A 115343-nucleotide genomic window follows, 5' to 3' on the forward strand; every position below is an offset into this window, starting at 1 on the left:
GAGGTGGTCAACACGGCCACGGCCGAAGGCACGCCGCCGGGCGGCGGCACGCCAGTGCCGTCGGATCCGTCGACGGTGACCACGCCGCTGACGGCGGCGCCTGCGCTGAGCATCGTCAAGAGCTCGACGGCGGTGGGCGCGACGGTGGGCTCGACGATCGAGTACAGCTTCCTGGTGACGAACACGGGCAACGTGGACCTGACCGCCGTGGTGGTCAAGGATGCGAAGCTGGGCGCGGACATCGCGGTGGGCGACCTGGCAGCCGGAGCGAGCGCGACGGTGACGGGCAGCTACACGCTGACGGCGGCGGACTTCGCCGCAGGCGAGGTGGTCAACACGGCCACGGCCGAAGGCACGCCGCCGGGCGGCGGCACGCCAGTGCCGTCGGATCCGTCGACGGTGACCACGCCGCTGACGGCGAATGTTATCGATGCGGTCGATGACGGCTTCGGCCCAGTCAACGGTGGCATGGGCGGCAGTGCGGGCAATGCCTATGACAACGACACGCTCAACGGCCAGCCGGTCGACGTGGCGGCGATCGTCGGTACGGTGCTGACGCCGGCAACGCCAGTCAATGGCGGTCCGGTGCCGACGCTGGATGCGGCCACGGGAGTGGTGACGGTGCCGGCGGGCACGCCGGCTGGCGACTACACGATCGTCTACCAGATCTGCGAGGCACTGAACCCGGCGAACTGCGACACGGCCATCATCACGGTAACGGTGGAGGCGCCGAGCATTGACGCAGTCGATGACGGCTTCGGCCCGATCAACGGCGGCATGGGCGGCAGTGCGGGCAATGCCTATGACAACGACACGCTCAACGGCCAGCCGGTCGACGTGGCGGCGATCGTCGGTACGGTGCTGACGCCGGCAACGCCAGTCAATGGCGGTTCGGTGCCGACGCTGGATGCGGCCACGGGAGTGGTGACGGTGCCGGCAGGCACGCCGGCTGGCGACTACACGATCGTCTACCAGATCTGCGAGGCGCTGAACCCGGTGAACTGCGACACGGCCACCATCACGGTGACGGTGGAGGCGCCACTGATCGAGGCGACGGACGATCCGCTGGGCACCTTCGAGGGCACGGGCGGTGATCAGGTGGCAGGCAACGCCTTTGACAACGATCGCATCAATGGTGTGGTGATCGTGCCGTCGCAGGTTACGGGCGAAATACTGACGCCTGCCGCGTCGATCAGCGGCGGCGCGGTGCCGGTGCTTGATCCGGCCACCGGGGTGGTGACGATTCCGGCGGGTACGCCGTCGGGCGACTACACCATCACCTACCGCATCTGCGAAGTGCTGAACCCGACGAACTGCGACACCGCTTCGGTGACGGTGACGGTGGAGGTGAATGCCAACCTGCTGCGCATCACCAAGGCTGCGGGCGTGCGCACGGTGGTGATCGGTGATCTGGTACGCTATACCCTGACGGTGGAGAACGTGGGCACGACGCAGGTACAGAACGCCAACGTGATCGATACGCCGCCGGCCGGCTTCACGTATGTCGAGGGCTCGCTCAATGCCGCCGACGACGATGGCGCGGTGACGGTTTCGGGCCAGTCCCCGCTGCGTTTTGATGGCATTGATCTGGCGGCAGGGCGCACGGCAACCTTGAGCTATCTGATGCGCGTTGGTGCCGGTGTGCGCCCAGGCACGCACCAGAACCAGGCCCAGGCCTATTCGTCCACGGGCGAGCCGATCTCGAACATCGCTACGGCGGCGGTGGAGCTGACGTCCGACCCGCTGTTCGAAGACAGCCTGATCTTCGGCACGGTGTTCGATGATCGCGATGGCGACGGCTGGCAGGACAGTGCGACGCTGAGTGGCGTGGCGGTGCAGGGCGGTTTCGCTCCGGGTGCCTATGTGGCGAATTCGACCATGGTCGACCGCGGCACCGGTCACGAGCCGGAGCCGGACGCCAGTTCGCCATTGCTGCACGGTATTGCGATTGGCGGCATCTCCGCACGCCAGTCGGTGGCCGATCCGGCCGAGCGGCACCAGGTGGTGGTGCGCCAACGCCTGAGCGAGCTGGCCTTCACGGATGACTTCGTGCTGACCAGCGAGCAGGGGGTGACCGTGCGCATGGATGCGGCGGGCAACACCACGGTGGAGAAGTCCGGCGAAGCCGCCAAAGGCTTGAACGCCGCCGCACCAAGTGTCGAACGCCGCGTGGCGGTGACGGAAGGTGGCTATGTGGTGGACTATGTGATCCGCAACGAAGGCATCGATGAGCGCGGCATTCCGGGCGTGCGCATCGCCTCGGTGGAAGGCCTGCTGATCGAGACCGACCAATACGGCCGCTACCACATCGTCGATGTGCATGGTGGCGAGTGGCGGCGCGGTCGCAATTTCATCCTGAAGGTCGATCCGTCCACGCTGCCTGCCGGTGCCGAGTTCACCACCGACAACCCGTTGCTGCGCCGCATCACCCCGGGCGTGCCGGTGCGCTTCGACTGGGGCGTGAAGCTGCCGGTGCAGCCTATTCCTGTTGGTCGTGAGGAGGTCGAGCTGGAACTGGGCGAAGTGCTCTTCGCGCCCGGCAGCGCCGAGCTGCGCGCGGAGTACCAGCCGGTGCTCGGCCAGATTGCCGAGCGCATCACCGGGTACCGCGGCGGTGAGATCCTGATCAGCGCCGCTGGTGATACCGAAGGACTGGCCTTCCAGCGCGCCGAAGCCGTGCGCGATGCCTTGCTGCAGTCGCTCGATGCCGAGGTGGCCAAGGCGCTGCGGGTGAGCCTGCGCACGCAGATCGATGATCCGCACGCCTTCGTGGCGGGCGTCACCGAAGGTGGAGCGCTGCTGGGCACGGTGCTGTTCGATACCGACAAGTCCAGCATACGGCCCGAGTTCGAGCCTCTGCTCGACAAGATCGCCGAGCGCCTGCAGCGCGCCGGCGGCGGCCGGGTGGGCATCGTCGGCCATACCGATGTGCGCGGCTCCCACGCCTACAACACGGCGCTGGGCCTGCGCCGTGCGAAGGCAGTGTATGACGCGCTGGAGCGGCGCCTGAGCCCCGAGCTGCGGACCAAGGTCCGTGTGGACATCAATGACGACCCGGCTGCTCCAGTCGGTGGCGCGCGCCAGTGAGGAGCCGGATGATGAAGAAGCCAATGAAGATGAAGCTGCTCGACTGCGCCCTGATCGGCGTGTTTGCCAGCATGGCGGCTGCGGCCTCCGTGGCCAGGGCGCAGGAGGGGGTACCGCAGCAGGAGCAGGCCTCCGCCCAGCCCGGGCCCGACGTGCAATGCACCGATGGCCGCTGCCAGTCGGCCGAAGGCCTGTTGTTCAAGCTGCGCACGCGCAGCTATGACCAGCCCGCCACCGCAGGCGCCGATGCGCAAGCGGGCAGCCGTGCATTGCAGGCCGATCGCCGCGCCACCATTGCGCTGGACGAGCCGGGCAAGGCCACCGTGCAGGGCAAGTTCGCCATCGACCTGCCCGGCGGCGGCATCATCTGGGCCACCGAAGATCCGACCCTTGGCGAGGCCGAGCTGACGATCTCCGCGCCCAGCATCGTACCGTTCGATGGCAGGCGCATCACCAAGCCGGTGCAGTTCTACCTGCGCAGCAACTATCCGGCCTTCGTGCAGCGCTATGAGCTGAGCATCTACCGCGCGGCCGATGCCGACCTGATCGAACCTCTGGTGCAATTGCCGCTGGCGGTGGCGGCCGTCAGCCAGCTCGAGTGGGATGGCGCGCTGCCCGCGCGCTACCGTTACCGCACCGGTGACGAGCTGGTGTATGTGCTGCGTGCCTACGATGCCGAAGGCAATTTCGACGAAACCTACCCGCGCAGCCTGCAACTGGCCAGCCCCGAAGAGGCCGAGCGCGGTTCGCAATTGCTGCGCGACAGCGCGCAGCAGGCTCTGGGCACATCCCTGACCACGGCCGAAGCCCAGACACAAAGTCTGCTCGCGACCGTCTTCGCCGAAAACGGCCTGCGTCAGCAGAACATCGGCATCTACGGCTCCCGCGTGCGCATTCAGGGTCGCAACATTCCCGATGGACAGCAGCTCTACATCAATGGCGAGAGCTATCCGGTCGATCTCGAGCGCAAGTTCGTCGCCGAATTCCTGATGCCGGTGGGGCATCATGCCTTCCAGATCGGGTTGGGCCAGCCCGGCGGCACGGCCGGGGCGCAGCAAGTTGGCGTCCAACGGAGCGCAGCGGGCGCCGTCGGCATGTACACGCTCAACGTCGACGTGACCGGACGCTACTTCTTTGGCGTCGCCCTGGCCGACCTGACCATCTCGCAGAACAAGCACACCGGCTCGTCCGCGCCGTTTGCCAATGATGCGCGCTATGACGATGACGTCATCAGCGATGGCCGCCTGGCTTTCTACGGCAAGGCCAAGCTGCGCGGCAAGTACCTCATCACCGCGCAGGCGGACACCACGGAGCGGGATGTCAAAAAGCTCTTCAGCGGCTTCACTGACGCCGATCCGCAGGACATCTTCCGCCGTCTCGACCCGGACCTGTACTACCCGACCTATGGGGATGACTCGACCACCTACCGTGATGTCGATACCATGGGCCGCTTCTACCTGCGCGCCGACTGGGACAAGAACCAGGCGCTCTGGGGCAATTACAGCACCGGCATCACCGGCACCGAGTACGCGCAGTACAACCGCTCGCTTTACGGCGCGGCACTGAACTGGCGCACCAACAGCACCAACCGCTGGGGCGACCCGGTCACGCAGGCGCGAGCCTTTGGCTCCGAGGCCCAGACGGCGCCAGGCCGCAGCGAATTCATCGGCACCGGCGGCAGCCTTTACTACCTGCGCCATACCGATGTGCTGCCCGGCTCGGATACCGTCACGCTGGAAGTGCGCGACCGCACCACCGGCCGTGTCCAGACCAGCGTGACGCTGCAGCGCGGTGCTGATTACGAGATCGATGAACTGCAGGGCCGCATCCTGCTCAGCCGCCCCCTGGCGCTCATCACCCGGGAAAACCTTCCGACGCTCACGCGCGACGTGCCACTCGATGGCTTCGAGCAGCGCCTGCTGGTCGACTACGAGTGGGTGCCCGCCGACTTCGATGCCGACGAAATCACGCTGGGCCTGCGCGGCAAGCACTGGTTTGGCGACCATGTCGGTGTGGGTGCCACCTACGTCGATGAGAATCGCGCCGGCGAGGACTACCGCCTGGTCGGAGCCGATGTCACGCTGCAGGCAGGCAAGGGCACTTACGTTAAGATCGAGCACAGCAGGACCGAATCGACCAGCGTGCCGGTGTGGTTTTCCGACAATGGCGGCTTCGACTTCAGCCGCACCAACCCGGATGGCTCTCGCGACGGCAACGCCACCGCTGTCGAAGGGCGTGTCAACCTCAAGGAGATCGGCTGGACCGAACAGGAATGGACCGCCGCAGCCTGGCACCGCAAGGTCGATGAAGGCTACTCTACCGGCCGTCAGGACACGGGCCAGGAAATCACCGAGTACGGTGCCGAGGTGCAGGGCCAGGTTACCGACGATGTGGGCGTGTATGCACGCTACAGCCGCGCCGAGCGGGGTGCCGAATCGCTCACGCAGGCGCAGCTCACCGGCGAGTGGCGCGTCAATGATGCCTCCACCGTGTCCGCCGAGATCCGCCGTGTCGAAGAAGAACGCACCAGCGGTGATGCCACCGGCACGCTCGGCGCGCTCAAGTACTCGCACCGTTTCGGCACCGCGCTGGAGCTGTACGGTATCGCCCAGCTCACGCTGGACGACGATGGCGGCGCCTACGAAGACAACGACGCTTACACGCTGGGTGGCAAATACCTGTTCGGCAACCTGTCGTCAGTGGGGGCCGAGGTCACCAGCGGTGACCGTGGCGATGCCGCGCAACTCAATGCCGAATACCGCCTCAGCCCCGAGCACACGCTCTACGGCGCCTACACCTATTCGACCGACACCACTGCCTACGACTCGCTCTTCAACCCGAACAACCAGACAGGCTGGACACTGGGCCAGCGCTGGCGGCTCTCCAACCAGGTCAACATCTTCAACGAGCGCCAATCCCTCAAGGCACCCGATGAAAGCGGCCTGCAAGACACCTTCGGGCTGGATTTCTACCCCGGCGAGGGATGGCGCCTGGGCGTGACGCTCACCGATGGTGATCTCACCACCGATGGCGGCGGTACGGTCGATCGCCGGGCCGTGAGCATCAGCGCCGGCCGCACTTCGGCGGCCACCGACTGGCAGAGCAAGATCGAATGGCGGCGCGACAGCGGCTTCGAGCGCCGCAAGCAATGGGTGCTGACCAACCGCCTGACCCACAAGATCGACGAAAGTTGGCGCATCGCCGCGCGCTTCAACTACGCCGATACCGATGATCACATCGACCCGACGGCCGATGCCCGTTTCGTCGAAGGCAATTTCGGCTTTGCCTACCGGCCCTGGAACAACCAGCGCTGGGGCCTGTTCGGTCGCTACACCTACCTGTACGACCTGGCCAGCCTCGGCCAGCTCGGCGGCGCGCAGTACGACCAGAAGAGCCATGTGCTGTCCTTCGAAGGCGTGCACAAGCTCGACCAGAACTGGGAACTGGCCGCCAAGCTGGCGCGCCGCGAAGGCAAGGTGCGCTTTGGCCGCGGCGCGGGTGACTGGGCCGACTCGGCCGCCACCTTTGCCGCAGGCCAGATCCGCTACGACCTGCGCCAGCAATGGCACGCCCTGGCAGAGTACCGCGCCCTCAAGGTCAAGGATGGTGGTATCAAGAAGGGCTTCCTGGTCGGGCTGGATCGTGACATCACCAAGAACTTCCGCATCGGCCTGGGCTACAACTTCACCGATTTCAGCGACAAGCTGACGGACTTCGACTACGACCACAAGGGGTGGTTCATCAATCTGGTAGGAACCTACTGATGGTGATTTCGGAATTTTCTTCCGGCCGATCGACCTGGTACTTCAGGGCACTGTTCGCGGGGCTGGCCCTTGCCGCGACCGCGTCGACAGTCGGCGCACAGAACCTGATCATCAACCCGGGCTTCGAAGACCTGCCAGAAGATGAAGTTTCACTCCCCCCCAACTGGGGCAACAACATTGGATACTCCATTGCACCGTGGATCTTGGGCAGCGGTAACCAATCAAACGTCGTGAAGGTCAATGGCATCTTCGATTACGGCACTCGCGGGCCCTGGCTGGACGCCGATCCGGCCACCGGAGCAGGCGTGGTCCAGCATTATCTGGATATTTCTGGCGGGGCCAATGATTTCTATCAGGCTTTTGCGGTACCGACGTGCGGTGGCGCGATTCCCGGAGAAACCCGCGAGGCGACATTCTCCGGCTGGTTCTCTACCCGTGACAATCGTTCCGGCACTGGCGGCATCACCATTCGGGCTGGCGAGGGTCTGACGGGGACCGTTCTTGCCGCCGCCACCGCCAGTCTGTCCGCACCGGTGTCTCCACAGACATCGGCGAGCGTCCCTTGGGTTCAGATCGGAGGTACCGTGGAGGTGCCATCCGGGAGCATGGTGTCGTTCGTGGTGGCGATGGACAACGACGTCAATTTTGACCAGGCGTTTCTGAGTTTCAGCTCCGCATCGTGTGCCACCACGCAATTGACGCTTGCCAAGTCATGGGTCAATGCCTCCATAGGCGATACCGCGACGGTGACCGTCGCCCGTGGTGGCTCGCAAATCGGCAGTTTGCCGGCTGTTGCCGACGCACATACCGAAACCGACGCCAGTGCAACACCGGTGGTGGTGTATGAGGGCGAAGTCCTTGAGTTGGCTGAAGTGGTGGGTGCAGGCAATGCGAGCCAGTACGATACGGTCTTTGCTTGTACCGGTGGCGGCGTGCTCAACGGGACGCAGTTGACGGTTGGCAATGCCAGCGATCCGATCACATGCACGGTGACCAACGAGGGGCCAGATGCGGATCTGCGCGTTCAGAAGACAAGCAATGTCGCTGCCGTTGGAAGTGGTGGTGAGGTGACATACACCATCCAGGTCACCAATGATGGCCCCTATGCAGCCGATGGCGCTGTGGTGACTGATCCGGAGATCAATGGTTTGAATTGCACGGAGGCTGCTTGCTCGCCAGGCTCCGGGGCCGCATGCCCAGCGAGTCTGACCGTGGCGCAATTGCAAGCAGGCGTGGCCATTCCGGTTCTGCCGGTCGGTGGCGAGATTGATATCACCTTGACTTGCACTGTGCAGTGACCGAGCTGTTTAAGGCTCCGTTTGTTGAGGCCGCCGGAGTCAATGGGTGGTTTTGTTGGGGTATATCAGAGGACATTTCGGTCTTACCCGATACCGCACACCATAATTTTTATGTATCAAGAATGAGTTGAAAATGCACGTCGCAAGCAAAAGACACAAAGACCATTCAGAATTTCATGGCAATGGCCATGTTGTTTCATGGGCCCTGCTGCTTTTGACGGGATTCATGGCACCAACTGCTGCCGTGAATGCCGCGGCCTATGCGAATGGCGGCTCTGGTGCCTACCGGGATGAAATCCTCTGGCTGACATGGGGTGGCGGCACCCTGGGTGTGCACGATCAGAACTTGGGAAACGGCTCGTCATCCTCAGCCACCATGGCAGTGGCTGCGAGCCTTGACCTCGCTGTGACTTGCTCGTTGGCAAATGCCGGAACCGCGTCCAATAGCAATAATTTGAAAAGCTATCGCCCAGGGACATATGCTCTGGATTCATTGGACAATCTTTATTATTACGGCGCAGGTGGGAGCGGTAATCAGCTGATCAGTGGTATTTACACGGCCAACGCGACCAAATCGTTCCGCATCAACTGTTTCGCCACGCTAGGAGGCGCTGCTTATCCGATCCCAGGGGTTGTCATGGCTGATGCCGAATCCATGGCGGGTAACGGAACAGGTGACACGATGGAGGCCCCGCGCGAGTATGTGCAGGCGACGGCCGATGGCATCTGGAATATCGTCGAGATGTATCGCAATCCAGGCCGGACATATTATGCGCGCAAGAGCTCGAGTGGAAGCGGGCAAACCATTCGCTTTGGGCCTGGGGGTGAAGCGTCGCCCAGTGCGCCTGCAGCGGTGACTTTCCTGACGTTCAATCCCTCCGCTTATGCAGGCGCCAACTTGGAGGTTGGGGTGGACGTGTCCATGAAGGGAGGGGGCAATACGGCAGTTGCTGTCGGCCTTTTGGTTCCCAAGGCTGATTTTGGCGACGCGCCGGCGAGTTATGGCAGTGCCGGTCACTTGATACCCTCTCTGACGCCGGTTGCGGACGGGTTGGCGAGCAATGGCGTTTCCGTGGACATCAACCAGAGTTCCTTTCAGCTTGGCAGCTTGCAGCCACCCAGCACCAACTTTCTGGGCAGCGTCGGGCCGGATGGCGAGTCGGCGCCTCAGTACAGCGCCGATGCGACTGGCGACAACAACAATGGCAGCGCGGGTGTGAACGAGGAGAATGCGTGGCCGTCAGCCTATGTCCTGACGGTCTCCCAGGCCAACCAATCGTTGGTCCAGTCGGTTGCTTGCAACGGGACCGGTAGTGTGGCTGGCTGGATTGATTTTGACCGCAATGGCACTTTTGATGCCGATGAGCGGGCTCAGGCGGCTTGCACGGGCGGCGCGGCGGCCCTGCAATGGACGCTGCCCAATGATGTACAGCCGGGCGACAGCTTTGTTCGGCTCCGCTATGCCACTGACGTGGACCAGATACAGTCCCCCATCGGCGTCGCAGACGACGGTGAAGTTGAAGATCACCAGATCAGCGTTGTGCTGCAGACGGATCTTTCGATCAGCAAATCTGTTGTTCCTGAGCAGGCTACTGCCGGAAGCACGGTGACATACACGATAATTGCCAAGAATAACGGACAGGTGGCCGCAGACGGCGCGTTGGTCCAGGATCCGGCGGTGGCCGGGCTTGATTGCAATGCTGCCGTTCCGCTGTGCTCGGCAACGGGGGGCGCGGGCTGTCCGTCGGGCACCATCAGTGTGAATGATCTTCGAGGGTCAGGGCTTGTCGTCAATCCATTCCCGGCCGGTGGAGAGGTCACTATCACATTGGCGTGCACGCTTGAATCATCGACGGGGCCATGAGCGTTCTTTGCCGTGCGCGGATGGCTGTATGGACATGGGCCCCACCTGCTCGGGGCCTGACCTGATTGTTCGCAAAGTGTCCATCGGGACACAGCCGAGGCGGGTCTTTGCCCGGCTGTCTGCAGGATCCAGATACCACAAAGGTTTCCCTGAATGACGGGAATGAAGAAGCATGCGGCGAGTTCGTTGGCGTTGCTGGCGTTACTGGCTCTCCCTGCTAGCGCCCAGGTCAAGCGGACCTTCACCAATCTCAGTTTCGAATCGCCGAACCTGGTCAGCGCGGGTTGCCGCGTCTACATTCCGCAGCAGTTTGTAGAAGGCTGGAACAGCGACCATCCGAACCGGGCGGCACAGACTTCGGGGACCTGTACGGTACCTGCCGGCTTTTCCGGCGCCAGTGGCGCGATCCTGGAACTCTGGCGCGGCCCTCGCAACAACAACAGCGGCGGCGCCGTGACCGGGCGCACGGGCGCACAGTTCGCCGAACTCAATGCCGACGCCGCATCCCGCATTTATCAGGACATTTGCCTGATCAACGGTGAGAACGTCAACTACTTCTTCAGCCATCGTGGCCGTTACAGCGCCTCGGTGCGGGATGTGATGACGATGTTGGTTGGCACCGGTGCCAACAGTGAAATCGTCACGGTCAGTACCACGAACACGGGCGCTTATGATCCTCCCGTCTCTCATCAGGGCTCGGCGCAGGCACCATCACTCTATGGCGGTGGCTGGGTGGACTATCGCGGTCAGTTCACCTATCAGGGCCCTTCAGGCCTGACCAACATCGGCTTCGAAGCCGTCAGTGCGGCAGGTGGTATCCAGCAGGGCAACTTCCTGGACGACATCCAGGTTGAGTTGGCGCCGTTTGTCGACTTTCCGCAGGTCTCCAGTTCCACGCCGGAGAGCAGTACATCGAACGTGCCGACACTGCGTGTCAATGGCACGCTGGCGGCATCGGTCACGGTGGATGTGAAAATCACGGGCGGGACGGCGCAGTTGGGCGTCGACTACCAGTTCGCGTCGGGCGCTGTGGTCATCAATGGTGATACGCTGCGCATCACCATTCCTGCCGGCACCTACAATTGGTCGGGCACCGGCCAGTTCCCGCTGCCGATCCAGGTCATCAACAACACTGCTGTCGATGGCAACCGCAACCTGCAGTTCACCATTCAGCCTGCGCAGGCCAACCAGTACCTGCTGGCATCGAGCAGTTCCTGCGGTGGGTCTGTCAATACGGGGTGGAACTACACCATCGCCGATGACGACGCCAGCGTGGTGGTGACCAAGGAGGTCACGTCAACAAGCCAGGTCGGCGATGATCCTGCGCTGCATGATGTGGTCTACACAATCGAGGTGAACAATCCAAGCGCTACCAATACGGCAACCTACAGTCTGGTTGATCGGCCTGGAATGGATTCGGATGTCTCGATCACCGCGGCCAGCTATACCGTGAACGGGGGGGGTGCCAATGCGCTGTCGCCACTGACGGGCAGTCCCATCGAGTGGACGCTGGCCAGCGGAGTGACGCTGGCCGCTGGTGCCACCAACACCTACCAACTGACTGCGCGCGTGCGCATTGCCAGGGGAGGCAGTGTCGGCAACGACGCCTGCACGGGCGCGGCTGGCAACGGTCTTTTCAATCAGGCTGAAGCCATTGTCGCGGGCGTGACGGGCGCACTGGTGGGTTCTGCCTGCACGCCAACGCCCACACCCGTGTGGGTCACGCTGGCCAAGAGCCTGGAGGGGCGTTCGGTCGCAGGCGACCAGATCGCGGTACGCATTTATGCGGGAGGCATCCAGCGGGCCGAGGTGCAGACAAGCGGCACATCGGTGCCGCAGACGGTCAGCACCGTCGTGCAGGTGTTCCAGCCAGGCAGTTTGATCGGCTTTGGTGATGTCGTCGGCCCCAATGGCAGTTTCGCCAGCGGGGCGCATTCGCCTGCGGCCTATGATGTGGCCATTGCCTGCAGCAACGCGAACACTGGCTCGGCCACGGTGTTGCCCAGCGGAGCAGGCACTGACGAAGGGACGCGCCAGTTCTGGGGACAATTCGGAACGCACGCCGGTGATGACATCAGCTGCATGATCACCAACAAACTGCCGACGGCGGATCTGTCGATCGTGAAGACGGTCAGTTCGTCTGCCGCACCAGTCGGAGGCACGGTGACTTTCAAGCTGGTGGTTGCCAATGCCGGGCCGGCCAATGCGAGCAATGTGGTGGTGAGGGATCCGGCTGTCGATGGACTGGACTGCGTGGCGGCACCTGCCTGCAGCGTGCTTGACGGTGCTGCGGCATGCCCTGCCAGTCCCAGCATCGATGCTTTGCAGGGGGCCACCGGCTTGGTCATCCCGGCTATGAATGCGGGTGGCAGTGTTGAGTTGACGTTGGTCTGCACGGTGACCGCGCCGACGACGCCCTGAGTCCGGCAGCATGCCAATGCAACAGGCCGCCATGCAGGCGGCCTGTTGCATTGGCGCGGTTCTCAGCTCAGGTGCGGGAGTCGCGGTGCCCGGCAATGCCTGCCTCATCTTCCTTCGGCGTCTTGCGCTCGCTCGGACAGACCAGGGCGTGTGGCCGAGCAGGGATCCGGCGGCGCGCGGGCGGGCAGTCTGCCATGGCTCAGCCTGCCCGGGCCGTCTCACCTTCCTGCGGCCGCCGCACCCGGAACCAGGCCGCATACATGGCCGGCAGCGCCAGCAGGGTCAGCACGGTGGCGACCAGCAGCCCGCCCATGATGGAGATGGCCATCGGGCCCCAGAACACGTTGCGCGAGAGCGGGATCATGGCCAGCACGGCGGCGGCGGCTGTCAGCGCAATCGGGCGCAGGCGGTGCATGGCGGCGTCGAGGATGGCATCCCAGGCGGGTACGCCGTCGGCGCGCTCCATCTCGATCTGGTCGATCAGGATCACCGCGTTGCGCTGGATCATGCCCATCAGCGCGATCACGCCCAGCAGCGCCACGAAGCCGAAAGGCTTGCCGCTGATGAGCAGCGCGGCGGCCACCCCGGTAATACCCAACGGGCCGGTGAGGAAGACCAGCATGGCGCGCGCGAAGCTCTTGAGCTGGATCACCAGCAGTGTGAAGACGATGAAAATCATCAGCGGCACGCCGGCGGCGATGGAGGCGGCGCCCTTGGCGCTTTCCTCCACGGCACCGGCCACCTCGATGCGGTAGTCGGTTTCGCCGTTGGCATGCCACTGGCGCTCGAGCTCGCGCAGCCTGGGCAGCACGGCATCGGTGACGGTGGCGCCCTGCACGCCCTCGACCACGTCGCCCTGCACGGTGATGGTGTAGTCACGGCGGCTGCGCCACATCACGCCGGGCTCCCAGGCCATCTCGGCGGTGGCGATCTGCGAGAGCGGGATGCTGCCGCCCAGGGCGGTGTTGATGTAGGCATTGCCCAGGTCGGTGAGGGTTTCGCGCTCGTCCAGTGGCGGGCGCAGCATGATGCTGATGAGCTTGTCGCCCTCGCGGTATTGGCCGATGGCCTCGCCTTCGAGGATCATGTTCATGCCGCGCGCGATGGCCTGGCTGTTCACGCCCAGTGCCAGCGCCTTGTCCTGATCGATCGAGAGGCGCAGTGTCTTGACCGGCTCGTTCCAGTTGTCGTTGACGCCGCGCATGCTGGGATGCTCGGCCAGGATGGCCTTGACGGCGTCGGCGCGCTCGCGCAGCAGTTGCGGATCGGAGCCGACCACGCGGAACTGCACGGGGTAGGGTACGGGCGGCCCCATGGGCAGCAGCTTGACGCGGGTGCGCACTTCGGGGAAGTGCTCGGCCAGGTATTGCGGCAGTGTGTCGAGCAGGGTGTTGCGCTCGGCCAGCGAATGCGGCTGCAGGATGAATTGGGCGACGTTGGTCTGCGGGAATATCTGGTCGAGCGGCAGGTAAAAGCGCGGCACGCCCGAGCCGACCCAGGTGGCGACGTTGTCGATTTCGTCCATGTGCATGAAGGCGCGTTCGGCACGCTCGGCCACGTCTTCGATGGCCTGGAAAGAGGCGCCTTCGGGCAGCCAGACGTCCACCATGATCTCCGGGCGGCTCGAATCGGGGAAGAACTGCTGCTGCACCCGCGTCATGCCGAACAGGCCGGCGAGGAAGAGCAGCAGCGTCAGGCCGATGGTGAGCCAGCGGTGCTGCACGCACCAGTCCACGGCGCGGCGGAAGCGCTGGTAGAAGGGCGTGTCGTAGACGTCATGCATGCCATTCGGTGCGGGGGCGCCCGCACTTGTCCCTGCCCCCACCCTCGCCTCTGCTCCTGGTTGCGGGGACTGCGGGGATGGCACTGGCGGGTCGGGCAGCTCCAGCGAGGCCAGCGTGTCCGGCGGGGCGTTGGGAATCTCGGCGGCATGCGCCGGTTTTTTCAGCAGCAGCACGCCCAGGTAGGGCACGAAGTAAACCGAGACGATCCACGATAGCAGCAGTGCCACCACCGTCACGCCGAAGATCGCAAAGGTGTACTCCCCCGTCATCGACTTGGCGATGCCGATGGGCAGGAAGCCCGCGGCGGTGATCAGCGTGCCCGTCAGCATGGGCTTGGCGGTGATGTCGTAGGCGAAGCAGGCCGAGCGGAACTTGCCGTAGCCTTCCTCCATCTTGCGCACCATCATCTCGACGGCGATGATGGCATCGTCCACCAGCAGGCCCAGCGCGATGATCAGCGAGCCCAGCGAAATCTTGTGCAGGCCGATGCCCCAGTACATCATGGCCAGGAAGGTCAGCGAGAGCACCAGCGGAATGGTGATGGCCACCACCATGCCGGGCCGCACGTCCAGCGTGTAGCGGCGCCATGGCGGGTTGTTGCCGGCACGCTTGTGCAGGCCGAGACTGAGAAAACTCACGGCCAGCACGATGACCACCGCCTCGATCAGCACTTTGACGAAGTCATTGACGGCAGTCGTCACGGCCTTGGGCTGGTCCTGCACATTGGTCAGCTGCATGCCGGCCGGCAGCGTCTGGCCGAGCGCATTGGCCTCGGCATGCAGCGCCTTGCCCAGCGCGACGATGTCACCACCCTTGGCCATCGAAATGCCCAGCGCGATGACCGGCTGGCCCTGGAAGCGCACCTTTACCGAAGGTGGATCGACATAGCCACGCCGGACCTCGGCAATGTCGCCCAGCCGCAGTTGCTGGCCACCAGCGGCGCGGATGGGCATGGCTCGCAAATCCTCGATGGCGCCGAACTGCCCCTCCACGCGGATCAGCACCTGCTCGCCAGGCCCTTGCACGGCACCGGCGGCGGCCACGGCGTTCTGCTGGCCGAGTTGGGCCAGCACCTCGTTCATGTTCAGGCCCAGCTGGGAGAGGCGCCCCTGCGGGGCCTCGATGTAGATGCGTTCGTCCTGCTCGCCGAACAGCTCGATCTTGGCGACGTCCGGCACGCGCAGCAGGCGCTGGCGGACGTCCTCGGCCGCGTCCTTGAGTTCGGCGTAGCTGTAGCCCTCGCCCGAGAGCGCGTAGATCACCCCGTACACATCGCCGAAGTCATCGACGAAGAACGGCCCCTGCACGCCTGACGGCAGCTCGTAGGCCATGTCGCCGATCTTCTTGCGCACCGTGTACCAGAGCTGCGGCACCTCGGCTGGCGGGCTTTGTTCGGCGAGCTGGAAGATGATGAGCGATTCGCCCGGCTTGGAGTAGCTGTCGATCTTGTCGGCATAGGGCACCTCCTGCAACGTGCGCTCGAGCCGGCTGGTGACCTGCTCGGCCACCTGCTCGGCGGTAGCCCCCGGCCAGAAGGTGCGCACCACCATGGCGCGGAAGGTGAAGGGCGGATCCTCGTCCTGCCCGAGCTGGAAATAGGCGAAGAAGCCCAGCACCATCAGCGCCACCAGCAGGTAGCGTGTGAGCGCCGGGTGCTCCAGTGCCCAGCGCGAGATGTTGTGCCGCGAAATGGGCGGGTTGGCACTCATGACGCAGATCCCTCGGCCTTGGCGGGCATGGCGGGGGCAGCTGCATTGCCCGTTGCCGAACCGGGACCGGTGGCATCGCCTGGCGTATCTGGCGGTACCGGGCTGCGGTAGACCGTGACCTTCTCGCCATCCTGCAGCACGTGCACGCCGGCTGTCACCACCTGGTCACCGGGCTGCAGACCGCTGTTGACGATCCAGTCGTTGCGGTCGGCGTCACCGAGTGCCACCGCGCGATGCTTGACTGTGCCGCTGGCCGCGTCATACACCCAGACGGCGTTGCCGCCCTGCGCGTCGCGCCGGATGGCCGTGCTGGGCAGGCGGATCACCTGCGCGGCAGCCGCTGCCTGAGGCCAATCCACCGTCACCGTGGCACCCAGCGGGGGCTGAGGCTCGGTGAGTATCTCCACCTTCACGCCGAAAGTGCGGGTGGCCGCATCGGCACTGCCAGCAATTTCGCGCACGCGCGCGGGCTGGCGGCTGGCCTGATCGGCCCAGGCCCGCACGGTGACCTGCTGGCCCACCTGTACCTGAGCCAGCCGCTGCTCGGGCACCGCAAAGCTCACGTCGCGGGCGCCATCGAAGGCCAGCCGCACCACCGGCGCGCCAGCCGCCACCACCTGGCCGGGCTCGGCCAGCGTGGCGGTGACGATCGCATCGGCATCGGCCACCAGGCGGGTGTAGTCGGCCTGGTTGCCCTGTGTGGCCAACTGGGCGCGAGCCTCTTCCACGCGCGATTCGGCCGCCTTCAACGCGGCAACGCGCCGGTCCAGCTCGGCGGCGCTGATGAAGTTCTGCGCGCGCAGCTCGCGGTAGCGCTGCACATCGGCGGCCTGCAGGTCGCGGTCGGTGGTGGCCGCGCGCCATTGCGCCTGCGCAGCGGCGGCGGCGAGCTGGTAATCGGTCGGGTCGAGTTGTGCCAGCAGTTGGCCCTTGCGCACCGCCTGGCCTTCGGTCACCGGGCGGCTCAGCAGCTTGCCGGCCACCCGAAAGCCCAGCGCCGTCTCGCTGCGCGCGGTGACCACCCCGGCATACTGGATGCTGGCCTGGTGCGCGGCCTCGCCCACCGTCATCAGCTTGACGGCGCGCACCGGTGTGGCCGGAGGCTGGGGTTTGGAGCAGGCCGCCAGCGTCAGCGCCGCGGCCAGCAGTGCCAGGCGGGCAAGCTGGGCCGGATGCCAGCCACCCTGGCGGCAGGCGGTCGGCCGATGGCCTGATGAAGGGGATGGAACAGCAGTGGTTCGCAGCATATGGCGCTCAAGCAGAAAGTCGGGAGGGCAGCCCGTGCCACGATGATGGCACAGGCATGCCCGCATGCGGTTGCCATGGATTCAGCCGGTTCACCGGCATGGCGTCATGATCGGGTGACAGGCGGCGTGCCGCCAAACAAGCAGTGCCATTGTGGCGGATTTTGCGGCAATCAGGGCCAGGCACAGGCATCACTCTGGCGCGCAGATCCTGAGCGGGCCCCGCGCAGGTTCTAATAATGCGCATGGCATCCGAGCACACCGACACCCCTCAGCCCATCGGCCACTACGAGAACTTCCCGGTGGCCTCATGGCTCTGTCCGCCGCATCTGCGCGCGCCCATTGCCGCCATCTACCACTTCGCTCGCACGGCCGATGACTTGGCTGATGAAGGCCAGGCCAGCGCCGCCGAGCGCTTGCGCAGCCTGCACCTGTTTCGGCAATGCCTGTGGCAGCAGGCCACGCCGCAGGCCCAATGGCAAGCATTGTTCGAAGCGCTGCACCGACAGGTGCAGCGCTTCGGACTGCCGATGGACAGCCTGGATGCATTGCTCGATGCCTTCGAGCAGGACGTGCGCAAGACCGCTGCTGGTGAAGGCTATGCCGATCGTGCCGAGCTGCTCGAATACTGCCGGCGCTCGGCCAATCCGGTGGGCCGGCTGCTGCTGCATCTCTACGGCACGCAGGGCGGCGCGGCGCTGCAACAAAGCGATGCGATCTGCACGGCCTTGCAGCTCATCAATTTCTGGCAGGACCTGCGGCAGGACATCCCGCGTGGCCGCTGGTACATCCCCGAGGCGGACCTGCAAGCTTTCGGGATCACCCGCGAGATGCAGCGCCAAGCCATCGCGCAGAACCATCAATCCCCCGCGCTGACGGCGCTGTTGCGCCAGCAGGTGCAGTGGGCGCGGGACTGCATGGCAGAGGGCCTGGCCTTGCCCGCGCAATTGCCCGGCCGAGCCGGCTGGGAGCTGCGCCTGGTGGTCCAGGGCGGCCTGCGGGTGCTCGGGCGCATCGAGCGCGGCGGTTTCGACAGCTATGTGCGGCGTCCCCGCCTGGGCTGGGCCGACTGGCTGGTGGTGGGTGGCAAAAGCCTGACGATGCGGTGGCGTTGACCGAGACCGGGTGCCCAAGTGGCGGGACACGAAAAGGCTGCCTCGCAGGCAGCCATTGCTCAGTCAGGCCCTGTGCAAAGGGGCCGCAGACTGACTCAGTACCAGTGGATATCGGGGTTCTTCTTTTGCCACTCGTCGAGCTGCTTCTCGGCCTCGGCCTTGGCGATGCCCTGGCGCTCCTGGATCTTGCCCAGCAACTGGTCGCGCTTGCCGGCGATCACGTCCAGATCGTCATCGGTGATCTTGCCCCATTGTTCCTTGATCTTGCCCTTGAACTGTTTCCAGTTGCCTTCGATTTGGTCCTTGTTCATGCCAATCTCCTTGGTGGTTGATGAAAGTGCATGGCTCCATGGTAGGGCGCAGCCCGCGGCACGGCTATCGGACGCCTTCGCCATGGCCTGCGGTCATCGGACTACAGTTGTAGGAGAGGGGTGACAGGGCGTATGGAGCAGGTGTGGCCCGATGGTATCGGGATGGCCATGACGCCGAGCGTCGTTTAAGATGGTTTGCACTATCCCATCGTTGGTACATGAAGGAGATCCCATGACTGCAACGAATGCACTCTCCACACAACTTCGTCGGCTTGGGGTGGTCACAATGATGGCCGCTACGTCGCCCGCAGCGGTGTTGGCCCAGTACGCGCCGGTGGATCCCATGCCCGCTGGCCAAGCCGCCATGAGCGTGATGTCGAACAAGTTGTCCGGTGACATCGCCAGCGGCAAGCGGACATCGGGCACGGCCGTTTCCAGCCGCTGTTTTGCAGACTCAGGCCCGGGACCGGAACGCCGCGCCATGGAAGCCGAATACGCCAAGCGCTTGAGTGCCAGCGGCAAGCCGGCTGCGGATGCATGGAAGGCCGAGCATGGCAAGGCTTATCGCGCCAACCTGGTCGCGGCTGGGAAGTGCCCGGCGAGCGTGGTGCAGTAAGCCCATAAAGACCTTGGGCTGCAGGGTCCACGCGGAATGGGGTTTTGCGCGTCGCAGCGACGGAGACTCCAGGGGACGCTGCGGGACTTCACGAGACTACGCGAGTGCCCCAGACGACAAAAACCCGCGCCTCACTGGGAGGAAGGGCGGGTTTCGGGCCTGTGCGAGACGATCTGAGATCGGACGGTGGTCCCTCCGACAGGAATCGAACCTGTATCTAGCGCTTAGGAGGCGCTCGTTCTATCCATTGAACTACGGAGAGCCGGTTGGTGCAGGATGGGGCCTGCGACGCATTGGCAGGTCAGGCACCAACGGCCCGCATTGTAGCGGCTCCTCCATGGCATGGCGGCGGGCGTGGCCTCCGGTTCTCAGGCCGGCAGGCTCAGGCGCTCGCGGGCAGCGCGGTATTCGCGTTCGAGGCGCTCCACGGCGGCGCTGGCACTGGTGATGGCATGGATGGCGCCAATGCCCTGGCCGCAGCCCCAGATGTCGCGCCAGGCCTTGGGCTTGCCGGCGCCGGCACCTTCGGTGGCAAAGTTCATGGTTTTGAGGTCGCCTTCGGGCAGGTTGGCGGGGTCGAGGCCGGCAGCGCGGATGCTGGGCGCCAGGTAGTTGCCATGCACGCCGGTGAACAGGTTGGAGTAGACGATGTCGTCTGAAGTGCGCTCGACGATGGCCTGCTTGTAGTCAGCCGAGGCATTGGCTTCTTCCGTGGCGATGAAGGCCGAGCCGATGTAGGCGAAGTCGGCGCCCATGGCCTGGGCCGCCAGGATGGCGCCACCGGTGGCGATTGCGCCCGAGAGTGCCAGCGGCCCGTCGAACCAATCGCGGATTTCCTGCACCAGCGCGAACGGGCTCTTGGTGCCGGCGTGGCCGCCGGCACCGGCGGCCACGGCGATCAGGCCATCAGCGCCTTTTTCGATGGCTTTGCGGGCGAAACCGTTGTTGATGATGTCGTGCAGAACGATGCCGCCATAGCTGTGGGCGGCATCATTGATTTCGGGGCGCGCACCCAGCGAGGTGATGACGATGGGCACCTTGTATTTGACGATCAGCGCCATGTCGTGTTCGAGCCGGTCATTGCTTTTGTGCACGATCTGGTTGATGGCAAACGGCGCGGCGGGCCGCTCGGGATGCTTGGCGTTGTGCTCGGCCAGGCCTTCGGTGATCTCGCGCAGCCAGTCCTCGAGCACTGGGCCGGGCCGGGCGTTGAGCGCGGGCATCGAGCCGACGATGCCGGCCTTGCACTGCGCCAGCACCAGCTTGGGGTTGCTGATGATGAAGAGCGGCGAGCCGATGACGGGCAGGCGCAACTGGCGCAGGATGTCGGTGGCTTGGTGGGCCATGGGGCGTCTCCTTGAAGGGCGAGGCGGCATCGGCCACCTCTGTTTATGCAACTGGTTGCATAAATCTAGCCCAGCTCCGGCAGGCTGGCAAGCCTGTGCGCGACAGTGCGCGGCTTCCATGGCAGGCCGCGCGGTGACAGGGGGTCAGGGCGCGTCGCTTGCATCGGCCGCATCGGTGGTACCGGCTGCATCGGTCGCGTCGTCATCGGCAGCGATGGCCTGCAACGCCGCTTCGCAGCATTCGACCCACATGCGCTGCTGCGCGATGCCGCTCTGCAGGATGGCGGCGTAGATGCGCTGCTTGCGTGCCGGCAGCGGCCGGGTGGGCTTCCTGTCGGCAAGGGCCAGATAGTGTGCGAGTTGGCGACGGTGCAGCGCCAGGTGTTCCTCGATTTGCCCGGCCAGATTGCCGGGGCCGACCGAGGCTGCCGCGCGCAGGCGCAGCATCAGCGGGTCGCGGGTGACGGGCGGTGGTTCATGCTGGTCGAGCCATCGCCGCAGTTCGCGCTTGCCGGCAGGCAGTACGGTGTAGATCTTCTTGCGGCCACGGCCCGATTCGGCGGGAGTGGAGCTGACCCAGCCGGCTGCTTCCAGACGCGCCAGCTCCCGGTAGATCTGCTGGTGCGTGGCGCTCCAGAAATGGCCGATCGAGCGCTCGAAGCGACTCGACAGTTCCAGGCCGGAGCAGGGATGCTCGAGCAGGGCGGTCAGCAACGCGTGCGGCAGGGACATGGCGGCTGGCGTGCCCCGGCGCCTGGATCACATGTCCACGTAGTTCGGCCCGCCACCGCCTTCGGGCGCGACCCAGACGATGTTCTGGGTCGGGTCCTTGATGTCGCAGGTCTTGCAGTGCACGCAGTTCTGCGCGTTGATCTGCAGGCGCTCGCCGTCCTCGGCGCTGGCGTCGGCGACGAACTCGTACACGCCGGCCGGGCAGTAGCGCGATTCGGGCCCGGCGTACGTGCGCAGGTTGATCTCCACCGGCACCTTGGGGTTCTTGAGCGTCAGGTGCGGCGGCTGGTTCTCGGCATGGTTGGTATTGCTGATGAACACGCTCGAGAGCCTGTCGAAGGTCAGCTTTCCATCGGGCTTGGGGTAGACGATGGGCTTGCACTCGCTGGCGGGCTTGAGGCAGGCATAGTCCGGCTTGGTGCGGTGGATGGTCCAGGGCACGTTGCCGCGCAGCACCAACTGCTCGATGCCGTTCATGATGGAAGCGGTCAGCAGCCCTTTCTTGAACCAGCCCTTGAAGTTGCGCGACTTGTTGAGTTCCTCATGCAGCCAGCTCTGCTCGAAGGCCTGTGGGTAGGCGGCCAGTTCGTCGTGCTGGCGACCGGCGGCAAGGGCCTCGAAGGCGGCTTCGGCGGCCAGCATGCCGGTTTTGATGGCAGCGTGGCTGCCCTTGATGCGGCTGACATTGAGGAAACCCGCCTCACAGCCCACCAGGGCGCCACCGGGGAAGATGGTCTTGGGCAGCGACAGCAGGCCGCCGGCGGCGATGGCGCGCGCGCCGTACGAGAGGCGTTTGCCGGCCTTGATGCCCTGCTCGGCGTTTTCTTCGAGGTAGTAGCGGATGTTCGGGTGGGTCTTCCAGCGCTGGAATTCCTCGAACGGACTCAGGTACGGGTTGCTGTAGTCGAGGCCAACCACGAAGCCCAGCGCGATCCGGTTGCCGTCCATGTGGTAGAGGAAGGCGCCGCCATAGGTCTTGCTGTCCATCGGCCAGCCGGCGGTGTGGATGACCAGGCCCGGCTGGTGGCGCTTGGGATCGACCTCCCACAGTTCCTTGATGCCGATGCCGTAGGTCTGCGGATCGCGCCCCTCGTCGAGGTTGAAGCGGGCAATCAGCTGGCGGCCGAGCTGTCCGCGCGCCCCCTCGGCGAAGATGGTGTACTTGGCGTGCAGCTCCATGCCGAGCTGGAACTCGGCGGTGGGCTCGCCATCCTTGCCGATGCCCATGTTGCCGGTGGCGATGCCCTTGACTGAGCCATCCTCGTTGTAGAGCACCTCGGTGGCGGCAAAGCCGGGGAAGATCTCCACGCCCAGACTTTCTGCCTGCTGGGCCAGCCAGCGCACCACGTTGCCCAGGCTGATGACGTAGTTGCCGTGGTTGTGGAAGTTGGGCGGCACCAGCGGGCCAGGGGTGCGAAAGGCCGATTTCTCGGTCAGGAAGATCACCGCGTCCTCGGTCACCGGCTGGTTCAGCGGCGCGCCCTTGTCCTTCCAGTCGGGGATCAGCTCGGTGAGCGCGCGCGGGTCCATCACCGCACCCGAGAGGATGTGCGCGCCCGGCTCTGAGCCCTTCTCCAGCACCACCACCGAGATATCCTGCCCCCGCTCGGCCGCCAGTTGCTTGAGGCGGATCGCCGTGGCCAGGCCGCCCGGGCCGGCGCCGACGATGACGACGTCGTATTCCATCGATTCGCGCGGGCCGTACTGGGCGAGGATTTCTTCGTTGGTCATGGGCTTCTCTTCTGTGGGGTGTTTCGCATGCTCCGGACTTGTGATTTTTCCCCATGTTCCCATGGGGTTTGCCCGGATGCTGTCGGGTCCGTGACTCTGTCCAGTCCGCGACTGGCGTGGCGCGGCAGCTGGTGACAATCTGGCGGACAGGGCGTGCGCGCATTGTAGAGAGTGCGACGGCGCGCCGCACCCCTCCCGGCGCATTTTGCACTGCGTATTTTCCATGAAACCGATTCGCTTCGAAGGAGCATGAAATGGCTTACATCCTGGACCTGTCGGGTCGTACCGCGCTGGTGACGGGCGCCTCCAGCGGCCTGGGCGCACAGTTTGCGCAAATCCTGGCGGCGGCGGGTGCCACGGTGGTGCTCGCCAGCCGCCGGCGCGCCTCGCTCGAGGTGGTGCAGCAGCGCATCGCCGCTGCCGGTGGGACGGCCTTCGTGGTCGAGCTGGATGTGACCAGTCCGGCCTCGATCGAGGCGGCGGTGGCCGCCGCCGAGGCACAGGCCGGTCCGATCGACGTGCTGGTCAACAATTCCGGCGTCAGCACCACGCAGCGCCTGCAGGACGTCACCGAGCAGGACTGGGACTTCGTGCTCAACACGAACCTCAAAGGCGCCTTCTTCGTGGCCCAGACCGTGGCGCGGCGCATGATCGAGCGCGCGCGAGAAGCCGGCGGCCGCATCGATGGCGCGCGCATCATCAACATCGCCTCGATGGCGGGCCTGAAGGTGCTGCCGCAGATCGGCATCTACGCCATCAGCAAGGCCGGCGTGGTGCAGATGACCAAGGCCATGGCGCTTGAATGGGGCCGCTTTGGCATCAACACCAATGCGCTGTGCCCCGGTTACATCGAGACCGAGATCAACCGCGCCCATTTCCAGAGCGAGGCTGGCCAGAAGCTGGTGCAGATGCTGCCGCGCAAGAAGATCGGGCAGCCCGCCGACCTGGATGCGCTGATCGTTCTGCTGGCCAGTAACAACAGCCATTTCGTCAATGGGGCAACCATCGCCGCGGACGATGGATTTGCAGTGTGATGGCCGTCGGATCGCGGATTGATGGTGGAGTCAGCGCGGTGTGTGCGTGAGCTCCGGGGCGCGGCGGCGGACGGCGATTGCCGGCTATGCCAGCGCATGGCCCATGCGATTGCGCTCCTTTCCTACGTGCGGGCACGGCGCCTGCGCTAAGATAGTTGCATCGGGCCGGCCCCGGCGCCCCGTGTGCGTGGTGCCGGCCCTCCCCTCAACCAACTGCAAGCGAGGTACGACATGGGAGTTTTCAACAAGACAGCCGCCGTGGCCCAGGACGACCTGGAAAAACTGGTTTCCGACCTGCGTGGTCTGATCTCCAGCCGCGATCTGGACGACCTGCCGCAAATCCGCCAATTGCGCGAAAAGCTCGATGACGGCCTGCACAGCGCGCGCCAGGCCGCCGTGCGTGCCGCCCAGGATGCCGCTGCCCGCGCCAAGGATGGCGCCCATGCGGCCAACCGCTATGCCCATGACGAGCCCTGGCAGATCGCCGGCGCTGCCATTGCATTGGGCGCGCTGGTCGGCTATCTGGTCGCCCGTCGCTGAACCCCGCCGGGGCCGGGGCCATCGTCAGGGTGGGGCCCGGCTGAATGAAATGGCATCGAGCCAGCCTTCCGGTATCGCTGGGAGGCTGGCTTCATAATTTGGAAGGGAACGGGCGTGGCAATCAATTGGCAGGCACTCTTGGGTATTGACCGGCTGCGCGAGTCGGCACGCTACTGGGTCGACGAAGGCAGCATCGCCGTGGCCGACCGCGTCGAACTGGCACGGCTGGAATGGCACACGCAGCGCCAGGCCCTGATCTGGACCGTGCTGGCGGCGGCGCTGGGGCTGTTCTTCCTTTCGGGCTTTCTGATCCTCGCCTCGGTGGTGGCGCTGCTGCACTGGAATGGCACCGAACACTGGGTCACGGCCTTCGTCAGCGTGTTGCTGGCCTGGGCACTGCTGGGGGTGGCCACGCTGCTGGTCGTCTTCAAGGTCTCCAAGCGGCTGGCACAGCCCTTTGCGCTGACCCGCAAGGTGCTGGCCGAGGATCTGGCCGAACTCAAGGAGCGCCTATGAACGCGCAGGCCCGCAACCCGGATGCGCTGCGACCCAGCCAGCGCCGCGTGCTCGATGCCCTGGAGCAGGCCAAGGCACATGTGGGCGCGCCCGAGCGCGAAGTACTCCAGCGCATCATCGAGCAGCGCCAGCGCATTGCCAGCCGCGACGCCGCACTGGCCGAGCAACGCCGCCTGCGCGGCACACAGCAGAGGCCGGCGCCGCGCAACGTCTCGCAGCTGGTCGAGCAAACCGTCTATAGCCATCCGCTCGTCGCCTGCGGCCGCGCGGTGGCGCTGCGCCACCCGATCGCCACCGGCCTGGCGCTGGGTGCCGGCCTGGTGCTGGGCGGGCCGCGCCGGCTGCTGCGCCTGGCAACCATCCTGCTGCCGCTGGCGCTGCGGCTGGCCCGTCGTTGAGCCTGATGCATCGCTGAGCTGCCCGGCGCCCGGTGCAATCGCTCCGTGCGGCGGAGGCCTGCCGGACCGGTGTTTTGGTAGCGCCGCCATCGGCACCGTGCGCCAATTTGGCATACACTGGTTCGGCCATCGGGCCGCCATTGCCAATCTCCCACGTCCAACAATGAACAATGGGAAGGGCCCGGGCAAGGAGTCCATGCCATATGAATGCCCCCGCTTCACTGCCGCAGTTCCAGCCTGACGAGGCGCTGCAGCACATCACCCGGCAATGGGATGCGGACATTGTCCGCCAGCTCACCGACTACATCGCCATCCCCGCCAAGTCGCCCATGTTCGAGGCCGACTGGCAGGCGTTGGGCTGGATCGACAAGGTGGTGCAGAACGCCGCCGACTGGGTGCGCGCGCAGAAGGTGCCGGGGCTGGCGCTGGAAATCATCCGCCTGCCCGGACGCACCCCGGTGCTGTTCTTCGAGGTCGCAGCCACGCAGCCGGCGGCCGGCCAGACCGTGCTGATGTATGGCCATCTCGACAAGCAACCCGAATTCTCCGGCTGGCGCAGCGACCTCGGGCCCTGGACGCCCAAGTACGAGGATGGCCGGCTCTATGGCCGTGGCGGCGCCGATGACGGCTATGCCGTCTACGCCAGCATCGCCGCGGTGCAGGAACTGCAGCGCCAGAAGCTGCCGCATCCGCGCATCGTCGGCCTGATCGAGACCTCCGAGGAAAGCGGCTCGGTCGATTTGCTGCCCTACATCGACGCGCTGCGGCCGCGCATCGGCGATGTAGGGCTGGTGATCTGCCTGGACTCGGGCGCCGGCAATTACGACCAGCTCTGGCTCACGACCAGCCTGCGCGGCAATATCACCGGCACCCTCAAGGTCGAGATTCTCACCGAGGGCGTGCATTCGGGCGACGCCTCGGGCGTCGTGCCTTCGTCGTTCCGCATCATGCGGCAGGTGCTCGACCGGCTCGAGGACAGCGCCAATGGCCGCCTGCTGCCCCAGGTGTTCCACTGCGAGGTGCCTCCCGAGCGCATCGCGCAGGCCCGCGCCACCGCGGCAACCCTGGGGGATTCGCTCTACGCCCGTTTTCCGTGGGCGCACTACGATTGCCAGGGCGGCACGCAGTTTGCCCTGCCGACCACCACCGACCCGACCGAGGCGCTGCTGCGCCGCACCTGGCAACCCACACTCAGCGTCACCGGCGCCGAGGGTCTGCCGCCGCTGGCGAGCGCCGGCAATGTGCTGCGGCCTTTCACGGCCTTCAAGCTCAGCCTGCGCACGCCGCCGCTGGTCGATGCCGCCGCCTGCGTGGCCGAGATGAAGGCCTTGCTCGAGGACAATGCGCCCTACCAGGCGCGCGTGACCTTCGAGGACGTGCACAGCTCCGACGGCTGGAACGCACCGGCCATGGACGGCTGGTTCCAGCGCGCGCTCAATGATGCCAGCCGCGCGCAGTTCGGCGCCGATTGTGGCTACATCGGCCAGGGCGGCACCATTCCGCTGATGGGCCTGCTCAGCCAGGGCTTCCCGAAGGCGCAGATGATGGTTTGCGGCGTGCTCGGCCCCAAGAGCAATGCGCACGGCCCCAATGAATTCCTGCACGTGCCCTATGCCAAGCGGCTGACGGCGGCGGTGGCGCAGGTGATCGCCAGCATGCCGGCTACCGGATCAGAGCCGGTGCCGCAGGCCGGAGCCGAGGCAGCCCGCGGGCATGCCTGAGGCGGAGCCGGCGTCGATCCTGCTGACGGGCTTTGCGCCGTTCGATGGCGCAGCGCTGAATTCCAGTTGGGAGATCGCCCGGGCGCTCGACGGCGTGGTGCTGCAAGGCCACCGCATTGCGGCCGCGCAGTTGCCGGTGGCCTTTGGCGATGCGCTGGAATTGCTGTTCACGCAGTTGCGGCGGCAACGTCCGCAATTGGTGCTTTGCCTCGGGCTGGCCGGCGGGCGCGCCGCCATGGCCATCGAGCGTATCGGCATCAATCTCATCGATGCACCCATCCCCGACAACCAGGGCTGCCAGCCGGTCGATGTGCCGGTGGTGCCGGGTGGCCCGGCCGCGTACTTCACAAGCCTGCCCGTCAAGCGCATGCTCCGGGCCATGCGCGCCGCCGGAGTGCCGGTGGAGCTTTCCCAGAGTGCCGGCACCTATGTCTGCAACCAGGTGCTGTATGGCTTGTTGCATGGCTTGCAGACCCTCGATGGTGGCTGTTGGCACGGTGTGCGCTGCGGCTTTGTGCACGTGCCGTGGCTGCCGGGGCAAGGCAGCCCGGCATTGCCGCTCGAAGACATGGTGCGGGCCTTGCGCGTGGCCTTGCTGTCGGCGCTCGAATGCGATGGCTGTGGCGGTGCGGCCATCACCGCGGGCGCGCTTCATTGAGCCCGGCGGCTGACGCCTGAGGCCCGAGGATTATTGGTTGTAATCGGCCTGCCAGCGCTGCAGCAGCATCTCCACGCGGGCCTTGGCCGCCGGCAGCGGCACGCAGCGCCACTCGCCATGCGCCGGCAGGTCCGCCGGGCGTTCGCCGCCCACCACCACGCCTTCTGCGCAGCGCGTGGTGATCCAGACCCACAGTCCCTGCCGGCAGGCCTGCTGCAATGCGGCTTCGAGCCGGTGGTGCAGCGTGCCGTTGCCGGTGGCTGCCACCACCGCGCCGGCAAAACCGGCCTGCACCAGCGCATCGATGGCGCGTGGCTCGAAGCCGGCATGACTGGTGACCCAGGCTACGGCTGGCGCGGGCGGCCCATCCGTATCAGTCCAGGCCAGCAGGTGCTGGTGGTGACCGCCGCCATGCCAGTCCGGGGTGTCCTGGCTGCCTGGCTGCGAAAGTGGCACCATGCCTGGCGCCGCCAGCCGCAGCTGGCCAGCCTCGATCCAGCCCAGTGGGCCGTATTCACCGGAGCTGAAGGAGGCCAGGCGGTAAGGGTGGGCCTTTCGCACATGGCCGGCGTGGTGCAGCACGCCGGTATTGACAGCCATCACCCCGCCGGGCGTGCCGTCCGCGAGGGCCAGTGCGCAGGCGTCGCGCAGGTTCTGCGGGCCGTCGGCATCGGGTGCGGTGGCAGGGCGCATGGCGCTGACGAGAATCACCGGCTTGGCGCTGGCGGGCAGCACACGGTGCAGGAACCAGGCGGTTTCCTCCAGCGTGTCAGTGCCATGGGTGAGGATCACGGCGCGCACATCCGGCTGGCGCAGATGCTGCGCGATGCGCCTTGCCATCTGCAGCCAGTCGGCCGGCTCCATGTCCTTGCTGTCCCGTTGCAGGATCTGCTCGGCCACCAGCGATGCCTGGTGTGCCTGCAACTGCTCCCGCAGTTGCGGCACGGCGGCGAGCAGGGCTTCAATGGGCAATTGCGCGGCCCGGTAGTGCAGGTTGTCGCCCCCGGCGCTGGCTACGCCGGCAATGGTGCCGCCAGTGCCAAGGATGACCAGGGTCCGGGCGCGGTTCATGGCTGGACGGTAGTGTCGTGGGCCGCGCCACGCTGCAGCAGATGGGCATGCACGGCTCCGGCCCGCAGGTTGCGCAGCAGTTGCCAGCCCTGGGCCGCCAGTGCGGTGGCATCTTGGCGCTGGCCGCTTTCCAGGTAGACGAGTCCCTCCGGTGCCAGCACGCCGGCTGCCAATGCCAGGGCCTGGCTTTCCAGTCCGGCGGCGAAGGGTGGGTCGAGGAACACCAGGTCCCAGCCTTCCGGCCGGCCGGCCGGAGGCTGCGCCAGGGCCAGCAGGCCGTCGCCTGCCTGCACGCGCAGATTGCCGGCCTTCAGGCGCCCGGCATTGGCCTTGAGCTGGGCTGCGACGGCGCGATCCTGTTCGACGAGCAGCACCTCGGCGGCGTGGCGCGAGGCGGCCTCGAAGCCGAGCGCGCCGCTGCCGGCAAAGGCGTCGAGGCAGTGCCAGCCGGTGAGGTCCTGACCCAGCCAGTTGAAGAGCGTCTCGCGCACGCGGTCGGGTGTGGGGCGCAGGCCGGGGCGGTTGGCCACCGGCAGGCGCGAGCGCCGCCATTGGCCGCCGATGATGCGCACCTCGCCGGGCGCCCCTGCGGCATGGGCCGGAGGGTGTGGGGCGTGGCCGGAGGAGCGGCCGCCACGGGCTGCGTTCACGGACGGACTCCGCTACCGACGATGACCGTGGCCATGGCGTCCGGGCGCAGCACCTTTTGCACGGCGCGGCGGATGTCCTCGACGCTGATGGCGGCAACCTTGTCGCTCCAGGTGTCGAGGTAGTCGAGCGGCAGGTCGTTCCAGGCGATGTTGGCCACATTGCCCTGCAACTTGGCGTTGCTGTCGATGCGCAGCGCGAAGCCGCCGATCAGGTTGGCCTTGGCGTCCTGCAGTTCCTTGTCGGTCGGGCCGTTGGCGACGAAGTCGCCGAGCACCTGCCGCACCAGCGCCACAGCCGCGTCGGCCTGGTCGGCGCGCGTTTGCAGGCTGATGGTGAAGGCGCCGGCGTGCAGGCCTGGATTGAAGCTGCTGTAGACGCCATAGACCAGGCCGCGCTTCTCGCGCACTTCTTCCATCAGCCGCGAGCCAAAGCCGCTGCCGCCAAGAATGTGGTCGGCCACCAGCAGCGGCAGGAAGTCCGGATCGTCGCGGCGAATGCCGGGCTGGCCGATCAGTACCTGGGCCTGCTCGGCCGGGAACGGGATCTTTTGCTCGCTGGCCTGCTGCAGCGGCGCCACTTCGGGCACGGCGGGCAGGGCCGGGCAGGCGGCGCCTGGTGTCTGCGGCAGCCCGGCCAGCAGGGTGGCGACCAGCCGGTCCGCCTGCGCGCGGTCGACCTGGCCGACCACGGTGGCCTTGGCGCGGCAGGGCAGCACGTGCTGTTCGTAGAAGCGCTGCATGTCCTGCACCTGGATGTGCTGCAGGCTTTGTGGGGTGGTCAGGTAGCCATAGGGGTGCGTGCCGTAGACGGCTTTCTGGTAGGCTTGCGAGGCGATCACGCCGGGGCGTGTCTGCGCTTCGGCGAGGGAGGCGCTCCAGCGCTCGCGGTCGCGCTGCCAGACGGCGGCGGGCCAGGCGCTTTGGCTGATCTGGCGCGCCGCCAGCGCCGTGGCCGGCTCCAGCAGTGCGGGCTCGGTCAGGCTGCGCAGGCTGAGGCTGAAGCGGTCGTTGCCGGCGTTGGCGGAAAATGCCGCGCCCAGGTCCGCCCAGGCCTGGCCGAGCTGGTCTTCATCGAGCGCGGGCTGCTGGCCATGGCGCAGCACGCCCTTGGTGAGCATGGCGGCGGTGGCATCGGCCAGACCGGCCTGCGCGGCCGGGTCGCGGCGGGAGCCGGCGTCGAAGTCGATCTGCACGTCCACCATCGGCAGGCTCGGGCTGGTCACCAGCCAGACCTGCGCGCCGCTGGGCTGCTGCCAGTGCTCGATGGGCAGCAGGCGCTCGTCGGCCATGGCCGAAGCCAGCGGCAAGGCCAGCAGCAGCGCGGCCAGCGAGTGCGTCCAGCGGCGGACCAGACGGCACGGACGGCGCTCGAGAGTGGGGGAGGCTGTGGTGGGCAGGGCAGGGAACATGGCAGGGGATGGCGTGCGGGGAAGGGCGGAAAGCGCGGTGCGGCGGGTCATTGCTGCGAACCTCCTGCGGCAGGCTGGACCGGGCGGGCTGTCGGGGCCGGGCGGTTGGTGCCGGTTGCCGCCACCGGGGCGGCCTGCGGCAGCAGTTCTGCCACCGTCAGCGCATCGTCGCCAAAGTACTTCTGGGCCACCGCCTGCACCTGCCCGGGTGTGACCTCGCGCAGCAGGGCCAGCAGGCGGTCGGTGGCATCGAGCGGCCAGCCCTGGACCCAGTTGCTGCCCAGCTCGCTGGCCTGCGCGTACATGGAATCCTGGCCATAGACGGTGATGGCCGACCATTGCGTGACGACGCGCTGCAGTTCCTGGGCGCTGATGCCGTGCGCGGCGATCTCGGCAACGGCCTGGCGCAGGCCGGCTTCGAGCTCCTGGTTGCTGCGGCCGGCGGCCGGAATGCCGCTGAGCACGAACAGGCCGTTGCCGCTGCGCCCGCTCAAGCCGGCGCTGCTGTCGGCGCTGTCGGCGATGCGGCCCGCGCCGCGCGTGAGCGCACGGTCCAGGCGTGCGCCGTCATAGCCGCTGAGCACGGCCGAGAGTGCGGTCAGTGCCAGCGCCTCGCGGTCGGCCTCGCTGGGCTGCTCGATGTTGGCGAGCGGCGGTACCTTGAAGGCCATCAGCAGCACCGGCTGTTCGGCACGGTCCCGCAGCACCAGGCGGCGCGGGCCCTGCTGCGGGGGCTCGGCGGTGGGCTTGCGCGTTGGCAGCGGCGCGGCGGCTGCCGGGCCATAGTAGCGCTCGGCGAGTGCCAGCACGGCGCGCGGCTCGACGTTGCCGACCACCACCACGGCGGCATTGGCCGGCACGTACCAGCGGTGGTAGAAGGCGCGCACATCGTCGGCGGTGAAGTGCTCGATGTCGTCCATCCAGCCGATGATGGGGCGGCGCTCCTGCGAGGCCAGGTAGGTCACCGCCATCAACTGCTCATAGAGTTTGGCGCGGGGCTGGTCGTCGGTGCGCATGCGGCGCTCTTCCTTGACGACCTCGACCTCGCGCAGGAATTCTTCGTCGGGCCACCGGTTGTGCTGGAAGCGGTCGGCCTCCAGCGCCATCACGTCTTCGAGCCGGCTGGCGGGCACCTGCTGGTAGTAGCCGGTGTAGTCGCGGCTGGTGAAGGCGTTGTCCTGGCCGCCGAGCTCGGCGACGCGGCGTGAGAATTCGCCCGGCGCCAGCTTCTCGGTGCCCTTGAACATCATGTGCTCGAGCATGTGGGCGATGCCGCTGGTGCCATCCACCTCGTCGATGGCGCCGGCGCGCACCCACAGCATGTGGATGGCGGTGGGGGCGCGCCGGTCGGGCTTGACGATGACTTCCAGCCCGTTGGGCAGACGGTAGTGGGCCAGGCGCTCGTCTTCGCGCAGCACCTCGGGGGCGCTGGCCGGAGCGTGCGCGGCAGGGCTGGGGGCCACGGAGGTGTCGGCCGCTGGCTGGCTGGCGCAGCCGGCCAGCAGGGCCGCGCAGCAAAGGGAAGAACTCCAGAGCAATGTCAAACGTTTCATACAATCCCGTGATCAATGGCAGGCGCCGCCAGCGCGCTTGTGCGCATGGCCCCGCCTGAAACTCCATGCGCCCCCACGGGCGCAACTTGCATTATGTTCAGTTTTTTCAAGAAAAGATCCCCATCGGCCGCACCACCGCCAGACCCCACTGGTGCGCCCGATGCTACCGGCCCGGAGGCCGCCGCGGCCCCGGCCGCGCCCGCTCCAGCTCCCGAGGCGCCTGCCGCTGCGCCCGAGGAAACCGGTGGCGTGATGGCCTGGCTGCGCAAGCCCTTTGGCCGCAGGAGCGAGCCGCAGGAATCGCTGCCGGACGCTCCTGCGGAGGATGCTGTCGAGGTTCCGGCGGCATGGCCACCTGTCCCTGCTGATGACGGGGTCAAAGCACCGGTTCAGGCAGCACCGGTAGCACCGGCGGAGCTGCCCGCCGAGCCTGTCCCGGCTGCCGCGCCAGCGCCGCAACTCGCGCCGGTGCCTGCCGCCGCTCCTGTTGCTTCCGTCGCACCTGTGCGGCCCACGCCGCAGAAGCCCGTCGCCTCCGCGGTTCCTGCCGCACCCGCCGAGCCGGAGGTCGAGTCCGCGCCGGCGGCCGCGCCCGAACGCGAACGCAAGAACTGGATGGACAAGCTGCGTGCCGGCCTGCGCAAGACCGGCACCAGCATCTCCACCGTCTTCACCGGCACCAAGATCGACGAAGATTTGTATGAGGAGCTGGAAGCGGCGCTGTTGATGGCCGATGCCGGCGTCAAGGCCACCAGCTTTCTGCTCGAAGACCTGCGCCAGCGCGTCAAGGCCGCCAAGGCCGCCGAGCCGGCCCAGGTCAAGGGCCTGCTGGTCGAGGCCATCACCGAACTGCTGCGGCCGCTGGAAAAAGGCCTGGTGATCGGCGAGCACGAACCCACCGTCATCATGGTCGCCGGCGTCAACGGCGCGGGCAAAACCACCTCGATCGGCAAGCTCACGCGCCACCTGGCCGAAGCAGATGCCTCCGTGCTGCTGGCCGCCGCCGACACCTTCCGCGCTGCCGCGCGCGAACAGCTGGGCGTCTGGGCCACCCGCAACACGGTGGAGATCATCGGCCAGCAGGGCGGCGATCCGGCTGCCGTCAGCTTCGATGCCGTCACCGCCGGCAAGGCGCGTGGCAAGGACGTGGTGCTGGTCGATACCGCCGGGCGCCTGCCCACGCAACTGCACCTGATGGAGGAGCTGCGCAAGATCAAGCGCGTCATCACCAAGGCCGATGCCAGCGCGCCGCACGAAGTGCTTCTGGTGATCGACGGCAACACCGGCCAGAACGCGCTGGCGCAGGTCAAGGCCTTCGATGATGCATTGGAGCTCACCGGCCTGATCGTCACCAAGCTCGACGGCACCGCCAAGGGCGGCGTGCTGGCCGCCATTGCGCAGGAGCGTCCGGTGCCGGTGTACTTCATCGGCGTGGGCGAGAAGCTTGAAGACCTGCAGACCTTCAATGCGCGCGAGTTCGCGCAGGCCCTGTTGGGCTGACTGGCCAACGCGGCCCCAATGCAGCCTATTACCACCACGGATACCCATGACTGAACTGACCCTCATCCGCCCCGACGACTGGCATCTGCACCTGCGCGACGGCGCGGCCCTCCACACCACCGTGGCGCATGCGGCGGCGCAGTTCGGCCGCGCCATCGTCATGCCCAATCTGCGCCCGCCGGTCACCGACGTGGCGGCGGCGCTGGCCTACCGCCAGCGCATCCTCGACGCGCTGGCCGAAGTTGTGCCGGCCGATGCCGCCGCGGCCCGTTTCGAGCCGTTGATGACGCTGTATCTCACCGATCGCATGACGCCCGCGACCATCCGCGCCGCGCGTGCCGCCGGTGTGGTGGCCTGCAAGCTTTACCCGGCCGGAGCGACGACCAACAGCGATGCGGGCGTGACTGCCATGCGCAACATCTATCCGGCGCTCGAAGCCATGCAGGAGGTCGGCATGGTGCTGCTGGTGCATGGCGAAGTCACCGACCCGAGTGTCGACCTGTTCGACCGCGAGGCGGTGTTCATCGAGCAGCAGCTGATGCCGCTGCGCCGCGATTTCCCGCTGCTCAAGATCGTCATGGAGCACATCACCACGAAAGAGGCGGCGCAGTATGTGGGCGAGGCCGATGACTTCCTGGCGGCCACCATCACCGCGCACCACTTGCTCTACAACCGCAACGCGCTGTTCCTGGGCGGCATCCGCCCGCATTATTACTGCCTGCCGGTGCTCAAGCGCGAGACGCACCGCCAGGCGCTGGTGGCCGCGGCCACTTCGGGAAGCCCCCGTTTCTTCCTCGGCACCGACAGTGCCCCGCATGCCGCGCCGCTCAAGGAGGCTGCCGTGGGCTGTGCAGGCTGTTATACGGCGCCGGCGGCCATCGAACTGTATGCCGAGGCCTTCGACAATGCCGGTGCGCTGGACAGGCTCGAAGGTTTTGCGGCCTTTCATGGTGCCGATTTCTATGGCCTGCCGCGCAACCGAGGAACGGTGACGCTGCGCAAGAGCAGCTGGCAGATGCCCGAGTCCTACCCTTACGCCGAGACGGTGCTCAAGCCCCTGCGCGCGGGCGAGACCATGGCCTGGCAGCTGCAGGCAGCCGCCTGATCGATTGTCGCCGGGCCTGCTGGGTCAATCCGAGGGGCAGGAGGTCAAAAAAACCACCCGGCGTCTTGCCCCTGTATTTTTTGTCCTCTTGCGTGACCCATGAAAAGATCGTGAACAAGTTGCTCAGGCCTGCTCGCGGCGCGCCCGGGCCTTGGCCATGATGGCCGCCAGCAGCGCCGCCTTGTCGGGCGCGGCGGCGGCGTTGGCGCCTGCGGAGGCTCCCGGCGCATCCCGGGCGACTGGTGACCGATCGGCCATGCTGCCATCGGCCGCTTTGGCCTCCGCATGGACGATGGTGCCGGTGGCCTCTGGTGCGGGCTTTGCGCGGCGCTGGTGCAGGGGCGCGGGGCGTGTGCCGATGCGCAGGCCCAGCCGCTGGGCGCGCCGCGCATAGCGCTGGCGGGCCGTGTCGGCCTGCTGCGGGCTCCAGGCCTGCCAGCCGGTGGCGGCGCCTGTCACGGGCTCCATGCGGATGCAGTCCACCGGGCACACCGGCACGCACAGGGCACAGCCGGTGCAATGCGCGTCGATCACGCTGTGCATGGTCTTGTTGGCGCCGACGATGGCATCCGTGGGACAGGCCTTGAGGCACAGTGTGCAGCCAATGCACCAGTCCTCGTCGATGAGGGCCAGCTCGCGCGGGCCTTCGCGTCCGTTGTCCGGATTGAGGGGCATGGGCGCACGGCCGGCGATGTTGGCCAGCCGGTCTGCGCCGGCCTGGCCGCCGGGCGGGCATTGGTTGGTGGCGGTGCCCTCGAACGCGATGGCGTTTGCGTAGGCGCGGCAATCCGGGTAGCCGCAGCGCGTGCACTGGGTTTGCGGCAGGGCGTCGTCGAGCCGCTCGGCCAGTGCCGCGGCACTGGTGATGGACCGGGCGGTCTCAGGCGGCGTTGGACTGGTCGGGAGAAGCAGGCTTGGTGCTGGCACGGGCTTTGGGGGCGACCGCTCGCCTCGCCGGCTGGCGGGGCGTGGTGCGGCTGGTGGTTTTTGTGGCTGTCTTGCGGCCAGCGGGGGCGGCAGTTGGCGTGGCGTCGGCCCCTGCGTTGGCCGTCGGCGCCTGGGGTTTGCCGGGTGGCAGGGCCACCACGTTGCTGGCTTGGCTGGTTTGAGGGGCCTGGCTGGTGTCAGGCGAGTCGCCCGAAGCCGCCTTTTTTACCACAGCTGCTGAAGCCTTGGCCGGGCGCCGGGCCTTTGCCGCAGGAGTGGCCGCTGGCGCTGGCGCCGCGTTGGATGCGGCCTTCACGGCTGTCTTGGGGCTGGGACGACTGCGCTTTGCCTTGGCGGGTGCCGAAGGGGCCGGCACGGATGCCGGGACTGCGGAGGTCGTGCTGGCGGGGAAGAGTTCGGCCGTCTGTGGTTGGACGCTGGCGGCCACGGCTGGAGCTGGTTGCGCGGCAGACGTGGCAGGTGCGGTTGGCGGTTCTGCGGCGCTGGGGGCTGCGGGCGTGGCGGATGCCGGCGCGCTGGCCTGAAATGGTTCGGCATCGTCACTGGTGACGGCAGCGGTGACCTGTGGCGCGGCTGCCCGAGGCTGGAAGCGCAGGATGAAATCGCGGATCTGCGGGTAGACGAGCTTGCGCCAGCGGCTGCCGCTGAAGATGCCGTAGTGGCCGGCCCCGGCGACTTCGACATGCGCGCGCATGTCATCCGGGATGTTCTTGCACAGGGTGTGGGCGGCGCGGGTCTGGCCGCTGCCGGAGATGTCGTCGAGTTCGCCTTCGACGGTGATCAGCGCGGTGGTGCGGATGTCGGCGGGTTTGACGCGCTCGGGCTGGCCAGCGGGGTTTTTCACATCCCAGGTGCCCTTGACCAGCTTGTAGTCCTGGAACACCGTCTGGATGGTCTCCAGATAGTAGTTGGCATCCATGTCGAGCACGGCGTTGTACTCGTCATAGAACTTGCGGTGGTGATCGGTGGCGTCGTCGTCGCCCTTGATGAGGTTGCGAAAGTAGTCGTAGTAGCTGCTGGCGTGGCGGTCCGGGTTCATCGCGACGAAGCCGGTGTACTGCAGAAAGCCGGGGTACACCTCGCGACCCTCGCCCGGGAAGCCGTAGGGCACGCGGTAGATCAGGTTGTTCTCGAACCACTCGAAGCTGCGCGTGACGGCCAGATTGTTGACCGAGGTGGGCGATTTGCGCGCATCGATGGGGCCGCCCATCATGGTCATGGTCAGCGGCGTCTGCTCGCCCCGGCTGGCCATCAGCGAGATGGCGGCCAGCACCGGCACGGTGGGCTGACAGACGCTGATGACATGGCAGTGGCCGTACTTCTCCTGCAGGTAGCGGATGAAGTCCTGCACGTCGTTGACGTAGTCGTCGAGATGGAAGTCGCCCTCGGAGAGGGGCACCATGCGGGCATTCTTCCAGTCGGTGATGTAGACCTTGTGGCCCGAGAGCATGGTGCGCACCGTCTCGCGCAGCAGCGTCGCGTAGTGGCCTGAGAGCGGCGCGACGATCAGCACCACCGGCTGCTCCAGCAGCGCCTCCAGCGTCTGGGTGTTGTCGGAGAAGCGCTTGAAGCGGCGCAGTTCGCAGAATGGCCGTTCCATCTCGACGCGCTCGTGGATGGTCACGTCCACGCCATCGACGCTCACGGTCTCGATGCCGAAGGCGGGCTTTTCGTAGTCCTTGCCGAGCCGGTAGATCAGGTCGTAGGCGGCCGAGATGCGCAGCGCCAGCGGCGTGTCCGAGAGTGGCCAAGACGGGTTGGCAAACAGTTTGGAGGCGGCTTTGGCGAAATCGGCGAACGGCTCGGTGATCGAGCGCTGTGCCTCATAGATCTGGTAGAGCATGGTGTGCGGCCTTATGCTTTGTTGCAGCGCACAATATAGCAGCCGCTCCGATTTTTGCCTATCCATGAAAACCTCAAGGCTTTGAACAGCTGTCAACAGGCGGCTGAAGAACCCTGCAGGCCAATTCCTGCTGTTCCCGGAGATCGGATGATTTCCCAGGAGCCGGGATTCTTCTTCGATGTGCGCCTCTTCTGATGCTCTTGGGGCGGTTTCCCCTTCTTTTTCCTGCCCTCGGCCGTGCTGCGGGCGCACTGGTGCCATCAGTGCTCGCATACGCGTGAAGTTGCAGGCTGCCAAGTTGGGCATGAACAGTTGATCGACTCGCTCAAGTCAGCACATCACCATCCGACAGCGCTGGCTTGGGCCTGGCTCGCAGCAAGAGCGTATGGCCTCCCAAGGCGGCGAAGCGGACTTGCGTCTATGGGGCGAGTTCTTTCACGGGAACTTACGCGTCAAATAACGAGGCTACATCCATTATCTGCTCGCGCAACCAGATGCAAGCGGCCTCGCGCTGGGTGCGCTCATGCCATAGCAGGTAAAACTGCATGGGATCCAGCTCGGCCGGGGCTTCCACCACCACCAGCCCCATCAGTTCCGCGAAGTAGTAGCCGTAGTGGCTGCTGGCGGTGAACACCAGGTCGGAGTCGGCAACCAGGTAGGTCGCCAGACCGAATTCCGGCACCGTCACGGCAATGTTTCTGCGCGCGCCCACGCGCGCCAGCGCACCATCGACGGGGCCGAGCCTGCTGGAGATGAACAGGTCCGGCGCGACGTGCTGGAGCGCCAGGTAGTCCTCCAATGTCAACGCTTCGCGGTCGGCAAACGCATGGCCAGGGCGCATCAGGCACACCATGCGGTCTTCCAGCAGCTTGCGGCAGCGCAGATGCTCCGGGGGATTGAGCCAATTGCCAATGATGGCGTCAAGCCGCCCTTCGGCCAGATCAGCAGAGAAGCCGCCGCTGGGATCAACCGTGCCCAGCCGCAGGCGAATGTGCGGGGCGCGTTGGCGCAGTTGACTGGCCAGGCGCGGCAGAAACAGGGTTTGCACGCAATCGGCGCTGGCGATATTGAAGGTCTGTTGCGCGGTGTCGGGATCGAAAGGGGCTCTCGCTTCCAGCAGTTGGGTGAGCGCCAGCAGGCGGCCATGCAAATCCTCATGGATGTGCTGCGCCTTTTGTGTGAGCACCATCTGGTTGCCATCGCGCACCAGCAAGGCATCGCCCAGCTGCTGGCGCAGCCGACGCAACACCACGCTGATAGCCGATTGCGTCTGCCCAAGGGTATCCGCCGTGCGAGAGACGCTGCGCGTGCGAAGCAGTGTGTCAAGCACCTGCAGGGACTGCAGGCTCAGGGTGCCGAGTTCTTTCATGATGGTGGCATACAGGCAATTAGCTTGCCAGTGTCACGATGAAACGGGTTGCATTCAAAGAGAAAGCGTGAATCGGCCGATGCTCATGCAGCGAAGATGCGGATGATGCCTTCGCAGTTGTCGCCGCCACAAAGGCACCGCAATGGGGCAAAAAGCTGTTGCGCACAGTTTTGAGGCATGGCAAAGCGGTATTTGCACCAGATGGGCAGCTTTTGCATACGGAACCTGTGTTGCGCACATAACAGCCATAACAAGGTGCCCATGTGCAAACGCGCAATCGACTTCTAGACTCCGCTCATCCTTTCAACAAACAGGCACACACCATGAGCTACCACCATGAGCACGCCGCCCGCTGGCAGGGTCGGCACGAAGGCAAGGACACTTTGCGCACAGAGGTCTGGCAGGCGCTGGAGCGTGCGCAGGTCAACGTCGGGCCGGTGGCCAGCCGCATTCCCAACTTCGTGGGCGCCGATGCTGCGGCGCAACGCCTCGCGCAAACGGCGTTCTGGCAAGACGCCCGCATCGTCAAGTGCAACCCCGATCCACCGCAGATTCCGGTGCGGCTGCGCGCCTTGTACGACGGCAAGGTTCTCTACACGCCGGTGCCGGAGCTGGTGCAGGGCTTCCCGTTCGTGCGGCTCGACCCTGCACAGCTCAAAGCGCGAGACATCTCTTTCGAGCTGGCGGCCACCTCGCAAGGCGCCTTGCAAGTGGGCGAGCCCGTGCAGTTCGAGGACATGGAGGCCATGGATGTGGTCGTGGTCGGTTGCGTCGCCGTCACCGCACAAGGCGGGCGCACCGGCAAAGGCGGCGGTTTCGCCGACCTGGAACTGGGCATCTTCCGCGAGTTGGGAACTTTGCCCGCGCACGCGCAAATCGTCACCACCGTGCACGAGGTGCAAGTGGTGCCCGACGCGCAGATCGAAATGCTGGCGCACGATTCGGCGCTGCACTGGATTTTCACGCCCGAACGCAGCATCGAGACGCACTCGCCCTACCCGCAGCCCGGCGGCGTGGCCTGGGACGTGGTGCAGGACGATCAGATCCGCGACATCCCTTTTCTGCTGGAACTCAAACGCCGCCTCACCGCCGCCTGAGCACCCAGCCTTTTAGCCACCCTACCTGGAGTCCCGCCATGCAAACCCTGTCTCGCCGCCAATTCCACCACCTCTCACTGGCCAGCGCACTGGGCCTTGGCCTGGGTGGCATGCGCCGCGCGCTGGCCGCCAACCCCAACAAAACCACCAAGGTCGCGCTGTTGTTGTCAGGCAGCATTGCCGATGGCGGCTGGGGCCAGTTGGCGCATGAAGGCATCGTCGCGTTGCAAAGCACACCCGGCTTTCAAGCAGTGTTTACCGAAAACATCGGCCAGGCCGAGATTCCCCAGGCCACGCGCGGCTATGCGGATGATGGCTACGACCTCATCATCGGCCACGGCTATGAGTACGGCAGCGCCTTGCTGGAGATCGCGCCCGAGTATCCGGATACCAAGTTCTTCGTCTCCTCCTTCCTGCCCGAGCCAAGCGTGCCGTCCAACATCCAGTATGCGGATCTGGCGTATTACGATGCCTCGTACTGCGCGGGCGCCCTGGCGGCGCTGATTTCCGAGAAGCGCGCCGCAGTCGGCTTTGTGGGTGGTGGCGACAACCCCACCCAGCAACGCATGCTGCGCGCCTTCGTCGCTGGTGCCGAGCGCACCGTGCCGGGCATCAAGGCTGCGGGCATCATCACGGGTGAATACGGCAACGCCGCCAGAGGTCGCCAGGCCGCAGCAACCTTGATTGGCAACGGTGCAGACGTGATCTGGCATGCCGCCAACGAAACCGGCATTGGCGCCTTGCAAGCCGCTGCCGCCGCCAACGTCAAGGCGCTGGGCTGCTATGCCGACCAAACCGCCATCGCACCCGCAGTCGTTGGCACCAGTTTGCGCATCGAACTGGGCGAGATGGTCAAAACCATTGCCAAAAGCGTGGCCGACGGCAGCTTTGGCGGTGGCGGCGAGTGGCACCCCGCGGTGGACGTGATCTGGTCGCCGGTGGCAGGCGCAGCGGGAGACCACAACCCCAAAATCATCAGCGCCGATGCCTGGCAACAGTTTCGCGCCATCTGGGCCGATGTGGCCAGTGGCAAGCTGAAGGTGGCTGGCATTCTGGATGCCTGAGCATGGCGCTGCATTCATCCGCGCAGCACGCGCAAGCCGCGCTGGCTGGCACACCAGCCTCAAGCACTGCCGACGTGCAAATGGCAGCACCGTGGCTGCACATGCGCGGCATCGTCAAACGCTTTCCCGGCGTACTGGCCAACGATGATGCGCACCTGGCCGTGCGTCGCGGCGAAATCCACGCCCTGCTGGGCGAAAACGGCGCGGGCAAAAGCACGCTGATGCAAATCCTCTACGGCCTCTACCAGGCCGATGCGGGCGAGATCACGCTGGATGGCCAGCCGCTCACAGTGGGCAGCCCGGCCGATGCCATGGCCCACGGCATTGGCATGGTGCACCAGGAGTTCATGCTGGTGCGGCTCTTCACCGTCGCCGAGAACGTGGCGCTGGCCGATCGCCAAAGCCGCACGCTGGACTTGGCCGCAGTCGCCGCCCGCATCACCGAGGTATCGCAGCAGTACGGCCTGCAAATCGATCCGCAAGCGCGCATCGAGCAGTTGCCCATCGGAGTGCAGCAGCGCGTGGAGATCGTCAAGCTGCTGTGCCGGGATGCGCGCATTCTGATTCTCGACGAGCCCACGGCCGTGCTGACCGCGGGTGAGAAAGACCGGCTTTTTGCGGTGCTGCGCCGCCTGGCTTCTGACGGCTGCGCCATCATCATCGTCACCCACAAGCTGCATGAAATCCTCGAAATCGCCGAGCGCGTGACCGTCATGCGCGCCGGCAAAACCGTAGGCTGCGTGCCCACCGCGGGCAGCAGCGAAGCCGCTCTGGCGAGGCTGATGGTGGGGCGCGACGTGACCTTTACCGCGCCACGTCCGGTGCAAACCCCAGGCCCGGTGGTCTTGCAGGTGGAGGATTTGAGCACCACCGATGAACGCGGCCAGCAAGCCCTGCGGCAAGCCGGTTTTTGCCTGCGTGCAGGGGAGATTCTCGGCATCGCGGGGGTCGATGGCAACGGCCAATCGGAGTTGGCCGAGGCTTTGGTGGGCGCGCGCCCAAGCAGCGGCAGCGTGCGCCTGCACGGGCGTGAAATGCGCGGGCTGGATACGGCTTCGCGCCGCGCCTTGGGCATGGCCTACATTCCGGCGGATCGGCGCCGTGCAGGCGCAGTCATGGAGCTTTCGGTGCGCGAGAACGCCTTGCTGGGCATGCAAAACCTGCTGAGCCACCTGGCCGGGCTGTGGCGCGACGAAGCGCGCATCAGCGCCCATGCGCAACGCCTGGTGGAGACGTTCGGGGTGCGCACGGCCAGCCTCTCTTTTCCGGCGGGCAAACTCTCCGGCGGCAATCTGCAAAAACTCATTCTGGGGCGGGAGCTGATGCTCAAGCCCCAATTGCTGGTGGTGGAGCAGCCCACGCGCGGGCTGGACGTGGGCGCCATCGAAGTCGTCTGGCAAGCGCTGCTGGCCGAACGCCAAAAAGGCACGGCAATCGTGCTGGTCTCGGCCGAGCTGGACGAAATCCTGACGCTCAGCGACCGCGTGGCCGTTCTGTATGGCGGGCGCATCGCCGGTCTGTTTGACAACGACGGCAGCGCCGCGCTGCGCGAGTCCATCGGGCTTTGCATGGCAGGCGTGGGCGCCAGCGCCAGCCAAGCGGACGCCGCTGCAAACCAAGCGGCATTGCCGGAGCAGGAGTGCCATGCTGCGCATTGAAAAACGCCTGGCGCCTGCCAGCTCCAAAACAGCCATTGCCGGTGCCGCAGCGCTGGCCGTCATCGCGGCTTTGCTGGTCTGCGCAGTGCTGTTCGCGCTGCAAGGCGCGAACCCGTTGCAAGCCTATGCCAGCCTCTTTTCTGGTGGCTTTGGTGATTGGCGCGGCATCGGCTACACGCTCAACAAAGCCGCACCGCTGGCGCTGATCGCGTTGGGCACCATCGTGGCCTGGCGCTGCGGCTTTGCCTATCTGGGTTTTGAAGGCTGTTTCGTCATCGGTGCGGCAGCGGCTACCGCCGTTGCTCTGGCCGTAGTTCCTGATCGTTGGCTGGCTGGCGTGCCATTCGCCGTGTTTCTACCCATCTGCATCGCGGCAGCCATGTTGGCCGGGGCGCTTTGGGCAGCCTCCACCGGCTGGCTGCGGGCGCGCTTTGGTGGCAGCGAGGTGCTGATGTCGCTGATGGGCAATTACATCGCCTTGTTGCTGGTGCAATACCTGGTCTCAGGTCCGATGCGTGCGCCCGGCGGGCTGCCGCAATCCGCCCGCATTCCGCAGGAGACCTGGTTGCCCTTGGTCATCGAAGGCACGCGTGCCCATGCGGGCATTGGCCTCGCCCTGTTGGCTGCGCTGCTGGTGTGGGTGTTGCTGCGCAAAACACCGCTGGGCTATGAAATGGTGGTGGCCGGGCTGAACCCGCTGGCTGCGCGCAACAGCGGCATTGCGGTGGGCCGACGGGTGTTGCAGGCCTCGCTGCTGGCGGGCGCGCTGGCGGCACTGGCGGGTTTGGTGCAGGTGCTGGGCGTGCAATACCGGCTGCTTGATGGCATGAGTGGCGGCATCGGCTTCATCGGCATCGTCGTGGCCTTGCTGGCCAGGCTGCATCCGCTGTGGGTGTTGCCGGTGGCGCTGCTGTATGGCGGCATGTCCGTCGGCGCGGACAGCATGCAACGCGCCACCGGTGTGCCGACCTCCATCACATTCATTCTGCAGGCGCTGACGGTGCTGTTCGTTCTGGCCAGCCCGTGGTTGCTGCGCTACCGGGTGGTGTGGCAAAGCCCCCGCGCCGCTGCGGGAAGACCTCTTGGAGAGCGCAATGGATAGTCTTTCCATCCTGGATGCGGCATTTCTCAGCACCTGGCTGGCTGCGGCCATCCGCCTGGCAGGGCCGGTGCTGTTGGCGGCGCTGGGCGAGGTGTTTGCCGAGCGCTCTGGCGTGCTCAACATCGGCATCGAGGGCTTGCTGCTGATTGGTGCTCTGGCCGCCTATCTGGCCTGCGGGCTCAGCGGCTCATCCTGGCTGGGCGTGTTCGCGGCCATTGTGAGTGGCTGGTTGGCCAGCCTGCTGCTGTCGTGGCTGTACGTGACGGTGCAGGCCAGCCAGGTGGTGGTGGGCATTGTGTTCAACCTGTTGGCACTGGGCGCGTGCAGCCTGGTTTTTCGCACCACGGGCGAAGTCACGGGTGGCCAATCCGTCGCCATGTTTCCCGCTTTGCAAATCCCGGGGCTGTCGGAATTGCCATGGGTGGGGCCTGCCTTGTTTGGGCAGCCGGTCTTGCTATACGTCACGCTGTTACTGGTGCTGGTGGCAAGCATGGTGCTGCAACGCAGCCGCTTCGGCTTGTCGTTGCGTGCGGTAGGCGAGAACCCGCGCGCGGCGGATGCTGCCGGCATCAGTGTGAAACGCATGCGCCATGCAGGGGTGTGGATATCCGGCGGCGCAGCCGGCATGGCAGGCGCTTACCTGATGCTGTGCGAAGTGGGCGTTTACCGCGACTCGATCGTCAGCGGGCAGGGCTTCATCGCCTTGGCCATCGTCATTCTGGGCCGCTGGACGCCCTGGAAAGTCATGCTGGCCGCGCTGGTGTTCGGCCTGGCCGATGCCTTGCAACTGTCCTTGCAGTTGCTGGGCTGGGGCTTGCCGCCACAGCTCTTGCTGGCGCTGCCCTACGCGCTGACGCTGCTGGCCATCTCCGGCATGTTTGGCGGCAAATCCGTGCAGCCTGCGGCTTTGTTGATGCCGCATCAGCGTTAGCAAGAAGGTTCCAATGGTGCGTCGTGGGTGGCTGAGGCGCTGAACGAAGCCCTGTCCGAGCACAACATCCAGGTTACTGCCTGCTGCGAGGGCCAGGCGGTGGGCCAGGAAAACAACGTGGGCGTGTTCGACATCCAGCAAATCAAGGGGCTGAAGTTTGAAGGGGTGTTCTTTGTTGGCATTGGCGAGCTTGCCGCACTGCAACCATCGCTCTTCGATAAATACCTGTACGTGGGCACTGCGCGCGCAGCCACTGGCCTGGGGGGTGACCTGCGACGGTGCCGTGCCGCCCGCAATCGAGAGCCTGTGCGCCCACTTTGGCCAGGATTGGCAAGTGCCTGAATCGCTCCAGGCGGCCACAGAGCAATGGGAATGGATGGATGGCCTTCGACCAAACGACAAGAAATTCCCTGCAGCGCTTCAACCTTCCTCCTGCAGTTTTTTCATCTACCCGGAGGCGCCGCGACGACCAGCCGGATGCCGAGGTTGCTCGGTGGCGCTCCGACCGAGCAGGCGCCCGAGCGCGCATCGCGGATGAAGTCGGGGATGAAGCTCGGGTGCTGGCCCGCCACGGCGCGGATGCCGCAGTTCTCGCTCAGTGCCAGCGGCGCGGCGCCGTCGGCCAGCGCGGTGCGTGTGTAGCAGGTGTCGGTCCACTCCCAGACGTTGCCGCCCAGATCCTCGATGCCGTATGCGTTGCGGCCGAAGTGGCCCAGCGGCTGCGGCGCAGGCTCGACGCTGGCGCGTGCCATCTCGCGCGCGTATTGCTGCAGCCAGTATTGCGCGGGGTTGTCGGGTCGGTATTCGTCCAGCGGGGCGGCTTCCTCGAAGGCATCGCCGGCCAGAAGCACCCATTCCTCGTAGCGTGGCAGGCGATAGGGCAAGCCGGTTTCCGCCGCGAGCCATTGCGCGTAGGCCTGGGCGTCCACCCAGCTCACGCCGGTGACGGGCAACTGCGCCGAGGCGCTGGCGCCGCGCCGGTCCTGACCATCGGCCGGCTTGCAGTGCTGGGCGGCGACGCAGCGCGCGTAGTCGGCCTGGCTGACCAGCTGGCGCATCACGCGCAGCGGCTGCTCGATCCGTGCCTGCTGCCAAGGTGGGGCGGCCGGAAAGCCGGCGCGTGTGAATTCGCCCACGGCCAGGAAGCGCACGGTGCCGGCCGGCACCATGACCAGGTTTGCGGATGGCTCGGTGGCCGGATCGGCGGAGGAGTCGCCGCGGCAGGCTGTCAGGGCCGTGGCACAGGCTGCGGCGCTGACCAGCATGCCGGCCAGTGCACGCGCCCGCGCCGCACTGGCTGGGCAGGGGCCGCGCGAACGGTGCGGGAGGTGCGAGGCCCCGGGCGTTGTCTCGCGGGGCAGGATGGGTGTCGAAAGGGAAGGGGGCGGGCGCATGGACGGATTGCACCAGCGGCGCGCGGCCCGGTCTTTGCGGTGCGACAACATCCGCGCGGTCTTGTTCGGGGAGGTGACGCCGTGGAGGTGCACGGCGCTTTCGGGCCGGATGCAGGGCCATGCCACCGGCATCGGTTGTCAAAAGTAAGACAATCGGGGGTTTCGCCGTGTCTGCCGGTTCTGCTGCTCCATGACTGATTCCTCCTCCCCTCCCCACGCGCTGATCCAGCTCGATGCCGTCAGCAAGCGTTTTGCCTTGCCCGATGGCCGCGTCTTCGAGGCCGTGCGCGCGGTGTCGCTGGACATTGCGGCTGGCCAGATTTTCGGCCTGATCGGCCAGAGCGGCGCGGGCAAATCGACGCTGCTGCGCCTGATCAACCTGCTCGAGCGCCCCGATGCCGGGCAGGTGCGCGTCGATGGCCGCGACCTGATGGCACTCTCCAAGCGCGAGTTGCGCGCCACGCGCCAGGAGATCGGCATGATCTTCCAGCAGTTCAACCTGTTGCAGAACGCCACTGTTTCCGAGAACGTGGCGTTCCCGCTGGAACTGCATGGCCGGCGCAGCAAGGCCGAGATCGCCGCGCGCGTGCGCGAGTGCCTGGACCTGGTGGGGCTGGCCGACAAGGCCGGCAGCTACCCGGCCCAGCTCTCGGGCGGGCAGAAGCAGCGCGTGGCGATTGCCCGCGCGCTGGCGCCGCGCCCCAAGGTGCTGCTGTGCGACGAGCCGACCTCGGCGCTCGATACCGAAACCACCCGCTCGGTGCTGCAGACGCTGCGCGAGATCAATGCGCGGCTGGGCGTGACCATCGTCATCGTCACCCATGAGCTCTCGGTGGTGCAGGCACTGTGCCAGCGCGTGGCCATCGTCGAGGCCGGACGCATCGCCGAGCAATTCGATGTGGACGACCTGCAGACGCCGCGCCGCAGCGCGCTGGGCCGCGAACTGGCCGAGGAACAGCTCAGCGTGCAGATCCTGCGCGAGCACGCCGCGCGCATTGCCGCCGCGGCGCGCGCGGGCGTGCCACTGGCGGCTGCTGCCGCCGATCCTGCCATCGATGCCTGATGCTCCGCCCGCCGCTCGCATTCACCCCCATCCCTTGCACCATTTGCCATGTCTGACAACCTGATCGCCCTGCTGCCCGAACTGTGGGTGGCCATTGGACAAACCTTTCTCATGCTGGGCATCGGCCTGGCTGCCGCCATCGTGCTGGGCGGACCGCTGGGGGTGCTGCTGTTCCTGCTCAGCCCGGGCCAGTCGCTGGCCCACCGGCCGGCCTATCTGGTGCTGAGCTGGATCGTCAACACGGTGCGCTCGTTCCCGTTCATCATCCTGCTGGTGGCGCTGGTGCCGTTCACGCGGGTGGTCACCGGCACCTCGATCGGGCCGCTGGCGGCGGCCGTGCCGCTGTCGGTCGCGGCCATCCCGTACTTTGCGCGGCTGGTCGAGCAAAGCATCCGTGAGGTGCCGCGCGGCGTCATCGAGGCCGCGCATGCCATGGGCGCCTCCGAGCTGCAGATCGTCTGGCGCGTGCTGGTGCGCGAGGCGCGCTCGGGCCTGGTGCTGGCGCTGACGGTGCTGGCCGTGAGCTTCCTGTCGTACTCGGCCATTGCCGGGGTGGTCGGCGGTGGCGGCATCGGCGACCTGGCGATCCGCTACGGCTACTACCGCTTCCAGACCGATGTGATGCTGCTGACGGTGGCCTTGCTGATCGTGCTGGTGCAGATCATCCAGTTCGGCGGCAACGCGCTGGCGAGCCGGCTGGACAAGCGCTGAGCGGGGTGCGGGTCTGCGCTTTTGCCTGCGGTTGTCGGCCTGGGGCGCCGTCCATGCGTTGAGGATGGATGGGCCTGCAGGTGTCCGTTTTCCCTTTTTGCTTTTTTGAGGAGTTTCCCATGTCCCTTCTTCGTCGCCATCTCGTTCTGGCCGCTGCGGCCGCCAGCCTGGGTCTGGCCAGCCTTGCCGCGCAGGCTGCCGATCCGGCCAAGCCGAATCTGACACTGGGCGCCACCGCCGGCTACAACTACGATGTGCTCAAGAAGGCCATCGCACCGCAGCTCGAAAAAGAGGGCTACAAGGTCCGGCTGGTCGAATTCAACGACTACGTGCAGCCCAACCTGGCCCTGGCGCAGGGCTCGCTCGACGCCAACCTGTTCCAGCACATCACCTATCTGAACCGCTTCAAGGCCGACCAGAAGCTCGACCTGGTGGATCTGGTGCAAAGCACCACGGCGCCGATGGGCATCTATTCCGAAAGCCGCAAGAGCCTGGCCGAGTTGCAGGACGGGGACCGCGTGACGCTGCCCAACGACCCGAGCAACCTGGCGCGCGCGCTGCAGCTGCTGGTGCAGCAGGACCTGATCACGGTCAAGGCCGACATCGATCCGCTGCGGGTGAGCGAGCGTGATGTGGTCGAGAACCCGAAGAAGCTGCGCTTCCAGCCCATCGAGGCCGCGCAGCTGCCACGCACGCTGGGCGATGCGGCCATTGCCATCGTGCCGGGCAACTTCGCCACGGCCGCCGGGTTGGCTTTCACCAGCGCGCTGGCGCTGGAACAACCCCCGGTGGCCTACCAGCAGGTGGTGGCCGTGCGCCAGGGCGACGAAGCCAAACCCTGGGCCCAGGACCTGAAGAAGGCCTTCCAGTCGCCGTTCTTCAAGCAAGTGCTGGACGCCGAGTTCCCGGGCTATACGCGGCCGGCCGGTCTGTGAGCTTCTGAACAAGCCCTTACGCAGAAACGGCAACGGCGGCCTGCATGGCCGCCGTTTTTCATGGCAGCAGAGGTATCGGTGGGACGCTCACCCGGCCTTCGGTTCGAGCATCCGCGCCACATAGCGCGCGATCACATCCACCTCCAGATTCACTGCGCTGCCTACCCGCAGCAGGCGCAGCGTGGTGTGCTCGACGGTGTGGGCGATCAGGTTGATGCTGAATTCGCAGCCATCCGGCAGATCCTCGACGGTGTTGACCGTAAGGCTGACGCCCTGCACCGTGATCGAGCCCTTGTAGGCCAGGTAGCGGCCCAGTTCGGCGGGGGCGAGGATGCGCAGTTCATGGCTTTCGCCCACCGGCGCGAAGTGGCTGACGGTGCCGATACCATCGACGTGGCCGGAGACGATGTGGCCGCCGAGCCGGTCAGCGGCGCGCAGGGCTTTCTCCAGGTTGACCTCGCCGGGCTGGTCGAGACCGGCCGTCAGGCGCAGCGATTCGGCCGAAATCTCGATGGTGAAGATGCTCTCTTCCAGCGCCAGGCCGGTCACCGTCATGCAGGCGCCATTGAGCGCGATGCTGTCGCCCAGCGCCACGTCGTCGAGATAGCCTTCGGGCGTGGCGATGTGCAGGCGCTTGCCATGCGCGGCACTCTCGCCCAGGTTTTCGACGGTCTGAATCCGGCCCACGGCCGTGATGATGCCGGTGAACATGCGTGCAATCCTCTGCTTTCCGGTGGTTTGATCGGGTTCCGAATGGCTGCTGCCAGTCTCCCCAGACCGCCATGATAAGCACCTGGCGGCGGCGCGCCGGCAAGCTGTGGAACAATGCCCCGCTCAACATGGATTTGGCACGAGGCCTGCGCCCGCGGTGGTTGGACAGGCTCTCAGGAAAGGAGCACATGAGCAAGAGCATCAAACTGGTGGCCGGCGTGGCCTTGCTGGGGCTGGCCTATGGCGCCACGGCCTGGTACATGGGTGGGCGCATCGAGGCGCAACTGCGCGATGGTCATGAGCATCTGACCGAATACCTGGGCATGCCGGTGACGCTGGCCGATTACCAGCGCGGGCTGTTGCATTCGGTCGCCCGCACGCAGGTGGTGCTGCCGCCCGAGTGGGGCGGCGCCACCATCACCTTGCGCCACCAGATCGAGCATGGCCCGCTGCCGGGCCTGCGGCGTCTGGGCCTGGCCTCCATCGAATCGCAGCCGGAACTCTCCGATGCCACGCGTGCGCTTTTGCAGCCGTCGATCGGCACGGCCGCGCCGGTTTCCATGCACACCCGGATCGGCTGGAGCGGCGATGGCGAGCTGGAGCTTGCCAGCCTGGATATCCGCCTCAAGAACCCGGACGATGCGGGCGAAGCGCAGCTCTTGCCGCTGCAGTACCGGATGCGCTTTGGTGCGGACCTCGCCAGCCTCGATGCCAGCCTGCAATGGCCGGGCATGCAAACCCGCGCCCCCAATGGCGAGCGGTTCCAGTTGCAGGGGCTCAGCGGCACCGACCAGTATGTGCTGCAGCCGGGCACCCGCTATACCTTCCTGGGGCGCAGTGATTACCGGCTCGAACGCCTGCTGTATGTCGCCATGGCCACTGCCACCGCCGAGGATCTGCCCGGCCATCTGCCAGACGATCCCGATCAGCGCAGCACCGCTGGACTGGCGCTGCGCGATGTCCAGTTGCAGATGGAGGCCACGGAAGAGGGCGGCCTGATGGACATGCTCCTGCGCATGAGTGCGCAGGAGCTGCAGCTCGATGGCGAGGCCTTCGCTCCGCTGCAGTGGGACATGTCACTGCGCAAGACGCACGTGCCGACCTACGAACAGTTCTATGCGGCCTTCTCGTCGCTGTTGCAGAGCGAGGACCCGGTCGCGGCTTTCGGGCGGCTCGATGCCCAGGAGCAGGAGCGCTTCCGGCAGCAGGCGGCGGCATTGTTCGCACATGGCCTGGAGCTGCGCCTCGATGAGCTGAGCTTTCGCCTGCCCGAGGGCGTGGTGCGTGCCGATGCCAGCGTGAGCGCGCCCACGCTCACTGCCAATGACCTCAGCTTTCTGCCTTTCAGCCTGCTCGCCAAGCTGCAGTTTCAGGCGCACCTGTCGGTGCCCGAGGCGGCGCTGGTGCGCCTGGGCCTCTACGACGCCGAATCCTTGCAGGCGCTGGTCGATCAGGGCGTGGCCGAGCGCGAGGGAGATGCGCTGAAGACGGCCATTTCCTATCTGCGTGGCCTCAGCACCATCAATGGCCAACCGGTCGACCCGGCGGCGCTCGGCGGGCTGCTGCCGTATTGATGCATTGACGTGTGGAGGGGTGGTCGCGTGCGTGAGCCCGCGTGCGGCCTTGAGCCTGGGTCGTCAGCGCCGCACGCGCGTCAGCGCCAGCATGGCCAGGCCGCCGGCGACCAGGCCCCAGAAAGCCGCGCCGATGCCGGCCACACTCAGGCCCGAGGCGGTCACCAGGAAGGCGATCACGGCCGGCTCGCGGCTGGCTTCGTCCTTGAGGGCCGTCAGCAGGCTGCTGGCGATGGTGCCCAGCAGCGCGATGCCGGCAATGGCCATGATCAATTCTCGCGGGAAAGCCGAGAACAGCGCCACGACCGCGCCGCCGAGCAGCCCGATGGCCAGGTAGAACAGGCCGGCGGCCATGGCGGCAACGTAACGCCGGGCCGGGTCATCATGGGCCTCGCGCCCCATGCTGATGGCCGCCGAGATGGCCGCGAGGTTGATCGCATAGGCGCCGAACGGCGCCAGCAGCAGGTTGACCATGCCGATGAAGCCGATGACCGGCGAGACCGGCAGCGCATAGCCCGAGGCACGGGCCACCACCACACCGGGTATGTTCTGCGAGGTCATGGTGACGATGAAGAGCGGCAGTGCGATGCTGAAGAGGGCGCTGACGGAGAAGGCCGGCATGGTGAACACCGGCCGGGCCAGTTGCCACTGCAGGTTCTCGGTGTGCAGCAGGCCGCTGGCGGCCGCCACCAGCACGCCGGTGGCCAGCGTGGCGATCACGGCATAGCGCGCAAACCACATGCGCCCGGCAAAATAGGCCACCAGCATTGCCAGCACCAGCACCGGCTGCGTCTCGATGGCCAGGAAGGCATCGAGACCAAAGCGCAGCAGTACCCCCGCGAGCATGCCCGAGGCCAGGGCCATCGGAATGCGGTTCATGGCCTTCTCGAACCAGCCGGTCAGGCCGGCCACCGCGATCAGCAGCGCCGAGATGACGAAGGCACCGATCACCTCCGGCATCGGCAGCCCCAGCGCGCTGCCCATCAGCATGGCCGCGCCGGGCGTGGACCAGGCCGTCACCACCGGCATGCGCAGCCGCAGCGAAGGCAGGAAGCAGGTCACGCCCATGCCCAACCCCAGTGCCCACAGCCACGAACCCATCTCTGCTGCGCTGGCACCCAGTGCCTGCGCGGCCTGGAAGACGATCACCGCTGAACTGGTGTAGCCCACCAACACGGTGATGAAGCCGGCCACGATGGCCGAGAGTGAAACATCGTGCAGGATGGAGCGACGGCCCGGCAGCGCGGGGGGAATAACAGGCGTTGGAGACATGCTTGGCTTTCTGGGACGGCGGCATTATGCGCCGCGGTCGTGGCGGGCATCTGCTGATCGGCTCAAGCGGATGGTCGACACACGGGATGGGCCAGGCCGTTGATCCGCTGGATTGGGGCGCCTGGTTGCAGTGGTCGGTCCACTGATTCAATTCCTGAATCACTGAATCCGATCTTCGCATTGGACGGGGACAGGCCTGCGCGGGCCTAATGGCTTCTCAACGCCGGTCGTGCATGGACCGGTCCGAATGACAATAACTGGACGAGACACCAATGCGCCACACCACCGCCGAGCTGCGAACCGCCCTGAATGGCATCTCGGGTATTCTGGTCACCCCCTTCGACGGCGATGACACGCTGGTGCCCGACCGGCTCGCTCCCATCGTCGATCGCGCCATCGAGGCAGGTGTTCACGTGCTGGTGGCCAACGGCAACACCAGCGAATTCTATGGACTGACGACCCGGGAAGCCGAGCAAATGGTGCAGGCGGTTGCTGGGCATATTGCCGGCCGTGTGCCGCTGCTTGCCGGCGTCGGCCGCAGCTTGCATGATGCGCTGACCTTGGCGCGCGCCTCGCAGGATGCGGGTGCGAGTGCGTTGATGGTTCATCAGCCGCCCGATCCGTTCGTCGCCCCGCGGGGCGTGGTTTCCTATGTGCAGCGCATCGCGCAAGAGGTCGGCGACCTGCCGCTGGTGCTGTACCTGCGTGACGATGGCATCGGCCTGGACGCCATCACCGAGCTGTGCGCCATTCCGCAGGTCATTGGCGTGAAGTGGGCTTCCCCCACGCCGCTGCGATTGGCGCAAGCCATGGCCCGCACCCGTGATCATGACATCGCCTGGGTCGGCGGGCTGGCCGAACACTGGGCGCCGCCGTTCTACGCGGTCGGTTCGCGCGGCTTCACCTCTGGCCTGATCAATGTGCGGCCGGCCCATTCGGTGGCGATTCACTCGGCACTGGAGGCCGGCGACTATCCCAGGGCCATGCAGCTCATTCGCGGCATGGCTGAATTCGAGGCTTTGCGCGCCGAGGAGCGCAACGGCACCAATGTCACCGTTGTCAAACGCGCCCTGCAGCTGCAGGGCAACGACTGTGGTGCTGTGCGTGCTCCGGGTGCCTGGCCCCTGTCTGACAAGGCGGAGGACACGCTGCGCCGCCTGTTGGAAGAGTGGGATCTGGCCTGAGCCAGAGCCCTACTGTGGTGGCGCATTCCCCGGGGCGCCACGAGAAGATCAATAAAACCTAATCAAACGGAGACTTTCATGCCAGTATTCCAGCCGAAAGGCCTGGGCTCGCGTCTTGCTGCCCGCTTCGCCACCGCCGTCGTGTTCTGCTCCGCATCCTTGGCAGGTGCCGCGGGCTTCCCTGACAACCAGCCCATCACCATCATTGTTCCGTATGCGCCCGGGGGTTCCTCGGATGCGATTGCACGTCGGCTTTCGCAGCCACTGGCCGAGGAGTTGAATGCCACCGTCGTCGTCGAGAACAAGGCCGGAGGCAATGGCGCCATTGGTGCTTCCCAATTGGCGCGCGCCAAGCCCGACGGCCACACGCTCATGATCGGCGCCCTGGGCGTGCTGGCCATCAACGAGGGCCTCTACGAGAATCTCGGCTATCTGCCGCGCCGCGATTTCGACATGCTGACCATTGCCGTGCGCACGCCCAATGCGTTCGTGGTGCCGCAGTCCTCGGCCATCCAGACCCTGCCCCAGTTTCTGGAGCAGCTCAAGGCTCAGCAAGGGGGGATGCCGATTGCCACGGCCGGCTCGGGCTCCAGCGAGCATCTGACATTGGCGCTGTTCCTGAAGAACAGCGGGGCTGAAGCCATCCATGTCCCCTACAAGGGGGGAGGGCCCGCCATCGCCGACACCCTGGCAGGTCATGTCCATGGCCTGGTCTCCAACCTGGGAGCGGTGACGCCCTATATCCAGTCCGGCCGCCTGCGCCTGATCACCGTCACGGGCGATCAGCGCACGGCGCTGTTCCCGGATGTGCCGGTGCCTCAGGAAGCGGGAGTATCCGGCATGGAGGTCTATTCCTGGCAAGGCATTGCCGCGCCAAAAGGGTTGCCGGTCGAAGTCAAGGATAAGCTGGCCGCCGCGCTGCACAAGGTGCTGACCACCGATGCATTCCGCCAGCAGATGACCGAGCTGGGCTTTGATGTGGTTGCCAACGATGCGCAAACCGCCACCTCCTTCCAGATCGAAGAAGCCGAACGCTGGAAGCAGGTGATCCGGGAAGGCAATATTCAGGTTGATTGACGATGTCCAATCCAGAGAAGCGGGTTGCCCGGCTCTATGCCACGGAAGAGTTCAGAAGCCTCGCGCGCCAGCGCCTGCCCAAGGGCCTGTTCGAGTATGTGGATCGCGGTGCCGGCGATGAGCGGGCACGCGGTTGGACGCAGGCCAGCCTGGATCGTTGGCGCTTCGTGCCGCGGCTACTGTGTGATGTTTCGCAACGTTCGCAGGACGTGGAGCTTTTCGGCCAGCGCTATTCGGCCCCGCTGGCCATCAGCCCAACGGCAGCGGCCGGACTGCTGTGGTTCGAGGGCGAAATCGCACTGGCACGGGCGGCCCGCACGGCCGGCTTGCCCTTCACCCTGTCAACCTCTTCCATTACCAGCATGGAGCGTGTCGCCGAGGCCGCCGGTCCTGGCATGTGGTTCCAGCTCTACATGTGGCCCGACCGCCGCCTGTCCTACGGGCTGGTCGACCGTGTGAGGGAGGCCGGTTACGGCGCGCTGATCCTGACGGTGGACACGCCGGTGCTGCCGCTGCGGCCTTACAACCTGCGCAACGGCTTTGGCGTGCCGATTCGCATGACGCCGCGCAACGTCGTGGATGTCGCGTGTCATCCGCGCTGGGCACTGGGCACACTTGTGCCGCATCTGTTGCGCCATGGCATGCCGCGTTATGAAAACTACCCGCAGGGCGCGCAGGCGAGTCTGGGTGTCAAGGCCAAATCCTTCGCCAATCCCAAGAACGACAGTTGCACCTGGGACGATCTGCACGCATTGAGGCGTTACTGGAAGGGGCCTTTGCTGGTCAAGGGCATCCTGAGCCCGGAGGATGCGCGCCTGGCCCTGCAGCATGGCGCCGACGGCGTAGTGCTCTCCAACCATGCCGGCCGCAATCTGGACAGCCTGGTTGCGCCACTGGATGTTCTGCCGCAGGTAGCCGACAGCGTCGGGCACAAACTGACTGTGCTGGTCGACAGTGGATTCGCCAGTGGCAGCGACGCCGTCAAGGCGCTGGCGCTGGGTGCCAAGGCGGTGATGCTCGGCCGCGCGCCACTGTACGGCCTGGGCGCCGGCGGCGAGGCGGGAGCGGCCAGGGTCTTGCGGATGTTCTGTGAAGACATCGAACGCACGCTGGCGTTGGTGGGCTGCCGCCATCCGGGGGAACTCTCGCGAGCCCACCTGCACGACGCGGCTTGTGCTGCGGGGCTCAATCCAGCGCGCTCAAGCCCATGAAGAGAGCCCGCATGCGTTCCAGCGATGGATTGGCGATCGCTTCGCGACGCCGCCACACCATATGCATTTCCCCACGCACATGATCGGGCAGGGCCAAGTCACGCACGACCAGATTGTTCAGGCGCAGCAGTGCGGTGGAAGCGGGCACCAGCGCCAGTCCAATGCCTGCATTGGCCAGGGCCAGCATGGAATGGGTGTGGCGCACATGCTGAATGAAGCGTGGTGTCACGCCGGCTTCATGAAACAAGGCCTGCAGCATTTCATGGAAGTAGCGGCCGTCGCCGGCCGAATACATGATGAAGGGCTCGCCGTGCAGGTCCTGCAGTTGCAAGCGGCGGCGGCGTGCCAACGGGTGTGCACGCGGCAGCACCAGCCGCATCGGCTCACGCATCACGCAGCGCATCTCCAGTCCGTGCAGGTCGGCGGGCAGGCGGATCAGGCCGAGATCAATGCGCCCGCCACGCAGCGCTTCGAGTTGTTCGACGGTGACCATCTCGCGCAGTTCGAGATCGACGTTGGGCAACTGGTGCTGTGCTGCTGCCACGGCGCGAGGCAGGAAATCGAAGTTCGCTCCGGCCGAGTAACCCAGCACCACCCGGCCCGCCTCGCCCTGCACGGCGCGCCGGGCCTTTCCGGCCGCTGCGGCACAACGGTGCAGGATGTCCTGTGCCTCGGGCAGGAAGGCCTGTCCAGCCGCAGTCAGGCGCACGCTGCGCCGGGTGCGCTCCAGCAGCGCGGTTCCCAGCGCATGTTCGAGTTGCCGGATCTGCCGGCTCAAGGGCGGTTGCGTCATGTTCAAACGTTCCGCTGCCCGGCCGAAATGAAGCTCGGCGGCAACCTCGACAAAACAACGCAACTGGCTCAGCTGAAACATGAGTCGGGCGGCACGCCATCAATGTTGGAAAACTCGGACGAGCATTATCCGTCCAGCCAGTGCGGCCGTCCAACTCGATCCCGCCAACCTTTTTCAAAGACATCCAAAGGAGTACCCCAATGAGCATCCTCCCGCATGCGCCGGCAGATACGCCGGACACCGACATCGACAGGCTCGCCGAAGCGGCTGGTGCCGCGGCCCGCGCGTGGCGTGGTGGTCCGGCCGCCGGACGCGCCGCGCTGTTGCGTGAACTGGCCCAGGGCCTCGAGGAGGAACGGGGCCACCTGGTGGCATTGGCCGATGAAGAAACCCATCTGGGCACGGCGCGCCTTGATGGCGAACTCGACCGCACGGCCTTCCAGCTCCGGGGTTTTGCCCAGCAGCTCGATGAGAACCAAGTCGGTGTGGCGCTCGGTGAAGCCGCGGTCGCCGGCGTGCCACCGCAGGGCCGGCCTGCGCTCACTCGCGTGCAGGTGCCACTGGGTCCGGTCGCGGTGTTCGCCGCCAGCAACTTCCCCTTTGCGTTCTCCGTTCTGGGGGGCGACACGGCCTCTGCACTGGCGGCGGGCTGTCCGGTGGTGGTCAAAGCCCATCCCGGCCATCCCCGCCTGTCGCGTGCCACGGCGGCCATTGCTGAACGGGCGACCCGCAAACTGGGTTTGGCCTCGGGAGTGTTCGGCATGATCGAGGGTGCCTCGATCACCCCTGGTGTGCGGTTGGTCCGCCACCCGGAGATATCGGCGGTGGCCTTCACAGGCTCCTTCAAGGGCGGTGTTGCGCTGAATGCCGAAGCCCAGGCCCGCTCTCGACCCATCCCCTTCTTCGGTGAGCTTGGCTCCATCAATCCCGTCATCGCATTGCCGGCCGCGCTGCAACAGGATGGTTCCGGGCTGGCCAGCCAGCTGGCGGCATCCATCGTCAATGGATGCGGTCAATTCTGTACCAGCCCGGGTGTCATTGTGATACTGGACAGCGATGGCGCCAGTGACGCGTTCGTGCGGGACCTGACGGCTGCCCTTGACGCGGCACGTCCCCATGCCATGCTGAACATGGCGTTGCGCGATGGCTTCGAGCATGGCGTTGCGCGATTCGAGCGCCACCTTGCAGTCAGCCGCCTGACGACGGCGGTGGCCGCCGAAAGCGCCGGTCCCAGGGCCTATCTGGGACAGGTGTCCGCCAGTCAGTTCCTGGCGGACCCGGCACTGCATGAAGAAGTGTTCGGTCCGGCCGCATTGCTGGTGCGTGCGGCAGACGATGACGAGATGATCAGCGTGCTGCGCGCCGTGGGAGGCAGCCTGACGGTGACGCTTTGGGGCGCAGATGCACCCACCGATGCGAATTGCCGCCTGCTGCAGGCCGCCGTATCCATTGCCGGACGTGTGTTGTTCAGGGGCGTGCCGACTGGCGTCGCGGTGTGCGCGGCGCAGCAGCATGGCGGTCCCTGGCCGGCTTCGACCCGGCCCGAAAGCACATCGGTGGGATTCGCTGCCGTCGAACGCTTCCTGCGCCCGGTGGCGCTGCAGGATGCGCCCGCCTGGGCTCTCCAGCCAATGCCTGCCGCGATCGCCAATAACTAGCGAGCGGCGTGTTTTGCTGGTTCTCGAGCGGGACCTGGAGAGTCTGCGGCACCGCACTCGGTGCCGGGTGGCATTTTCATCCCTGTGGATCTGAAGATGGCGTTGTACCATCCGCTGCTGGTTCGCCGCATCCATTGGATATATGCGGGAGGCACGGGCATGGGGTCTTGTCGCGCCCTTTCGGCAGCGTGACGCCCTGTTTTGGAAGACCTACGGGAATCGCCTTTCATGACAACTTCTTTGGAACGCCTGGAGCAATGCCTTGTGCGCATCCATGGCGACAGCGAGCGCGCACGGCGCATCTTCACCCACCTCTACGAGGACAGCGCCCGAGAGGAAGCGCAGGCGGCGGATGCACGGGCTAGGCATGGCCGCTCGTTGGGGCCGCTGGATGGACGCATCGTCAGCGTCAAGGATTTGCTGGATGTCGCAGGCACGGTGACGACGGCCGGCTCCAGGCTGCTGGCGCAGGCCCCTGCGGCCAGGCAGGATGCGGCGGTGGTCGCGCGCCTGCGGGCGGCCGGCTGCGTGGTGATCGGCAAGACCAACATGACCGAGTTCGCCTTCTCGGGGATTGGCATCAACCCGCATTTCGGCACGCCTGGCAACGCCCGGGACGCGACGCGCATCCCGGGAGGCTCCTCGTCCGGCGCCGGGGTGGCCGTGGCGCTGGGCCTGTGCGAGATCGCTGTGGGCTCCGACACGGGCGGCTCGGTCCGCATTCCGGCTGCGCTCAATGGCGTTACCGGGTTCAAGCCCAGCGTGCAGCGGGTCCCCAGGGAGGGGGCGTTTCCGCTCTCGTTTAGTCTCGACAGCATCGGTCCGCTGGCCGCCAGCGTGGCAGATTGCGCGATGGCCGATGCGGTCATGGCCGGCCTGTCCCCGGATCAGGCGGAGCTGCCCGAGCGCCGCGTCAGGGGCTTGCGCATTGCCGTGCCGCGCGGGCTGCTGTTCTCGGAGGCGGATGCGCAGGTGCTCCAGGCATTCGAGCAAGCGCTGGAGGTGTTGCGGCGCCAGGGCGCCCAGATTGACGATGTGGCCTGGGACGAATGGCTGAGCGCGCCCTTCCAGATCCAGCGCAAGGGCACGCTGATTGCCGCGGAGGCGGCGGCGATCCATCAGCCGTACCTGCCGGACCGTGCGGCCGAGTACGATCCGTTGGTGCTCGCACGCATCGAACGCGGCATGGCGCTGGATGCGGCCAGCTACATCCGGATCCTGCAGCAGCGCGTGCAGCTGCAGCGTGCGTTCGATCGACGCATGACGGGGTACGACCTGGTCATGCTGCCCACCGTGGTGTTCACGGCGCCGAGCATCGCGAGCCTGGCCGATGAAGAGGCCTTCATGAAGGCCAATGCGCTGGCCTTGCGCAATACCTCGGTGTTCAACTTCCACGACCTGCCTGCGCTCTCCCTGCCGGCGCCTCGGGACGCGCAGGAATTGCCGGTGGGCCTGATGTTTGCGGGTGCCCGCCTGGCCGATCGTGCCGTGCTGGCGCTGGGCCTGGCCATCGAGCGCGCCCTGCATGCCGCGTGATTGGATTAGGCGCGCATCCGGCGAGCGAGGTCATTAAAATGGCGGGTTTGCGTTTGCCTGGACAGCCCGGACCCACTTGTGACCTACGAAAACGAAACCCGCCGCCGGCGCACCTTCGCCATCATCTCCCACCCGGATGCGGGTAAGACCACGCTGACGGAAAAGCTGCTGCTGTTCTCCGGCGCGATCCAGATCGCCGGGGCCGTCAAGGGCCGCAAGGCCAGCCGCCATGCCACCAGCGACTGGATGGAGATCGAGAAGCAGCGCGGTATCTCGGTGGCCTCCAGCGTGATGCAGATGAGCTACCGCGACCATGTCATCAACCTCCTCGACACGCCCGGCCACAAGGACTTCTCGGAAGACACCTACCGCGTGCTCACGGCGGTGGATTCGGCCCTGATGGTGATCGACGCGGCCAACGGTGTCGAATCGCAGACCCGCCGGCTGATCGAGGTGTGCCGCCAGCGCGATACGCCCATCATCACCTTCGTCAACAAGATGGACCGCGAGGTGCGGGACCCGCTGGACATCCTCGACGAGGTCGAGCGCGAACTGAAAATGCCCTGCTGCCCCATCACCTGGCCGGTGGGGCAGGGCAAGGGCTTTGGCGGCATCATCAACCTGCAGACGCAGAGCATGACCGTGTTCCAGCCCGGCAGCGACAAGCGTCCGCAGGACTTCGAGGTCATCCCGCTGGCCGAAAGCGACCGCTTGCGGGCGCGCTTCGGCCAGGCCTTCGACGATGCGCTCGAAGCGATGGAGCTGGCGCAGGGCGCTTCGGCCGAGTGGGACCACGAGGCCTTCCTCGCCGGCAAGCTCACGCCGGTGTTCTTCGGCTCCGGCGTCAACAACTTCGGGGTGATGGAAGTGCTGGACGCGGTGGTCGATATGTCGCCGCCGCCGGGTGATCGCACCAGCCGCCTGATCGGCAGGAATGGTGAGGTGACCGAGACCACCATCCACCCGGCTGATAAGGCTTTCTCCGGCGTGGTCTTCAAGGTGCAGGCCAACATGGATGCCAACCACCGCGACCGTATCGCCTTCGTGCGCGTGGCGTCAGGCAAGTACACGCCCGGCATGAAACTCAAGGTGCAGCGCAGCGGCAAGGAACTGCGCCCGACCAGCGTGGTGACCTTCATGAGCCAGCGCCGCGAGGCGGTGGAAGAAGCCTATGCCGGTGACATCATCGGTTTCACCACGCATGGCGGCGTGCAGCTGGGCGACACCATCACCGATGGCGCCAACCTGCAATTCACTGGCCTGCCGTTCTTCGCACCGGAGATGTTCGCGACCGTGGTGCTGAAGAATCCACTCAGAACCAAGCAGTTGCAGCAGGGTTTGATGCAGTTAGGCGAAGAAGGCGCCATCCAGGTCTTCAAGCCCGATGCCGGCGGCAACATGCTGCTGGGCGCCGTTGGCCAGCTGCAGTTCGAGGTGGTGCAGCACCGCCTGAAGACGGAGTACGACGCCGAAGTCCGTCTGGAGCCCAGCCAGTACACCAGCGCGCGCTGGATCAGCGCCGAGACGCCCGATGAGCTCAAGAAGTTCGAGGCGGCCTACCCGCTGCGCATGGCGCATGATGCCGCCAATGCGCTGGCCTACATGTGCACCTCGCCGTATGACGTGCGGCTGGCGCAGGAGCGCTTCCCGAAGATCATCTTCCACCCGCTGCGCGAACACGCCGGGCTGGAGCTGCAAAGAGGGTGATGCCTGCCCCGCATGCGATGCCCTGCGCATGCGGCCTCCGGAAACGGGAGGAGTGCGATTCTGGCAACAAAAAAGGGCCGTGAGGCCCTTTTCATGAATCGGTCCGAAGCTTGAAGCTGCTGGCCGATGGAATATGGAGCGGGAAACCGGTCTCGAACCGGCGACCTCAACCTTGGCAAGGTTGCGCTCTACCAACTGAGCTATTCCCGCGTGGTTTCCTGGGAGTTGCGAAACATTCGCTTGTCTTCGGAAGACCGAGATTCTAGCGCAATTTTCGGCGGCGATGGAAAACCATCCAAAAAATTTGTGCCTTTCTCGATCAACCTGTCGCAGGCCCCCTCGGACTCAATGCGAGACGATGTCCACCATCGAGGAGCCGGCGCTGAGGTCGCTGCCGGTGCGCTGGCCGGCAGCGGCGGCGTTGGCGGTCGCCACATCTTCTTCCGAGAGCGGCGTGGGCTGGCGCACCAGCGCATGCTGCAGCACCTGATCGAACCACTTGACTGGAATGATCTCCAGGCCATTGCGCACCACGTCAGGGATTTCCTGCAAGTCCTTGACGTTTTCCTCCGGGATCAGCACGGTCTTGATGCCGCCGCGCAGCGCAGCCAACAGCTTTTCCTTGAGGCCCCCGATGGCGGTGACTTCGCCGCGCAGCGTGATCTCGCCGGTCATGGCCACATCGGCGCGCACCGCAATGCCGGTCAGTGCCGAGACGAAGGCGGTGGCCATGGCCGCGCCGGCGCTCGGGCCGTCCTTGGGGGTGGCGCCATCGGGCACGTGGATGTGGATGTCCTTCTTCTCGAAGTCCACGGGCTGGATGCCCAACTGCAGCGCGCGGCTGCGCACCACCGTGCGTGCGGCCTCGACCGATTCCTTCATCACGTCGCCGAGTGAGCCGGTGCGCGTGACCAGGCCCTTGCCGGGCATGGTGGCCGCCTCGATGGTCAGCAGGTCGCCGCCCACTTCCGTCCAGGCCAGGCCGACCACCTGGCCGACCTTGTTGTCCTGCTCGGCGCGGCCGTAGTTGAACTTGCGCACGCCGAGGAAGTCGGCCAGGTTGGCGCTTGACACCTTCACCGGGGTTTGCATCCGGCCAAGCTGGATGCCCTTGACGGCTTTGCGGCAGATGCGCGAGATCTCGCGCTCGAGCGAGCGCACGCCCGCCTCGCGGGTGTAGTAGCGCACGATATCGCGGATGGCATCCTCGCCGACTTCCAGCTCTCCGGCCTGCACGCCGTTGTTCTGGACCTGCTTGGGCAGCAGGTACTTGAGTGCGATGTTGACTTTCTCGTCCTCGGTGTAGCCCGAGAGGCGGATGACCTCCATGCGGTCGAGCAGCGCTGGCGGAATGTTCATGCTGTTGGAGGTGGCCACGAACATCACGTCGCTGAGGTCGAAATCGACCTCGGCGTAGTGGTCGGAGAAATGGCTGTTCTGTTCGGGGTCGAGCACCTCCAGCAGCGCGCTGGAGGGGTCGCCGCGGAAGTCGGCGCCGAGCTTGTCGATCTCGTCGAGCAGGAAGAGCGGGTTGCGCGTGCCCACCTTGGTGAGGTTCTGCAGGATCTTGCCGGGCATGGCGCCGATGTAGGTGCGGCGATGCCCGCGGATCTCGGCCTCGTCGCGCATGCCGCCGAGCGCCATGCGCACGTACTTGCGGCCGGTGGCCTTGGCGATGGACTGGCCCAGCGAGGTCTTGCCGACGCCGGGAGGCCCGACCAGGCACAGGATGGGCGACTTGACCTTGTCGACGCGCTGCTGCACGGCCAGGTGCTCAAGGATGCGTTCCTTGACCTTCTCCAGCCCGTAGTGGTCCTCGTTGAGGATGTCCTCGGCAGCCAGCAGGTCCTTCTTGATCTTGGTCTTCTTGCTCCAGGGCAGGCCGACCAGCACGTCCAGGTAGTTGCGCACCACCGAGGCTTCGGCGGACATGGGCGACATCATCTTGAGCTTCTTGAGCTCGGCATCGGCCTTCTTGCGGGCCTCGGCTGGCATCTTGGCGGCCCGGATCTTCTTCTCCAGCTCCTCGATGTCGGCGCCGTCCTCGCCCTCGCCCAGCTCCTTCTGGATGGCCTTGACCTGCTCGTTGAGGTAGAAGTCGCGCTGGTTTTTCTCCATCTGGCGCTTGACGCGGCCGCGGATGCGCTTGTCGATCTGCAGGATGTCGACCTCGGCGGTGAGCTGCTCAAGCAGCGATTCCAGGCGCTGGCCCACGTCCAGCGTCTGCAGCAGCTCCTGCTTTTCTTCCAGCTTGGTGGGCAGGTGCGCCATGATGGTGTCGGCCAGCTGGCCGGCGTCGCCGATGCCGGCGATGGAGGTGGCAATATCTTGCGGAATCTTCTTGTTGAGCTTGGCGTATTGCTCGAACTGCTGCATCACGGCGCGGCGCAATGCCTCGAGTTCCGGGGGCGAAAGGGCTGCCGGCGGAATCTCCAGCGGCGTCACGGTCGCCTCGAAGTGCGATTCGGTCTCCACCACCGATTCGAGCATGGCGCGCTCGCGCCCCTCGACCAGCACCTTGACGGTGCCGTCGGGCAGCTTGAGCATCTGCACGATGGCGGCGATGCAGCCGATCTCGAACAAGTCGTCGGTCTTTGGGTCGTCCTGCGAGGCCGATTTCTGCGACACCAGCACGATGCGGCGGTCCTGCTCCATGGCCAGTTCCAGCGCCTTGATGCTCTTGGCGCGGCCCACGAACAGCGGAATCACCATGCTGGGAAACACCACCACGTCGCGCAGTGGCAGCAGGGGCAGCGTCAGAGGGGCGGCAGTGGCGGAGGTGGTTTGTTCTGTCATGTGAATATGCTTTCGAGTGTCGCTGCGCAGATGGGGGCAATGCCCTGGCTTTCAAGCGGCCCGGCGTGGCGCCGGATGCCATTTCCGCTGGATGTCGTTTCAGTATAGGAGCTGGCTGGCTGAGCCAGGGCCGGCCCGTGCTTTGGCCCCTGGCTCAGCCGGGCTGCTGCGCGGCCTGGCACTTGACCTGGATGAGCTCGCGCGCGGCCAGCGTATCGCCAAAGCGCAGCGCGCTCAGGCAGCCGCCCCAGACGCAGCCGCTGTCGAGCGCGAGCACATTGCAGCGGTCTTGCACGCCCAGCGTCGACCAATGACCGAAGGCGATGGTGGTGCCCCGGCTGGCGCGGCCGGGCACCTCGAACCACGGCATCAGGCCGGGCGGAGCCTGATCGGCGCCTTCGGCGCTGTCGAAGTCCATGCGGCCCTCGGCGCTGCAAAAGCGCAGGCGCGTGAATGCGTTGACGATGACACGCAGGCGATCCGGACCCTGCAGTGTGTCGCGCCAGCGGCGTGGCTTGTTGCCATACATGCTGTGCATGAAGGCCGCGCAATCCGGGCCGGCCAGCGTGTCCTCGACCTCCTGTGCCAGCGCCAGCGCCTGCGCGGCGTTCCAGGCCGGCAGCAGGCCGGCATGCACCATCAGCAGCGACTCCGCGCCGATCATGTGCTGGCGCACCAGCGGCTGGCGGCGCAGCCAGTCGATCAGGACGGGGCAGTCGGGCGCGCTCAGGACATCGTCCAGCGTATCGCGCCGGCCGGCCTTGCGTGCGCCATGAAAGCGTGCCAGCAGGTGCAGGTCGTGATTGCCCAGGATGACGGCAATGGCGCCATCGGCGCGCATGCAGCGCTGCAAAACCTGCAGCGATTGTGGGCCGCGATTGACGAGGTCGCCCAGCAGAAAGACCTGGTCGCGGCTGGGCGAGAAATCAATGGTTTCGAGCAGACGCCCCAGGGCGGCATCGCAACCCTGTACGTCACCAATGCAATAAATGCTCATGGGGCAGGCTGGTGTGATTCAATGATGGATCACCATTATCCCGTGCCGGACGGTCGATGCGTGCAAGACACCGTGGCATCGTGGATATGCGACATTGAAAAACGTGGTGATTTCAAGGGATATGAATAAATGGCCGTGATCGAATGAGGAAATCACACCCAAACGCAGGCCTTGTATATAATCGGCTGCCATATGATGATGCATGGTGATATTGTGCAATCGTGCGATTGATCACACGATTGGCTGCATTAACTGGATTGCATCAGCATCTTTGATCATCCAACAGGAATTGAGTATGTCGCAACTGAACGAGCTATTGCTGCAGCGCCAGCAACTGGACCAACAAATCAATGAACTGCGCCAGCAGGAACGTGCCGATGCACTGGCCACCATCCACAAGCTGGTGCAGCAGTTCGAGCTGACGGCCCAGGATATCTTTGGCGGCAAGTCCGCCAGCCGTGTCTCGGCTGGTGCCAGCAAGAAGGTCGCGGCCAAATACCTCAACAAGGAAACCGGTGAAACCTGGACCGGCCGCGGCAAACCACCGCGCTGGATTCAGGGTCAGGACCGTGAAAAGTTCCTGATTGGCTGATTGGCTGATCGCTGCCTGCGAGGGCAGGGAAGATCTGGAGACGCAAGTCGACGGGTTTTGAAGAAATCCGACGCCCTGATCAGGGCGTCGGATTTTTTATGCGCCATATCAGTGCATCAGCCCAAGAACCTGGGGACAGGCATGGCATTGGGCACGGCCACGCGAAGACTTTAAAATAACGGATTTTGCGTCGATGCAGTGCCCGCGCGGGTCCGTTCATCGGTGCGGGTGGCGCATGGTGGACCATAATCATTGCGGGATTTCGGCGGAATCGGTGGAGCAGACCGAGGATTGGCAGGCGTTCTTGCAGCATCGGTTGTCGCAGCAGCAACGACTCGCGCAGCGTTATGAACAGGCGGGCCGCTTCGTCTGGATCAAGCGCGCCGCGCCATTGCGCAGTCCATGGCGCTATTGGGCGCAGGGCGCGCTGGCACGCGTGCTGGGTTTTGCCTGGTTGCGGCCGGTGTCGACACGCATGGGCGGGCCGGCCTCGCTGGCCGTGGAAGTGCGGCGCCTGCGCCAACTCGCCAGTGCCGGCGTGCGGGTGCCACATGTGCTGGCCGTGCAGGTGGATGGCTTCGTCATGGATGAGTTGGGCACGCACAGCATCATGGATGTGCTCGATGCCAGCCTGGCCAGTGGTGCGACCGAACGCATCCTGCCGGCTTGGCGATCGGGTCTGGAGGCATTGGGCGCACTGCACGACACGGGCAATTGCCTGAGCCAGGCGTTCTGCCGCAACATGGTGATAGGCGATGCGGGCCAGATCGGCTTCATCGATTTCGAGGATGACCCGCAGGCCGTGCTGCCATTGGCCCTGTGCCAGGTGCGCGATGTGATGTGCTATGCGCAATCGGGGGCGCTGCAGTTGCTGGTCAGCGGCGGCATGACCGAGGCACAATCGATCTGGCACGCCTGGTTGCAGCAACGCCCCGTGCCCGTGCAGGCAGAGGTGGCGCGGGCGGTGCGCCGCCTTGGCTGGTTGCGCCATCTGCCCGCCGACCGCCGCTGGGGGCATGACACGCAGCGTGTCAAGGCCGCCTATTTGTTGCTCAGCGGTGCCGATGTGACTGGGCAGACGCCCTAGGCTTCCAATTCTCGACGAACCCCATCATGTCCCTGTTCGATTCCACCTCACTGATTCTGCTGGCCATCGCCGGCCTGGGCATCGTCAGCCACAACACCTCGGTGGCCGTGGCCATGCTGTGCCTGCTGCTGATCCGGCTCACGCCGCTGCATGTCTACTTTCCGCTGGTGCAAAAGCACGGCCTGACGGTGGGCATCATCATTCTGCTGGTGGCGGTGATGACTCCGATTGCCAGCGGCAAGATCGGCCCGGCCGAGTTGCTGCGCTCCTTCATGCATTGGAAACCGCTGCTGGCGGTCATCGTCGGCGTGGTGGTGGCCTGGCTGGGCGGCCGCGGGGTCACGCTCATGGGCAGCAATCCGGCCATCGTGCCGGGGCTGATGGTTGGTACGGTGCTGGGCGTGGCGTTTTTCAAGGGCGTGCCGGTGGGCCCGTTGATTGCCGCGGGCCTGCTCTCGCTGTTGCTGGGCAAGTCCTGAGCGAACCGGGCGCGCGGCTGCGGCTTGGTTGAAATCACCGGCAATACCGGCGAGAATGCCGGGTTGCGCCTCGGTGCCCGGGAATCCCTGGTGCGCAGAGCGCGCCTTCGGGCCTTTCTCGATGTCTTTTCCGATGTGGTGCGGGTGTCCGTGCCATCAACCTCCCAATTTGCCGACCATGCTCAAACTCAAATCCCTTCTGCTCGTTCCTGCGGCCGTTCTGGTGGTCGCCTGTGGCAAGTCCGACAACGCACCTGCGCAGCAGCCGGCTCCCAGCCAGCCCGCGCCGGTGGCCGAGGCCCCGGCGCCCGCGCTGCCTGCGAAGATCGTGGTCGGCCTGGACGACAACTTTCCGCCGATGGGTTTCCGTGACGAGAAGAACGAACTGGTCGGCTTCGACATCGACATGGCACGCGAAGCGGCCAAGCGCATGAACATCGAGGCCGAGTTCAAGCCGATTGACTGGAGCGCCAAGGAGGCCGAGCTCAACAGCCGGCGCGTGGATGTGCTGTGGAACGGCCTGACCATCACCGAAGAGCGCAGGAAGAACATCGGCTTTACCGCGCCCTACATGGAGAACCACCAGATCATCATCGTGACGGCGGCTTCGCCGATCGACGGCAAGGCCGATCTGGCCGGCAAGGTCGTTGGCGCGCAGGAAGGCTCGAGTGCCGTCGATGCGATCCAGAAGGACGAGGCCACGGCCGCCAGTTTCAAGGAACTCAAGACCTTCGGCGACAACATCACCGCGCTGATGGACCTGGGTACCGGCCGTCTGGACGCCGTGGTGGTCGACGAGGTGGTGGGCCGCTACTACGTGGCCAAGCGCGCCAGCGAGTTCCGCGTGCTGGAAGACAACTTTGGCACCGAGGATTACGGTGTTGGCACGCGCTTGGATGACAAGGCCCTGCTGGGCAAGCTCGACGAGACGCTGGGCGCGATGAAGCAGGACGGCACGGCGCAGCAGATCTCCGAGCAATGGTTCGGCGCCAACGTCATCAAGTAAGCCGGCGCGCGCTGGCGTTGCCGATACCACCTGCGGCCTGCAACCGCCCGACCGGAGCCGGTTGGGGCCGCCTCCCCGTTGCATGATCTTTTTTCCCCCTGAAGCGGCGCCGCTGGCGCGCCGCAGGCCCTGCCCATGAACTACGTCCTCTCGATGCTGCCGGCGCTGTGGCAGGGCCTGCAGGTGACGCTGACGCTGTTCGCCATCACGCTGTCGCTGGCGATTCCGCTCGGGCTGGTGCTGGCGCTGGCGCGCATCTCGCGCTTCTGGTGGCTCAGCGGCCTGGTCAATGGCTACATCTGGCTGATGCGCGGCACGCCGCTGTTGCTGCAGATCTTCTTCATCTACTTCGCGTTGCCGGGCATCGGCATCACGCTGCCGGACTTTCCCACCGCGGTGGTGGCCTTCGTGCTGAATTACGCGGCCTATTTTGCGGAAATCTTCCGCTCCGGCATCCAGGCCGTCGACCGCGGTCAGTATGAGGGCGCCAAGGTGCTGGGGATGAGCTATCCGCAGACCATGCGCCGCATCGTGCTGCCGCAGATGGTGCGTCACATCCTGCCGCCGATGAGCAACGAGACCATCACGCTGGTCAAGGACACCTCGCTCATCTATGTGCTCGCGCTCAACGACCTGCTGCGCGCAGCGCGCATGGTCGTGCAGCGCGACTTCAATACCACCGCCTTCGTGGTGGCAGCCGTTTTCTACCTGCTGATGACGCTGGTGCTGACCTGGCTGTTCCAGCGCCTGGAGCGACACTATGCCCGCTATGACCAGTAATGTGCCGGTCGCCGGTGCCGACCTGCAGCCGCGCTGGATGGTGCAGGCGCAGCAGATCGGCAAGTCCTTCGGACCGCACCGCGTGCTCGACGGTGTCTCGCTTGACCTCGCGCATGGCGAGGTAGTGGCGGTGATCGGACCGTCCGGCTCGGGCAAAAGCACTTTTCTGCGCTGTCTCAATCACCTGGAGACCATCGACGAGGGCAGCATAACCATCGACGGCGAGGCGCTGGCCGTGCAGGACGCCAGCGGCCGCAGCCAGTATGTGGCCGACCGCGAGGTGCGCCGCATCTGCCGCAAGATGGGCATGGTGTTCCAGTCTTTCAACCTGTTTCCGCACATGACGGTGCTGGAGAACATCATCGAGGCGCCAATGACCGTCAAGGGGCTGCGCCGCGAAGCGGTCATCCCCAAGGCCGAGGCGCTGCTGGCCAAGGTGGGCCTGCTGGCCAAGCGCGACAGCTATCCGGGTCGTCTCTCCGGCGGCCAGAAACAGCGTGTGGCGATTGCCCGCGCGCTGGCGATGGAGCCCGAGATCATGCTGTTCGACGAGCCGACCTCGGCGCTCGACCCGGAACTCACCGGCGAGGTGCTGCGCACCATGCGCGAGCTGGCCCACGAGCACATGACCATGCTGGTGGTCACGCACGAGATGGGCTTTGCCCGCGAGGTGGCCAACCGCGTGGTCTTCATGGACCAGGGCCGGCTGATCGAATCGGCGCCGGCCGCGCAGTTCTTTGCCCATCCACAGCACGAACGCACCCAGGCCTTTCTGCGGCAGATGCTCTGATATCCCGATGTCTGGTGCTCAGACGTCCTGATTGCGCATGGCCATGGTGCGCAGCGCCGCCGGGCGTTCGAAGCAGCGGGCATGCCAGGCGCGGGCAGTCGGGAAGTCCGTGCCAGCGAACACTGGCAGGCGCTGCAGCACTGCCGCCACATTGAGGTCCGCCACCGTGAAGGCGGGCCCCAGCAGGTAGTCCCGGCCTTGCAGCTGCTGTTCGAGCACGGCCAACCTTGCCCGCACCGTGGCCAGGCCCTGCACCGCCAGGGTGTCGTTGCGCCGCTCGGCTGGCAGCAGGCTGGTGTGCTGGAACCACTGGCGCGCCGGTGGCTCGGCTTCGGTGGCTGCCCACAGCGTCCATTGCAGCGCCTGCGCCTGCTGGGCCATGTCCTCGGGCCAGAGCGTGCCCTGGCCATGGCGGCGCGCCAGATGCAGCGTGATGGCCAGCGACTCGAACAGCACGATCCCGTCGTCATCGATCACGGGCACCGTGCCATTGGGATTGAGGCTCAGGTATTCGGGCTGCTTGATCTGCTCCGAGCGGAAGTGCAGCGGGATGTGCTCATAGCGCAGGTTCAGTTCGTGCGCGGCCCACAATGGGCGCATGGCGCGCGAGGCGGCGATGCCGTAGATCTTCAGTGTCATGGTGGTCGAGAGGAGAGTGGTGATTGGTGCTTGGATGGGGATGGGAAGAGCTGGAATGCCCCGGTGTGTTACACCAGTGCCGCCAGGCGGTTGAGGTAGTGCTGCGGCGGCCGGGCCGGCTGACCCAGCAGGCGCGGCGTGGCATCGGTGACGGGGGCTGCTTCGCCCCGTGCAATCAGTTCGGCGAACTGGCGCTTGACATGGCGCAGGAATGGCGTGGGCTGGCTCGATTGCAGTTGGTGCGCATATTCGGCGTTCGTCAGTGGACGGTAGCGGATGCAACGGCCCAGCCGTTCGCTCAGGTGGGCGGCGATGTCGGTGAAATCCATGGCGGACGGGCCGCTCATGACGATGGGCTGGCGGGCCGGCAGGGCCTGCACGGCCAGAAGGTGCGCGGCCATGTCGGCAATGTCCTCGATGTCGGTGAAGGCCACCGCCGCATTGCCATAGGGAGAGGTGATTTCATCGCCATGTTCGAGCGGTCCGGCCAGGCCGCTGAGCAGGGCCTGGGTCCAGGCGTTGGGCCGGATGATGGCCACCTCGCCGGGATGGCCGGCGAGCCTGGATTCAATGCGGTGGTGCAGGGCGCCGGCCAGCGTGCGTGAGGGCGGCGTCATGGTCCAGTGCGAGCCGGAGAGCTTGACGATGCGCGGCACGCGCAGCGCGGCCGCGGCCTCGATCAGCCCGATCTGCAGCTGGTCCATCGTCTCGCCGATCGGGCTGAGCAGGAACACGGCATCGACCCCCTGCAGCGGCCGGTGGAGCGTCTGCGGGCTGGCCAGATCCGCCGTGAACCAGCTCAGGCGGTCCAGGCTGTCGGTCTGCTCGAACACCGGGCGGCGGCTGATGGCGCGCACGTGGTGGCCCAGCTGCAGCAGGCGCGGCAGCAGCAGCCGGCCGAGCTTGCCGGTGGCACCGGTGATGGCGATGGTCCTGGCCGGTGCGGCTGCAACCGGTGGATGCGAGATGGAAAGCAGGTTGGGGTACATGGCAGGATGGGGGCAGGGGGGCCTGTTTCGCGGATGGACAGCCGGATTCAGGTCATGGTGGAATGTGCAGGGGAAAAGTCATCTATTCCGCATGGCAAAATTGCATACAACATATAATTTGCCATGGACATCGTTGGCGCAGCGGCAGCCTTGCCGCACTTGATTGCGTCGCATTTCAGAATGAAAAGACCATGGACTCTTCCATCAAGCCACGCCGTCTGGGTGACATGCATTCGCCATTGACGGAGCTGGTCACGCAGGCGCTGCGGGAAAAGATTCTCAACGGCGAGTTCAAGCCGGGCGACCGGCTTGTCGAGGGACATCTGTCGGAGCTGCTGGGGGTCTCGCGCATGCCGATCCGCGAGGTGCTGCGCACCCTGGCGGCCGAGGGTATCGTCACCATCGAGCCGCGCCGCGGCGCCAGCGTCACCAAGTACACGCCCGAGCAGATTGAGGAAATGGTGGAGGTGCGCGCCACACTGGAGGCGCTCAATGCCAAGCTGGCGGCGCGCCGCCACGACCCCGATCAGATCGCCAAACTGCAACGTCTGCTCGATGCCGGCTCCAAGCTGGGCAAGGACGCCGATACGATGGCGATCCTCCGCGACAACGCCGAATTCCACGAGGCCATCACCCGGGTGGCCGCCAATTCGGTGCTCGGCGAGATCATCCGCTCGCTGCGTGCGCGCACGGCGCTGATCTTTGCCAATTCGAGCCAGTTCCGCATCCGTGAGAACTGGGAAGAGCATGCCGCCATCCTGCGCGCGGTGATCTCCGGCGATGCCGAGCTGGCGGCTCTGCTGGCGGCGCGGCATGTCTATAACGCAGCCCGCAGTGCCGAGGCGCTGCCCGCACTGCCTGGCGAGGCGCCGTTGCAGCCGGCAGAGGCCGGCGCCTCCCTGCCGGTGGAGAGCCTGGCCAAGGGCTGAGAACCTGTTCACAATCTTTTCGCGGATCAGGCTGCCCCGGCAGGCGCGTGCTGCGGTGTTACAAATCCTCGCCGGGCCACCAACCCGGCTGCGGTTTGCGCCTTGCAACCACGATTTTTCAGACACAACGGCAAGCGCGCCAAGACTTTGAACACGCTCTGGGACGCGTTGGGCGCGTGCCTGTTCGGGCGCGGGGCCGATGCCGGTCTTTTGATGATTTGCGCGCATCATCATCCATCCACGCCCTGTCTGGCCCGGCGGTTCAATGACCGGCAGGTCGCTGCAGCCCTTGCTGCAGTTTCTTCCAGGCCAGGCCGGCCAGCGCCACGTCCTGCAGCCCGACCCCCACCGATTTGTAGATGATGATGTCGTCCGGGGACTGGCGCGGCTGCAGTTCGCCCGTGAGCACTTGCGCGAGCTCGCCGAGTTTGTTCTCGATGCGTAGTTCGGGCGCGGCCATGCGCAAGTCGCCGGCTTCCTGCAGGCTTTGCGGCTTCCATTCGACGATGATGCTGCGCGCCCGCGCCAGGGCGGTGTCATCGAGTTCCCGGGTGTGCGGCAGGCTCGAGCCGATGGCGGCGACGAACGCGCCCGGCTTGAGCAGGGTGCCATCGAAGAGCGGCGCGGTGGCGCGCGAGGCGGTCACGACCACATCGGCGTCCTGCACGGCCTCGGCGGCGGTGCAGGCACGCAGCTTGACCTGGCGCGCCTCGCTTTCCTGCTGCAGATGCGCCAGCTGCTCGGCGGACAGATGGGGATCGAAGATGCGGATTTCGCGCAGCGGGAAGGCCTCGCGCAGCTGGCGCAGGTGCGAGAGGCCCTGCTGGCCGGCTCCCAGCACGGCGAGCGTCATGTCCGGATGGACATGGGCCAGCCGGCGCGCCGCGAGCACGGAGCAGGCGGCGGTGCGCAGCCGCGTGATGGCGGCCGCGTCGAAACTCGCCAGCGCCTGCCCGGTCTCGCTGGAGAACAGCAGGATGACGAAGGAGAACTGCCCCTGGATGGTGGTGTAGACCTTGGCGCCGACCACCTGCTGATCCGGAATCACTGCGCCCAGCGTGGAGAGCTTGATGCCCTGCGCCTCGGTACGCACGCGTGCCTGCATGGCCGCACGGGCATGGCCGAAATCCTGCCAGGCCTGCAGCAGGGTCTGCTGGGCGTCGGCAGGCGTGATCAGGGCATCGATGGTGGCGTCGGAGATGTGTTGCATGGTGGGCTTGGAACGGATTCAGGGAAATGCGGGGAGGCGGCGTTGCGCGCATCTGCATTCGCGTTGGTGTGTGTGGCGCAGGTGGCGCGTGCGGCCGTGCGGCGTCATGTCAGCACCACCTTGATCAGAATGCCGACGGCGCTGAAGGCCGAGAGGCCCAGCAGCAGAGGCCGGGCCTTGCCCGCCAGGCGTCGGCCGATCGGGCTGGAGATGGCAAAGCCCAGCAGCATCCAGGGCAGCAGCAGGCCGGCGAGCGCGAGGCCGTGCAGGTCGAAACGGCCGATGCCCACCAGGATGAGCACCGAGAAGGCGGCGCCGAAGCTGAAGATGCAGCCCATGGTGGCGCGTACCCTGGCCGGCGCCTGGTTCTGCATCAGGATGGCAAAGGGGGCGGCGCCGGCCGAGGTGACGGTGCCCATGATGCCGGACATCACGCCTGCGGCGCCGAGGCTGGTCGCGTCCTGCACGATCTTCCAGCCGCCCAGGCTCATGGCCACCGCCGCCAGAATCATCAGCGCGAAGGCGACCGACAGCGCGTTCGGGCTGAGCAGCACCATCAGCAGCGCCGCCAGCAGGGTGCCGGCGATGCGGCCGGCGGTGCCGATGCCGACCGCCTTCCAGTCGACACTGGCGAATTCGCGCCAGGCGCTGAGCGTCGAGAGCAGGCAGCCGAGCACCAGCAGCGGGCCGGGTACCAGCTCGGGAAAGAACAGACCGGCAATCGGCGCCGTGAACATCGCGAAGCCGATGCCGCCAATGCCCTGCAGGCAGGAGGCGATCGCAATGACGAGACCCATGCCCAGGTAGCTCCAGGTGCCCAGGCTGCCCGGCAGCCAGCTTTGCAGCAGTGCCCACATCGCGCGTCAGCCTCCGAGGTAGACCGCCTTGATGCGCGTGTAGAAGTCCATCACGTTGGCGCCGCCCTGTTCCTTGGCGGCCTGGTTGCTCGAGTGCTTGAAGCCGCCGAACGGCGCATTGAGCGAGACGCCGCCAGTCGGGCTGTTGACCTTGACGATGCCGTGCTGGGTGCGCTGTGCGAAGGCGATCACCTTCTGCAGGTCGTTGGTGACCAGCGAGACCGCCAGGCCATATTCGGTGTCGTCGGCCAGGGTTGTGGCCTCGTCGAAATCATCGAACGGGCAGATGGCCACCACCGGGCCGAAGATCTCCTCCTTCATCAGGCGGCTTTGCGGCGTCACGCCATCGATCACGGCTGGGCTGATGAAGTACCCATGCGCCAACGCCGGATCGCTTTCGCGCAGCGAAGCACCGCCGGTGACCACACGCGCGCCTTCGGCGCGGGCGATGTCGATGTAGTTCAGCACCTTCTCGTACTGCTGGGCGGTGGCCACCGGCCCCATGCCCACGCCTTCGGCCGTGCCGCGGCCCACCCGTATGCCACGCGCCGTCTCGGCCAGCTTCTCCACCATGGCTGCGTACAGTGGCCGCGCCACCAGCACGCGGCTGGTGCCGGTGCAGGCCTGGCCGGTCAGGCCGAAAGCGCCGCGGCGGATGATGGCCGCGGCCTTGTCCAGGTCGGCGTCGCCCAGCACGATGGTGGCGTTCTTGCCGCCCATCTCCAGTTGGCAGCGGGTGTCGGTCGACAGTGCGGCGGCAATCTGCCGACCCACCTGGTAGGAGCCGGTGAAGGTGAGGGCGTCGATGCCGCGGCTGGCGGTGATCGCCTGGCCCACGCTGGCGCCGCGGCCATGCACCAGCGCCAGCAGGCCGGCGGGCAACCCGGCGTCGAGCAGCACTTCCACGAGGCGCTGGCCCATCAGCGGAGTCACTTCGGACGGCTTGAAGATCACGCCATTGCCTGCCGCCAGCGCCGGCGCGATCTTGCGCGCCGCCATCGAGAGCGGGAAGTTCCAGGGCGTGATCACCGCCACCACGCCCACCGGCTGGCGCAGCGACAGCACCATCTGGCCGGCCTCGCTGGCGTAGGTCTCGCCGCCCAGCCGCAGCGCTTCGCCGGCGTAGAGGCGGAAGTTGGCGGCAATGCGGCGCGATTCATTGAGGGCCTCGCCCAGCGTCTTGCCTTCCTCGCGGGTCAGCTCGGCGGCAATGGCCTCGGCGCGCGCCGACATCAGGTCGGCCGCCTTGAAGAGCACATTGGCGCGCACTTCCGGCGAAGCGGCCGCCCAGGCCGGCCAGGCCTGGCCGACGGCGGCCACGGCGACCTGCACGTCCTCGGCGCCGGAGTCTGGAAACAGGCCGATCAGATCGCGTTCATCGGCGGGGTTGCGGTCTTCGAAGCGGGCGCCGCCCAGCGCGGGTTGCCATTGGCCGGCAATGTGGTTGTGGAAAGTGGTGGTCATGTTGGTGCGATCGGTGCGGATGAAGGGTGCGGATGAAGAGGTCGGGCGGGCGGTGCGCAGCCGTGTTGCCCGGGAGCGGGCAGGTCTTGCCAGGCGTCACCAGGAGACGCTGACGTCGCCCTTGACGAAGGTCTGGCAGGCCATGCGGTAGCCCTGGCTCAGATCGTCATCGCTCAGGTGCTTCTTCTCCTTGGGCTTGACCGCGTCGGTGTTTTCCAGTCCCCGCTCGATGCGGCACTTGCAGGTGCCGCAAAGGCCGCCGCCGCACTTGAACGGGATGCCGCCCTTCTCGCGCAGCGAGACGCGCAGCAGGTTGCTGTTCTCGGGCGCCTCGACGGCCTTGCCGTCATTGCTGATGAATGTCACGGTGACCATCTTCAGTGCCCTCCGCCCGTGGCGCCGGGCAGCGCCGCGGGGACCAGCCGGATGTCCATGTCGCCGAAATGCGTCAGCTCGCCGAGCGCGCCGCGGGCCGCCTCGAGCGTCTCGAACTTCTCCAGGAACTTGGAGGGCACCAGGTTGACCACCGGCGGCAGCCCCTCGTCGACCACGCGGACCTTGACCGGGCGATCGATGGTGGCAATGACGAACTGCGCGCGCTTGCGCCCATAGAAAACATAGTCGTAGCACTCGACGGCCTCGATGCCGTCCACGGCCTCGGTGCGGTACTGGCCGTCCTTGCTGGTCAGGATGACGTACATGGCGGGACTCCTCGAAAAAACAAAGCGATGAATGAGAGCGCGGCGACCGTCAGGCGCCGGGCGGGTCTTCCTGGACCAGCTCGACGTCGTGCTGGATCCACAACTGGCAGGCCAGGCGATAGCCTTGGTCGAGCTTGTCGCCCAGCTGCTTCTTTTCCTTCCAGTTGGGCGTGCCCAGGTTCTCGGCGCCGGCCAGGACCTTGCAGGTGCATTTGGCACACTTGCCCATCCCGCAGCCGTAGCTCAGGTGGGGGAATGGAAATTGCTTGATTCCTGCCCGGACCACCAGATTGGTGTTGGGCCGCACCTCACCTTCGTAGGCGCTCCCGTTCTTGTGAAAGATGACTGTTGGCATAGCGATACCTTGGATCGATTTATGCATACTGTATACCAAGAAGACAAATTCAAACAAGAAATTGTTATCTTTGGCTTCTTTTTAAGTATACTGTATACATAGAGGTTGGCGGAAGCATCCTCTATGCCGGGTTGTGCAGGCGCTGGCTCGCCATGAGCCTCAGTGTCCGTGCCGCCGATCGTTCACTGAACCTGATGGAGTTGAGATATGTCCGAGTTGTTGAGCCGCGATGAACTGCGCACCGCCCTGGAAAAGGCCATCCAAGGCAAGAGCGCGAACAAGGCCCCTTTCAGCGTGGCCTGGGCCAGTGGCCAGCTCAGCCGAGCGCACCTGGCGCGCTGGGCCGAGAACCATTACCACTATGTCGGCCCCTTTGCCGATTACCTAGGCTACGTCTATGCCCGCATGCCCGAGCACTTCACCGAGGCCAAGGATTTCCTGCTGGCCAACATGTATGAGGAAGAGATCGGCGGCGATCGCCACACCGACCTGCTGATCCGCTTTGCCGAAGCCTGTGGCACCACGGCCGAGCGTGTCAGGAACCCTGACAACATGAACGCCACCACCCGCGCGCTGCAGAGCTGGTGCTATTGCGTGGCCATGCGCGAAGACCCGATCGTCGCGGTGGCCGGCCTGGTGGTGGGGCTGGAGTCGCAGGTGCCGTCGATCTACCGCCGCCAGACCCCGACGCTGCGCGAGAAGTACGGCTTCACCGACGAGGAAGTCGAATTCTTCGACCTGCACATCGTCTCCGACGAAATCCACGGCGAGCGCGGCTACCAGATCGTGCTCGAACACGCGACCACCGTGGAACTGCAGCAGAAGTGCCTGAAGATCTGCGAGATCGGCGCCCAGATGCGCCTGCTCTATACGACCGCGCTTTACTACGACTACGTGCAACAGGAGCTGCCGCTGGACCAGCTCAAGATGGCGGCCTGATGGTCAGGCGCCTCGGGTGGGCGGCAGCGGGTGTGCAACGCGCCGCCGCTTGGAAGCGGGCCGGCGCCGGTATTTTTGCAGCCGGTCCGCTACCCAGGGCGCGCCGCACCACCCCGGCCCGGCCATCCTGCGCATGGGCAGGTAGGTCGATGAACCACGCCAGAGACCTGCGCAGCGGCATGGCAATCACGAATTGAACAAGGACAGGGAAGATGAGAACCACAGTGAAACTGGATGTCGCCGAGGCCCGCGCCATGGTGGCGGCAGCCGTTGGCAGGGCACACGAGATCGGTGTGCTGGAGACGGTGTGCGTCGTGGACGAAGGCGGTTTTCCGCTGGTGCTCGAGCGCATGGATGGCGCGCGTGTGACCGGCCCGCAGATCTCGTGGAACAAGGCCTTCACGGCCGCCACGCACAAGCGCTCCACGCACCTGTTCAACACGCCGCCCAATGGTCCGGCTTTGCCGGGCAACGAGGCATTCGGCATTCAGTGGAGCTTCGAAGGCAAGTTCGCAGTGTTTGTCGGGGGCTTCCCGGTGGTCGTCAATGGCGAAGTGGTTGGCGGCGTGGGCCTGAGCGGCGGCAATGGCGAGCAGGATACGCAGTGCGGCGTCGCGGCCTTGCAGGCCCTGCAGGCCTTGTTGCAGGAGCAGGGCGCGAAGGTGCTGACCGAGGCTGACATCAAGGTCTGAGGTCGGGGCGCAACATCGAGATGGGGCTTTTCGGCCCGGTCGATGGCGCGCTCCCGCCCTGTGCCTGGCATGCGTGCCAATCCTGGTGGGGTATGGCGGCTTGGCACCCGGTAGAAAGGGGTGGCTTGAGGTGGCTCAGCCACCTTTTTTCATGTGTGCTGGGGTGTGGCGTGTGCCTGGCGCCATCGGAGCGTGAACAGGTTCGGAAGGATTGCGCACGCGAGGCGCCATATGGCCTGCACTAACTTGATGCGCACCACCTTGGGTCACGCCGATGGCATTTCTGCGAGGCGGTGCATTGAAACAGGGATGACGTTGTCTTTTTGTATTTTGTATCCCTTTTAATGAGTCTGTAGTATCGCGTTGAAAGCATGGAAAAACTGCAACCAATTGACTTACATCATATTTTTTTGAGTGTATTGGGTGTAACGAAAGTTGGTAGGGTTCTTGCTTATAGATCGCCCACCAATGTTGGAATACTGTATACCAACGAATTTGGCTTCCCTACCCAACCCCCTGAAGGAGTCTCACGATGGATGCAAGCGCAACCTTGACTGCTGCGCACTGGATGTATTTGCTGGGCGTGGCAGTGATTGTTGTCACGATGATTTTCCGTGCCAATGTCGTCGTGCCATCAATCATCGCCACCGTTCTGGTGACGTTCGCCTGGACCGGGGACCCCATCGGGGCTCTGGGCAGTGTCTTCAATGCCAGCTTTGTCGCAGCCAAGGAGCTGTTCAATATTTTCCTGGTGATCGCGCTGATGACCGCCTTGCTCAACGCGCTCAAGGAGCTGCGCTCTGACATCCGCATGGTCGAGCCGCTGCGCAAGGTGATGAAAAACGGCCACATTTCCTACTTCCTGCTGGCCATTGCGACGTACTTCATCTCGCTGTTCTTCTGGCCGACGCCGGCGGTGCCGCTGGTCTCCGCCGTGCTGCTGCCTGCGGCGATCGCGGCGGGCATGCCGCCGCTGGCGGGCGCCGTGGCCATTGCCATTGCCGGCCAGGGCATGGCGCTGTCGTCGGACTACGTGATCGGGGTGGCGCCGGGCATCAGTGCCGGGGCCGCCGGCGGCGTGGCCTCGGTGGTGGCCGACCAGGCCCTGGTCCTGTCGCTGATCACCGGGCTCATTGCCCTGGTGTTCGCGTACTTCACGCTGCGCCGCCAGTTTCAGCCCGCCAACAACCTGTTGCTGGTGCGCTGGCAGAACCAGGGCAGCAATCACGAGGCCAAGGCCATCGAGCATGAAAAGCCCGAGGAACTGGAGGAGGGCACCCAGCACAAGGCCTACATCGCCGACGCGGTGCAGTATGACGGCGCGTTCTCCGACTCGGGCCTGGATCATCTGGTGCATGACCAGCCCAGGCGCCTGCAGAAGTGGTCCAAACTTTTTGCGGTGCTGACGCCAGTGGTGTTCCTGCTGGTCATGGCCGTGATGATCCTGCCCAAGCTCGTCTCCGGCATGCCTGATCTCAAGGGCGGCGACGCCGCCGCGCTGGTCGGTGGTGCCGCAGCGGTGCTGATGATTCTGGCAACCCTCGCCGCGCGTGGTGCGGTCGAGATGCTCAATGCCAGTGCCGACCACATCACCGACGGCTTTGTGTTCGCCTTCAAGGCCATGGGCTCGGTGCTGCCCATTGCCGGCTTCTTCTACCTGGGTGCCGGAGAGACGGCCGCGGCCATCCTGGGATTGCCAGCCGAGGAATCGCGCAGCCTGCTGTTCGAGCTGGTGCAGAACGCCGAGGCATGGATCCCGCAAAGCCAGATCCTGGTGGCGTTTGGTGTGCTGGTCGTCGGCATGATCACCGGCATCGACGGCTCGGGCTTCTCGGGTCTGCCGCTGACCGGTGCGCTCTCCGGCGCACTGGCCCCGTCGGTCGGCATGCAGCCGGAAACCCTGGCGGCCATCGGGCAGATGGGCGCGGTCTGGACGGGCGGCGGCACGCTGATCGCCTGGTCTTCGCTGATCGCGGTCGCCGGCTTTGCACGGGTGCCGGTCCAGGACGCGGTGCGCGCGCTGACCCTCCCGGTATTCCTCGGGCTGGCCAGTGCCACGGTCGGCGCCGTGCTGCTGTGGGGCTGAGCGTGAAGATCGGCCGCTGCCCGGCGGCTGATCGCGCCTGGGCACCACGCTTGGGCGCGGTGGCCTGATACCCGTTCCCTTTCCTTCAGTCTTCACCTTTTGATTCGAGATGGACGCACCAACGGATCGAGACCCTGTGTCCGCGCAGGGCGTGCACGGCCAGCACAGCATGGTGGCCACCGGGCATCCGGCGGCGGCCCGCGCGGCCCATGCGATGCTGCAGAGCGGCGGCAGTGCGGTGGACGCCGCGATTGCGGCCGATGCCATTCTGGGCGTGGTCGAGCCGATGGCCACCGGCATCGGCGGCGATGTGCTGGCCATGCTGGTCGAGCCGGACGGCACGGCCATCACCTACAACGGCACCGGACGCGCGCCGCGCGCCTGGCGCGATGAATTGCTGGCGGCGCTGCCACAGCAGAAGATTCCCGAGCGCCATGCCCTGACGCTGACCACCCCGGGGGCCGTGCGCGGCTGGTTCGACTTGCACGCCCGCTATGGGCGCCTGCCGTTCGCGCAGTTGCTGCAGCCGGCCATCGCCATGGCGCGGGCGGGCTTTGCGGTCGCGCCCATTGCGGCGCGGGAATGGGCCCTGTTCGCGCCGGTGCTGCATGGCGATGCGGTGAGCGCACGCCTTTATCGCGCCGAACAACCACCGCAGGCCGGCGAGAGGTTCAGCAATCCCGAACTGGCGACGGTGCTGGAAGACATTGCCTGCGGCGGTGCCGATGCCTTTTACCGGGGGCGGCCCGCACAGGCCGCGCAGCAGGCCAGCGAGCGCCATGGTGGCATCCTCACGGCGCAGGACTTTGCCGAGCACACCGGCTTCTTCGCGCCGCCGCTGCGTGCGGAATTTCGCGGCCTGACGGTACTGGCCTGCCCACCCAACACGCATGGCATGGCGGTGCTCGAAGCGCTCAGGGAGCTGGAGCCGCAAACCCTGCTCCGGGACGAGCCGCGCACCGTGCTGTGCACCGTGCAGGCCATGCGCCGCGCCATGCGCCGTGCCCGCGAGGAGGTGGCCGACCCGGCCGGCACGGTCTGCACGGCGATCATCGACCAGGATGGCCTGGGCATCAGCCTGATGAGCAGCGTTTTCAAGCGCTTTGGCTCCGGCATCTCGGCCGATGGCTGCGGCTTCGTGCTGCAAAACCGTGGCTTCGGCTTTGGCCGTCCGGGCACGCGCAATGCGCCCGGTGCGGCCAAACGCCCGTATCACACAGTGGTGCCGGGTGGCACGCTGCGGGACGGCCGCCTGCATGCCTGCTTCGGCGTGGTCGGCGGCGCCATGCAGCCGCAGGGGCAAGTCCAGATCCTGGAGCGCCTGGCGGCATTCGGCCAGGGCTTGCAGGAGGCGCTGGACGCGCCGCGCTGGCGCCTCGAATCCGACACCGCGCTGGCCATCGAGGCGGGCACGCCGCCGGAGGTGACCGCCTTGCTGCGCGCCAGCGGCTTTGTCGACCCGGTCGGTGAAGGTGAGCTGGGCGGGCGCAGCGATTTTGGTGGCGCGCAATTTGCCATGCGCCTAGCAGACGGCAGCCTGCTGGGCGCCTCCGACAAGCGCAAGGACGGCATGGCGCTGGGCGGCTAAAGCTGGCTGCGACCGCATGGCCACGCTGCCACAACCCGTTTTTATCAATCGATCCAGGAGTTTCAACAAGATGGAAGATCTCGACGCTTTCCAGGTCAAGGTGATCGCGACCCACGAGGTGGCGCAGGACACGCTGGCCGTGGTGCTGGAGAAGCCGGCCGGCTTCGACTACGAGGCGGGCCAGTTCGTCAGCGTCACGATTCCCGGCTTCACGCCCACCGATGAGGATGATGGCGAGCGCATGCTGTCGTTGGCCAGCGCGCCGCACGAGCCGCACCTGCTGCTGGCGATGCGCATGCGCGATAGCGCCTTCAAACGCCACATCGCCCAACTGCGCCCGGGCGACGCGCTCACCATCAGCCCGGCGATGGGCGACTTCGTGCTGCCGCAGGATTGGCAGCGGCCGCTGGTCATGGTGGCTGGCGGCATTGGCATCACGCCGTTCCTGGGCATGCTCCGGCACCTGGGCCAGCGCGCCGCTGTGGCGCCGCTGCCACGGCCGGTCACCCTCCTGTACGGCAACCGCAATCCGGCCTCGGCGGCATTCCGCGAGGAACTGCAGGCGTTGCGCCAGACACTGCCGGGCTGCCGCGTCGTGCATGTCTTCAGCGAAGTCCCGGCCGATGCCGGTGCCGGCGCTGGCGGCGATGACGGGTCGGTCTTCAGCGGACTGATCACGCCGGAGCTGATCCGCCAGGTGCTGCCCGATTGCCGCGACTGCCACTTCTTCGTGGTGGGCCCCGACGTGATGGTGGCCACGCTGCAGGACCACCTCGATGCCTGCGAGGTGCCGCCCGAGCAGGTCACGCTGGAGTTTTTCGCCGGCTACTGAGCGTATCCACGGAGCGCGTATTCCACAGAGCGCGCATTGGCCCTTGCGCGGGCACGGCCCGCACCCCGCACCCGTTTCCAACGGTATTTCCACCGCATTCCGATTGCCTGTCAGCAGGGGCAAGGCCCGAGCCTTGTCTGCCGACGCCCCGATTGCAGCCCATCCGCACCCCGGTTGCCGTGGCGCGGCCCTGCAAAGCCCCCGTGTGAGTGTTTTCCCAACTCTTTTTTGAAAGTAGCCCGACCATGAAGAAATCGATCAGCCAAACCGCTGCCCTCTCCTTCGTTGCCGCCCTGGCGCTGGTGCCCCTGGCCAGTGTGGCCCAATCCTCCGTCACCCTCTATGGCCGGGTCGACCTGGGCCTGCGCTATGACTCCAGCGAGGATGCCAGCGGCCAGAAATATGGCACCCGCATGGCCACTGGCACCAACAGCGCGCTGGGTTTCAAGGGCTCCGAGGACCTGGGCGGCAACACCAAGGTCTTCTTCCAGCTCGAGCACCGTCTCAATGCCGCCGATGGGAGTGCCGCCAACCCGGATTCGTTCTTCACCGAGATCGCGGTGCTGGGCATTTCGGGCGACTGGGGCACGCTGCGCATGGGCCGCTCCGATGGTCCGTTCTGGTACGGGCCCGGCGCCGATGCGTTCTATGGCGACTATGTGGGCGGCCGCGGCGAGCGCCGCGCCGGCGCCGACGACAAGTTCAATTCCGGCGTGATGTACTGGACGCCGGAGCTGGCGGGCTTCCAGGTGCTGGTGGGAACCACGCTGACCGACCGCGCCTCCATCAACGGCGTCAAGCCCAAGCACCCTTTGGCTGCCACGCTGCTGTACAAGGCGGGCGCCTTCAGCGGCTCGCTCGGCTACGTCAAGCGTTTCAACGAGGATGCGGCCATCGGCGGCAGCGCCAGCTACGACTTCGGCGTGTTGCAGGCGTTCCTGAGTGCCGCGCACAACGATGGCGAAGGCCTTGCCGGCATCTCCACCGGCGAGCGGACCACGGCGACCATCGGCGCCGGCATCCCCGTCAGCGCCGTCGCCTCGGTGCGCGTCAAGTACAACTACGATGACAACCAGGACATCAAGACCCAGCACGCCGGTCTTGGCTACTGGTACAGCCTGAGCAAGCGCACCAAGCTCTACACCACCGCCAGCTACCAGAAGACCGAGCACCTCAAGTCCACGCGCGCGCTCGATATCGGCCTGCTGCACGACTTCTGAGCGGCCCAACCCTGATGCATGACCGGGGCGGGCAGGCGCCATGGGCGGGGATCACCGCTGCCGGCGGTGCCTGCCTGTCTTGGTCTGTGCTCTTCAGCGCGTCTTTCCCGAAGTGACTTTCCACGAATCATGACTCTCAGCCGTTTCATCCCCGACCGGTTCATCCTGACCATGCTGGGCGTGGTGGCGCTGGCCTCGCTGTGGCCCGCCCAGGGGCGGATGGAGGCGGCACTGGCCACCGTCACCAATCTGGCCATTGCGCTGCTGTTCTTCCTGCACGGCGCCAAGCTCTCCCGCCAGGCCATTGTGGCCGGCATGGGGCACTGGCGCCTGCATCTGCTGGTGTTCGGCTGCACCTTCGTGCTGTTCCCGCTGCTGGGCCTGCTGCTCAAACCCCTGTTGCAGCCGCTGGTGGGCACGCCGCTTTACCTGGGCATGCTGTACTTGTGTGCGCTGCCGGCCACCGTGCAGTCGGCGATTGCCTTCACCTCGCTGGCGCGCGGCAATGTCCCGGCTGCCATCTGCAGTGCCGCCGCCTCCAGCCTGCTGGGCATCTTCCTGACGCCGCTGCTGGTGTCCTGGCTGCTGGGCGGGCAAGGGGAGGTGGCTGGCAGCACCTTCGACGCCATCGAGAAAATCACGCTGCAACTGCTGGTGCCTTTCATCGCCGGCCAGCTTGCCAGGCGCTGGATCGGTGCCTGGGTGGCGCGCAACAAGCATTGGCTTCGGTATGTGGACCAGGCCTCGATCCTGCTGGTGATCTACTCGGCCTTCGGCCGCGCCGTCAATGAAGGGCTGTGGTCGCAGATTCCGCTGCGCGCGCTGCTGATGCTGCTGCTCTGTTGCGCCCTGCTGCTGGTGCTGGTGCTGGCGTTGGTGTGGCTGCTCTCGGGCCTGCTGGGCTTTGACACCGAAGATCGCATCACCATCCTGTTCGCCGGCTCCAAGAAAAGCCTGGCCACGGGAGTGCCGATGGCGCAGGTGCTGTTTCCGGCCGCCGCCATTGGCGCCATGATTCTGCCGGTGATGCTGTTTCACCAGATCCAGTTGATGGCTTGCGCGGCCCTGGCCCAGCGGTTTTCCCGGCGGCCGCAGTAGCGGGTAGCAGGTCGAGCAGGTGGCGGCAGGTTTTCAGTCGCACATGCGGCCATCGCGCATGTGCAGCCGCCGGTCGCACTGCGCTGCCAGGTGTTCATCGTGCGTCACCATCAGGCAGGCGCTGCGCTGGCCATGGGTGGCGTCCTGGTTGAATTCGCGCAGCAATGCAAAGGCCTGTTGTGCGGCCTGGCTGTCGAGGTTGCCGGTGGGTTCGTCGGCCAGCAGCAGCCGGGGCGCCAATAGCAAGGCACGGGCGATCGCCACGCGCTGCTGCTGGCCGCCCGAGAGCTCGCCGGGCTTTTTGTGGGCCTGGTCATGCAGGCCCACACGCCGCAGCAGCTCCCGGGCCCTGGCGGTGTCGGTGTCGCTGGCGGCGCCGCGCTCGATGCTGGCGGGCATGAGCACGTTCTCCAGCGCACTGAAGGCCGGCAGCAGGTGGTGGAACTGGAACACGAATCCGATGCTGCGCCCGCGCAACCGGGTGCGGGCCGTTTCCGGGAGCTGCGCGGTGTCCATCCCGTCGAGGCGGATTTCGCCGGCGGTCGGCGGCTCGAGCAGGCCGATCAGGTTCAGCAGCGAGCTCTTGCCCGAGCCCGACGGGCCTACCAGCGCGCAGAATTCCCCCGCCTCGATGGTCAGGTCGATGCCGTGCAGCACCTCGGTCTCGACCGGCGTGCCGATGTGGTGCGACTTGCGCACGCCGCGCAAGGCCAGCAGCGGCGCTGGATGAGGGGCAGCGGCATGCGCGGACATGGCCGGTTCAGTCCAGCGGTGGCAGCGCCGCCTTCAGGCGGGCCGTGGCCTCGGCCGGGTCGGGCGCCTGGGTGATGGCGCGCACCACCACGATGCGGCGTGCCCCGGCCTCGATCACCTCGCCGATGTTGTTCAGGTTGATGTCGCCGATGGCAAACCAGGGCTTGGCCGGCGCCAGCTCGCGCGCGGCGTCAGCCACCTCGCGCACGGCCTGAAGGCCGGCGGCCGGGCGGCCAGGCTTGGTGGGCGTTGGCCAGACCGGGCCGATGCAGTAGTAGTCGGCCTCGCTCTGCATGGCGCGCCGGGCCTGGCCGATGTCGTGCGTCGACTGGCCCAGCAGCGCTCCTTCGGCGAGCAGGCCGCGTGCAGCCGGCAGCGGCAGGTCGCCCTGGCCCAGATGCAGGATGTCGGCGCCGGCCAGCCGGGCGATGTCGGCACGGTCGTTGGCGGAGAACAAGGCGCCATGCCGGCGCGCGCTCTCGCGCAGCACGGCAAAGTAGTCGAGTTCCTTGGCCGCCTCCATGCCCTTGTCGCGCAGCTGGATGATGTCGACCCCGGCGGCATAGACGGCGTCGGCAAAGGCCTCGAAGTCCCTGAGCGAGGCGCCGCGGCTGTCGGTGCAAAGGTAGAGGCGGGCGCGCTGCAGACATGCGGCGGCTTGCGGGGACGGGGCAAATGGCATGGCAATCGATGGTGGCTGATCGGTGGTGCTGGTGTAGACTTGCGGGCAATTGTAGGCGGCACGTGAAGGCCGCCCTGCATCCGTTCCAAGTACCGTTCCAAGCACGGGAGCCGGCCATACCGGCTGAGAGGGCAATGCCGCCGCGTCGCACTGGCGCGCGGCAGGTTGCCGACCGTTGAACCTGATCCGGCTCGCACCGGCGTAGGAAGCCACATGACGACGTCCGTTCCCATTCTCGTGCCGCGTTCGCGCCTGCCTGTCCCTTCGGGGCTGGCAGAGGCGCTGCCATGCGCGGCGGCCTGTCGTCCCCCAGTCCCACCCGCCCCGAGCCCGGAGGTAGCTGCCATGTCCGACTCTCACGCCACCCTGTCCATTCTGCTCAACGGCAAGCCCACGCAGACCACCGCTGCCACGCTGCTGCAGCTGATCGCCGAGATGAGCGGCCATGCACTCAATGAGCAGGGCCAGGCCGTCGACGGCACGCGGCTGGGCATTGCCGTGGCGGTTGCCGGGCTGGTTGTACCGCGCGGGCAGTGGCATTGCACCGCCATCAAGGCCGGTCAGCAGATCGAGGTCGTCACCGCCAAGCAGGGCGGTTGAGCGTCGCACTTCATTCACACACCAAAGAGAATTCAAGGAGCCATTCATGAGCCAGGACACCCCCATCCAGACCGCTGCCAGCGTCGATCAGCCGCTGGTGATCGGCGGGCGCAGCTTCCAGTCGCGCCTGATCACCGGCACCGGCGGCGCCACCGACCTGAACCTGCTGGAGCAGGCGCTGCTCGCCTCCGGCACCGAGATGACCACCGTGGCGTTGCGCCGGCTCGATCCGCGCGGCGATGGCGCGGCCGTGTACGCGCTGATCGAACGCCTGAAGCTGCAGGTGCTGCCAAACACCGCGGCCTGCTTCTCGGCACGCGAGGCCGTCACCACCGCCGAGCTGGCGCGCGAGGCGCTGGAGACCAACTGGATCAAGCTCGAGGTCATCGCCGACGACAAGACCTTGCTGCCCGACGTGGTGCAGACGCTGGAGGCGGCGCGCCAGCTCGTGGCCAGGGATTTCGTCGTGCTTGCCTATACCAATGACGATCCGATCGTCGCGCGCCAGCTCGAGGACCTGGGCTGCGCCGCGGTGATGCCGCTGGGCGCGCCCATTGGCACCGGCCTGGGCATTCTCAATCCGCACAACATCGAGGCCATCGTGACCCGCGCCCAGGTGCCGATCGTGCTCGATGCCGGCCTGGGCACCGCATCCGACGCGGCGCTGGCGATGGAGCTGGGCTGCTCGGCCGTGCTGCTGGCCACCGCCGTCAACCGTGCGCAGCACCCGGTGGTGATGGCCGAAGCCTTCCGCCATGCCGTCGCGGGTGGCCGCCTGGCCGCGCTGGGTGGCCGCGTGCCGCGCCGCCGCCATGCGCTGGCCTCGTCGTCGATGGAAGGGCGGGCCTATCTGTGATGCCGATGCGAATGTCCGGTTGCCCATGGATGACGCCATGACTTGTACGCCGCTGGTCGCCGTCAGTGGCCAGCTCGATGCTCTGGAGCAGGCCCGCTACGCGCGGCACCTGGGCCTGCCCGGCTTCGGCACCGAGGCGCAGCTGCGCCTGAAAAATGCGCGCGTGCTGGTGCTGGGCGCCGGTGGCCTGGGCTCTGCCGTGCTGCCGTATCTGGCGGCTGCCGGCGTTGGCACCATCGGCATCGTCGATGACGACGTGGTCGAGCTCTCGAACCTGCAGCGCCAGGTGCTGCACGGCAGCGCGCAGCTGGGCCGGTCCAAGGCCGCTTCGGCGAGCGAGCGCCTGCAGGACCTCAACCCGCATGTGCGCGTCGTCGCGCACCGCGAGCGGCTCGTGCCGGCCAATGCGCTGGCGCTTTTCGGTGACTACGACCTGGTCATTGATGGCACCGACAACTTCGCCACCCGCTATCTCGTCAGCGATGCCGCGGCCATTCTCGGCATGCCCTGCGTGTGGGGCAGCATCCTGCAGTTCGAGGGGCAGCTCAGCGTGTTCTGGCGCGGCCACGGCCCAACCTACCGCGACGTCTTTCCCGAGCCGCCAGAGCCGGGCGAGGTGCCCTCCTGCGCGCAGGCCGGTGTGCTGGGCGTGCTGCCGGGGCAGATCGGCACGCTGATGGCGGCCGAGGCCATCAAGCTCATCACCGGCATCGGCGAGCCGCTGCTCGGGCGCCTGTTGCTCTTCGATGCGCTGGGCACGCGCTGGCGCGAAATGCGCGTCGGCGTCGATCCCGCACAAGCGGCGGTGACACAGCTGGCAGCCGACTACCAGGCCCTGTGCGGGCTGAGCCCAGAGCCCCGGGGCCTGCCCGCCATCTCCGCCGCGGCCCTTGCCGAGCGCCTGCAGGCCGGCACGCACCTGTGGCTGCTGGACGTGCGCCAGCCCGAGGAGCATGCCCGCGCGCACATCGAGGGCGCACGGCTGGTGCCGCTGCCGGAGCTGGCGCAGCAGGCAACCACCTGGCCGATCCAGCCGGGTGATGCCATCGTCGTCTACTGCCAGAGCGGCCCGCGTGCCCGGCAGGCCGCCGCCTGGCTGGCGCAGCAGGGCTATGCCGATCTGCAGGTGCTCGAAGGCGGCATGGGCGCGTGGCAGCAGCACCTGGCGCAGTGTGCTGCCGGGCACTGACGTTTCTGGATCAGGGTTCCCCTAGGAAATCGAGACTGTGCGGGAGATCGCCCGCGCTGTCTGGAGCAATGCAGGCAGCATGGTCTCGCGCATGACTTCGGCGCTGGTGCGGTTGGCCTGGCCGCTGACGTTGATGGCCGCCATCACCCGGCCTGATTGGCTGAGAATGGGCGCGGCCATGGAGATCAGGCCTTCTTCCAGTTCCTGGTCGACCAGGCACCAGCCCTGCTGACGCACGGCTTCGATGCGCGCCTCGATCTCATCGAGCTGCGTGGCGGTCTGGCGCGTCAGCGGTTGGATGTCCGAGCGACGCAGGACGTCGCGCAGTTCTTCCGGCGGCAGGCCCGCCAGCAGCACCCGCCCCAGCGACGAGCAGTAGGCCGGCAGGCGCGAGCCGACGCCCAGAGAGATGCGCATGATCTTCTTCTGCGTGGGCACGCGCATGACGTAGACCGCATCGGTGCCATCGAGCACGGCAATGGAACTGGACTCGTGGACCTGCTTGACGAGTTCGCCGATGAAGGGTTCGGCCAGATTCCAGATCGGCATCGACGACAGGTAGGCAAAGCCCAGGTCGAGGATGCGCGGCGTGAGCCGGAACAGCTTGCCGTCGGTGGCAACGTACCCCAATGTCTGCAGCGTCAGCAGGATGCGGCGCGCCCCCGCGCGCGTCAGCCCGGCGCGCGCGGCAACCTCGCTGAGCGTCTGCTGCGGCGCCTCGGCGCTGAAGGAGCGGATCACCGCCAGCCCGCGCGCAAACGACTGCACGTAGCTGTCGCCGGGTTGGGGTAAATCCTTAGAAGAATGGGGTGGGTGCGTCATTGTGGTGATTATAAAAACAGCCTAGAATTCTTTACACGAACAAATGTTCGTAATTAGAACTTTGTGGGGTTGATCGGATACCTGCCGCTTTCGAAGCGCTTGTTCCTCATCATGGCATGGGCCGTGTTGTCGGCCGCTGTGCCAGCGGCGAAAGAGGAAGAACAGGCCCCGGGCGGCGGCAGCTGGTCAGTCCCGAGCCTGGAGACCTTCACCATGATCGACAAGATCGTTCCATCCGTCGAAGCGGCGCTGGCCGACGTGCGCGATGGCGCCACCGTGCTGATCGGCGGCTTTGGCACTGCCGGCATTCCCGATGCGCTGATCGACGGCCTGATCGCGCAGGGCGCGCGCGAGCTGACGGTGGTCAACAACAACGCCGGCAATGGCGATCAGGGCCTGGCGGCACTGCTCAAGGCCGGCCAGGTGCGCAAGATCATCTGCAGTTTTCCGCGCCAGGCGGATTCCCATGTGTTCGATGCGCTCTACCGAAGCGGCCGCATCGAGCTGGAACTGGTGCCGCAGGGCAATCTGGCCGAGCGCATCCGCGCCGCTGGCGCGGGCATCGGCGCCTTCTTCTGTCCCACCGCCTATGGCACCGAGCTGGCCAAGGGCAAGGAGACGCGCGAGATCAACGGGCGCCAGTACGTGCTGGAGTATCCGATCCATGGCGATGTGGCACTGATCAAGGCCGAGCAGGGCGACCGCTGGGGCAATCTGACCTATCGCATGTCCGCGCGCAATTTCGGCCCGGTGATGGCGACGGCAGCGCGCACCACCATCGCCACCGTGCATGAGGTGGTGCCACTGGGCGCGCTGGACCCCGAGCACGTCATCACTCCCGGCATCCACGTCAGCCGCGTCGTGCCGATTGCCCGTTCCGCCACGCGTGCCGCTGGCGTCAAGGCGGCGTGATGCGACTGCCGTACCGAGGAGAACAACCATGAGCACCGAACCCCGTTACCAGCGCCGCAGCAAGGACGAGCTGGCGCGCCGCGTCGCGCAGGACATTCACGATGGCGCCTACGTCAACCTGGGCATTGGCATGCCCACGCTGGTGGCCAACCACATCCCCGCCGGGCGCGAGGTCATCCTGCACAGCGAGAACGGCATCCTGGGCATGGGCCCGGCGCCAGCGCCCGGGCATGAGGACTACGACCTGATCAACGCCGGCAAGCAGCCCGTCACGCTGCTGCCGGGCGGCAGCTTCTTCCACCATGCCGACAGCTTCGCGATGATGCGCGGCGGCCACCTCGATATCTGCGTGCTGGGGGCCTTCCAGGTCTCGGCCACTGGTGATCTGGCCAACTGGAGCACTGGCGAGCCCGGGGCGATCCCGGCTGTCGGCGGCGCGATGGACCTGGCCATCGGTGCCAAGCAGACCTGGGTGATGATGGACTTGCGCACCAAGACCGGCGTCAGCAAGGTGGTCGAGCGCTGCAGCTACCCGCTCACCGGCATCGCGTGCGTCAAGCGCATTTACACCGACCTGGCCACGCTGGCCTGCACGCCACAGGGCCTGCAACTGGTCGATACCGTGGCGGGGCTGGAACGGGCCGAACTCGAGGCGATCGTCGGTTTGCCGATTCAGCCTGTCGAGCCCATCTGAACGCCTTCATCGCCAACCTCGAGGAGACAAGCATGTCGCAAGCCCAGGCGTTCATCTGCGACGCCATCCGCACCCCATTCGGCCGCTACGGCGGCAGCCTCGCCAGCGTGCGTCCCGACGATCTGGCCGCCCACACCCTCAAGGCCTTGCTGCAGCGCAATCCGGCGCTGGATCCGGCCTGCATCGATGACGTGCTGCTGGGCTGCGCCAACCAGGCCGGCGAGGACAACCGCAACGTCGCACGCATGGCGCTGCTGCTCGCCGGCCTGCCCGAGCGCGTGCCCGGCGGCACCCTCAACCGCCTGTGCGGATCGGGCCTGGATGCCATTGGCACGGCCGCGCGCGCCATCAAGTCCGGGGAGGCCGAACTGCTGGTGGCCGGCGGCGTCGAGAGCATGAGCCGCGCGCCCTTCGTGCTGCCCAAGGCCGAGTCGGCCTTTGCCCGTGCCAACGCCATTCACGACACCACCATCGGCTGGCGCTTCATCAACCCGGCGATGCGGGCGCAGCATGGCGTCGATTCGATGCCGGAAACCGCCGAGAACGTCGCCACCGACTACCGCATCGGCCGCGAGGACCAGGACCGCTTTGCGCTGGCCAGCCAGCACAAGGCCGCCGAGGCCCAGCAGGCCGGCCTGTTCGATGCCGAGATCGTCCCGGTGAGCCTGCCGCAGAAAAAGGGCGATCCCGTCGTCTTTGCACGCGACGAGCACCTGCGTGCCACCACGCTGGAGACGCTGGCGCGCCTCAAGGGCGTGGTGCGGCCCGATGGCACGGTCACCGCCGGCAATGCCAGCGGCGTCAACGACGGCGCGGGTGCGCTGCTGCTGGCCAGCGAAGCCGCTGCCGTGCGCCATGGCCTGACGCCCCGCGCCCGCGTGGTTGCCACCGCCACGGCCGGCGTGCCGCCCCGGATCATGGGCATCGGCCCGGCGCCGGCCGTACAGAAGCTGCTGGCGCAAACCGGCCTGACGCTGGAGCGGATCGACCTGATCGAACTCAACGAAGCCTTTGCCGCGCAGGCCCTGGCGGTGTTGCGCCTGCTGGAGATCGCCGATGACGACCCGCGCGTCAACCCCTATGGCGGAGCCATCGCGCTGGGCCATCCGCTGGGCGCGAGCGGCGCGCGGCTGGCCACCACCGCCATCCACCAACTGCACCGCGGCGGTGGCCGCTACGCCATCTGCACCATGTGCATCGGCGTGGGCCAGGGCATTGCGATGCTGCTTGAAAAAGTCTGATCGTCAGCAGGTTCTTCGCGCGTCTTCAAAGTCCCGCTACGCAGCGGCATGGCGGTGCCATGCCCTTCGGCTTGCACCTGAAAGGCCGCATGCAGCGGCGGCAAGCGCGTCGAGACTTTGAACACGCCCTTGGGGCCCCGATCTTTGGTTCCGTTCGCACTGGGAGTGATTGAGCATGAGCACGACACAACTGAACACCGCTGCGGGTTCGTTCCGCATCGACCTGCAAGGCCCGGACGGGGCGCCGGTGCTGGTGTTTTCGAATTCGCTGGGCACGACGCTGGACATGTGGGCGCAGCAGGCGCAGGCCTTGCGCGAGCGCTACCGCGTGTTGCGCTACGACACCCGCGGCCACGGCGGCAGCGTCTGCAGCCCGGGGCCTTACCGTTTTGCGCAGCTTGGCCGGGATGTGCTGGCCATTCTGGATGCCCTGGAGATCAGCCACGCGCATTTTTGTGGCATTTCCATGGGCGGGCTGACCGGGCTGTGGCTGGGCGTGCATGCTGGCGCGCGCCTGCGCAGCATCGCCGTGTGCAACAGCGCTGCCAGGATCGGCGATGCGCCGGCCTGGCTGGCGCGCGCGGCGATGGTGCGCGAGCAGGGACCGCAGGGCATGCGGGCGCTGGCCGATTCGGCGCCGGCGCGCTGGTTCACCGAGGCGTTCTTGGCGACGCAGCCGGCCGTCGTGCGGCAGGCGCAGGACTGGATTGCCAGCATCGCCCCCGAAGGCTATGCGAGCTGCTGCGAGGCGCTGGCGAGCGAGGACCTGCGCGCTGCCATTGCGGGCATCGCCACCCCCACGCTGCTGGTTGCCGGCACGCACGATCCGGTGACGACCGTCGCCGATGCCGAGGCCATGCAGGCGGCCATCACCGGGGCGGAGCTGGCCTGCGTGCCGGCGTCGCACCTCTCGAACCTGGAAGCGCCAGCCGCCTTCCTCGCGGCGCTGAGCGGTTTCCTGGACCGGCAGCCGCAAGTGGCGTGAACGCGACTTCCTGCCACAGGCCTGCCGCCTCCAACCAGAACAAGCCCCCGGCAGCAGACCCAACCGATAGGAGACACTCCATGCCATCCTCGACCAATCCCCGCTGGAAGCAGCGCCCGCCCGGCTCCACCTGGGGCGACTTTGGCGCGGACGACCGGCTCGGCCGCCTGAACCTGCTGACGCCGGAGAAGGTCCGCCAGGGCGCCGCGCAGGTGCGCGAGGGCCTGCGCTTTTCGCTGAGCCTGCCGCTGGACTATCCCGGCGGCCATGCGCTCAACCCCAACCGCAAGCCGCCGGTGTTGCGTCCGCTTCAGCGCAAGGGGAGGGTCAACTTCAACTGCCTGCTGCAGGACCTGGAGCCGGGGTACACCGACGTGCTGTCGGACGACATGGTGATTCTCTCGCTGCAATATTCCACGCAATGGGACGGTCTGGCCCATGTCGGGGCCCTGTTCGATGCCAACGGCGACGGCGTGGCCGAGCCGCTCTACTACAACGGATTCGCACCCGGTGTGGACGTCGTCGGCCCTGCCGATGTGGGTGGAACCGGTGTGCCAACGCAGCGGGAGGCCGCCGTCAGCACCAGCTCTGCCGGGGCGCTGGGCATCGATGGCATGGCCGGCAATGGCGTGCAAGGCCGTGGCGTGATGCTGGACCTGCGGGCCCACCATGGCGACGCGCGCACGCTGATCGGCTACGAACAGCTGATGCGCGTGATCGAGGCTGACCGGGTCGAGATCGAGGCCGGCGACCTGCTGTGCCTGCACACCGGTTTTGCCCAGCGGGTGCTGGAGATGCAAAAGCAGCCCGATCCGGATGTCCTCAACCGCAGTTGCGCCGTGCTCGATGGGCGCGACGAGCGTCTGCTGCAATGGATCAGCGACAGCCAGGTCGCCGCCATTGCCGCCGACAACTATGCGGTGGAAGCCTATCCGGCCCGCCCCGGGGCGGCCTGCTGCGCGGCGCTGCCGCTGCACGAACACTGCCTGTTCCGGCTGGGCGTGCACCTGGGCGAGCTGTGGCACCTGACGCCGCTGGCGCAATGGTTGCGCGCACACGGCCGCAGCCACTTCCTGCTGACGGCGCCGCCGCTGAACCTGCCGGGTGCCATCGCCTCGCCGGTGACGCCCGTGGCCACGGTCTAGACCTTGTTGGCGCCTCCCCGCTGACAACACCTTCCAGGAGCAACCCCCATGCCCTTCATGATCGAGACCTTCGACAAGCCCGGCCACCAGGCGGTGCGCCAGCAGCACCGGGCCGCACATCTGGCCTTTTTGGATGTGAACAAGGAGTTGCTGCTTGCCTGCGGCGCCAAGCTGCACGACGACGGCAGCGACCTGGGCGGCGGCCTGTATGTCGTGGCACTGGAGAGCCGCGCGGCGGCCCAGGCCTTCATAGAGGCCGACCCGTTCTTTCAGGCCGGCCTCTTCGAGACCGTGCGCATCACGCGCTGGCGCAAGGCCTATGTGGCCGGCACCTGCCACCTGTGACCCCGTGACCTCCGCTTCTGTCCCCGCAGTTTCCCGACCGAGAGATTCCAGATGCCGTCTTCCACTGCTTCCCCCGAACCGTCCACGCTTTCGCGCGCCCGGGTGCTGATCACCGGCGGTGGTGCCGGCATCGGTGCCGCCACGGCCGAGCGCTGTCGTGCCGACGGTTATGAGCCCGTCATCATCGATCGCGTGGTCGACCATGTGCCCGGTGGCATCCGGGCCGACTTGAGCGACCCCGAAGATACCGAACGCGCCCTGCAGCTGGCCCTGCAGGATGGCCCGATCACCCGCCTGGTCAACAACGTCGGGGTGGTCGTGCCCAATGACGCCGCCTCGCAGACCCTGGCGGAGTTCGACCTGGCGCTGTCGGTGAACCTGCGCTGCGCCTTCCAGTGCATGCAGGCGCTGCTGCCGGGCATGAAGCAGGCCGGGTTCGGCCGCATCGTCAACATGTCCTCGCGCGCCGCGCTGGGCAAGGAGCTGCGCACCGCCTACGCCGCCACCAAGGCTGGCCTGAACGGCATGACGCGCGTGTGGGCGCTGGAGCTGGGGCCGTTCGGCATCACGGCCAACGCGGTCGGCCCCGGGCCGATCCGTACCGCACTGTTCGACAAGGCCAACCCGCCGGGCGCGCCGCGCACGCAGAAGATCGTCGATGCCATTCCCGTCAAGCGCATCGGCACGCCGCAGGATGTGGCGCACGCCGTCTCTTACCTGCTCGACGCGCGCAGCGGCTTCGTGACCGGGCAGGTGCTTTATGTCTGCGGCGGCATGACCGTGGGAGTCGCCAGCGTCTGAGGCCCGACGCCGAGCGTCCCATTTTCCATGGGGGCCCGGCCTGCGGGGCGATCCCTTTTCCCATCCATCGTTCAAGAACCGATACCCAACCATATCTGACAGGAGACCGGCAACCATGTCGAAAATCACCGCTTTCTTTACGGAGCTGATGCGCAAGTATCTGCCCGATCCCTTTGTTTTCGCGATCATGCTCACGCTGCTGACGATGGCGCTGGCCTTTGCCGTGGAGCAGCGCCCGGTCAATCTGGTGGTGGAGGACTGGGGCAAGGGCTTCTGGAGCCTGCTGGGCTTCACCACGCAGATGGCGGTGATTCTGGTCATGGGCTACGTGCTGGCCGCCGCGCCGGTGGTCAACCGGTTCCTGGACAAGATCGCCAGCCGCGTGCACACGCCGCGCCAGGCCATCATCGTGGCGACCGTGGTGGGCTGCGTCGGCAGCTACCTGAACTGGGGCTTCGGCCTGGTGATCGGCGGCATCATGGCGCGCAAGCTGGCCCTGCAGGTCAAGGGCGTGCACTACCCGCTGATCATTGCCTCGGCCTACACCGGCTTCACCATGTACAGCCTGGGCTTCTCGGCCACCATCCCGGTGCTGATCTCCACCAAGGGCCACAGCTTCGAGGGCGCGATGGGCCTGATTCCGCTGACGCAGACCATCTTCTCCGCACCCATTCTGCTGACCAGCCTGGCGGTGCTGATCGCGCTGCCGCTGCTCAATGCCGCGATGCATCCCAAGCAGGGCGAGAAGATCGTGGAGCTCGATCCTGCCGTGGCCGCCCGTGAGGACAAGCCCGCCGCCGGCGCCGGCGATCTGCTGGGCGACGAGAAGACCCTGGCCTGGCGCCTCAACAACAGCCGCCTGCTGAGCCTGCTCATCGGCCTGTGCGGCATGGCCTATGTGGCGCTGCACTTCTACAAGGGCGGCAACCTGGACCTGAACATGATCAACTTCTTCATCCTGTTCCTGGGCGTGTTGCTGCTCAAGACGCCGATGCAGTATGTCGAGAAGGTCAACGAAGGCGTCAGGACCATTGGCGGCATCATCCTGCAGTTCCCGTTCTATGCGGGCATCATGGCCATCATGCATGGCTCGGGGCTGGTGGAGTCGATCGCGCACATCTTCGTCAACATCTCCAGCGTCAACACGCTGCCGCTGTGGGGCCTGGTCAGTTCCTTCGTGATCAACTTCTTCGCCCCGTCGGGCGGCGGCCACTGGGTGCTGCAGGGGCCGTTCATGATCGATGCGGCGCACACGCTGGGCACTTCGCAAGCCATAACGGCCATGTCCGTGATGCTTGGCAACGGCTGGAACGACCTGGTGCAGCCGTTCTGGATCCTGCCGGCGCTGGCCCTCTCGAAGCTCAAGCTCAAGGACATCATGGGCTACACCGTGGTCTCGATGCTGCTGGTGGGCGTGATCTATGCCATCACCATGGTGATCTGGCCTTTGCTGTAAGAGCCTGTTCACGAAAAGATCGTCAACAGGTTCTGAAGGCCGGCGCGCCATCTTCCATCCCCTTTGTTTCTTGTTCGTTGTTGTTCCTTGTTGTTCCGATAGGAGTTGCATACATGCTGTACTTGGTTGAAATGATCGTCCAGATCCCCCACACCCTCGATCCGGCCCTGGTGGCCAAAATCAAGCAGAAGGAGAAGGAATACTCGCAGAAGCTGCAGCGCGAGGGCAAGTGGCGCCATATCTGGCGCGTGGTCGGCGAGTACGCCAACGTCAGCGTCTTCGACGTGGCAAGCAACGACGAGCTTCATGCGCTGCTCAGCGCACTGCCGCTGTTCCCCTACATGCAAATCTCTGTGAAGCCGCTGGCCAACCACCCATCGTCCATCGTGCAGGAGTAACTGTTCACGAGCTGAGCTGGTTCCCGGAACCGGCACGGCCTCGGGCCCAAGGCGCCGCACAAGAGCGCCTGGGCCGGGTGGCAGGCACAGCCACCGCCCGCCGATGAAAGTCCGTTCGTGCCGGAGCCGCCAGAGTGCGGGCCGGGCACGACCGTTTTCACCACCACCAGAAAAGAGGAGACAAACCATGTGGTCATTCAAATCCCATTTGCCAGCACGGTCCCGCCGGGGCTTTCTGCACAAGGCGCTGCGCGCGTTGACGGCGGGCGCAGCCTTGCTGGCCAGCTTGCCTGACGCGGCGCAGGCGCAGGACTTTCCGACCAAGCCCATCACGCTGATCGTGCCTTTCTCGGCCGGTGGCACCACCGACATCCTGGCACGCGTCATGGCGCAGTACCTGGGTCGCGAACTGGGCCAGAGCGTGGTGGTCGACAACCGCGCCGGCGCGGGCGGCAACATCGGCGCCCAGGCTGCGGCACGCGCCCCGGCCGATGGCTACACGCTGTTCATGGGCACGGTGGGCACCCACGCCATCAATGAAAGCCTCTACAGGACGCTGCCCTACGATCCGGTCAAGGACTTCCAGCCACTCTCGCGCGTGGCGCTGGTGCCCAACCTGTTGGTGGCCAACCCGCAGCAGCCCTACAGGACGGTGGCCGAGCTGATTGCCCACGCCAAGGCCCATCCGGGCGAGATCAACTTCGGCTCGTCCGGCAGCGGCAGCTCGATCCATCTCTCGGGCGAACTGTTCAAGCAGCTCGCCGGCGTGGACATGCAGCACATTCCCTATCGCGGCAGCGCACCGGCGGTCGCCGATCTGCTGGCGGGCCAGGTCCAGATCATGTTCGACAACATGCCCTCGGCCATTCCGCATGTGCGCTCGGGCCGGCTGGTGCCGCTGGCGGTGACGACCGCCGAGCGCTCCGCCGAGTTGCCGCAGGTGCCCACCATCGCCGAAGCGGGTGTGCCCGGCTATGAGGCCACCTCCTGGTTCGGTCTGTTCGTGACGGCCGGCACGCCCGAGCCCGTGGTGCAGCGCCTGCACGCGGCCATCGTCAAGGGGCTGGGCGACCCCAGTGTCGTCGGCAAGTTCGCCGAGCAGGGCGCACTGGCCCATCCCGAATCGCCTGAGGCGTTTGCCGCCTTCATCGATGCCGAGGCGCGCAAGTGGAAGGGCGTCGTCGAGGCCTCCGGCGCCAGCGTCGATTGATCCGGTCTTGATCCGGCTGGCCCCTGCGGGCGGATGCCGGCACTCAGGCCGGCTTCGGCAACGCTGCCCGGGCCTGCCGTGCCAGCGCTACATGGACGCACAGGCTGGCATAGGCATCGTCGGCGGCATAGCTTTGCTGCGCCGCCGAAAGCGTGCGGGCGGCCCAGTTCGAGGTGGTGATCTTGCGCGACTTGGGCAGGTAGCGCCCCAGCACGATGGCCACCGCCGTCTGCAGGCCGACCGGCTGCCGGTAGCCGAACTGCCGCAGGGCCCTGGCGAGGTCCACGCTGCCGCGCAGCACCACGCCCAGCTTGCGCTCGAGTGGCGCGCGGTCCGAATCCAGTCCGAAGCCGACCTTGACCAGACTGGCCGAGGCAATCAGCTCGGCCAGCAGCGCCTGGCTGACGGCGGCTTCGGGCCGGAACAGAAAGGCCGCATCGGCGGTGGCGATCTGCACCAGGTGCGGGCCGTTGGCGGGCCGGCCGGCGACGAACTGTGGTTTGCTCTCGGTGTCGAAGCCCAGCTGCGTGGCTTGCACAATGGCGCTGCGCGCGCGTTCGACGTCGCTCGCGGTCTGCACCACGCAGATCTGCGCCGGCGCCAGGCCGGCGAAGCGTGGCAGGGCGCGCATGGCTTCCTTGCTGGGGCGGGCGCGTTCGATGCCGGAGGCTTGCTGGTTCATGTGTTTGCGGGTGGGCTCGACACTAGCTGCGGATGGCCTGCACCGGCGCCAGGCGCGCGGCGCGGCGCGCCGGCAGCCAGGCCGCCACCAGACCCACCAGCAGTGCCATCGCGGCGGCGTCCAGTGCAGTGGCGACCGGCAGGCTGGCGCCATGGAAGATGCTGTCGCTGGCGGCGAAATGCGCGGCCACGGCCAGCATCAGCGCGGCCAGCGCAATGCCGGCCAGCGCACCGCCCAGGCCGAGCAGCGCTCCTTGCAGCAGGAACACCGCCATCATGCGGCGGGCGCTGGCGCCCATGGCGCGCAGGATGCCGATCTCCTTTTGCTTTTGCACCACGCTGACCACCAGCACGCTGGCGATGCCCAGTGCGACGACGAGGACGATGAAGCTGCGGATCAGGTCGTTGGAGGAGGCCTGGCTGCGCAGTGCGCGCAGCAGCTGGCTGTTGGTGGTCATCCAGCTCTCCACCGTCAGGCCGCTGCGCTGGCGCAGGCGCGTGGCAATGGGTTCGGCGGAGAAGATGTCGGTCACGGCCACGTCGATGCTGGAGGCGCCGCCGGCGATGTCCAGCAGCGACTGGGCCATCTTCATGGAGGTGAAGACCCAGCGGCGGTTGAGGTCGCGCACGCCCATGTCGAAGAGACCGGTGATGAGCAGCATGTCATTGCGGCCGTCGGCGGTGCGCAGGAACACCTTGTCGCCCACCGTGGCGCCGAGGTCGTCGGCCAGGTCGGTGCCGATGATGGCGTGGTTGCCCGCCAGCGCGAACGGGCCGCGCACCATGTACTGGTCGACTTTGACGATGCGCCGGTAGCGTTCGGGCTCCACCCCCATGATGGCCACCGAGCGGCTGGCGCGTCCGCGCACCGCGAAAGCCGGTCCGCTCGCCAGCGGCGAGGCGGCCGCCACGCCGGGCAGGGATTCGGCCAGCGCCAGCATCTGCGGCCACTGGTCGATGGCGCGCAGGCGCTGGGTGCGTGGCTCGATCACGCTGCTCGCTGCCGCGGCCGGCGCATCGGGAGCCTGCGGCAGCGCGCGCTGGTTGGCCTCTTCGAGCGGTCGCATCACCACATGTGCCTGGCTGCCGAGCACGCGCTCGATCATGCTGGCCTCGAGCTGGGCCATCAGCACCGAGAGGAACACGATGATGGCCACGCCGGCGGTGATGCCCGCGAGGATCAGCGCGGTCTGCACGCGGCCCTCGCGCAGAAAGCGCAGCGCCACCATCGGCACGAAAGGCAGGCGCAGCATTGCCTATGTTCTTTCATTTGGCGGCCGTCGTGGCCGCAGCCACTGGCCGGCCCGCGCGTTCGCCTGCGGCGGCACGACCCATTCGCCTTCCTGCAGGCCGGCGGTGATTTCCACCGCGCCGATGCCCTGCAGCCCGGTCTGCACCGGCACCCGCACGGCGCGGCCGCCACGCAGCGCCAGCACCCAGGGCGCGGCGCTGCCGGCATCGTGCAGCAGTTCGGCCGGCAGCACCAGCGCGTCCTCGCGCCGGCCGATGATGATCTCCACCGAGGCGGTCATGTCCGGCCGCAGGAAAGCGGGCGGCGTTGGCACGCGCAGGCGCAGCTCGACGGTGCCGCGCTGCGCATCGACGGCCGGCGAGATGTGATAGAGCTCCGCGTCGAAGGGCTGCTGGGCAAAGGCATCGGTGATGGCGCGCGCGGGCATGCCCTCGTGCAGCAGGCGCAGGTTCTTCTCGTCGAGCGTGGCGTAGATGCGGGTCTCGCCCAGCGCGGCCAGACTCAGCAGCGCAGTGCCGGCCTGCGCGACGTCGCCGGGTTCGGCCTCGCGGGTGAGCACCAATGCATCGACGGGCGCTGTCAGCGTCAGCAGCGCGCGCTCGGCACGGGCCTGCTCCAGCGCCGCCTCGGCCTGGCGTCGTTGCGCCAGCGCCAGTGCATGGCGTGCGCCGCCGGGCTGGGTGGCCTCCCACTGCGTGCGGGTGCTGGCCAGCTGGGCCTGGGCATTGCGCAGCGTGCGCTCGGCGGCATCCAGGCTCGATGGCGCGTAGAAGCGCTGCGCAACCAGCTCGCGGGTGCGCTGGTGTTCGCGCTCGGCCAGCTGCAGGTCGGCCTCGGCCTGCCGCAGTGCCTGCAGCGCCACCGGCTCGCTCAGCCGCAGCAGTTCATCGAGCTCCAGCCGGGCCTGCTCCAACCGCGTCTGCGCCAGTGCCAGCGCGGCCTCGGCATCGGTGGCGCGCAGCTGCACCACCGGCTCGCCGGCGCGCACACGGTCGCCCTCGCGCACCGGGATGGCATCGACGATGGCCACCACCTGGCTGCCGATGGCCATGCGCGCCGGCGTGGTGATGCGACCGGTGGCCACCACGCTTTGCACCAGCGGCTGGCGCTGCACCTGCACGGCTTCGACGCTGCGGCCGTTCCATTGCCAGAATGCCGCCAGCGCGGCCAGCAGCAATATGGCAGCGAGCCAGAGCCAGCGGGTTTGGGTGATGGGAATGGGCATGGACCGTGTCAAAGCGGGACGGCCTTCGCAAGCTGGGCTGGACCGATGGTGCGTGCAGTCGCGATACCAGATGCAGGTGGTTCACCGGCCCGGCGAGCAGGGGCAAAGATCCATTATAGGAGCCCATAGCAAAGCCGTTGGCTGCCTAGAACAGGCTGCCGCGCCAGACGACCCTACCGATGACGTCGGCGGTATCGCGATGCACTTCTATGGCCTTGAAGATCGGGTTGTCACTCATCAGCCGCAGGCGTCCGTCCAGTTCGTTCTGGATGCGTTTGATGAGTAGGGTGTTCTGGCTGCGCAGGGCGTAGATGTCCCCATCGATGATGTTTCTCTCGGTGATGTTCACGAGCACTGTGTCGCCATGGAGGATGGTGGGGGCCATGCTGTTGCCCGCCATGTATAGCCCTGCGACGCTATCGGCGCTCATGCCGTGCTGGCCGAGCCAGAAACGGCAGAAACCCAGGCCCGCGACGTTCTTCGGCGACATGGGGATTGCGTTGTCACCCGCGTTGTCGGCGACTGGTTTGCGATCGGCATACAAAGGCAAGCGCGTAAGGCTGCGGATGCTCTCGTCCAGATCCAACTCCAGAGCCTGTGTCGGGGCTTCCGGCTGAGGGTCGCCCTGGCCCGTCATCAGCCATTCAAGGCTGACCTGGGCTGCTTGCGCCAGCGCGATCAGCACTTTTCTCGTGGGCTGCCCACCAGCCAGATAACGCTGAAAACCACTCTGGGATACCCCCGCACTCTTTGCCAGCGAGTTGACGCTGCCCATCTTGTCGGCCAGCAAACGCAACCGGGCAATGAAATTCTCGTCCGCGTCATCGATTGTGTGCTCGGCGGTGAATGCTTGTGTGCCGGAATTCTTTATGGAAGTCACTCTCATGCCTTATAAGGTTATAAAAAAACTGTATAGGGATCATGTTTGCTTATCAAACGTGTTAAAGCATAATTTAATCTCTTTGTTAGAGCATGTTATACGTTATAGAGTTTATTTTATCTCTATAAGGTTTTTCTGCAAGTGGTTTTTTGTATGCACAGCCAGCGTCTCAGTCAGTTCGGGGTCGGATGGGTTGTTGAGTGGTCTGGCAACCCCCTTGAACGGCTCCGGGCCTGACGTGGCCCGGCTGTATCTCTTCTATTGATTTGGAGCAACACGATGATCCCCATGTTACCGGGACAAGCGCCTAAAAAGCCGAACCTGCTGGTGCAGGTCCTATTGCTGACATTGCCGGCACTCGCATGGGCGCAGGCTGAAGGTGATGTGCCGGTCGATGAGGCCATTGAGCTGGAGGCGGTGAAGATCACGGCCGAGCGGCGTGAGACGGCGTTGCAGAAGACGCCGGTGTCGGTGGGCGTCATCGGCGGGCAGGCGCTGGAGAAAACGGGTTTTCAGCATTTGTTCGACATCGAGAAGAACGTGGCCGGGGTGTCCTTTTTCAAAGGGGCGTCAAACCAGCAGTCTTCCATCATCATCCGCGGGGTCGGCACCACCAATCAGGGCTATACCCAGGCGGTGGGCGTCTATGTGGACGACGTGCCGCTGGCGCGTTCGGTGGCGGCGGGGCAGTGGGATTTGCCGGACCTGGAGCGTATCGAGGTGCTGCGCGGTCCGCAGGGCACCCTGTACGGGCAGAACTCCACGGCTGGCGCGGTAAGAATCATTTCCCGTAACCCGACGGATGAAAAAGTCGGCTGGGTGTCCGCAGGGCTGGGCAATTATTCGTCCCGCGAGGCGCGGGGCTACTTTGCCGGACCGCTCAAGGAAGGCTTGCTGGCGGGCAGCGTGGCATTCTCGTACCGCAAGCGCGACGGCTACGGCACCAACCTGTCCACGGGCGATGACATCTACGGCGCCGATGTGGCGCAGGGCCGCGCCAAGCTGCGCTTGACGCCGGGCGGCGGCTGGGATGCGGTGCTGGCGATCGACGGGCTATTGGATAAATCCGACAACGGCACCAATGCCACGCCGCTCAATTACGGCAATACCGCGCCGCGCGACACCTGGGCCGTCCAGGACCTGACCCAGAGCAAGCTCAAGCGCGGCGGCGCCAATCTGCAGATCAGCAAGGCCATCAGCGACGATCTGCGCCTGCGCTCCATCACTTCGTACCGCGCCTACAAGCACGACCCCGATTACATGGACATCGGCGGCCTGCCCAGGTACAGCAACACGTGGCATCAGACCGTCGAGCAGGACGTGTTCTTCCAGGAGTTCCAGTTGCAGGGGGACTGGGGCGACAGGCTGTCCTATACGGCGGGCGTGCTGTACCAGAGCGAGAACTGGCAGAACAACAACTGGAGTTACCGCGGCCTGGCCGATGGCGTGACCATCAACCGCCAGCTGGCCAAGACCGAGTACGACACCAGCGACGTCGCGCTGTATGGCCAGTTCGACTATCGCCTGACGGACAAGTGGAGCCTGACCGCCGGGGCGCGTTACTGGCGCACGTCGCAGACCTATGACGGCAGCGCCTACAACCTGGATGAGAACCTTCAGGAAGTCAGCGAGCGATTCTCCGTCAGCGGCCTGAAGAAGACTTCCTCCGGCGTCACGCCGCGCCTGACGCTGGGTTATCAGTGGACGCCCGAAACCTACACCTACGCGAGCTATACCAAGGGCGCCAAGTTCGGGGGGCACAACCGCAGCGCGTCAACCGCGCAGGTGGCATCAGTGGCCGCCAACCCTGAGAAGGTGACGGCCTATGAACTGGGCGTGAAGAATTCCGCCTTCAACAACCGGCTGCAGGTCAATGCCGCCATCTTCTACAACGACTACAAGGATTATCTGGCGTCCGTCTCGAATCCAACGATCAATGGGGTGCTTTACAACGGCTCGGTGCTGACCAACGCGGCCAAGGCCGAAACCTATGGCGCCGACATCGAACTGCGCGCCAGATTGACGCGCAGGCTCGACTGGAATGTCGCGCTGTCATACGTACATACGGAATTCAAGGATTTCGGCTATGGCGGGGAAAGCTATGTCGGCAATCACCTGACCTATGCGCCCGAATACTCGGTCGTGACGGGGCTGAGCTATGTACAGCCACTCGCCAACGGCGATGAATTGAGCATTTACGGCTCTGTGCAGCACACGGCCAAGCAGTATTCGGACGAGGGCAATACCGAACGCGGCACCATTCCCCGCCGCACCAATGTGGACATCGGCGCGGATTACCGCTTCGCCGGTGGCCACTGGACGGCTGGCGTGAAGGTGCGCAACCTGCTGGACAAGGACCAGATTCTGCTCAAGAGCTACATCCCCGTGTACGGCATCGAATCGTCTGCCTACGACGCGCCGCGCACCATCGTCGCGACGCTGCGGTACGACTTCTGAAGTCGCAGAAGCCGCGCACACCCGTCCATTGAAAGCCTGGATAGGGGGCCGTGCGAAGCCCCTTGTTGCCAGCGCCTGACATTTGAATATTTCTTTTTACCTTTGTCCGGGAAACCAAATGAACCAATATTTCCAAGGCCGGCAGCCCTTGCGGCTAAACCTGTTCGCGCAGGCGATGTTGCTGGCATTTCCTGCGATTGCGCTGGCGCAGGCGCAGGCCGACAACGATGAGGCGCTGGAGCTGGAGGCGGTGAAGATCACGGCTGAGCGGCGCGAGACGGTGGTGCAGAAGACGCCGCTGACGATTGGCGTCATCGGTGCGGACGAGCTGGACAAGACCCAGTTCCAGCACCTGTTCGACATCGAAAAGAGCGTCGCGGGCGTGACTTTCTACAAGGGCGCAGCGAACCAGCAGTCGAACATCATCATCCGCGGCGTCGGCACGACGAACATGGGCTACACGTCGGCAGTCAGCGTGTATGTGGATGATGTGCCGCTGATCCGTGGCGGCGCTGCTGGTCAGTGGGATCTGCCGGACATCGAACGCATCGAGGTATTGAAGGGACCGCAAGGAACGCTTTATGGACAGAACGCGTCTGCCGGCGCGGTGCGCATCATTTCCCGGGATCCCAATGACGAGAAGATTGGCTGGATTTCCGCCGGGTTGGGGAATTACTCGGCGTTTGAGACACGGGGCTACTTCTCTGGCCCGCTAAAAGAAGGTGTGCTTGCAGGCAGTTTGGCGTTTTCGCACAAGCAGCACGATGGCTATGGCAAGAACCTGACGACGGGCGAAGACATCTACACGCAGGATGCGACACTGGGGCGTGCCAAGTTGCGCTTGACGCCAGGTGGTGGATGGGATGCTGTGCTGGCCGCGGATGCATTGTTGGATGAGTCCGACAACGGCACCAAGAGTCCGCAAAACTATGGCAACAGCAGCAATGTACGCGACAGCTATTCCTTAAAGGACCTGAACGGCAAGCTCAGGCGGGGAGGTTTGAATCTGCGGGTGAGCAAGGAGTTGAACGGGGGAGCGATCGTACGCTCCACGACGGGCTGGCGCTACTGGAATCACGATCCTAGTCCGATGGAGCATGGTGGTCTGCCGCGCATCAGCCAAGATAACGAAAACATCTGGCATCAGCGGATTTTCTACCAGGACGTGCAACTGGTCGGGGACTGGGGTGAGCGGCTTTCCTACACGGCGGGCCTGAACTTCACCAGGGAATATTTCGAGAATGACGTCTTCAGCCAGACCAGCGCCGATGGCGTCAACATCAACCGCGCCAGGCGCGTGACGATTTTCGACACCGATGACATCGCCGCCTATGGCCAGTTCGACTATCGCCTCACTGACCGGCTGACGCTGACCGCGGGTGCGCGCTATTGGCGTAGCGAACAGGAGTACGACGGCGCGTCCTATACGCTGGATGCCGACCGGCAGGTGGTTGCCCAGTCGGTGGGCGTGAGCGGCCTGAAAAAACGCTCCAGCGGCGTGACGCCCCGGCTCACGCTGGGCTACCAGTGGACACCCGATGTGTATGCCTATGGCAGCTATACCGAGGGGGCCAAGTTCGGTGGCTACAACCGCAGCGCGTCCACGCAGCAGGTGGCCGTGGTGGCCGCCGACCCGGAAAAGGTCAACGCCTATGAGCTGGGCATCAAGACCAGCAGCTTCGACCGCCGCTTGCAGGTCAACGGCACCCTGTTCTACAACGAGTACAAGGATTACCTGTCCACCATCGGCAATCCCGTACTCAATGGCGTGCAGTACCAGGGTTCGGTACTCACCAATGCGGGCAAGGCGGTGACTTATGGCGCCGAGCTGGAAGTGCGCGCCCGCCTCACGCGCGCGCTCAACTGGAATTTCAACCTGGCCTATCTGGAGTCTGAGTTCAAGGACTTCCTGAACCCTTCCGGCAGCGCCGCTGGCGACTACACCGGCAACAAGCTGCCGTTTGCGCCCAAGTACACGCTGTCCACGGGGCTGAGCTACACGCTGCCGTTCGCCAATGGCGGCGAGCTCGATCTGTTCGGGTCGGTCCAGTACATCTCAGAGCAGGAAATCGACGCGGCCAACACCAATGGCCAGGAAGTGCCCAGCCGCACGAATGTGGATATCGGCGCGAACTACCGCCTGCCTGGCGGCAAGTGGACGGCGACCCTGCGTGTGCGCAACTTGTTCGACCGCGACCAGATTCTGCTCAAAACCTACACGCCGCTGTACGGCATCGAGTCGGCCGCCTATGACATTCCGCGCACCTTCATCGTCGGCCTGCGCTACGACTTCTGATGCCGCGCCATACAAGGAGCACACCTATGAGAAAGTTCATTTATGGCCTGTGGCTGGCGTTTCTGTCGGTCTCGTGGGCGCACGCATCGGCATCGATCGATTTCGTGGTCGAGAACGTCGGCTTCTTCAAGCCGGAATCCGTCGTGCACGACCCGAAGAACGACGTCTACCTGGTATCGAACATCAACGGCTCCGAGCCTGACCCGGCAGGCAAGGGCTTCATATCCCGCATTTCCCCGGAAGACGGCAAGGTGCTGGAGCTGAAATGGATCAGGGATGTTCAGCATCCTTCGGGCTTGGCTGTTGCCGGCGACGTGCTCTACGTATCGGACCGCCGCGAAGATGGCCGCCGGGTGGTGCGCCTGTTCAATGTGGATACCGGCCAGGCACTGGGTGTTGCGGTCCATCCGCCTGGCATCGGCTCGAATAGTCTGGCAGTTCTGCCCAATGGTGAACTGTTGGGCACGAACAGCGCCTGGAAGTGGGCGCTGCTGGGCAGCGAGGAAGAGCTGCGCAACAGGGGCGTGGCGGGTACCTGGCGGCAATGGGATGGCCATTTGTGGTTGCCAACGGGGGGGGATGCGGTCTACCGCATTGGCAAGGATTTGGCGGTGACTCCCTTCATCGCCAGCCCCGACCTGCGCCATCCGAATGGCATCACGACGCTGCCAAACGGCAACGCGCTGGTGGTCAGCAGCACGGGCGGCATCTTCTATGAGCTCACGCCCGATGGCCGGCAGACCAATGTGCGCACCTTGCCGCATCTGGGCTTTTTCGATGGCATTGGCGTAGCGCCCGACGGTGCCGTGTTGGTCTCGCACGACAAGGGCGTTTACCGGATCGAAGAGGACGGCCGCGCCATTCCCGTGTTCGACCTCAACACGCACGTGGCCGATTTCAGCTTCGACCGCAAGCGCAATCGCATTCTGTTGCCGCTGATCTACGCCCATAAGTTGGTCGTGGCGCCAATCCCGTCGCAAGGAGGGGCGCAATGAAGGGCAAGAAGCTATTTGCATGGTTGCTGGCTGCGCTTCCTTTGCTGGCAACGGCCGACCAGCGCATCGTGCTCGAAGACGTGGGTTTTGCCTTCCCCGAGTCCGTCATCCACGATGCGCAGCGCGATGTGTATCTGGTCTCCAACGTCAATGGCCGCGCCATCGACGTCGATGACAACGGTTTCATTTCGAGAATCTCGCCGGAAGGCAGAGTCATCGACCTGAAATGGATCGACGGCCAGCGGGATGGCATCACGCTGCATGCGCCCAAGGGGCTGGCGATTGTCGGGAACGTCCTGTACGTCGCCGACCACGGGGATGCCGAGGGCAATGTGGTGCGCCTGTTCGACCTGGACAGCGGCGCACCGGTCGGTGAAGTGAAGATTCCCAGATCGTATTTCCTCAACAGCCTGGCGGCCCTGCCGTCCGGCGACGTGCTGGTGACCGACAGCGCCTGGCAGTTGACCCTGACGACGGACGATGCGACGCAGCCACTGGCACCCGGCGCGCGCAGGCACCATGACCAATCGACCTGGAGCCCCACCGGCCAGGATGCGATCTACCGCATCGGGCCGGACCGCAAGGTCAGCGTGTTCGCGCGCTCGCCCGAACTGGCGCAGCCCAATGGCATCCGCCTGCTGGAGTCGGGCAATTTGCTGGTGGGATCGAGCTCGGCCAGCCATGTCTATGAGCTGGACCCGTCCGGCAAGAAAATCAGCGTGCGCTACTTCCCGGCGCGCGGCTTCGATGGCGTGGGCAAGACGCCGGACGGGCGGATTCTGGCGTCCGGCGGTGGCAAGCTCAACGTGCTCTGGCCGGGCGGCAAGGTGGATACCCATCCGGGCATCGACAGCCATGTGACCGACCTCAACTTCGACCTGACGCGCGGCCGCCTGCTGCTTCCGCAGGGGCCTGCCAATGCGCTGGTGATCGAACCCTTGCCCGCGAAGGCCGACCAATGACGGCGCTCGACACCCTCTGGTACACCCGCTGCGGCGTGCCCACCAGCTTTGGCGTGGCCATGCACCATGACTGGATTGCGCAGCGGCTGGCGCAGGACGGCACGCGCATCCAGTCGCTCAAGGAGTCGCCCGATCCGGCGGTGCGGGCCTCGCATTTCGACCATTCGCTGCCCAATTCGGTGCGCTACGGCGGCGCCAGTCCGGCCATCTGGGCGCGCTCCACCGGGCGTGAGACGCGGCTGATCGGCCTGGCCGTCACGCGCGCCAGCCAATTGATCGTGGCGGCGCCCGAGTCGCCGCTGCGCTCCGTGGCCGAGCTCAAGGGGCGGCGCTTTGGCGTGGCACGCTGGCACAACCAGCCGATCGACTTCATCCGCGCCACCACGCTGCGCAACCTGGAGAACGCGCTGCGCCTGCATGGGCTGGCGCTGGACGACGTGGAACTGGTGGACTACCCGGTGGGCGCGCGCTTTGCTGACGAAGCCGTGCACCGCGTTCCCGGCACGCAGGCGTTCGGGCCGCGCAAGTTGCCAGGCAGAAATGGCGAGTTGCTGGCGCTGATCCGCGGTGAGGTGGATGCGATCTACCTGCATGGCGCGCATGCCGCTTCGCTGGCCGAGGCGCTGCAACTGACACATCTAGCCGACATTGGCAGCCAGCCGGTGCCTGCGCCGCATTGGTCACACAACGACAACCCGCTGCTGCTGACGGTGGATGCGCACCTGCTGGACGCGCATCCGCAGACGGCTGCCAGCCTGGTCGAGCAGATTCTGCGCGCCGAGCAGTGGGGCCGCGCGCACCCGCTGGAGCTGCGTCAGATTGCCGCGCGCGAGGTGAACACGAGCGAATACTGGATCTGGAAGAGCTATGGCGACGAGGGTTTGCAACTCAGCACGAGTCTGGCGGCCGAGTCATTGGCCGCCGTGCAGGATTTTGCCGATTTCCTGCTGCAGCGCGGCTTCATCGGCACCCGCGTGGACGTGGCCGCCTGGGCCGACCCGCGCCCGCTGGAGCAGGCACGCGAGCGTCTTGCGGCGGCCAACCCCTGACCATCATCCCAACGAACCCAATCCCATGCCCAACGAAACCATACGCATCTTCCATTCCCACCTGAGCGAGCGGGACTTCACCGGCGAACCGATTGCCGACGAGGTGCTGGACGCCATCGTCGAATCCGGCCGCCGTACGCCCACGCACCGCCACGGGCAGCAGATTTCGCTGGTCGTGGTGCGCAACCCCGACACCCTCGGCAGGCTCTGGCAAGCGATTGCCGAAGGCATCGCCAAGGACCAGCAGGAAGCCCGCGAGCGCCTGGGCCTGCCTGCCGATGCCGCGCCCGTCGTGCCACGCCTGCATCCGGCGTCCAAAGCCCCCGTGTTCATCCTGATCGCGGTCGATTTCCACAAGACCTCGGTCGCCGTGCAGGCGGGCGGGCGCGAGCAGCATGTGCAGGAGAGTCTGGAAGGCTGGACGGTGGGGGCCGTGGATGCGGGCATCACTCTGGGCACGCTGAGCGCGGCGGCGCGCTCGTTCGGGCTGGGCGCGGTGGCGATTGGTGCCATCCGCCACGACCCGCAGCCCATCATCGATCTGCTGGGCCTGCCGAAGTGGACCTATCCGGTCGTCGGCATTTCCATCGGCGCCGTCAACCGCCCCGAAAAGCTGGTGCGCAAACCGCGCCTGCCGCTGTCCACCTACCGCCACGACGAGCGCTACGACCCCGAGGCGCTGACGCCGGAAATCCTCGCCGCGTTCGACGAGGAACTGCTGGCCTACTGGCGGGAAATCGGCAAACCGGGCACCACCTGGACCGAGCGCGTGCAGCCCTACAGCACCTCGGTGCACCCGGAAACCAAGATCGTGGCCGCCCGCCAGGGTTTCACCAACATCGAATGACCAACAAAAGAGCAGCACAGAGGACGACCACCGTATGACCGCCTTGCAACAACTCCAGCACAACGTAGAACAATCCTTTCGCTGGTCCGCGCCACAACCGGCCAACTGGGTGCCGCCCACGCCGGGTGTTGACCATGACGTGGTCATCCTCGGTGGCGGCCAGACCGGCGTGGCGATTGCCTATGGCCTGCGCCGTCAAGGCGTCAACAACACACTGGTGATCGACCAGGCGCAGCCGGGCGAAGCGGGCATCTGGACCAACATCGCCCGAATGAACCTGCTGCGCACCAGCAAATTTCTGGCCGGGCCGGAGTTCGGCAACCCCGCCCTGAGTTTTCGCGCCTGGTTCGAGACCCAGTTCGGCGCGCAGGCGTTCGACGCGCTGCAACGTATTCGCCGCGAGGACTGGGCCGCCTACCTGGCCTGGTACCAAAAGACCGTGAAGGTCGAGGTGCAGTACGAGACCCGCCTGCTGCGCATCGAGCCCGTTGCGCACGCGGCGACCAATGGCTTGCTGCGCCTGCACCTGCAGCAGCAGGGCGAACCGCGCACCGTGGTGACGCGCAAGCTGGTGCTGGCCACCGGGTTTGGCGGTGCGGGCGAGAACCACATTCCAGCGTTGTTCCACAGCCTGCCCAAGCATCTGTGGGCGCACACCAGCGAAGCCATCGATTTCGCCGCGCTCAAGGGCAAGCGACTGGCCATCGTCGGAGCCGGGCCATCGGCCTTCGATGCGGCCGGTGTCGCGCTGGAGCAGGGCGCGGGCGCGGTGCATTTGTTCAGCCGGCGTGCTGCCATCACGCACCAGCCCAACAGCCCCAAAGGGGAAACATCGCCCCAGCCGCCCGATGCCGTGCCCGCTCCGCCCAAGGCGCCGCCGGGGCGCAACTATCCGGGCGCGTTCACGCATTTCCACAAGCTGCCGGACGCCGTGCGCTGGCAATACCACTTCAAGGGCAAGGGCGCGCCCGCCTCCACGCCGGAGGATTCCATCCAGCGCGCCACGGCTTTCGACAACTTCCACATCCACTTGAACGCGCCGTGGAACAGCGCCAGCGCCGATGCGAGTGCCGTGCGGGTGGTGATTGACGGCGAGGCATTCGCCTTCGACTACGTGATCGCGGGCACCGGCTTTCGTGTTGACCTGTCTGCCCGGCCAGAGCTGCAAGGCGTTGCCGAGCACATCGCGTTGTGGGGCGACCGCTATACACCGCCTCCGGGCGAGGAGTACCCACAGGCGGCGCTGTTCCCCTATCTGGGCGAGGGCTTCGAGTTCCTGGAAAAGCAGCCCGGCGCCACCCCCTGGGTGCGCCACATCTATGGCTACAACTGGGCGGCGGCGCTGAGCAGCGGCAAGAACCTCAGCGACGTGCCCAGCATGCCGGAGTTGGACCGCATCATCGGCGGCATCACGCGCAGCCTGTTTCTGGAAGACCTGCCGCACCACGCCGAGCGCATCGCCGGCCCCGGCCCGGCAAAAGCCGCATCAGACCCACATGCCGTCTATGCGCAGGCCATCTGGCCCAAACGGCGCGCGGCCGCCACGTCCACTTCCCACATCGTGCAAGGAACGGTATGAGCCAGAGCATCCCCACGATCGAGACCGCGTTGGCCGCTACCCGCGTGCTGGCGGCCACCTTTGCTAAGGGTGCTGCCGAGGCCGACCGGCAGGCGAGCCTGCCGGTCGACAACTTCAAGGCGTTGCACGCTGCCGGCGTGCTCTCGCTGGTGATCCGCAAGGATCAGGGTGGCCTGGGCGGTGGGCTGGAAGCGGCCATCGATGCCGTCAGCACCGTGGCGCAGGGCGAGCCTGCCACAGCGCTGATCCTGGCCATGCACTACATCCAGCACGGCCAGATCGCTTTCGACCAGGGCTTCTGGCCCACGGCGGTGGCGGATGTGCTGATTCGCAGCTCGCTGGAGCGCGGCGCGCTGATCAACGCTGCCTATGTGGATGCCACCAAGGGCTCGCTCTCGCATGGTGCGTTGCCGGAGACCGTGGCGCGCCAGCAGGGTGGGCAATGGTTGCTGAGTGGCCACAAGAAATACGTGACCGGCATTGATGCGCTGAGCTGGATTCGCGTCGCCGGCGTGACCGACGAGCCGCAGCCGCGCGTCGGCTACTTCCTCGTGCCCGCCGATGCGCCGGGCATCCGCGTCGAGCGCACCTGGGACACGCTGGGCATGCGCGCCACCAGCAGCCAGGACGTGATTTTCGACAATGTGCCGCTGCCGCTGGAGCACTTCTTCGGCGCCGTGCCGGTGGGTGCGCCGCGCCAGCATGGCCCGCTGGATGCGGTGTGGTATCTGGCGCTGGTCGCGGCGGTCTACCACGGCGTGGCGCAGGCCGCGCGCAATGCCTTCATCGACTTCACCACCGGCTTCATCCCCGGCAGTTTGGGCGCGCCGCTGGCCAGCCTGCCGCGCTTTCAGGACGCGCTGGGCGAGATCGAGGCGGCGCAGCGCGTC

General features: G+C 66.1%; 99 protein-coding genes, 2 tRNA genes and 1 pseudogene (1 of these 102 cut by a window edge). 66 read left to right on the forward strand and 36 right to left on the reverse strand.

The genetic code is table 11. The features are described 5' to 3' along the window. The 5 genes from EV687_RS14480 to EV687_RS14500 form a co-directional block, all read left to right on the forward strand. On the forward strand, positions 1-3087 hold a 3087-nt coding region (locus EV687_RS14480), incomplete at its 5' end, for a DUF7507 domain-containing protein (protein ID WP_165392833.1). 11 nt (positions 3088-3098) lie between these two features. Then, positions 3099-6851, forward strand: coding sequence for a TonB-dependent receptor (locus tag EV687_RS14485; protein ID WP_242612662.1), 3753 nt, complete (start codon positions 3099-3101; stop codon positions 6849-6851). Continuing rightward, positions 6851-8149, forward strand: coding sequence for a DUF11 domain-containing protein (locus tag EV687_RS14490; RefSeq protein ID WP_122229700.1), 1299 nt, complete (start codon positions 6851-6853; stop codon positions 8147-8149). The genes EV687_RS14485 and EV687_RS14490 overlap by 1 nt, the downstream gene beginning before the upstream one ends. A gap of 133 nt (positions 8150-8282) precedes the next feature. After that, positions 8283-10013: a CshA/CshB family fibrillar adhesin-related protein gene (locus EV687_RS14495; protein WP_122229698.1), complete on the forward strand. Its 1731-nt coding sequence runs from the start codon at positions 8283-8285 to the stop codon at positions 10011-10013. A gap of 153 nt (positions 10014-10166) precedes the next feature. After that, entirely contained in the window at positions 10167-12434 is a 2268-nt protein-coding gene (locus EV687_RS14500; protein ID WP_122229696.1) for a DUF11 domain-containing protein, read from the forward strand. Positions 12435-12633: 199 nt separating this feature from the next. Here the strand turns inward: EV687_RS14500 and EV687_RS14505 are convergent, their stop codons facing one another. After that, positions 12634-15927, reverse strand: coding sequence for an efflux RND transporter permease subunit (locus tag EV687_RS14505; protein ID WP_122229694.1), 3294 nt, complete (start codon positions 15925-15927; stop codon positions 12634-12636). After that, a complete protein-coding gene (locus EV687_RS14510; protein WP_242612663.1) occupies positions 15924-17174 on the reverse strand; it encodes an efflux RND transporter periplasmic adaptor subunit in 1251 nt (416 codons plus the stop codon). The genes EV687_RS14505 and EV687_RS14510 overlap by 4 nt, the downstream gene beginning before the upstream one ends. A 242-nt stretch (positions 17175-17416) precedes the next feature. On the opposite strand from EV687_RS14510, the gene hpnC reads away from it, so the two are divergent. Next, positions 17417-18286 (forward strand): squalene synthase HpnC, encoded by an 870-nt coding sequence (gene hpnC / locus EV687_RS14515; protein ID WP_242612664.1) that lies wholly within the window; start codon positions 17417-17419, stop codon positions 18284-18286. Between the two features lie 95 nt (positions 18287-18381). Here hpnC and EV687_RS14520 read toward each other — a convergent pair whose 3' ends face one another. Continuing rightward, positions 18382-18597 (reverse strand): CsbD family protein, encoded by a 216-nt coding sequence (locus tag EV687_RS14520; RefSeq protein ID WP_122229690.1) that lies wholly within the window; start codon positions 18595-18597, stop codon positions 18382-18384. Positions 18598-18829: 232 nt separating this feature from the next. Between EV687_RS14520 and EV687_RS14525 the strand changes: the two genes are divergently transcribed. Continuing rightward, positions 18830-19213: a hypothetical protein gene (locus EV687_RS14525; protein ID WP_130466531.1), complete on the forward strand. Its 384-nt coding sequence runs from the start codon at positions 18830-18832 to the stop codon at positions 19211-19213. 187 nt (positions 19214-19400) lie between these two features. On the opposite strand, the gene EV687_RS14530 is transcribed toward EV687_RS14525, so the two are convergent. The 4 genes from EV687_RS14530 to EV687_RS14545 all read right to left on the reverse strand — a co-directional run bounded on the left by EV687_RS14530 (position 19401) and on the right by EV687_RS14545 (position 23022). Next, positions 19401-19475 (reverse strand) — tRNA-Arg (locus EV687_RS14530). Between the two features lie 106 nt (positions 19476-19581). Beyond that, entirely contained in the window at positions 19582-20559 is a 978-nt protein-coding gene (locus EV687_RS14535; protein WP_122229686.1) for an NAD(P)H-dependent flavin oxidoreductase, read from the reverse strand. A 144-nt stretch (positions 20560-20703) separates the two neighbouring features. Continuing rightward, positions 20704-21291: a PadR family transcriptional regulator gene (locus EV687_RS14540; RefSeq protein WP_122229684.1), complete on the reverse strand. Its 588-nt coding sequence runs from the start codon at positions 21289-21291 to the stop codon at positions 20704-20706. A 27-nt stretch (positions 21292-21318) separates the two neighbouring features. Next, positions 21319-23022, reverse strand: coding sequence for an electron transfer flavoprotein-ubiquinone oxidoreductase (locus EV687_RS14545; RefSeq protein ID WP_122229682.1), 1704 nt, complete (start codon positions 23020-23022; stop codon positions 21319-21321). A 254-nt stretch (positions 23023-23276) separates the two neighbouring features. Between EV687_RS14545 and EV687_RS14550 the strand changes: the two genes are divergently transcribed. The 6 genes from EV687_RS14550 to pcp all read left to right on the forward strand — a co-directional run bounded on the left by EV687_RS14550 (position 23277) and on the right by pcp (position 27889). Further along, complete coding sequence (locus EV687_RS14550; protein ID WP_122229680.1) at positions 23277-24056, forward strand: SDR family oxidoreductase; 780 nt, start codon at positions 23277-23279, stop codon at positions 24054-24056. A 231-nt stretch (positions 24057-24287) separates the two neighbouring features. After that, on the forward strand, positions 24288-24596 hold the full coding sequence (locus EV687_RS14555) for a glycine zipper domain-containing protein (protein WP_122229678.1): 309 nt from the start codon (positions 24288-24290) through the stop codon (positions 24594-24596). Positions 24597-24710: 114 nt separating this feature from the next. After that, the gene (locus EV687_RS14560; protein WP_162846618.1) at positions 24711-25112 is read left to right on the forward strand and encodes a phage holin family protein; all 402 of its coding nucleotides are present in this window, start codon (positions 24711-24713) and stop codon (positions 25110-25112) included. Then, positions 25109-25510, forward strand: a complete 402-nt coding sequence (locus EV687_RS14565; protein WP_122229674.1) for a hypothetical protein — start codon at positions 25109-25111, stop codon at positions 25508-25510. The genes EV687_RS14560 and EV687_RS14565 overlap by 4 nt, the downstream gene beginning before the upstream one ends. A gap of 203 nt (positions 25511-25713) precedes the next feature. Further along, positions 25714-27231, forward strand: coding sequence for a M20 family metallopeptidase (locus tag EV687_RS14570; RefSeq protein WP_122229672.1), 1518 nt, complete (start codon positions 25714-25716; stop codon positions 27229-27231). Beyond that, positions 27224-27889, forward strand: coding sequence for a pyroglutamyl-peptidase I (pcp, locus tag EV687_RS14575; RefSeq protein ID WP_122229670.1), 666 nt, complete (start codon positions 27224-27226; stop codon positions 27887-27889). Before EV687_RS14570 ends, pcp begins: the two co-directional genes overlap by 8 nt. Positions 27890-27919: 30 nt before the next feature. Here the strand turns inward: pcp and EV687_RS14580 are convergent, their stop codons facing one another. The 4 genes from EV687_RS14580 to EV687_RS14595 all read right to left on the reverse strand — a co-directional run bounded on the left by EV687_RS14580 (position 27920) and on the right by EV687_RS14595 (position 32572). Further along, positions 27920-28960: an asparaginase gene (locus EV687_RS14580; protein ID WP_122229667.1), complete on the reverse strand. Its 1041-nt coding sequence runs from the start codon at positions 28958-28960 to the stop codon at positions 27920-27922. Further along, positions 28957-29610 carry a 16S rRNA (guanine(966)-N(2))-methyltransferase RsmD gene (gene rsmD, locus EV687_RS14585; RefSeq protein ID WP_122229665.1) on the reverse strand — a complete coding sequence of 218 codons (654 nt, stop codon included), beginning with the start codon at positions 29608-29610 and terminating at the stop codon, positions 28957-28959. Before rsmD ends, EV687_RS14580 begins: the two co-directional genes overlap by 4 nt. Next, positions 29607-30899: a M16 family metallopeptidase gene (locus EV687_RS14590; RefSeq protein ID WP_122229936.1), complete on the reverse strand. Its 1293-nt coding sequence runs from the start codon at positions 30897-30899 to the stop codon at positions 29607-29609. Before EV687_RS14590 ends, rsmD begins: the two co-directional genes overlap by 4 nt. Before the next feature lie 167 nt (positions 30900-31066). Further along, positions 31067-32572 (reverse strand): M16 family metallopeptidase, encoded by a 1506-nt coding sequence (locus EV687_RS14595; RefSeq protein WP_122229663.1) that lies wholly within the window; start codon positions 32570-32572, stop codon positions 31067-31069. Between the two features lie 252 nt (positions 32573-32824). On the opposite strand from EV687_RS14595, the gene ftsY reads away from it, so the two are divergent. Together ftsY and pyrC are read left to right on the forward strand one after the other, a co-directional pair. Further along, positions 32825-34072: a signal recognition particle-docking protein FtsY gene (gene ftsY / locus EV687_RS14600; protein WP_122229934.1), complete on the forward strand. Its 1248-nt coding sequence runs from the start codon at positions 32825-32827 to the stop codon at positions 34070-34072. A gap of 46 nt (positions 34073-34118) precedes the next feature. Continuing rightward, positions 34119-35177 carry a dihydroorotase gene (gene pyrC / locus EV687_RS14605; protein WP_122229661.1) on the forward strand — a complete coding sequence of 353 codons (1059 nt, stop codon included), beginning with the start codon at positions 34119-34121 and terminating at the stop codon, positions 35175-35177. Positions 35178-35300: 123 nt separating this feature from the next. Here pyrC and EV687_RS14610 read toward each other — a convergent pair whose 3' ends face one another. From EV687_RS14610 to EV687_RS14620, 3 genes and pseudogenes are all read right to left on the reverse strand, one after another. Beyond that, complete coding sequence (locus EV687_RS14610; protein ID WP_242612665.1) at positions 35301-36104, reverse strand: RnfABCDGE type electron transport complex subunit B; 804 nt, start codon at positions 36102-36104, stop codon at positions 35301-35303. 475 nt (positions 36105-36579) lie between these two features. After that, a pseudogene (locus tag EV687_RS14615) lies at positions 36580-37968 on the reverse strand (polyhydroxyalkanoate depolymerase); the annotation flags it as partial. 445 nt (positions 37969-38413) lie between these two features. Further along, complete coding sequence (locus EV687_RS14620) at positions 38414-39337, reverse strand: LysR family transcriptional regulator (protein ID WP_122229657.1); 924 nt, start codon at positions 39335-39337, stop codon at positions 38414-38416. A gap of 323 nt (positions 39338-39660) precedes the next feature. Here EV687_RS14620 and EV687_RS14625 point away from each other — a divergent pair, with 323 nt between their 5' ends. Genes EV687_RS14625 through EV687_RS14650 form a run of 6 tightly spaced genes read left to right on the forward strand, consistent with a single transcriptional unit; the run spans position 39661 to position 45531 of the window. Continuing rightward, complete coding sequence (locus EV687_RS14625; RefSeq protein ID WP_122229655.1) at positions 39661-40434, forward strand: 5-formyltetrahydrofolate cyclo-ligase; 774 nt, start codon at positions 39661-39663, stop codon at positions 40432-40434. 38 nt (positions 40435-40472) lie between these two features. Beyond that, the gene (locus EV687_RS14630) at positions 40473-41498 is read left to right on the forward strand and encodes a BMP family protein (protein WP_122229653.1); all 1026 of its coding nucleotides are present in this window, start codon (positions 40473-40475) and stop codon (positions 41496-41498) included. Between the two features lie 2 nt (positions 41499-41500). Next, complete coding sequence (locus EV687_RS14635; RefSeq protein ID WP_207226470.1) at positions 41501-43156, forward strand: ABC transporter ATP-binding protein; 1656 nt, start codon at positions 41501-41503, stop codon at positions 43154-43156. Next, positions 43143-44258 carry an ABC transporter permease gene (locus EV687_RS14640; protein ID WP_122229651.1) on the forward strand — a complete coding sequence of 372 codons (1116 nt, stop codon included), beginning with the start codon at positions 43143-43145 and terminating at the stop codon, positions 44256-44258. The genes EV687_RS14635 and EV687_RS14640 overlap by 14 nt, the downstream gene beginning before the upstream one ends. Beyond that, positions 44251-45189 (forward strand): ABC transporter permease, encoded by a 939-nt coding sequence (locus EV687_RS14645; protein WP_122229649.1) that lies wholly within the window; start codon positions 44251-44253, stop codon positions 45187-45189. Before EV687_RS14640 ends, EV687_RS14645 begins: the two co-directional genes overlap by 8 nt. Before the next feature lie 27 nt (positions 45190-45216). Next, positions 45217-45531, forward strand: coding sequence for an ATP-binding domain-containing protein (locus tag EV687_RS14650; RefSeq protein ID WP_207226471.1), 315 nt, complete (start codon positions 45217-45219; stop codon positions 45529-45531). 101 nt (positions 45532-45632) lie between these two features. Here EV687_RS14650 and EV687_RS14655 read toward each other — a convergent pair whose 3' ends face one another. Continuing rightward, positions 45633-46583: a formylglycine-generating enzyme family protein gene (locus tag EV687_RS14655; RefSeq protein WP_162846616.1), complete on the reverse strand. Its 951-nt coding sequence runs from the start codon at positions 46581-46583 to the stop codon at positions 45633-45635. A 190-nt stretch (positions 46584-46773) separates the two neighbouring features. Between EV687_RS14655 and EV687_RS14660 the strand changes: the two genes are divergently transcribed. The 3 genes from EV687_RS14660 (at position 46774) to EV687_RS14670 (ending at position 49292) form a co-directional block, all read left to right on the forward strand. Then, positions 46774-47646 (forward strand): methionine ABC transporter ATP-binding protein, encoded by an 873-nt coding sequence (locus tag EV687_RS14660; RefSeq protein WP_122229645.1) that lies wholly within the window; start codon positions 46774-46776, stop codon positions 47644-47646. A 48-nt stretch (positions 47647-47694) separates the two neighbouring features. Further along, entirely contained in the window at positions 47695-48357 is a 663-nt protein-coding gene (locus tag EV687_RS14665; protein ID WP_122229643.1) for a methionine ABC transporter permease, read from the forward strand. A gap of 119 nt (positions 48358-48476) precedes the next feature. Next, positions 48477-49292 carry a MetQ/NlpA family ABC transporter substrate-binding protein gene (locus EV687_RS14670; protein WP_122229928.1) on the forward strand — a complete coding sequence of 272 codons (816 nt, stop codon included), beginning with the start codon at positions 48477-48479 and terminating at the stop codon, positions 49290-49292. 87 nt (positions 49293-49379) lie between these two features. Here EV687_RS14670 and EV687_RS14675 read toward each other — a convergent pair whose 3' ends face one another. After that, positions 49380-50003 carry a riboflavin synthase gene (locus EV687_RS14675; protein WP_122229641.1) on the reverse strand — a complete coding sequence of 208 codons (624 nt, stop codon included), beginning with the start codon at positions 50001-50003 and terminating at the stop codon, positions 49380-49382. A 188-nt stretch (positions 50004-50191) separates the two neighbouring features. Between EV687_RS14675 and EV687_RS14680 the strand changes: the two genes are divergently transcribed. Continuing rightward, positions 50192-51577 carry a YdgA family protein gene (locus EV687_RS14680; RefSeq protein WP_162846615.1) on the forward strand — a complete coding sequence of 462 codons (1386 nt, stop codon included), beginning with the start codon at positions 50192-50194 and terminating at the stop codon, positions 51575-51577. A gap of 63 nt (positions 51578-51640) precedes the next feature. Here the strand turns inward: EV687_RS14680 and EV687_RS14685 are convergent, their stop codons facing one another. Continuing rightward, positions 51641-52849, reverse strand: coding sequence for a benzoate/H(+) symporter BenE family transporter (locus EV687_RS14685; protein ID WP_122229637.1), 1209 nt, complete (start codon positions 52847-52849; stop codon positions 51641-51643). Between the two features lie 272 nt (positions 52850-53121). Here EV687_RS14685 and EV687_RS14690 point away from each other — a divergent pair, with 272 nt between their 5' ends. The 3 genes from EV687_RS14690 to EV687_RS14700 all read left to right on the forward strand — a co-directional run bounded on the left by EV687_RS14690 (position 53122) and on the right by EV687_RS14700 (position 56321). Further along, entirely contained in the window at positions 53122-54033 is a 912-nt protein-coding gene (locus EV687_RS14690) for a dihydrodipicolinate synthase family protein (protein WP_122229635.1), read from the forward strand. Between the two features lie 78 nt (positions 54034-54111). After that, on the forward strand, positions 54112-55110 hold the full coding sequence (locus EV687_RS14695) for a Bug family tripartite tricarboxylate transporter substrate binding protein (RefSeq protein ID WP_122229633.1): 999 nt from the start codon (positions 54112-54114) through the stop codon (positions 55108-55110). A gap of 2 nt (positions 55111-55112) precedes the next feature. Then, positions 55113-56321: an alpha-hydroxy acid oxidase gene (locus EV687_RS14700; RefSeq protein WP_122229631.1), complete on the forward strand. Its 1209-nt coding sequence runs from the start codon at positions 55113-55115 to the stop codon at positions 56319-56321. Here the strand turns inward: EV687_RS14700 and EV687_RS14705 are convergent. Continuing rightward, a complete protein-coding gene (locus EV687_RS14705; protein WP_122229630.1) occupies positions 56296-57195 on the reverse strand; it encodes a LysR family transcriptional regulator in 900 nt (299 codons plus the stop codon). The two genes, EV687_RS14700 and EV687_RS14705, sit on opposite strands and share 26 nt — an antisense overlap. 119 nt (positions 57196-57314) lie before the next feature. Here EV687_RS14705 and EV687_RS14710 point away from each other — a divergent pair, with 119 nt between their 5' ends. The 3 genes from EV687_RS14710 to EV687_RS14720 all read left to right on the forward strand — a co-directional run bounded on the left by EV687_RS14710 (position 57315) and on the right by EV687_RS14720 (position 62015). Continuing rightward, entirely contained in the window at positions 57315-58772 is a 1458-nt protein-coding gene (locus EV687_RS14710; protein WP_122229628.1) for an aldehyde dehydrogenase (NADP(+)), read from the forward strand. 228 nt (positions 58773-59000) lie between these two features. Further along, entirely contained in the window at positions 59001-60308 is a 1308-nt protein-coding gene (locus EV687_RS14715; RefSeq protein WP_122229626.1) for an amidase, read from the forward strand. 78 nt (positions 60309-60386) lie between these two features. After that, complete coding sequence (locus EV687_RS14720) at positions 60387-62015, forward strand: peptide chain release factor 3 (protein WP_122229624.1); 1629 nt, start codon at positions 60387-60389, stop codon at positions 62013-62015. 134 nt (positions 62016-62149) lie between these two features. On the opposite strand, the gene EV687_RS14725 is transcribed toward EV687_RS14720, so the two are convergent. The 3 genes from EV687_RS14725 to EV687_RS14735 all read right to left on the reverse strand — a co-directional run bounded on the left by EV687_RS14725 (position 62150) and on the right by EV687_RS14735 (position 65808). After that, positions 62150-62225, reverse strand: a tRNA-Gly gene (locus tag EV687_RS14725). Between the two features lie 135 nt (positions 62226-62360). Then, the gene (lon, locus tag EV687_RS14730; protein WP_122229622.1) at positions 62361-64811 is read right to left on the reverse strand and encodes an endopeptidase La; all 2451 of its coding nucleotides are present in this window, start codon (positions 64809-64811) and stop codon (positions 62361-62363) included. A 154-nt stretch (positions 64812-64965) separates the two neighbouring features. Next, on the reverse strand, positions 64966-65808 hold the full coding sequence (locus tag EV687_RS14735) for a symmetrical bis(5'-nucleosyl)-tetraphosphatase (protein WP_122229621.1): 843 nt from the start codon (positions 65806-65808) through the stop codon (positions 64966-64968). Positions 65809-66103: 295 nt separating this feature from the next. On the opposite strand from EV687_RS14735, the gene EV687_RS14740 reads away from it, so the two are divergent. The 6 genes from EV687_RS14740 to EV687_RS14765 all read left to right on the forward strand — a co-directional run bounded on the left by EV687_RS14740 (position 66104) and on the right by EV687_RS14765 (position 70542). Further along, positions 66104-66400 (forward strand): H-NS histone family protein, encoded by a 297-nt coding sequence (locus EV687_RS14740; protein WP_122229619.1) that lies wholly within the window; start codon positions 66104-66106, stop codon positions 66398-66400. A 235-nt stretch (positions 66401-66635) separates the two neighbouring features. Further along, a complete protein-coding gene (locus EV687_RS14745; protein WP_130466532.1) occupies positions 66636-67487 on the forward strand; it encodes a BUD32 family EKC/KEOPS complex subunit in 852 nt (283 codons plus the stop codon). A gap of 26 nt (positions 67488-67513) precedes the next feature. Then, a complete protein-coding gene (locus EV687_RS14750) occupies positions 67514-67966 on the forward strand; it encodes a DUF441 domain-containing protein (RefSeq protein WP_122229615.1) in 453 nt (150 codons plus the stop codon). 178 nt (positions 67967-68144) lie between these two features. Further along, positions 68145-68972 (forward strand): amino acid ABC transporter substrate-binding protein, encoded by an 828-nt coding sequence (locus tag EV687_RS14755; protein WP_122229613.1) that lies wholly within the window; start codon positions 68145-68147, stop codon positions 68970-68972. 135 nt (positions 68973-69107) lie between these two features. Continuing rightward, positions 69108-69752 (forward strand): amino acid ABC transporter permease, encoded by a 645-nt coding sequence (locus tag EV687_RS14760; RefSeq protein ID WP_122229611.1) that lies wholly within the window; start codon positions 69108-69110, stop codon positions 69750-69752. Between the two features lie 37 nt (positions 69753-69789). After that, a complete protein-coding gene (locus EV687_RS14765) occupies positions 69790-70542 on the forward strand; it encodes an amino acid ABC transporter ATP-binding protein (protein ID WP_122229927.1) in 753 nt (250 codons plus the stop codon). A gap of 18 nt (positions 70543-70560) precedes the next feature. Here the strand turns inward: EV687_RS14765 and EV687_RS14770 are convergent, their stop codons facing one another. Next, positions 70561-71181, reverse strand: a complete 621-nt coding sequence (locus EV687_RS14770; protein ID WP_122229609.1) for a glutathione S-transferase family protein — start codon at positions 71179-71181, stop codon at positions 70561-70563. Between the two features lie 68 nt (positions 71182-71249). Then, a complete protein-coding gene (locus EV687_RS14775) occupies positions 71250-72170 on the reverse strand; it encodes an NAD(P)H-binding protein (protein WP_122229607.1) in 921 nt (306 codons plus the stop codon). A 191-nt stretch (positions 72171-72361) separates the two neighbouring features. Between EV687_RS14775 and EV687_RS14780 the strand changes: the two genes are divergently transcribed. Beyond that, positions 72362-73099, forward strand: coding sequence for a GntR family transcriptional regulator (locus EV687_RS14780; RefSeq protein WP_122229605.1), 738 nt, complete (start codon positions 72362-72364; stop codon positions 73097-73099). Between the two features lie 262 nt (positions 73100-73361). On the opposite strand, the gene EV687_RS14785 is transcribed toward EV687_RS14780, so the two are convergent. The 6 genes from EV687_RS14785 to EV687_RS14810 form a co-directional block, all read right to left on the reverse strand. Further along, positions 73362-74309, reverse strand: a complete 948-nt coding sequence (locus EV687_RS14785; RefSeq protein ID WP_122229603.1) for an ornithine cyclodeaminase family protein — start codon at positions 74307-74309, stop codon at positions 73362-73364. Between the two features lie 104 nt (positions 74310-74413). Then, entirely contained in the window at positions 74414-75166 is a 753-nt protein-coding gene (locus EV687_RS14790) for a sulfite exporter TauE/SafE family protein (protein ID WP_122229601.1), read from the reverse strand. A gap of 6 nt (positions 75167-75172) precedes the next feature. Further along, a complete protein-coding gene (locus tag EV687_RS14795; protein ID WP_122229599.1) occupies positions 75173-76630 on the reverse strand; it encodes an aldehyde dehydrogenase family protein in 1458 nt (485 codons plus the stop codon). A gap of 96 nt (positions 76631-76726) precedes the next feature. Further along, complete coding sequence (locus EV687_RS14800; RefSeq protein ID WP_122229597.1) at positions 76727-77005, reverse strand: 2Fe-2S iron-sulfur cluster-binding protein; 279 nt, start codon at positions 77003-77005, stop codon at positions 76727-76729. A gap of 2 nt (positions 77006-77007) precedes the next feature. Then, the gene (locus tag EV687_RS14805) at positions 77008-77331 is read right to left on the reverse strand and encodes a ferredoxin (protein ID WP_122229595.1); all 324 of its coding nucleotides are present in this window, start codon (positions 77329-77331) and stop codon (positions 77008-77010) included. A 49-nt stretch (positions 77332-77380) separates the two neighbouring features. Further along, positions 77381-77686 carry a 2Fe-2S iron-sulfur cluster-binding protein gene (locus EV687_RS14810; RefSeq protein WP_122229593.1) on the reverse strand — a complete coding sequence of 102 codons (306 nt, stop codon included), beginning with the start codon at positions 77684-77686 and terminating at the stop codon, positions 77381-77383. A gap of 207 nt (positions 77687-77893) precedes the next feature. Here EV687_RS14810 and EV687_RS14815 point away from each other — a divergent pair, with 207 nt between their 5' ends. The 7 genes from EV687_RS14815 (at position 77894) to EV687_RS14845 (ending at position 86141) form a co-directional block, all read left to right on the forward strand. Next, on the forward strand, positions 77894-78625 hold the full coding sequence (locus EV687_RS14815) for an iron-containing redox enzyme family protein (protein WP_122229591.1): 732 nt from the start codon (positions 77894-77896) through the stop codon (positions 78623-78625). A 212-nt stretch (positions 78626-78837) separates the two neighbouring features. Next, positions 78838-79317 (forward strand): GlcG/HbpS family heme-binding protein, encoded by a 480-nt coding sequence (locus EV687_RS14820; protein WP_122229589.1) that lies wholly within the window; start codon positions 78838-78840, stop codon positions 79315-79317. A 532-nt stretch (positions 79318-79849) separates the two neighbouring features. After that, a complete protein-coding gene (locus EV687_RS14825; protein WP_122229587.1) occupies positions 79850-81403 on the forward strand; it encodes a hypothetical protein in 1554 nt (517 codons plus the stop codon). A gap of 136 nt (positions 81404-81539) precedes the next feature. Then, complete coding sequence (locus tag EV687_RS14830; RefSeq protein WP_242612666.1) at positions 81540-82991, forward strand: gamma-glutamyltransferase family protein; 1452 nt, start codon at positions 81540-81542, stop codon at positions 82989-82991. Positions 82992-83061: 70 nt separating this feature from the next. Then, entirely contained in the window at positions 83062-83823 is a 762-nt protein-coding gene (locus tag EV687_RS14835; protein ID WP_162846614.1) for a ferredoxin--NADP reductase, read from the forward strand. A gap of 245 nt (positions 83824-84068) precedes the next feature. Beyond that, a complete protein-coding gene (locus tag EV687_RS14840) occupies positions 84069-85043 on the forward strand; it encodes a porin (protein ID WP_122229581.1) in 975 nt (324 codons plus the stop codon). 126 nt (positions 85044-85169) lie between these two features. After that, complete coding sequence (locus tag EV687_RS14845) at positions 85170-86141, forward strand: bile acid:sodium symporter family protein (protein ID WP_207226488.1); 972 nt, start codon at positions 85170-85172, stop codon at positions 86139-86141. 33 nt (positions 86142-86174) lie between these two features. Here the strand turns inward: EV687_RS14845 and EV687_RS14850 are convergent, their stop codons facing one another. Next, positions 86175-86894 carry an ABC transporter ATP-binding protein gene (locus EV687_RS14850; RefSeq protein ID WP_122229577.1) on the reverse strand — a complete coding sequence of 240 codons (720 nt, stop codon included), beginning with the start codon at positions 86892-86894 and terminating at the stop codon, positions 86175-86177. Positions 86895-86901: 7 nt separating this feature from the next. Then, entirely contained in the window at positions 86902-87576 is a 675-nt protein-coding gene (gene thiE, locus EV687_RS14855) for a thiamine phosphate synthase (RefSeq protein ID WP_122229575.1), read from the reverse strand. Positions 87577-87921: 345 nt separating this feature from the next. Here thiE and thiS point away from each other — a divergent pair, with 345 nt between their 5' ends. From thiS to moeB, 3 genes are read left to right on the forward strand one after another with little or no spacing between them, the layout of a single operon-like run. Next, positions 87922-88176, forward strand: a complete 255-nt coding sequence (thiS, locus tag EV687_RS14860; protein ID WP_122229573.1) for a sulfur carrier protein ThiS — start codon at positions 87922-87924, stop codon at positions 88174-88176. Between the two features lie 46 nt (positions 88177-88222). Further along, positions 88223-89032, forward strand: a complete 810-nt coding sequence (gene thiG, locus EV687_RS14865; protein WP_122229571.1) for a thiazole synthase — start codon at positions 88223-88225, stop codon at positions 89030-89032. 37 nt (positions 89033-89069) lie between these two features. Beyond that, on the forward strand, positions 89070-90221 hold the full coding sequence (moeB, locus tag EV687_RS14870; protein WP_122229925.1) for a molybdopterin-synthase adenylyltransferase MoeB: 1152 nt from the start codon (positions 89070-89072) through the stop codon (positions 90219-90221). Between the two features lie 21 nt (positions 90222-90242). On the opposite strand, the gene EV687_RS14875 is transcribed toward moeB, so the two are convergent. Further along, positions 90243-91043 (reverse strand): IclR family transcriptional regulator, encoded by an 801-nt coding sequence (locus EV687_RS14875; protein WP_122229569.1) that lies wholly within the window; start codon positions 91041-91043, stop codon positions 90243-90245. A 213-nt stretch (positions 91044-91256) separates the two neighbouring features. Here EV687_RS14875 and EV687_RS14880 point away from each other — a divergent pair, with 213 nt between their 5' ends. The 10 genes from EV687_RS14880 to EV687_RS14925 all read left to right on the forward strand — a co-directional run bounded on the left by EV687_RS14880 (position 91257) and on the right by EV687_RS14925 (position 100230). Then, entirely contained in the window at positions 91257-91955 is a 699-nt protein-coding gene (locus EV687_RS14880) for a 3-oxoacid CoA-transferase subunit A (RefSeq protein ID WP_122229567.1), read from the forward strand. 28 nt (positions 91956-91983) lie between these two features. Further along, positions 91984-92649, forward strand: coding sequence for a 3-oxoacid CoA-transferase subunit B (locus EV687_RS14885; protein ID WP_122229565.1), 666 nt, complete (start codon positions 91984-91986; stop codon positions 92647-92649). 32 nt (positions 92650-92681) lie between these two features. Beyond that, the gene (gene pcaF / locus EV687_RS14890; RefSeq protein WP_122229563.1) at positions 92682-93890 is read left to right on the forward strand and encodes a 3-oxoadipyl-CoA thiolase; all 1209 of its coding nucleotides are present in this window, start codon (positions 92682-92684) and stop codon (positions 93888-93890) included. Between the two features lie 175 nt (positions 93891-94065). Continuing rightward, positions 94066-94875, forward strand: coding sequence for a 3-oxoadipate enol-lactonase (gene pcaD / locus EV687_RS14895; RefSeq protein ID WP_122229561.1), 810 nt, complete (start codon positions 94066-94068; stop codon positions 94873-94875). A gap of 80 nt (positions 94876-94955) precedes the next feature. Beyond that, entirely contained in the window at positions 94956-96020 is a 1065-nt protein-coding gene (locus tag EV687_RS14900; RefSeq protein WP_122229559.1) for a cyclase family protein, read from the forward strand. Between the two features lie 48 nt (positions 96021-96068). After that, complete coding sequence (locus tag EV687_RS14905; RefSeq protein ID WP_122229557.1) at positions 96069-96365, forward strand: YciI family protein; 297 nt, start codon at positions 96069-96071, stop codon at positions 96363-96365. A gap of 51 nt (positions 96366-96416) precedes the next feature. Continuing rightward, entirely contained in the window at positions 96417-97166 is a 750-nt protein-coding gene (locus EV687_RS14910; RefSeq protein WP_122229555.1) for an SDR family NAD(P)-dependent oxidoreductase, read from the forward strand. A gap of 115 nt (positions 97167-97281) precedes the next feature. Beyond that, positions 97282-98622, forward strand: a complete 1341-nt coding sequence (locus EV687_RS14915; RefSeq protein WP_122229553.1) for a short-chain fatty acid transporter — start codon at positions 97282-97284, stop codon at positions 98620-98622. Between the two features lie 113 nt (positions 98623-98735). Then, positions 98736-99020 carry a muconolactone Delta-isomerase gene (gene catC, locus EV687_RS14920; RefSeq protein ID WP_122229551.1) on the forward strand — a complete coding sequence of 95 codons (285 nt, stop codon included), beginning with the start codon at positions 98736-98738 and terminating at the stop codon, positions 99018-99020. 187 nt (positions 99021-99207) lie between these two features. Further along, positions 99208-100230, forward strand: coding sequence for a Bug family tripartite tricarboxylate transporter substrate binding protein (locus tag EV687_RS14925; RefSeq protein WP_122229549.1), 1023 nt, complete (start codon positions 99208-99210; stop codon positions 100228-100230). A 43-nt stretch (positions 100231-100273) separates the two neighbouring features. Here EV687_RS14925 and EV687_RS14930 read toward each other — a convergent pair whose 3' ends face one another. The 4 genes from EV687_RS14930 to EV687_RS14945 form a co-directional block, all read right to left on the reverse strand. After that, complete coding sequence (locus EV687_RS14930) at positions 100274-100912, reverse strand: 3'-5' exonuclease (RefSeq protein ID WP_122229547.1); 639 nt, start codon at positions 100910-100912, stop codon at positions 100274-100276. Positions 100913-100934: 22 nt separating this feature from the next. Beyond that, positions 100935-102164: an ABC transporter permease gene (locus tag EV687_RS14935; protein ID WP_122229545.1), complete on the reverse strand. Its 1230-nt coding sequence runs from the start codon at positions 102162-102164 to the stop codon at positions 100935-100937. Between the two features lie 3 nt (positions 102165-102167). Further along, positions 102168-103388, reverse strand: coding sequence for an efflux RND transporter periplasmic adaptor subunit (locus EV687_RS14940; RefSeq protein WP_122229543.1), 1221 nt, complete (start codon positions 103386-103388; stop codon positions 102168-102170). Positions 103389-103533: 145 nt separating this feature from the next. Beyond that, entirely contained in the window at positions 103534-104268 is a 735-nt protein-coding gene (locus tag EV687_RS14945; protein ID WP_165392834.1) for a S24 family peptidase, read from the reverse strand. A gap of 279 nt (positions 104269-104547) precedes the next feature. Between EV687_RS14945 and EV687_RS14950 the strand changes: the two genes are divergently transcribed. The 8 genes from EV687_RS14950 to EV687_RS14985 all read left to right on the forward strand — a co-directional run. Continuing rightward, complete coding sequence (locus EV687_RS14950; RefSeq protein WP_122229539.1) at positions 104548-106725, forward strand: TonB-dependent receptor; 2178 nt, start codon at positions 104548-104550, stop codon at positions 106723-106725. 118 nt (positions 106726-106843) lie between these two features. Beyond that, entirely contained in the window at positions 106844-109021 is a 2178-nt protein-coding gene (locus tag EV687_RS14955) for a TonB-dependent receptor (protein WP_122229537.1), read from the forward strand. 26 nt (positions 109022-109047) lie between these two features. Beyond that, positions 109048-110016: an SMP-30/gluconolactonase/LRE family protein gene (locus tag EV687_RS14960; protein ID WP_122229535.1), complete on the forward strand. Its 969-nt coding sequence runs from the start codon at positions 109048-109050 to the stop codon at positions 110014-110016. Then, positions 110013-110978: an SMP-30/gluconolactonase/LRE family protein gene (locus EV687_RS14965; RefSeq protein ID WP_122229533.1), complete on the forward strand. Its 966-nt coding sequence runs from the start codon at positions 110013-110015 to the stop codon at positions 110976-110978. Before EV687_RS14960 ends, EV687_RS14965 begins: the two co-directional genes overlap by 4 nt. After that, on the forward strand, positions 110975-112027 hold the full coding sequence (locus tag EV687_RS14970) for an ABC transporter substrate-binding protein (RefSeq protein WP_122229531.1): 1053 nt from the start codon (positions 110975-110977) through the stop codon (positions 112025-112027). The genes EV687_RS14965 and EV687_RS14970 overlap by 4 nt, the downstream gene beginning before the upstream one ends. A gap of 25 nt (positions 112028-112052) precedes the next feature. After that, positions 112053-112874, forward strand: a complete 822-nt coding sequence (locus EV687_RS14975) for a nitroreductase family protein (RefSeq protein WP_122229530.1) — start codon at positions 112053-112055, stop codon at positions 112872-112874. 34 nt (positions 112875-112908) lie between these two features. Next, complete coding sequence (locus EV687_RS14980; RefSeq protein ID WP_122229528.1) at positions 112909-114453, forward strand: SidA/IucD/PvdA family monooxygenase; 1545 nt, start codon at positions 112909-112911, stop codon at positions 114451-114453. Then, positions 114450-115343, forward strand: partial view of an acyl-CoA dehydrogenase family protein gene (locus EV687_RS14985; protein WP_122229526.1) — the 5' portion only. It continues 378 nt past the right edge of the window; 894 of the gene's 1272 nt are visible here — the first part of the coding sequence; its start codon is at positions 114450-114452; its stop codon lies off the right edge, out of view. The genes EV687_RS14980 and EV687_RS14985 overlap by 4 nt, the downstream gene beginning before the upstream one ends.

It is taken from the genome of Corticibacter populi (assembly GCF_004217315.1).
Classification (GTDB): domain Bacteria; phylum Pseudomonadota; class Gammaproteobacteria; order Burkholderiales; family Burkholderiaceae_C; genus Lampropedia; species Lampropedia populi.

Excerpts from the sequence above, each read along its gene's own strand:
- EV687_RS14485 (WP_242612662.1), top strand. The coding sequence starts at position 3,099 with ATGAAGAAGCCAATGAAGATGAAGCTGCTCGACTGCGCCCTGATCGGC.
- EV687_RS14490 (WP_122229700.1), top strand. The coding sequence starts at position 6,851 with ATGGTGATTTCGGAATTTTCTTCCGGCCGATCGACCTGGTACTTCAGG.
- EV687_RS14495 (WP_122229698.1), top strand. The coding sequence starts at position 8,283 with ATGCACGTCGCAAGCAAAAGACACAAAGACCATTCAGAATTTCATGGC.
- EV687_RS14500 (WP_122229696.1), top strand. The coding sequence starts at position 10,167 with ATGACGGGAATGAAGAAGCATGCGGCGAGTTCGTTGGCGTTGCTGGCG.
- EV687_RS14505 (WP_122229694.1), bottom strand. The coding sequence starts at position 15,927 with ATGAGTGCCAACCCGCCCATTTCGCGGCACAACATCTCGCGCTGGGCA.
- EV687_RS14510 (WP_242612663.1), bottom strand. The coding sequence starts at position 17,174 with ATGCTGCGAACCACTGCTGTTCCATCCCCTTCATCAGGCCATCGGCCG.
- hpnC (WP_242612664.1), top strand. The coding sequence starts at position 17,417 with ATGGCATCCGAGCACACCGACACCCCTCAGCCCATCGGCCACTACGAG.
- EV687_RS14520 (WP_122229690.1), bottom strand. The coding sequence starts at position 18,597 with ATGAACAAGGACCAAATCGAAGGCAACTGGAAACAGTTCAAGGGCAAG.
- EV687_RS14525 (WP_130466531.1), top strand. The coding sequence starts at position 18,830 with ATGACTGCAACGAATGCACTCTCCACACAACTTCGTCGGCTTGGGGTG.
- EV687_RS14535 (WP_122229686.1), bottom strand. The coding sequence starts at position 20,559 with ATGGCCCACCAAGCCACCGACATCCTGCGCCAGTTGCGCCTGCCCGTC.
- EV687_RS14540 (WP_122229684.1), bottom strand. The coding sequence starts at position 21,291 with ATGTCCCTGCCGCACGCGTTGCTGACCGCCCTGCTCGAGCATCCCTGC.
- EV687_RS14545 (WP_122229682.1), bottom strand. The coding sequence starts at position 23,022 with ATGACCAACGAAGAAATCCTCGCCCAGTACGGCCCGCGCGAATCGATG.
- EV687_RS14550 (WP_122229680.1), top strand. The coding sequence starts at position 23,277 with ATGGCTTACATCCTGGACCTGTCGGGTCGTACCGCGCTGGTGACGGGC.
- EV687_RS14555 (WP_122229678.1), top strand. The coding sequence starts at position 24,288 with ATGGGAGTTTTCAACAAGACAGCCGCCGTGGCCCAGGACGACCTGGAA.
- EV687_RS14565 (WP_122229674.1), top strand. The coding sequence starts at position 25,109 with ATGAACGCGCAGGCCCGCAACCCGGATGCGCTGCGACCCAGCCAGCGC.
- EV687_RS14570 (WP_122229672.1), top strand. The coding sequence starts at position 25,714 with ATGAATGCCCCCGCTTCACTGCCGCAGTTCCAGCCTGACGAGGCGCTG.
- pcp (WP_122229670.1), top strand. The coding sequence starts at position 27,224 with ATGCCTGAGGCGGAGCCGGCGTCGATCCTGCTGACGGGCTTTGCGCCG.
- EV687_RS14580 (WP_122229667.1), bottom strand. The coding sequence starts at position 28,960 with ATGAACCGCGCCCGGACCCTGGTCATCCTTGGCACTGGCGGCACCATT.
- EV687_RS14590 (WP_122229936.1), bottom strand. The coding sequence starts at position 30,899 with ATGGCCGACGAGCGCCTGCTGCCCATCGAGCACTGGCAGCAGCCCAGC.
- EV687_RS14595 (WP_122229663.1), bottom strand. The coding sequence starts at position 32,572 with ATGAAACGTTTGACATTGCTCTGGAGTTCTTCCCTTTGCTGCGCGGCC.
- ftsY (WP_122229934.1), top strand. The coding sequence starts at position 32,825 with ATGGCCTGGCTGCGCAAGCCCTTTGGCCGCAGGAGCGAGCCGCAGGAA.
- pyrC (WP_122229661.1), top strand. The coding sequence starts at position 34,119 with ATGACTGAACTGACCCTCATCCGCCCCGACGACTGGCATCTGCACCTG.
- EV687_RS14620 (WP_122229657.1), bottom strand. The coding sequence starts at position 39,337 with ATGAAAGAACTCGGCACCCTGAGCCTGCAGTCCCTGCAGGTGCTTGAC.
- EV687_RS14625 (WP_122229655.1), top strand. The coding sequence starts at position 39,661 with ATGAGCTACCACCATGAGCACGCCGCCCGCTGGCAGGGTCGGCACGAA.
- EV687_RS14630 (WP_122229653.1), top strand. The coding sequence starts at position 40,473 with ATGCAAACCCTGTCTCGCCGCCAATTCCACCACCTCTCACTGGCCAGC.
- EV687_RS14635 (WP_207226470.1), top strand. The coding sequence starts at position 41,501 with ATGGCGCTGCATTCATCCGCGCAGCACGCGCAAGCCGCGCTGGCTGGC.
- EV687_RS14640 (WP_122229651.1), top strand. The coding sequence starts at position 43,143 with ATGCTGCGCATTGAAAAACGCCTGGCGCCTGCCAGCTCCAAAACAGCC.
- EV687_RS14645 (WP_122229649.1), top strand. The coding sequence starts at position 44,251 with ATGGATAGTCTTTCCATCCTGGATGCGGCATTTCTCAGCACCTGGCTG.
- EV687_RS14655 (WP_162846616.1), bottom strand. The coding sequence starts at position 46,583 with ATGCGCCCGCCCCCTTCCCTTTCGACACCCATCCTGCCCCGCGAGACA.
- EV687_RS14660 (WP_122229645.1), top strand. The coding sequence starts at position 46,774 with ATGACTGATTCCTCCTCCCCTCCCCACGCGCTGATCCAGCTCGATGCC.
- EV687_RS14665 (WP_122229643.1), top strand. The coding sequence starts at position 47,695 with ATGTCTGACAACCTGATCGCCCTGCTGCCCGAACTGTGGGTGGCCATT.
- EV687_RS14670 (WP_122229928.1), top strand. The coding sequence starts at position 48,477 with ATGTCCCTTCTTCGTCGCCATCTCGTTCTGGCCGCTGCGGCCGCCAGC.
- EV687_RS14675 (WP_122229641.1), bottom strand. The coding sequence starts at position 50,003 with ATGTTCACCGGCATCATCACGGCCGTGGGCCGGATTCAGACCGTCGAA.
- EV687_RS14680 (WP_162846615.1), top strand. The coding sequence starts at position 50,192 with ATGAGCAAGAGCATCAAACTGGTGGCCGGCGTGGCCTTGCTGGGGCTG.
- EV687_RS14685 (WP_122229637.1), bottom strand. The coding sequence starts at position 52,849 with ATGTCTCCAACGCCTGTTATTCCCCCCGCGCTGCCGGGCCGTCGCTCC.
- EV687_RS14690 (WP_122229635.1), top strand. The coding sequence starts at position 53,122 with ATGCGCCACACCACCGCCGAGCTGCGAACCGCCCTGAATGGCATCTCG.
- EV687_RS14695 (WP_122229633.1), top strand. The coding sequence starts at position 54,112 with ATGCCAGTATTCCAGCCGAAAGGCCTGGGCTCGCGTCTTGCTGCCCGC.
- EV687_RS14700 (WP_122229631.1), top strand. The coding sequence starts at position 55,113 with ATGTCCAATCCAGAGAAGCGGGTTGCCCGGCTCTATGCCACGGAAGAG.
- EV687_RS14705 (WP_122229630.1), bottom strand. The coding sequence starts at position 57,195 with ATGTTTCAGCTGAGCCAGTTGCGTTGTTTTGTCGAGGTTGCCGCCGAG.
- EV687_RS14710 (WP_122229628.1), top strand. The coding sequence starts at position 57,315 with ATGAGCATCCTCCCGCATGCGCCGGCAGATACGCCGGACACCGACATC.
- EV687_RS14715 (WP_122229626.1), top strand. The coding sequence starts at position 59,001 with ATGACAACTTCTTTGGAACGCCTGGAGCAATGCCTTGTGCGCATCCAT.
- lon (WP_122229622.1), bottom strand. The coding sequence starts at position 64,811 with ATGACAGAACAAACCACCTCCGCCACTGCCGCCCCTCTGACGCTGCCC.
- EV687_RS14735 (WP_122229621.1), bottom strand. The coding sequence starts at position 65,808 with ATGAGCATTTATTGCATTGGTGACGTACAGGGTTGCGATGCCGCCCTG.
- EV687_RS14740 (WP_122229619.1), top strand. The coding sequence starts at position 66,104 with ATGTCGCAACTGAACGAGCTATTGCTGCAGCGCCAGCAACTGGACCAA.
- EV687_RS14745 (WP_130466532.1), top strand. The coding sequence starts at position 66,636 with ATGGTGGACCATAATCATTGCGGGATTTCGGCGGAATCGGTGGAGCAG.
- EV687_RS14750 (WP_122229615.1), top strand. The coding sequence starts at position 67,514 with ATGTCCCTGTTCGATTCCACCTCACTGATTCTGCTGGCCATCGCCGGC.
- EV687_RS14755 (WP_122229613.1), top strand. The coding sequence starts at position 68,145 with ATGCTCAAACTCAAATCCCTTCTGCTCGTTCCTGCGGCCGTTCTGGTG.
- EV687_RS14760 (WP_122229611.1), top strand. The coding sequence starts at position 69,108 with ATGAACTACGTCCTCTCGATGCTGCCGGCGCTGTGGCAGGGCCTGCAG.
- EV687_RS14765 (WP_122229927.1), top strand. The coding sequence starts at position 69,790 with ATGGTGCAGGCGCAGCAGATCGGCAAGTCCTTCGGACCGCACCGCGTG.
- EV687_RS14770 (WP_122229609.1), bottom strand. The coding sequence starts at position 71,181 with ATGACACTGAAGATCTACGGCATCGCCGCCTCGCGCGCCATGCGCCCA.
- EV687_RS14775 (WP_122229607.1), bottom strand. The coding sequence starts at position 72,170 with ATGTACCCCAACCTGCTTTCCATCTCGCATCCACCGGTTGCAGCCGCA.
- EV687_RS14780 (WP_122229605.1), top strand. The coding sequence starts at position 72,362 with ATGGACTCTTCCATCAAGCCACGCCGTCTGGGTGACATGCATTCGCCA.
- EV687_RS14785 (WP_122229603.1), bottom strand. The coding sequence starts at position 74,309 with ATGCAACACATCTCCGACGCCACCATCGATGCCCTGATCACGCCTGCC.
- EV687_RS14790 (WP_122229601.1), bottom strand. The coding sequence starts at position 75,166 with ATGTGGGCACTGCTGCAAAGCTGGCTGCCGGGCAGCCTGGGCACCTGG.
- EV687_RS14795 (WP_122229599.1), bottom strand. The coding sequence starts at position 76,630 with ATGACCACCACTTTCCACAACCACATTGCCGGCCAATGGCAACCCGCG.
- EV687_RS14800 (WP_122229597.1), bottom strand. The coding sequence starts at position 77,005 with ATGGTCACCGTGACATTCATCAGCAATGACGGCAAGGCCGTCGAGGCG.
- EV687_RS14805 (WP_122229595.1), bottom strand. The coding sequence starts at position 77,331 with ATGTACGTCATCCTGACCAGCAAGGACGGCCAGTACCGCACCGAGGCC.
- EV687_RS14810 (WP_122229593.1), bottom strand. The coding sequence starts at position 77,686 with ATGCCAACAGTCATCTTTCACAAGAACGGGAGCGCCTACGAAGGTGAG.
- EV687_RS14815 (WP_122229591.1), top strand. The coding sequence starts at position 77,894 with ATGTCCGAGTTGTTGAGCCGCGATGAACTGCGCACCGCCCTGGAAAAG.
- EV687_RS14820 (WP_122229589.1), top strand. The coding sequence starts at position 78,838 with ATGAGAACCACAGTGAAACTGGATGTCGCCGAGGCCCGCGCCATGGTG.
- EV687_RS14825 (WP_122229587.1), top strand. The coding sequence starts at position 79,850 with ATGGATGCAAGCGCAACCTTGACTGCTGCGCACTGGATGTATTTGCTG.
- EV687_RS14835 (WP_162846614.1), top strand. The coding sequence starts at position 83,062 with ATGGAAGATCTCGACGCTTTCCAGGTCAAGGTGATCGCGACCCACGAG.
- EV687_RS14840 (WP_122229581.1), top strand. The coding sequence starts at position 84,069 with ATGAAGAAATCGATCAGCCAAACCGCTGCCCTCTCCTTCGTTGCCGCC.
- EV687_RS14850 (WP_122229577.1), bottom strand. The coding sequence starts at position 86,894 with ATGTCCGCGCATGCCGCTGCCCCTCATCCAGCGCCGCTGCTGGCCTTG.
- thiE (WP_122229575.1), bottom strand. The coding sequence starts at position 87,576 with ATGCCATTTGCCCCGTCCCCGCAAGCCGCCGCATGTCTGCAGCGCGCC.
- thiS (WP_122229573.1), top strand. The coding sequence starts at position 87,922 with ATGTCCGACTCTCACGCCACCCTGTCCATTCTGCTCAACGGCAAGCCC.
- thiG (WP_122229571.1), top strand. The coding sequence starts at position 88,223 with ATGAGCCAGGACACCCCCATCCAGACCGCTGCCAGCGTCGATCAGCCG.
- moeB (WP_122229925.1), top strand. The coding sequence starts at position 89,070 with ATGACTTGTACGCCGCTGGTCGCCGTCAGTGGCCAGCTCGATGCTCTG.
- EV687_RS14875 (WP_122229569.1), bottom strand. The coding sequence starts at position 91,043 with ATGACGCACCCACCCCATTCTTCTAAGGATTTACCCCAACCCGGCGAC.
- EV687_RS14880 (WP_122229567.1), top strand. The coding sequence starts at position 91,257 with ATGATCGACAAGATCGTTCCATCCGTCGAAGCGGCGCTGGCCGACGTG.
- EV687_RS14885 (WP_122229565.1), top strand. The coding sequence starts at position 91,984 with ATGAGCACCGAACCCCGTTACCAGCGCCGCAGCAAGGACGAGCTGGCG.
- pcaF (WP_122229563.1), top strand. The coding sequence starts at position 92,682 with ATGTCGCAAGCCCAGGCGTTCATCTGCGACGCCATCCGCACCCCATTC.
- pcaD (WP_122229561.1), top strand. The coding sequence starts at position 94,066 with ATGAGCACGACACAACTGAACACCGCTGCGGGTTCGTTCCGCATCGAC.
- EV687_RS14900 (WP_122229559.1), top strand. The coding sequence starts at position 94,956 with ATGCCATCCTCGACCAATCCCCGCTGGAAGCAGCGCCCGCCCGGCTCC.
- EV687_RS14905 (WP_122229557.1), top strand. The coding sequence starts at position 96,069 with ATGCCCTTCATGATCGAGACCTTCGACAAGCCCGGCCACCAGGCGGTG.
- EV687_RS14910 (WP_122229555.1), top strand. The coding sequence starts at position 96,417 with ATGCCGTCTTCCACTGCTTCCCCCGAACCGTCCACGCTTTCGCGCGCC.
- EV687_RS14915 (WP_122229553.1), top strand. The coding sequence starts at position 97,282 with ATGTCGAAAATCACCGCTTTCTTTACGGAGCTGATGCGCAAGTATCTG.
- catC (WP_122229551.1), top strand. The coding sequence starts at position 98,736 with ATGCTGTACTTGGTTGAAATGATCGTCCAGATCCCCCACACCCTCGAT.
- EV687_RS14925 (WP_122229549.1), top strand. The coding sequence starts at position 99,208 with ATGTGGTCATTCAAATCCCATTTGCCAGCACGGTCCCGCCGGGGCTTT.
- EV687_RS14930 (WP_122229547.1), bottom strand. The coding sequence starts at position 100,912 with ATGAACCAGCAAGCCTCCGGCATCGAACGCGCCCGCCCCAGCAAGGAA.
- EV687_RS14935 (WP_122229545.1), bottom strand. The coding sequence starts at position 102,164 with ATGCTGCGCCTGCCTTTCGTGCCGATGGTGGCGCTGCGCTTTCTGCGC.
- EV687_RS14940 (WP_122229543.1), bottom strand. The coding sequence starts at position 103,388 with ATGCCCATTCCCATCACCCAAACCCGCTGGCTCTGGCTCGCTGCCATA.
- EV687_RS14950 (WP_122229539.1), top strand. The coding sequence starts at position 104,548 with ATGATCCCCATGTTACCGGGACAAGCGCCTAAAAAGCCGAACCTGCTG.
- EV687_RS14955 (WP_122229537.1), top strand. The coding sequence starts at position 106,844 with ATGAACCAATATTTCCAAGGCCGGCAGCCCTTGCGGCTAAACCTGTTC.
- EV687_RS14960 (WP_122229535.1), top strand. The coding sequence starts at position 109,048 with ATGAGAAAGTTCATTTATGGCCTGTGGCTGGCGTTTCTGTCGGTCTCG.
- EV687_RS14965 (WP_122229533.1), top strand. The coding sequence starts at position 110,013 with ATGAAGGGCAAGAAGCTATTTGCATGGTTGCTGGCTGCGCTTCCTTTG.
- EV687_RS14970 (WP_122229531.1), top strand. The coding sequence starts at position 110,975 with ATGACGGCGCTCGACACCCTCTGGTACACCCGCTGCGGCGTGCCCACC.
- EV687_RS14975 (WP_122229530.1), top strand. The coding sequence starts at position 112,053 with ATGCCCAACGAAACCATACGCATCTTCCATTCCCACCTGAGCGAGCGG.
- EV687_RS14980 (WP_122229528.1), top strand. The coding sequence starts at position 112,909 with ATGACCGCCTTGCAACAACTCCAGCACAACGTAGAACAATCCTTTCGC.